This is a genomic window from Paraglaciecola aquimarina (assembly GCF_032464635.1).
Lineage (GTDB): Bacteria > Pseudomonadota > Gammaproteobacteria > Enterobacterales > Alteromonadaceae > Paraglaciecola > Paraglaciecola aquimarina.
In genome coordinates, this window is the sequence record NZ_JAWDIO010000002.1 from 3,748,642 (window position 1) to 3,863,984 (window position 115,343).

Consider the following 115,343-nt stretch of genomic DNA (forward strand, 5'->3'; position numbering starts at 1 on the left):
CACTTATTCGCTAATTCTAGCAACGTTTGAGCCTTGACTTGAGCATCAACAATGCCACCCGCCACTTGACCAGTTAATTTTCCGTCAACTACTTCTAGTTGGTTAGCTACCGCTGCATCTAATTCAAGACGCTGAGCTAGATAATCCGCAAAATAGGTAAAACCACCAGAGGCAATTGCTAACTTCCAATTAGCTTTTTCAACACGCAAACCAAGTTGGCAATACCAGGCATTAAGGGTAATGCTTGACGTACTTGCTGCAATACAGCTTCATCGCAGTCTTTTAAACAAGCGACGCGGGTACGTAAACTTTGAGCAAAATCTAGCTTACCTTGCATAGCCTGAGCAGTAACCGACGCCACTTGTTCGCCCACGCCAGCTAAAGCCGCAATTTCGTCGATACATTCAACTGCAATAACTGTGCTATCCATATCCATTAATAACAAGCCTGGCTGACGTAAACTCGGCACGTTATCGACTAAACACAATTCAATACTCAAGCTCTGAGCTAGGTCGATTACATGTTGTTTTAGCTCACTAGTACTTTTAGCCGGATAAGAATTTATCTCAGACATTACCTTAACCTGTGCAGAAATCGCAAAGCCAGCAACACCCTCAGCTTTCACAATAGTAAAATACTCTATTGTTAGAAAATCAGTTAGATTCCTCGCTACCTAGGCATACTTTCCCAAGATGTAAACCTTCGGCAAACATTACCAAAGATTGCATTTCTGGCTGCAGGCTTGGCTTTTCTAATATAGGAGTTACGGTTTTATCTGATAGATGAAAATACTTAAGCCCCTGATTGAGGACTAAATCGGCAAGAAAAAGATGTGAGTTCAGTTGTTGCTTAGAAACTATAAGGTCAGACACGTTTTAAATACTCGTTACGTTAATTGAGTAAATGGTATCGAATGCCTTGTTTTATTGCTAATGCCGAATTAAACAAATTTATGCGTAAAAAGTTGAACTCACTCAGTGTTTCAGTAAACATGCTCATTACTCTTTCTTTGTCAACAAACTTACCTATAACCATGAGCCTTAACATCGCGCCAATTGGCACAATTTTTACACCATACAAACAAAAATTTGCCATTCCAAGGCAACCAGGCTTAGTGACAAGTGCTTTCGGTAAAGTAGTGTTCAATGAGTGTTTTAATGATCCTAATTATTTGCGGGGCATAGAACAATTCAGTCACCTATGGCTATTGTTTCATTTTCACCAAACTGCCGCTCAAGGTCATTCGCCCTTAGTTAGGCCCCCTCGTTTAGGTGGCAACGAAAAACTGGGTGTGTTTGCGACTCGCAGTACGTTTAGACCAAATAGCATCGGTATGTCTGTAGTTAAGTTTGACTCGGTGAAATTTGAAAAAAGCAACTAAGTTTGCACGTATCAGGTGTTGATCTACTAGATCAAACTCCTATCATCGACATCAAGCCATATATACCCTATGCAGACAGTTTACCTCACGCCTTTGGCGGTTTTGCCAACCAGCAACCTAACAATATGCAGGTCATCTTTACCAAAAAAGCCAGCCAACAATTGGCAAAATATACGCAGTCGTTACCGCAACTGAGCCACTTAATTAGCCAAGTGTTAACCCAAGATCCACGACCTGCTTATCAAAAGCAGCAACATAGTGACAAGGTATATGGCATGTCACTTTATGACCTAAATATTCAGTGGCGTGTACAAGATGGATGCAATCACGTGCTCAGCATCGAAAAAATTGACAGCCAAGCTTAATAAGAGCTTTAGCCAAAGCAAGCCTACTGATAGAATAGCCGCCGTTTTTTAACCCTTTTTTGAGATCCAAACATAGATGCGCACTAGCCAATATTTATTATCTACACAAAAGAAACTCCGGCCGAAGCCGAGGTTGTTAGTCACCAGTTAATGTTACGTGCAGGCATGGTTAGAAAACTAGCCTCAGGCCTATATACATGGTTGCCAACAGGTTTACGTGTCCTAAACAAAGTCACCAATATTGTTCGAGAAGAAATGAACAAAGCAGGTTCAATCGAAGTATTAATGCCTGTAGTGCAACCGGCTGACCTTTGGCAAGAGTCTGGCCGCTGGGACGAGTATGGTCCTGAGTTATTGCGCATTCAAGATCGCAACTCTCGAGACTTTGTTTTGGGTCCAACTCACGAAGAAGTCATTACCTCATTGGTAAAAACAGAAGTCAGCAGCTACAAACAATTACCTTTGAATTTGTACCAAGTACAAACCAAATTCCGCGATGAAGTTCGTCCTCGCTTTGGTATTATGCGTGGTCGCGAATTTACTATGAAAGACGCTTACTCATTCCATTTAGACGACAGTTGTCTAGAAAGTACCTATCAAAATATGTTTCAAGCGTACTGCAATATTTTCGAGCGTATTGGCTTAGATTACCGCCCAGTTATTGCCGATACTGGTTCTATTGGTGGTAGTGCCTCTCATGAGTTTCATGTTTTAGCGGGATCCGGAGAAGATGATATCGCCTTTAGCGATACATCAGACTATGCTGCCAACACCGAAATGGCCAAAGCGTTGCCACCAGCAGGTGAACGCCCAGCCGGTATTCAAAGTATTGAAAAGATCGCTACACCAGAACAAAAAACAATTGGGCAAGTTTCTGAGTTTTTAAATATTGCGGCCATTCAAACCGTTAAAACACTGGTAGTGTTAGGCGAAGAAGATGAAACTGGCCAACAAGGATTAGTCGCACTTGTGTTGCGTGGCGATCATCAACTTAACGAGATAAAAGCCGAAAAAATAGCGGGTGTATTTTCGCCTTTAACCATGGCCAATGAACAGGTCATTGAAGACAAGTTGAATTGTTCAATTGGCTCGATTGGTCCAGTAGGACTAAACATTCCTGTCATTGTCGATATAGAAGCAGCACACTTAGCTGATTTTGTCTGTGGCGCGAATGAAACAGGTTTCCATTACACTGGGGTAAACTGGGAAAAGGATGTAACGGCATTTCAAGTTGCCGACATTCGCACTGTCGTAAGCGGAGATCTATCACCAGATGGGCAAGGAAAGTTAGAAATAAAACGAGGGATTGAAGTAGGCCATATTTTCCAGCTAGGAGATAAATACTCACAAGCCATGAACTGTGGCGTACTAGACGAAAATGGCAAGCATAAAATTTTGAGCATGGGTTGTTACGGAATCGGCGTATCTAGGATCGTAGCGGCAGCCATCGAGCAAAATCATGACAAGTATGGCATCATCTGGCCAGACGCCATCGCGCCATTTAAAGTTGCCCTTATACCAATGAATATGCACAAATCTCATCGTATTCAGGAGGTTGCAGAATCTTTATATTCACAACTTCAAGACGCCAATATTGATGTATTGTTTGATGACAGAAAAGAACGCCCGGGGGTCATGTTTAATGATATGGAGCTAATTGGCGTGCCACATACCATTGTCATCGGGGAGCGTAATTTAGATGAGCAAAAAGTCGAGTATAAAAATCGACGCACAGGTGAAAAAACCTTACTTGATATCGCACAATTGCCTGAATTTGTCAGCTCTTTGTAATTTACTCATACCAACTAAAGCGCCTTCTGGCGCTTTTTTATCTTTGTAAACTCCCTCCCGTAGCAAGGCAGTGACACACAAAAACAAGTGGTTTGACGAAAAATGACACCATCCACCAGCCTGCACTCACACAATCACAGAGCAAAACGTGAAATTAGCGATGGCCAGCAATGTCAAACATATGGCACTCTATAGTCATGACCATACTCGCACTGACAAGCAACTAATTGAGATTGAGGATCATTGCCATTTTGTCATAGAATCAGCTAACGCAGATGTTGAATTATTCGCTGCGGCCGAAGGGTAAATTGTCACATTGTAAGGAATTTCATCTTTGTCAGAAAGAAATCAATACGCCTTATTGTTGTCAGGCGGTGGAGCTAGAGCGGCTTATCAACTCGGAGTATTAAAAGCTATTGCTACCCAATTGCCCCGCAATCAAGGCATTCCATTTCCTATTGTTTGTGGAAACTCAGCAGGTGCAATCAACGCAACAGGGCTAGCTTGCTATGCTTCTTGTTTTCATCTTGGCCTAAGAAAGCTTGAATGGGTTTGGCGAAACTTTCATACCAGGCAGGTCTATGACAGCGGTGTACGTGACGTGTTTAAACATATTGCGAGTAACTTTTTTCAAGCTTCTTAACAGAAGAAAACCAAAAGAAACCTTCTAGCTTATTGAACAACCAACCTTTGCGGCATTTAATTCGCAAACACTTGGACTTTCAACGTATCGACACCAATGTGTCCAGAGGCTATTTACGCGCCATTAGTATTAACGCGTCAAGTTACACAAGTCACGATTCCATTAGTTTTTTCCAAGGCCACAGCGATTTAAAAGCTTGGAAACGAGAGCAGAGACGGGGCATTCCTTGTACCTTAAACTCAGAACATCTTATCGCTTCGTCGGCTATTCCAATGCTGTTTCCCCCATCAAGATGCTCGGTGAATTTTTAGGTGATGGCTCGGTACATCAATTATCCCCCTAAGTCCGGCCATTCATTTAGGCGCCGAGAAGATACTGGTGATAGGCGTTGAACAACCAGAACGCACCTCACGTTTTACGGATATGCAACACTTCCCTAGTAGCATCGCCATAGCAGGACATTTGCTAGATACGATATTTGCTGACACCCTTAAAGCGGATTTAGAGAGGCTTCAACGGATCAACAACACCATAGCCCATATGACTTTTAAGCAAAGACAATTAACCAATCTAAAGACCATTGATTGTTTAGTCATAAACCCCAGCATAAACTTTAACGAAATGGCTGCTAAGCATTTTCACCGTATGCCGTCTGGTATTAAAATTTTATTGCGCATGTTGGGATTGCACGGCAAAGCAGACTCTAGCTTACTGAGTTATTTGTTGTTCGAAAAAGAGTTTTGTCGGGAGTTAATTGAATTAGGCTTAAAGGATGGGCTAGCAAGAAAAGACGAATTAAGACATTTTTTACAGATCTAATCGGGCATCCTTGCCCGTTTACCGCTAGTATTACTCGCCACGCATTTGCTTTTGTAAACCCGTTAAAAAGTTACGCAAAATTTGATCTTTACATAATCGATATTGACGATTCTCTGGTTTTCTAAATAAGGCACTTAACTCATGCTTACTAATTTTAAAACCACTTAACGCCATCGTCTCTAAAATAGCTTCGGCCTGCATATTCAAGGCAATTTTCAGTTTCATGAAAATTATATTGTTCGTCAGACGGCGCTCAACTGGCGCTTCTACTCCCTCACGCTTACCTCGTTTAAGGTTAATTAAGCCGTTTAAAAACAACGACATCTGAATATCTGTAATAGCGACAAAGGCAGGATCATCATCTTTACGCAACCACGTATGCAATTGTTCTACTGTGGCGGGATAATCAGCTTGGGCGAAGACTTCAATCATTTGTGCATCATTAAAATCCAAAATATAACGAACTCGTCTTAGCACGTCGTTATTAATCATATTGTTCCTCTAGGTTTGGGCGAAAAAAGTTATTCGCTAATTAATGCCCCTATTCTATTACTTAAGCGGCAAAAGCCCTAATTTATTGCTCAATATATCGATAATCATTTAGCGGTAGGTGAAACTAAGCTAAAAATTTACGGTTTGAATAAGGTGATGAAAGCGCTTAATAGGGATCAATAGACATAGGCCACTCAGTCAGTCCCCTTCCAACAATTTTCGCTCAGCCTGCTCTACTCGCATAGGTTTGCCTGTAATAACCAACACATCGCCAACTTGTAATACGGTGCTGGCCTCTGGCGCTGGTAATTCCTTATTATTTCTGCGTAACCCTTTTAACGAAATATGCATACTGGCTAGATCTACCTCTGCCAATGATTTGCCCACAGCGTGAGCATCAGAGGTCAAAATGACCGCATGCATAAATTCTAATTTGTCTTTTTTTACATAATCAAGTTCAGTGGTACCGCCATGGAAAGAAACCGTGCATATTGCCATAATGCCCTTTTCGCTCTTTCCGCACTCGTTTAATAATTCTGGACATTGGCACCCCTGACAACTGCAAGACTTGGGTGAGTAACATTAAACTACCTTCTAATATTTCGGGTACCACCTGAGTAGCACCTGAGTCGAGCAATTCTTCCATCCGGTAATCCTTACGGGTACGAACCACTATCGGCATTTTAGGATATAAGCTAGAAACCAACTCAATTACACTTTTCGCTTTTTCATGCTGATCAAAGGTAATTAATACTAATTTTGCGCGCTCTATGCCTACCGCTCGTAAAATGTCTTTTTGCTTAACATCGCCAAAATACACCGGTTCACCAGCACTTCTACTTTCTTGAACCCTTACAGGATCAGCATCCACTACGACATAGGGGATTGCTTCAGTTTTTAGAAGACGGCTGACCGATTGACCAACTCGACCAAAACCGAAAATAAGCACATGGTCAGAAACATGGCTCTGCTCGGTTGGTATTGGCTCAAGTACACTGCCGTCGATAGTTTTTTCTCGACTGATTACTTTAGCAAATGCCGGACTTTTGTTTACCAGCCAGGGGTAATAGCCATGCTCATGACGCCAATAGTCAAAAACAATGAACCTTGTTGACTGGTCAGAATATCGTGATTAACAGCCAAAGCTGCAAGCACAAAACTAAACTCACCCATTTGACATAGCTTTAAACCCGCAGCCCAAGAGTCGCTTTCGTTCAAATTAAAAATCCAAGCGGCGAAGCGAATAATCAGTACCTTTAATGTGACGATGCAAGCTAAGCCTAACAATGCCCAATGCAGCTGAGCCGGTAAATTATGTAACTCTAGACGCATGCCAATTGTGATAAAAAACAGCCCCATTAAAATATCTCTAAACGGCCGAATATCTGCTTCTAACTGATGCTTGTACTGGCTTTCACCTAACATCATGCCAGCTAAAAATGCACCAAGAGCCATTGATAAGCCAAAAGAGAAGGCTAAACCAGCTGCCATAAGAGCAACCATGATGGTGGTCAACACAAACAATTCATCGGTACGTGTACGCGCGACTTCACTAAACACTTTTGGCAATACCCATTTGCCTACTGACAATAAAATGCCCACCACGACAAGTCCCTTCAACAGGGCAAACGCAATGGCCACAGCCAAACTCTGTTCTGAGTCAGCAGCCAACAAGGGCACTAAAATTAACAATGGCACCACAGCCAGATCCTGCAGCAATAAAATACTAACGGCTATCTGTGCTCTGGATGTATTCAAAATACCTAAGTCGCTGGTTTGCTTAATAACAATAGCAGTAGATGACAAAGCAACCATGCCACCAATAACGAGTGCCGCTTTATAATCAAATGAGAGAAGCAATGACAACCCCATGAAAACCAGCGTAGTAATTAGCATTTGCGCTAAACCCACGCCAAAAACTAAATGGCGCATAGCCAACATTTTAGGTAATGAGAATTCTAAGCCTAAAGAAAATAAAAGAAAAACGATGCCTAATTCGGCAAACGTATGCATATCTTCAGGGTGTTCAAACAACGCTAAAAGATCTGGCCCCGCCAAAATCCCGCAAAATAGGTAGGCCAGAATAGGCGGTAAGTTAATCCGTTTAAATAGCCATACAGCCATCACGGCTACAGACATTAAAATAAGAATACTTCCTAAGTTTCCATGCATATATTTTGATTGTCCTTATGGCTTATGTTACGACTAGGCACGTTACTTGCTTTTGGCCTAATAATATTCACTATGATACAGCAATTAGTCATTTTTTTGGCGGGGAATAACTTTTGGAACAACTTAATCAGTTTTATCAAGAAAACATAAGAGACAGTTTTTTCACCCAAGAGCAAACTAATCAAGGCCTAAGCCAATTAGAGCTCAATCAATTTATCCAAAAATTACTCACGACTATTGATATATCGGAGCTTGCTGAGCTTTATTTTGAACAATTGAAAACTACCCTACAGTTGTCTAGCTTAAAAATCCAGTATGAAGACAACCTGTTAGATTTAGGTGACATAGTGTCTAATCAACATTCGAAGACTCTAACATGCATGGATATGAACAATAGTGTCGCAACTATTATTTATGGCTTTTCGGAACCTATGTCGTTACGAAATGTGCAGGTGTTACAACAAATGCATATTCACTTTTCGTACCCTTTGAAAAATGCATTGACCCACTACAAGATTAAACAATTTGCTATGAAGGACTTTTTGACCTCATTAGGCAATCGAGCAAGTTACGAAGAAACCATCATGAGACTCGTGAGTCATGCTAACAGGCATCAAACTCCCTTCGGCTTAATTATGCTAGACATGGATAATTTCAAACAAGTCAATGATAAACATGGACATAATGAAGGTGACAATGTGTTGGTTGAGAGTGCGAAAACCATTCTAAAATGTCTACGAGATTCAGACTACGCCTATCGATTTGGCGGGGATGAATTTTGTTGCTTATTGCCAGAAGCCAATGAGCAAACCAATCAACTAATTGCTGAAAGAATTTTGGCAGCCATTGAAGAGTCGCCCCTATTAAGAAAGCATAAAGTTTCATGTAGCATTGGCTCAGCAAATTTCGATATAAACGACAACCCAATTTCATTATTTTCAAGAGCTGACGAAGCACTATACCAAGCTAAGAGAACAGGTAAAAATTGTATAAAAGCGGGATAGGTTATGTTTTGCAGTGCTCAACAGATAACGGCAATTCCCTGCCGCAAAACAGTAAAACTCTTTTCGCTACCATGGCGTTTGTCATCATATATACTCATTAACCTGAATCCTAGATAAGCCGAACTTCTCGGTAACACTCTTTTTGTGTATAGCGGCGTTAGTTTGTTTACCCGTCCACGTATTATCTAAACAACACTTTCTCTTTATTAAACCAATAAATACAGAACGCAAAAAACGCCCCTGCTATTACAACGGTTGAACCAAATATGGCAATCAGTTGATAATAGTCCATTGTTCCTTTAACTAACTCTTTCATGGCTAAAGACACATTGGTGATTGGCACCCATGCCCATCCACCAGTTAATTCGACACCCGGCAAGATTGACAACATGATCGGAATAATCACGAAAATCATCATGGGTCCCATGTAGCTTTGCGCTTCTTTGAAACTCTTGGCATAAATAGAAATACTCAACAATGCCGCAGCAAAAATAGCTACTACAGGTACAAGCATTAAAAAGATCAAAACAAAATCAATCATGCCAATCTGCGCCATAAAATCAGCAACGAATTTCATTGCCATACCTTGGCTCAACACAAAGCCCCACAAAGCCATACTGGCTACCGTGATTAAAGCGGTCATAGTGCCAGCAAAAGCGATAGTTAGGAATTTACCTAATATTATTTTGTTGCGATCTATAGGCGAAATTAATAGGGTTTCTAACGTACCTCGTTCTTTTTCTCCCGCGCCAATATCTGCCGCTGGCATCATCGCCCCTTGCAAACACAAAATAAATAACAAATAAGGCAACATCCCGCCAATTTTTTCCCCCAATTTTCTCGCTTGTCTGCGGTATTGATTTTTTCTAGGACAATTGGTTTGATCAAGGCTTGTTGCTGTCGCTCGTCTAATCCTAAAGACTCGAACGCAACTTGTTTGAATTTCTCAGCTTGACTGTTAACAATGGCATTTACTCTACGATAAACTAAGTTTAAACCCGCATCATTAAAATACAGTTTAAGATTAGCTTGGCCATTTTTAAGCACCTGTGCTGAGTAGTTTTCAGGAATAACCAATACAAAGTCGACGATTTGATTGCTAATGATACTGCGATAATCTGCGTTCACTTCCATATCAATTTTTCTAAATTTATCGGGTTGACTAAGCTCTTCAACAATTTCAGGTGCATAACTGCCGCCCACTAACCCATAGTTGAGTATTTTAGTTTCCGCTTTGTCGATAGCTTGTTTGCCGACAAATCCTGCAATACCAAAGATGACAGGAAAAATCAGCAAAGGTAAAGCAATCATGAAGAAAAGGGTTTTGCGATCTCTGAGTAGCTCTTTTAGTTCTTTAGAAAAACTAACCACATCATACTTCTCCTTGTATATCGTTTAGAGTCGGCTGAATCACTGCCATAAAGCTCTGGTGTAACGAGTTATCAGCCAAGTCCTTAAAGCGCTGTAAACTGCCTTCAAAGCGACTGACACCTTGATCAATGACCACCACTTTTTCGCATAGTTCATTAACTTCATCTAAATGGTGAGTTGAAAATATTACAGGTGTGCCTTTTGCTTTTAACCCTCTAATAAATTCCAATACGGTTTGCGCGGCCATAATATCTAAGCCTGTTGTCGGTTCATCTAAAATAACGAGTTCGGGTTGATGGATAACCGCCCTTGCAATGGCTGTTTTTTGTTTCATACCTGTTGAAAAGTGTTCCGAGCGCCTATCTAAAAAACTATGCATATCAAGCAATTCAGCTAATTCCTGAATACGCATGTCAATTAGACTTTTATGCAAGCCGTGCAATCGGGCAAAATATTGGATATTTTCACGACCCGTTAACCGGCCATATAACCCCGTTGTTCCAGATAAAAAACCAATTTTTCGACGAGCAAGTAGTGGGTTTTCCAGTACGTTTTCACCAGCAATAAACACGCTACCAGAATCAGGCTTTAAAGCAGTAGATAACATACGCAAAGTTGTCGTTTTGCCAGCACCGTTTGGCCCCAATAGCCCTAACACTTGACCTTTACCACAAGCAAACGATACCTCTTTAACAGAATGGAAAAAACGCCCTTTAAGTCTAGGATCTTTCTTTTCTTGATCGCTAAGCTTTTTCGGGTTTTCTAATGCAAACTTTTTTGCCAATTGTTTTATCTCTATCATTTTGCTTCCTAATCAATAGAAGTGCACTGGTCTATGCTTGTCAGATTTAACATTTGTAGTCTATACATTCTTTCATTTTTTACATGCGATTATTAATAAATATTGTGTAACAATGCACTTTTACTAGAACTCACAATTTAGAACTAATAAAAGAGGTATGTGTGGAACTCGTGCAAAATCCAATTCAGGCAATGAAAGATGTATTTATTAAGCCCAATCAAGTGTTTGCGACTATTGCTCAAACACACAATTGGTCATGGTTGCCATTCATTTTTATTTCAGTGTTGTCAACTTTACCTATGTATTTCTACTTTAATTTTGTAGATTTCAACTGGTACAGAGAACTCATGATCAGTACATCTGCTGGAGACCTTAGCCCAGCCGAACTTGATATGATGCGGCAAACCATGCAGCAACCGCAGATTTTGTTAGTAAGTATTATTGGCGTGCTTTTATCAACTGTGTTGTCAAATGCTGTCCTCGCCATGTATTTGAATATTGCAACAAAGTCAGACGAAGAATGCGTCCAAGGGTTTACCGACTGGTATGGTTTTACGTGGTGGGTAAGTATGCCATCGATTGTTACTTCGATTATTGCCGTACTCATAGTAACATTCGCATCAGACACCCAATTGTCGCCAGTTAATTTAGCGCCCACTTCGTTAGCCTTTATTTTAGGCGTACCCATGGACTCTAGTTGGGCATCACTCACACAAGCCATACGAATTGAATCAATATGGGTTATGTACCTGATTGCTGTGGGCTTGAGTCAGTGGACTCAATTGTCTTTACGTAAAACTTATCTAATAGCGACTTGCCCATTTTTACTGATTTGGGCCGTTTGGTTTTTAGTCCTGAGTTTTTAACTCGAGCTTATGCCTGCGCTAATTAATAAACGTACTCAGAGCGAAAACTGCCATCGAATTTCGCGCACGGTAAACGGTATTTGAAAAAGGAACGACTGTCTCCACACACCCTAACCTTGTTCAAAAATCTTGGTTCATTCAAGTGCAGCGCTATCTAATCGATTTGCGATTGTGCTGCCGAGCAGGTCTAAAATAGTCACTATTTTGATAAAAGCTTGGGGACTTGTTGGCATTCCAATATTCAGGGATGCCCAATAAAGGAATGGGAGACAGAGGCTTTTTTTGCGAAAATACCTGCTGCTGTTTAATGTGCCTATGCAGCGCATCATCCACTTGCGCTATCTGCTGTTTATAACATAACTCAGAGAACCCCTGAGGTACTTCAACCGCTAGCCATTTCCCCGTTAATCCAATAAAAGGCTGTAACAACATCTCTAAGTTAGCATGACCAAACATAAAGGTATGTAACCCCTGCCCCCACATATTCCTATGTTCAACGAACACTTCGTGCCACTGATGGGCTGTTAACTTTGCTAGCAATTGTTTAGCAGATGAAAGGTCTTCGAGACTTTTCTCATAAGTGATAATCACTCCACACTCATCAAAGTGGGTAATACTATTTCGTCTTGCGGATCTTGGCGTTAAACCAAATGCCTTGATGTCTTCAACATGTAGTGCATTCAACAATTGCTTGGTCTTTGGGAATTGCAGCCAAATTAAACCATTAAATAGATCATGCCAGCTATTAGGCCGAGTTGGAATAAGCTTCTGCTGATAAATAATTTGTTCATAATAAGCGTCTGTTTGAGCTAACTGAGATTGGCAAACAAATGCAGGAAACTCGACTATATCGACCATGTTACTTTGCTGTCGATACAGATTGAGACCATCAGCATTCGGCCAATCGGCGAGTTTACTGAGTTGAAAATGTGCTTCTATCTGCTGCATTGGCAACATAGACAATTGATTTAAATACGCTTCATGCCATTTTTCAGCCATTAACTAGGCACTCCATAAAAAACCATGTAAAAATTTAATTCTAGCCTCATAATGAAGGCATAATTTTCAACGACAAGAGTTAATTTATGAATACTTATTTTAAACTCACTATATTGTGCTTGCTCTGCGCGTTGTTGTTTTCATCATGCGAGGATAAAACACCAACGGCTTCAGCGATGACCGATAATTTTATGCAAGTCTATGATGCTATTAACACTAAAGATATTAAGACACATATTAAAACGTTAGCCTCTGATGAGTTTGAAGGACGATTGCCTACCACTGCCGGCGAGCAGAAAACCTTAGATTATTTAGTCAATCAGTTTAAGCAGTTTGGCTATCAACCGGGCAATGGCGGCAGTTATTTACAAGCGGTTAATTTAGTCGAAATAACAGCTGAGCCAGACATGGTGATGACCATTGGCAATAATCAATTTGTGTACAAAGAGCAAATGATGGCTTCAACTAAGCGTGAGCTAAGCAAAGTCGAACTAAAAAACTCTGAGCTAGTATTTGTTGGGTACGGAATAAATGCCCCTGAATATGACTGGAATGATTATTCAGGTCTAGATGTAAAAGGTAAAACCGTTGTTATTTTGGTCAATGATCCTGACTTTGAAAACCCTGAAAGTGGATTATTCCAAGGCAAAACCATGACCTACTACGGACGTTGGACCTACAAGTATGAAGAAGCAAGTCGTCAAGGTGCAGCAGGCGCATTCATTGTGCACGAGACCAAACCGGCATCGTATGGCTGGTCGGTTGTGGCTAACAGCTGGAGTGGTCCACAATATGGTCTAGTCTCTGAAAATGGCAATGCAGACAGAGTGGCAGTTGAAGGCTGGTTAACCTTAGACAGTGCAAAAAAAGTGTTCGCCGATGCTGGCTTAGATTTTTTGACTGAAAAACAAAAAGCGAATGCCACTAACTATCATCAAAATCTCAATGCTAGCGCTTCGGTCACGGTGAATAGCCACTTCAAAAATCAACTAGCTACAACGTCATGGCAACCCTTCCAGGTACTAAAGCGCCAAACGAACACCTCATTTATACAGCTCATTGGGATCATTTAGGCAAAGACGACAGCAAACTAGGCGATCAAATATACAATGGTGCTCACGATAATGGGACTGGACTTGCAGCTAGTTTAGCCATAGCTAAATCTTTCTCAGAATTAAGCACTAGGCCTAAACGGTCAACCACTTTTTTGATGGTGACCGCTGAAGAGCAAGGCCTACTCGGCTCCCAATATTATATTCAACACCCCATTGTGCCAATCAATCAAACGGTGGCCAATATTAATATGGATGCGATGAGTGTATTAGGTAAAACTAAAGACGTGGCAGTGATTGGCATGGGTAAATCTGAACTAGAAAAATATTTAAGCAAAGCCGCAAAATCACAAAACAGGCACTTAGTGCAAGAAGAACGACCCGAAGCCGGTTCATATTATCGTAGCGATCATTTCAATTTCGCCAAAGTGGGCGTCCCTGCTTTGTACGCTAAAGGTGGTAACGAAGCAATCGACGCTAAAACAGCCGACTACCGTAAACGCACTCAAGTCATAGTTACAGGTTGTTATCATCAAGTCTGTGACCAATTCCGTGAGAAATGGGATTCATCGGGTATTCAACAAGATGCACAATTATTATTTGAAGTGGGCTACGACCTAGTTAATTCAAACGATTGGCCGAAGTGGAACAAAAACAGTGAATTTCAACGATAAAAATCACTTTCGTTGCTACTAATAATATCCTTATACACATCGGGGGAAGTCAGCTCTTTTAAATCACACTAGCTGACTATCCCTAAACTTCTCGTTAAATTTCATTAACTAGACACCCAACATAAATAAATACACTGCAAATGGCGACTTAGAAAGTGCAGCAAAACTGTCACTCACTTATATTCACCTCGTATATTTTAGAAATGAGGGTTTTGAAGAGGATAACTGCAGATATTTGTGTATTTACGCGTTTTGCGGGTACGCTTATTCTTACCTTGCGATAATAGATTCAAATGGATGTGAGTAAACTATGCTCGTTTGAGTAATGTCTTCGATGTACACATGCCCCGCATGCGTTGATGACCAGTATGCTCAGCAAATTGTCGCATCATGTGCTCTGAGCCAACGGCATAACAAAAGTGTTGTTCGAACTCTGTGGTAAGGGTGAGCCATTGTGCATCTGATAGCCCCAATCTTTGTAATATTGCTGGTTGGGTGGTGGCGATATGACCTTGTTTATCTTCGCGAATGACACGGCCTGTTATATCCACTAGTTCGCAGTAATCTTTTAATGAGAATGAAATGCCTTTGGGCATGTTTTGCCTAGGGTTACCCACAAATGGCAACAGCGTGTGGGGTGGGTGTTGGTTAGTTTTCAACGCGTGAATGCGTTTTTGAATGCTGGTGTGATGGGAGTTTTCAGGGGTTGTCGCTATTTTTGTGCGAATGGGATTTAAATCCACATAGGCCATGCAGGCTAGTAAAGCTCTGTTATCTAACAGAGCTTGTGATTTAAACCGCCCTTCCCAGAACCTGCCAGTGCACTCGTCCTCTTTGTTGGCTTCTCGGGCGATGTGCTCGTTGAGATTGCGCATGAGCCAACTGATGTCGTGCAAACGCTGGCGATAAACCGCAATGGTGTCTTCAAGAGTATGCATTTCACTTTTTGTTAGCTCATCATCTCGCATAAACCTCTGGGTCAACAACGTCCCCTTATAGAGCGTATGCCACAACGCTAATACCTGTTTATTTGACCAATTTAGCGCCTTATCTACATCTACATGCAACACCACATGTACGTGATTGCTCATCACCGCATAAGCACAAATATCAATGGCAAACACCGAAGACAAAAACAACAAGCGCTCCTCTACCCAAGCCCGCCTGTGCTCATAATTTTGCCCTGAATAATGGTCAACGCCACACAAGAATGAACGGCGCACACAACGAGACACACAATGATAAAATGGGGTGTCTGATAAACTGATTAAACTGGCTCTTTTCTGAGTCATAACGCCTCCGAAAATGAATAAACACAAGCACAACCGCTTAACGATAGCCTAGTATAAATCTACGATTTATCAAATTGTGATGGGTGTCCTAATAGAAGTTATAGAAGTTATGGGTGTCCTAATAGAAGTTTCAAATATCAATGGCAAACACCGAAGACAAAAACAACAAGCGCTCCTCTACCCAAGCCCGCCTGTGCTCATAATTTTGCCCTGAATAATGGTCAACGCCACACAAAAATGAACGGCGCACACAACGAGACACACAATGATAAAATGGGGTATCTGATAAACTGATTAAACTGGCTCTTTTCTGAGTCATAACGCATCCGAAAATGAATGAACACAAGCACAACCGCTTAACGATAGCCTAGTATAAATCTGTGATTTATCAAATTCTGATGGGTGTCCTAATAGAAGTTATGTAAAAAAATGCATCATTTACGTTTATCGGTACGGTAGAAAATCATCACCCTTTATCGTATTTCCCTAGCGTCATTCCGGTAGTCTTTTGAGCCGGAATCCATTCTTTAAATCAGCAAAAAATTCACCTTACCTATTGCAGGTTGGCTGTTTTGTCCATTAACAGCAGATCAACGACAAATGTCGTATTTCAATAAGTATGTTTTGCACCTAAAGGCGTTATTCGTTATAAATGAATACCTTATGGACCGTATAAAAAATAGCCCGAATGAAATTGGATAAGTTGTCGTTAACTAAATTGTTATGGCTCTAACTAAAGTTGGTAGGATGGAAGATAAAGAATGGTTTAGTAAGTTTAGAGAGCTTTTCTTCTCTCCGAGATTAGAAGAAGTAAACATTGATGAAGCCATCGCACTGAAATACAGATACATTCCTAGAAAGTTATTCAAGTATCGAGAGTTTGGGGAATATAGTTTAGACAACTTAAAAAACAATACTCTTTGGTGTGATTCTCGCTAACGGATTTAACGATCCATATGACACATCCATTTATTTTGAATATGCAAAAGAGACACTTGATCAAGAGTTTATCCGCTCCATTGAAGAACAAGGTGATAAAGGGCTGTTTCAGTTTTTAACAGTTAACGAGATTGAGTCACTAAAAAAATCCAGCGAGCCAAAGAGGTTGTTAGCAAAACTTGCCCATGAAAAGACAGATTGGAAATATTCGGAAGATAAATTTTATAGATTCTTAAACTCGAACACCCAAGAGAACGTAGAGCAGATGAACATGGAATTCAATCGAGTTCTAAAATCTGGCTACAAAGTGTGCTCGTTGAGTGAGCGCAGTGACTCTATGCTTATGTGGTCCCACTACGCCAAAGAGCATAGTGGGTTCGTGATGGAATATGACTTTGGTGCGCTACCAATTGAATACGTGCTTACAAGAATGTTGTGGCCTGTAATTTATGATGACAAATTATTTGATGCTTCAGCGTTTTTCGAGGAAGGGCTGAGAGGCGGAATATCAAGTAACATGTTGGGAGTTATTGCATCTATTCATAAAGCATTGGATTGGGCATATGAGCAAGAGTGGCGTTTAATAATTCTCAGCGGACCTAATGAATCGTCTTTCAATCAACCGTGCCCAAAAGTCAAAGCGATATACATTGGAGCACTAGCACAGGCTGATTCTGAGAAAAAGTTGGTTGAAATAGGTATGGAAAAAGGTATCGCTGTATATAAGATGCAGTTATCACATAAACAATTCCAAATGTCACCTAAGGTGATTTACGAGCCATAATCGGGTAGCCGGAGGTCTCCTCCCGCCCCCACAAATGCTTAGCGCAAGTAGCGCTTGCTTGGCGAAAAAACTTGACTCCAATTTGCCATTAAAAAATTGTAAAGTTGGCGTAGGAATTAGTGTATACTCCTACGCAATTCAACCTTACCTAAACTTAGTAGAAGCTAATTCAATGTTAAATAACGCGCAAAATAATAATTGGAATGGCAATAATCTACACTATTAGGTCCGGAAGGTTTATCAATATTAACAAACAAAAAACCTTCCAAGTTTCGGAAGGTTTTTTTGGTTAGTTGGATGTGCTGTTTGCACGCAATGCCACACAAGGTAAAGAAATAACAATGAATAAAATTATGACTGTCGATGTATTGTCGAGTATTAAGGGCGCAAAGCCCTCTGAGACCATAAACACGTTATTTGAAGTAATTAAAAATGCTGATTTATCTACCGCTAGTGCGTCAGGCAATAGCAATAAAAAACCAGTCGCCATTGAGCATCTCAGAGAAGACACGGTAGTCAAAGCAAGCGAACTAGAAAAACAACTGATAATTGAAAACTTTCCTCAAGAAAAAAATGGCTATTTAGTCGTGGCAAAAGTAATAGAAGCCTAACCTATGCAATCTCAAATAAAACACATTCATCAACAATTGGTCAGCAAGCAAATTAGCTGTGTTGATTTAATTCAGCAACGACTCGATTTGCTGAAACAAAACTCCCACGGTAGTGTTAATTCATTGCTTGATTCATACGCACTAGAGCGCGCGCAAGCAGTAGATAGCAAAATTGCTAAAGGCGAAAGCATTGGATTACTTGAAGGCATTCCTTTTGGAGTCAAAGATGTCTTCATGCTGCAAGGAACTTATACCACTGCCAGTTCAACGTTTTTAAAACAATACAAATCAGCTTATACCGCCAGTGCTATTCAGAAGCTTATCGATGCGGGGGCGATTCCAATTGTAAAAGAAAACTGTGATAGTTTTGGTCATGGTTCGTCAAACGAAAATAGTATTTTTGGTCCAGTCAACAACGCCAAAGATTCGGCATTAGTAGCAGGTGGCTCAAGTGGCGGTTCAGCGGTAAACGTAGCGAAGGATTTCACGGTATTTTCTATCGGTGGTGATACGGGTGGCTCGGTGCGTCAACCGGCTGGTTACAATGGCGTATATGGTTTAAAACCGACTTACGGTCGTATCTCTCGGTATGGCTTAATGGCCTATGCCTCCTCAACCGATTGCGTGGGTCCATTGGCCAAAAGCGTAGAAGATATTTGTATTGTGCTTAACACCATAAGCGGCAAAGACGTAAAAGATCAAACCACTTATGAATCCGTGCCAATCGACGAAGCATCACTCAGCCATACTGGCGGTATTAAAACAGTTGGTTATTTCAAAAATCTTATCGATAACGATGCGATGGATCCTTCCATAAAAGCTGACTTTATGGATACCCTAGACAAAATTAAAGCCAAAGGTATTGAGGTTAAACCGCTCGATTTCTTAGATGCAGACACATTGGTGTCCACCTACTACATATTGGCGATGGCAGAAACAGCCTCCAATTTATCGCGACTTGATGGGTCCAACTACGGTAATCGTATTAGCGCAGAAAACTTGATTGAAAGCTATGCAGTGACTCGCTCTGAGAATTTCTCAGAAGAGAGTAAACGTAGAATTGTTGGTGGCAACCAAGTGTTATCTCAAGGTTTTTCAGACGCTATTTATCTTAAAAGCTTGGCTGTTCGAGATAAAATTTCGACTGATTTCGAACGCTTTTTTGATGATGTAGATATTGTGTTATCACCGGTAACCCCCGGCATACCGCCCAAAGTAGGCGACGGCCTCAAAGACCCAATGGCCATGTATTTGTCAGATGCGTTCACAGTGGGATTCAGTCTGGGTCAATTACCCACTCTAACCGTGCCTCAAGGTACCGCAACAGGTATTCAAATTACAGCAGCTAAAACCGACGATGAGCGTGTTTTACAGTTCGCTCACTTGCTAGAAGAAAAACGATAATGGAACTGGATTATTTAAACGATTTACTCGAAAAACACGACCTAGAATTGGTTATTGGTCTTGAAACTCATGTGCGCTTGAACACCAAAACTAAGTTATTCTGTGCTTGTCCTAATGAAGAATCTGATACACCGAATCAAAATATTTGCTCTGTGTGTACCGGACAAATGGGCGTGCTGCCAGCTATCAACAAAGAGGCTATTACTAAAGCTATTTATTTTGGTAAAGCTGTAAAGTCTACTTTTAGCAATCAGGTGATATCGTGGGATCGTAAACACTACGAGTACCCTGATAACCCGAAAAACATTCAGATCACCCAGTTTCATAATCCGGTTATTCCAAATGGTGAGGTGTCTTGTTTCCGTAAAGATGGCTCACAATTCACTGTTAGTTTAACTCAAGTACATATCGAAGAAGATGCTGCCAAACTGATGCACGAGCGCGATGTTTCTTTGGTAGACTTCAATAAAGCTGGCGTGCCACTAATCGAAATCGTCACCGATCCTTGTGTGCGAAACATAGAAGATGCCTCTACCTATGCGCAATACATTCAGCGCATAGTGCAAGGTATTGGTATATCTGAAGCCAACCTTGAAAAAGGTGAGTTTAAGTCAGATGTATCTGTGTCTTTACGTAAAAGAAATACTCAGGCGCTCAATCCACGTACTGAAATCAAAAACTTGAACTCCTTTAAGTTTATGGTGGAATCGTTAAAAGAAGAAGTTGAAAAACAGCTAAACTATTACATTGAAAACAATGTATTTCGCCCTGACCAAACCACAGTGTTATGGGACGAAGATCTGAAACAAACCAAAACCATGCGTAAAAAAGAGTTTGAAGCGGATTACCGTTTTATCTCTGAGCCTGATTTGCCATTTGTCGATATTTCACAAGTAGTTGACACTATTAAAGTGGATTTAGCCACGCTACCTTTTGCCATTGAGTCTATCTTGATTGAAGGCGGCGTGGTTCCTCAAGACGCTAAGTTTTTCACCGCCGAATCGGTGCGTGCTAAAACCTTTATGGATATCAACAACGTCCTAAAAGATCCTTTATTTATTGCCCGTACTTTAGTCAATGTTATCCCTGCAGACGACTACAAAAATATTCATGACACAGCTGTGCTTACTAATATTTTTGCCCAGTTTAAAGACGGCAAAGTTAACTCGGTATTGGTACAAAAAGCCGTTAGCGAATATTTAAAAGATGCGACGTTTAACTATAAAAAATACTTCCAAGAAAACAGTATTTCTGAAGATCAAATAGTGGATGCCATCAATACCGTTATCGAGCAAAATGCAGCCATTGCCGCTGACATAAAAGCGGGTAACCAAGGTAAAGCCGGCATATTGGTTGGAAAAGTTATCGCCATTATTGGTAAAGGTGCTTCAGGAAAAGTTATTCGTGAAGGTATATTAAAAGCGGTTAATGCCTCTGGTGGCACTGATAATTCAGCTTCTGACGACAATGCCCAAAGCGCGGCCCAAAACACGTCAAAAGGCGGCGACAAGCAAAGTGTTAAACAAGCGGAAGAAAAACTGCCAGAAACCCCGCTTATCGTAAAAGATCATTATCGTACCCATAAAATCTCTGACTTATCAGAAAATTCCATCTCTGAAGAAGTGACCTTGTCGGGTTGGGTAGCCAGTGTGCGGGACCACGGTGATTTAATGTTCATCGATTTACGTGATTCTAGCTATCAAATATTCCAAGTACGTTTGAGTCGCGAGAGCTTTCCTAATTTCGATGAGTTGGTTACCTTAAAAGCTGAATCAGTTATTGCCGCTACAGGTATAGTTGTGCAGCGTAGAGAAGACGATTACAACCTAGGCCTGAGAACGGGCACTATAGAACTAGAAACGTCAAAGTTGGAGATATTAAACCTCTCAAGAAGTTTGCCGTTTGAAATCGCCAGAGCCACAAAAACCAGCGAAAACATTCGTTTCCAGCACAAATATCTCGATCACAGAAACAAAGAAGTGCGTAAAGTCATTATAGATCGCCATAAGGTGATTAAACTCATCAGAGATATGCTTGATGAAGAAGGCTTCTTAGAAATGGAAACCCCTATTCTAAGTGCTGGTACAGACGAAGGAGCACGCGAGTTTATTGTCCCTAGCCGCAAAGAAGCCGGCGCTTTTTATACGTTGCCACAAGCTCCTCAGCAGTTTAAACAAATGATCATGGTCAGTGGTTATGAAAAATATTTCCAAGTGGCGCGCTGTTTCCGTGACGAAGATTCAAGGGGAGATCGTCAACCAGAGTTCACCCAGTTAGACATTGAGATGGCTTATGCCAGCATGCAAGACATCATCGACTTGAACACTAAGATGTTCAATACAGTAGTCAGGAAAATTTACGGCAAAAAGTGGAAATTACATGACTTTGCGGTCATCACCTACAAAGAAGCTATGGATAAATACGGTTGCGATCGCCCAGATTTGCGTTTTGGCCTACAAATGCAAGACATCACCGATATTGTTAAAGATACTAGCTTCCAAGTATTTAGTAAGCCTATTGAACAAGGTGGTATCGTTAAATGTATTAAGGTCTCTGCTGAAGAACAAGGCGGTAAACGTTTATCCAAAGGGCAAATCGAAAACCTTACAGCCCTAGCCCAGCAAAACGGCCTGGGGGGCTAGCCTACATATTTGTCAACGAAAACGACCTGCAATCACCTATCATTAAGTTTTTAGGGGAAGACATTGCCGCAAAAATTATTGCCGCAAGTAATGCTCAAGTGGGCGACGTGGTGTTTTTCTCAGCAGCCAGTTATGCCGTGGCAAACAAAGCCTTAGATGTGGTGCGTCAAGAGCTTGGCAAGATGCTTAAGTTAATCGACCCCAAAGAGCTTAGACCTGCTTGGGTAGTCGACTTCCCTATGTTTGAAAAAACAGATGATGATAGATGGACCTTTACGCATAATCCGTTCTCAATGCCAGCTATTGACGACATAGAAAAACACATGAATGGTAAAGAAGATGAGATCGGCACTATCATCGCCCAGCAATACGATTTAGTACTCAATGGTTATGAAATTGGAGGGGGCTCAGTCCGTGCTCATAAACCTGAGATATTAGAAGCGACGTATAAGAATATGGGATACAACAAAGACGACATGCTGAAAAGCGTTGGTACTTTATACAAAGCATTCCATTATGGCGCACCACCACATGGTGGCATTGCCTATGGGTATTGATCGCCTGATGATGCTGTTGGGTAAGAAAAATTCTATCCGTGAAGTCATGGTATTCCCAAAAACAGGGACCAGTGAAGACTTACTGTTTAACGCTCCTTCTCTGTTATCAGATAAGAAAGTTGAAGAAATGAACGTTAAAGTGATCAAAAAGCAATAATATTCATGCATCTTGATATTACAAAAAGCGGCTGACAACAGCCGCTTTTTTGTAACTTGCCTCTGCGCCAATTCAATGATTTAGCCGAGTCAGATGATGGCTTTATACCCATCCCTATTGATAAGTGAGCCCATTGAATGCGTCCAGCGATTTTTTCAACAAAGCGGCGGTTTGAAGGAATGGTTATTCCCTTTCAAATACCGACTCACTATTCCTGTATTAAAGCGCCTTGATTCAGCCCATGTAAAGGGCGACTGATCATTGCAGGTTGGTATGACAAGGTCTTTTTAATCAGCATGGGCATCAAACCACAACTCTTTTCTATCTAAGGGAGTTTCAGCAGGTAAAAACGTATTTTCCAATAAGTACATTTTGCGTTTTTGAATATTACTTTTCTCAATATAGTCATGATAAGTTTCTAGAAACAATGCCTCAAACTCACCATTTTTAATCGCTTTCTCTAATCCTGTAGTGATTAAGTGAGCGAGAGGTGTACTTTTTGAATTAACAAAAAAGTAAAATGCCGTGGGATAGTAGAAACCTAAGGATGGCTGAATGATCACTTTATTCGAAGAACGAAAACTTGCTACTTCGTCCCAAATTTCAAGCATAGAACGCGGGAAAAAATCTCCCTGCGCATTAGATAACATTCTCGCTAATTCTTCATGATCTCTGTTAGTGATAACATTAAAATTGTTTGATTGTAATATTTTGGTGTCAGGCCAATCACTGCCTTGAATAGGTGACAGTTTTTGTAAATGTTCTAATTTTTGAATGTATTTAAAGCGTTCAGCCATATCCTCTCGGATCAAGAATAAACGCCAGCCAATCAACCCCTTGTACAAAGGGATACGAATAGGTAATAGATCTTGCTCTCGCTGCTTATCGGTCATACTCCAAACAACGTTAATTTCTCGGTTGTCTTTTAGCCTGATTAAGTTTTTACCCTGAGTGTAGAATTTTCTGGACGGCACAAGTTCATATTTCACCCCTGTTTGTTCAAGAGCCAGAGTTAACACTTTAAGGGGGTAGTCAGAACTTCTATCGCTCTCCGAGCTCGGTTTAGGATAGGTGATCAGCCACGTTGCAGCGAAGACATCAACACAACATAAAAGCAAACCAAATAAGCCTAGTTTAATGAATGACAGCACACCTTGTTTACAGCACATTTTTATTCACTCTCAGACTAGCCATAACTAGAAAATCTATTTACTCAATGCCGATAAATTTATGAGTTTGTAACGACAAACGCCAATTACGCGCTATACAGGTTTTTATTGCAAGCTCTGTCGCTCTTTTTTGTTGGCTTATAGGCTGCAAGTACACGTTAGGAATAGGGCTATCACCTAACAACAATAGTACTTGATCCAGTTCTTCTACATGCTTTTGCATAGCTATTGGGTGTTTAATTTCATTTGCTCTTAACATGGCACTCTTTAAAACGGGCTTTCCTCCCGGCATATTAACCTTTGGCGAGACTGTTACCCAAGTGTCGGCATGAGCGATGATCTCGTAAGTGCCACTGGTTTCTATTTGCACGGAATAACCGTCATCAATAAGACGAGTCGTAATAGCACTAAGATCGTATAAACATGGCTCTCCACCTGTAATCACTACATGTTTTGCCACATAACCTTGGTCGGCAAACAACTGTATAAGTTGCTCCACGCTTTGTTCAAACCAATTGCTCGACTCTGTATTTTGTGCCATCACCTCAGCACTGCTGAGCTCAGACTCAGGATCAATCGTCCAAGTATGCTGGGTATCGCACCATGGACACCCTACAGGGCAACCTTGTAACCTCACAAAAATTGAAGGTAAACCAGTATAACTGCCCTCACCTTGCAACGATTCAAACACTTCATTAATTTTATACAAACTCAAGAACTCTCCTGTTGGTCTTTCGACCGGCAAACCAAAATATGTGACAAATATGGGAATTTATAGCTGAATCACTTAACATTACCATTAATTAATAGATTATAGAGAAGCAAACATAATGTCTCAAAAGGTAGTAGTAATTTTTTCAGGTGGAATGGACTCCTATACCGTTTTAAATCTTGCATGTAAACAAGGATTAGAAGTATATGCTCTATCTTTCGATTACGGCCAACGCCATAAAAAAGAATTAGATTATGCTAGCAAAGCATGTCTTGAGCTAGGTGTTCAGCATAAAATAGTCGATATTTCTGCGATTAATCAATTGATTGGCGGTTCATCCTTAACATCTGATATTGAAGTGGCAGAAGGCCATTATGCTGAAGACAGTATGAAAACTACAGTTGTGCCAAATCGCAACATGATTTTGTTATCTATGGCTGTTGGCTATGCAGTATCGATTGATGCAACCAAAGTGTATTACGGCGCCCATTCAGGCGACCACGCAATATATCCGGATTGTCGACCAGAATTCGTGCATAAAATGAATGACGTATGCGCCATCGCCAATTACGAAGCGGTGGAAATTGTTACCCCGTACTTAGATGTTAGCAAAATTGCCATATTAACGGCCGGATTAGAAATGGGCTTAGACTATGGCAAAACGTGGACATGTTATAACGGTCGAGAAAAAGCTTGTGGAAAATGTGGCGCCTGCCAAGAACGCTTAGAAGCCTTTGCTAACAATAATCAAACAGACCCTTTAGACTACGAATAAAAAGCTAGGTATAGGACTATTTAATCCCAACGCCAATTCATAAATGAACACGCAGTGAAAACGTAATAGAATTGGTATACGCAAAATGCTGAATCACAACATTTTGCTTATTAAATAGTCCTTCCGCTGCCAAAACATTCAATAACCCACCACCTTAGCGTCAAGTTTGCCTCATGAATTGAGCAAACATCGTCAGCTGTTCAAGCCTCTTTGTGTATGAATGAATTGCGTATTTTAAATGCGACTGGTCGAACATCAATCAGCTCATTAACAAATTGTTACTATGGGATAAACTAACAGGTAGTATATCGCTGCGGTAAATGAAAGAATCGTAGTTAATCATCAAAGGATAGGTAGGAGACGCTTGCGTATGCAACATTTAACTAAAACTGTTTTATTCGGTGCTATTTTTTTAGGGCTAATGGCATGTACTGAAGAAACGGCAACACCACCAGCAAGTTCAGGACAACCTCAAGCTATGCCTGTGGAAACACTGACCTTACGTGCGCAAAACGTTGATCTAATTGAAGAAATGCCTGGACGCACCGTTGCATATAGAAAAGCAGACCTACGTCCACAAGTGGACGGCATAATCGAAAAACGTAATTTTACCGAAGGCGCTTTAGTCGAGGCTGGACAGCAACTGTATTTAATCGATCCGGCGATTTACCAAACCACATTAGACTCCGCCCTAGCCGAGCAGGCTAGATTAACCTCAGCTTACGAGTTAGCCAAGCGCACCCGTACACGTTTTGCTGATTTGCGTAAGAATAACTCGGTTAGTAAAGACGACTACGACAACGCACTATCAGCAGAAGCCCAAGCAAAAGCGGCTCTACAAGCAGCGAAAGCGCAAGTAAAACAAGCAGAAATTAATCTTAGGTTCACAAAAGTCGAAGCGCCGATTTCTGGGCAAATAGGTGCATCTACCTTTACCGAGGGCGCCTTGGTTATCGCTCGTCAAACTGAAGCTTTAGCGACAATTACCCAACTTGATCCCATTTATGTAGACATTACGCAAGCAGGCAGTAAGTTGCTGCACTTACGAGAGACCATAAAATCAGGTCGCTTACAACAAAATGAAAACAGTAAAATGTCTGTGTCAATTGTATTGGGCGCTAACGGTAAACCCTACGAGCATAAAGGCACTTTAGAGTTTTCTGATGTAACTGTAAATGAAACCACCGGCACTGTGCGTTTGCGGGCCGTATTCCCTAACCCAGACAAAGTACTACTGCCTGGAATGTTCGTTAAAGGCCTCGTTCATCAAGGTGCTCTCGCCAACGCATTTTTAATTCCACAAAATTCGGTAATGCGTCGTCCAGATGGCACCCCTTATTTGTATGCCGTAAGCGAAGACAATAAAGCCATAGCAAAAGACCTAACAATAGAAAAATCGAGCGGCAAGAACTGGATCGTAATCGATGGCGTGAAAGATGGGGAACAAATCATCATAAATGGATTACAACGAGTTTCGCCGGGTATGGATGTCATGCCAATGCCAAGTCACTCTAGCCCAGCTAAATAGAAAGGAATTTACCAATGGGAAAGTTTTTTATTGATAAGCCGGTTTTTGCTTGGGTTATTTCTATCAGCATTATGCTGGCAGGTATACTGTCAATTTTGCAGTTACCGGTAGAGCAATATCCGCCTATTTCTCCACCTAAAGTCACGATTAACGCCAATTACCCAGGCGCGTCTGCTAAAACAACCGAAAACTCGGTGACACAAATTATCGAACAGCAAATGAATGGCTTAGATAATTTACGTTATATAAACTCTACCAGTGATTCCTCGGGCAATGTGTCGATTACCTTAACCTTCGAACCTGAAGCCGATGCAGATATTGCTCAGGTTCAAGTTCAAAACAAACTGCAAGCAGCCACTTCCTTGTTGCCACCAGAAGTTCAACAACAAGGTATTAACGTAAGTAAGTCGTCAGGGTCGTTTTTGATGGTGATTGGTATGATCTCCAAAGATGACAGCCTTAGCCGTAGTGACTTAGCTGACTTTGTTGTATCGACAATAAAAGATCCAATATCACGCGTCGGCGGTGTGGGTAGCGTCCAAGTATTTGGTGCGCAGCATGCCATGCGTATTTGGCTAGACCCGAATAAACTAATTAGTTACAACCTCACAGTAAATGATGTTACTACAGCTATCCAAGCACAAAACACCGAAGTTACCGCCGGTCACATTGGCGGAGCCCCCTCTGTCTCAGGCCAACAAATTAACGCCACCATTACAGCACAGAGTAAATTAACCTCAATTGAAGAGTTTTCTAATGTGCTATTAAGAGTCAACACCGATGGCTCACAAGTCAGATTAGGCGACGTAGCTCGAATTGAGATTGGTAGTGAAAATTATGATGTCGCCGCTCGACTCAACAGCCACGCTGCCACTGGTATCGGAGTTTACTTAGCGACAGGGGCAAATGCTTTAGATACCGCCGAAGCGGTGAAAAAACGAATGGCTGAGCTGGCGCCATTTTTTCCTGCGGGAGTTGAAGTACTTTATCCCTACGACACGACGCCTTTTGTTAGCTTATCCATAGAAGAAGTAGTCAAAACCTTATTCGAAGCCATAGTGTTAGTATTCTTAGTGATGTATCTGTTTTTACAAAATTGGCGCGCAACACTCATCCCCACAATTGCGGTACCAATAGTATTATTGGGCACCTTCGCCATTTTGTCGGCCTTCGGATTCTCAATCAATACCCTAACTATGTTTGCCATGGTTTTAGCCATAGGGTTATTGGTGGATGATGCCATAGTTGTGGTCGAAAATGTCGAACGGATCATGGCCGAAGAAAACTTATCTGCAAGGGATGCCACCCGTAAGTCTATGGGTCAAATTACCAGTGCTTTAATTGGTATCGCCTTAGTGCTTTCAGCGGTTTTCGTGCCCATGGCATTTTTCGCTGGTTCCACTGGCGCCATTTATCGGCAGTTCTCTATTACTATTGTATCTGCTATGGCACTATCTGTAGTGGTGGCACTCGTACTAACACCTGCTTTATGTGCGGTTTTACTTAAGCCTAATGCACACGGCTCAACAACAGGTTTTTTTGGCTTGTTCAACCGCGGCTTCGATCGCTGTAACACATTTTATCAAGGCAGCGTGGGCTTTATTGTTAATCGTAAATGGCGTTTTCTAGCTATTTACGCAGTATTAGTAGCCATTATGGCGACCTTATACTTGCGCATACCTACGTCATTTTTACCGCAAGAAGATCAAGGTGTGCTATTTGCTATGGTTCAACTGCCTACCGGCGCCTCTCAAGAGCGCACAACCGAGGTCATGAAAAAGCTAGAGAAGCATTATTTAGAAGGTGAAAAAGACAGCGTACGAGACCTGTTCACTGTAGCAGGGTTTTCTTTTGCAGGATCGAGCCAAAATACAGGCATGGCGTTTGTGCAATTAAAAGACTGGTCTGAGCGAACTAGCCCAGATCAAAGTATTGATGCAATTGTGCAGCGCTCTTATGGAGCATTTGCGCAAATTCCTGAAGCGATGGCGTTTGTATTTGCCCCGCCAGCAATTTTGGAACTTGGTAATGCCACTGGTTTTGACATGCAGTTGACAGATTTAGGCGGCATAGGCCACGACGCCTTAATGGCAGCGAGAAACCAATTGTTAGGCATGGCCTCCCAAGATCCAAGACTAATGGGCGTTCGTCCTAATGGTATGGAAGACGTGTCTCAATTTAACTTAAATATTGACCACGAAAAGGCCAGCGCCTTAGGTGTCAACATTGCCGAAATCAATCAGACTCTGGGTGCCACATGGAGTGCCAGTTATGTAAATGATTTCATGGAAAATGGCCGAGTCAAACGCGTTTACTTGCAAGCCGACGCACCGTACCGAATGATGCCAGAAGATATTAATTATTGGTTTGTTAGTAATAACCTAGGTGAGATGGTACCCATTAGCGCGTTCATCACGACCAACTGGGGTTTTGGCTCTCCAAGATTAGAGCGTTTTAATGGCCTCTCGTCGCTAAACATTCAAGGACAAGCTGCTCCTGGAGTTTCTTCTGGTGACGCAATGTTAGCCATGGAAGAAATGGTGGCAAAATTACCACCAGGTGTTGGCATTGAGTGGGTCAATTTATCCTACGAAGAAAAAGCCGCGGGCTCCCAAGGACCTATGTTATATGGGCTTTCCATGCTAGTGGTCTTTTTATGTCTAGCTGCATTATATGAAAGCTGGTCAATTCCTATTTCGGTGATGCTGGTAGTACCTTTGGGAATATTAGGCGCACTATTAGCCGTGATGCTTAAAGGTATGCCAAACGATGTTTATTTCCAAGTGGCAATATTAACCACCATAGGTTTATCAGCCAAAAATGCCATATTGATTGTGGAATTTGCGTTAGAACTGAATAAGCAAGGACAAAGCTTAATTGCCGCTACTGCCGAAGCAGCAAGGCAACGCCTACGCCCCATTATCATGACATCAATGGCCTTTATTCTTGGCGTATTACCTTTAGCGATTAGCACCGGGGCTGGAGCTGGAGCTCGGAATGCAGTGGGCACAGGAGTGATGGGCGGCATGATATCGGCGACAGTGCTAGCGATATTTTTTGTTCCATTGTTTTTTATTGTGATCATTAGTACGTTTAGTGCAAAACCAGCCGACAAATAATTCGCCCCCCTTACAAACTAGGCACTCAAATCTGAGAGCCTAGTTTCATTTCACCTGAAAATATCTACCAGATAAGGACGATAATCAATTCTATTGATATACCAATCCATATTAAGACGTGCTCATTGAGAACGCACCTAGCGGCTTTTGAACAAGGCGTCGGTATGAAGGAATGGTTGTTCGTCTAAAAATGGATAGCAAGGTCATAAAGATGCCGCATCAACCTTGCCTACCATTTTATAAAGAAAGCATAGTGCTAGCCTGCAAAAACAATCAATCGATAAATCACTCACTAAGCTACCTTACAAGCTCATCTTTGCTTACTCGCTAGCTAACTTTTCGTACAACCCTCTATCTTTACCTACTATTCGACCTGTTGAATAAAGTAACAGACTTCTTTAATCAAATGTCTCAAGACTGGATTCAATCGAGTATTCTTGCCATTCATCACAAATAAGTCATGATTGAATTCAAATAGGTTGTTGCCAACCGGTATTAACCCTAAACCGGCTGCTTGATTTTTTAGTACGTAGTCGGGTAATAGTCCTACATATTCACCGGTCATAATGGCTGATAAACAGGCATCATAAGAATCGGAGAATGTCTGGATCGCCATGCGTGTATCGCCAGAAATATAGTTAACCGAAGACAATCCTGAAATACCTATCGCTGGATAATCACCTATTTTGACGCTAGTTGGTAACCCATCACGATATTTAGCCAAAACATGGGAAGGCGCACAATACAACCGCCCTTTACATGTCACGTCAACTGGGTGAAAAGTTACCGATTCTGGTTTTACCATGTCATAGGTAGAAAGCACTAAGTGACATTCGCCGGACAAAGCAACATGTTCCACTTCGTTGTATAGACGCGTTTGAATATTGACATGGATATCGTTAAATTTTTTCATGGTGCTTTTGACAGCCTTACTCACCGCTAAATGGTAAGACAGTGGCAAACCAGCCATCATCACTAAAGTAATGTGCCCAGAATAATCATCGTGCAAACTTTTTAAATTAAACACGAAATTATCAAAAGAATTGAAAATGCGCTTGGTTTCTTGAAAAACCACCTCACCTTCTTTGGTCATTTGAAAGCCACCACGGCCTCTATGACATAAGACTAAATCCAACCGCTCTTCGAGTTTTTTAATTGCAGCACTAATATTCGGCCTTTGCATCCGCAATACCGCCTCTGCGGCTGTGAATCCGTTACATGAAGCTACAGCATAAAATACACGTAACAGTTTAATGTCGGACTCTTGTAAACGGTTTAACATATTGGCACCAACTTTTAGGTATATATTTAACGCTCTCAAAATGCACGAGTCAGTGGTACTTCAGTTCAGTGTTATACCCCTTCGAAAGGCAACGACATAAAAGGGTATTGCTTTAACAGATCTACCTTTGTCGTTCTGAATCCGTCATTTCGCCTAGTTTTGGTATAATTATTTATACTCAAGTATAGTGTAAAAAACAGTGCATTGAATTACAACGAAAAATTGAGTGTACTGAGAATTGAGTTCATATAGCTAAATCTCATCGCGAGTAAAGATCGGCGAAACAACTAATTAGAAATACTATTTACCTTATCTTTACAAACGTCTAAACAGATAGACATGCTCTTTAGCTCGTCCTCATATATAATGATTCACATTCGAATAGTTAATTTTAAATATGGAAAAAATATGTTAACGACATTGAAGAAATACAGTGCAATTGTCACGATATCTCTAGTAAGTACAATAGTGTTTACTAAGGCTGTAAGCGCAGAACAAGTCAAACGACCTAATTTTGTTTGGTTACTTACCGAAGACAACTCTAAACATTATTTAAAGCTATATGATCCTCAAGGCGCCACTATGCCCAATGTGGAATCTTTAGCCGATGAAGGCTTAATATTTAATCACGCTTTTTCAAATGCCGCGGTTTGCTCTACCGCACGCAGTACGTTAGCCACGGGATCATATACACCAAGATTAGCGATGAATTATCATAGGGCCTATTTACCAGCCGAACTACCCTATGGCCTTAAACCAATTAGTCAATTTTTAAAAGACGCAGGCTACTACACCAGTAATGATGTGAAAACAGACTACAATTTTGCCTACGATGAAAACATTTGGTCAAACAGTGCACGTAAAGCATCGTGGAGAGATCGTAAAGACGGCCAGCCATTTTTCCACATGCAGACATTTCATATTACCCACGAAGGGCAATTACATTTTCCTAAAGAAGATGTGAAAAATGTACCGACTAAACACAACCCACACAATATCGAGTTACCGCCCATCTATCCGAATACCGAGTTATTCAAATATACCTATGCGCGTACTCTAGACAACCACCTTACAGCCGACAAGCAAATCGGCGAAGTACTGGATAAACTCAAGCAAGACAATTTGATGGATGACACTTTTATCTTTTACTTTGGAGATCACGGAGGCATGTTACCAGCCAGTAAAGGCTATTTATATGAACGAGGACTACATGTTCCGTTAGTCGTTTATGTACCTAGAAACTTTAGGCATTTACTACACAAAGACATGCGCAACCTGCAACACGCCTACGTAGATGGCTTTGTTAGTTTTATTGATTTTGCACCTACACTTATGAAATTAGCTGGACTACCAGCATCAGACAAACAAGACGGCGTTTCATTTTTAGGTAAAGATATTGGTTTAGAAGAGCTTAAAAAACGAGATACTACAATCGGTTACGCTGACCGTTTTGATGAAAAGTACGATGTTGTTCGTAGCTTACGAAAAGGTAAATATAAGTATATTCGCCATTATCAGCCGTTTAATCCAGACGCTTTATATAACTCTTATCGCTATAAGAATCAGGCTCTAAGAGAATGGAGTGAACTTTATAAAGAGAACAAACTAAACTCGGTGCAAGCCGCTTTTTTGAAAGACAGCCCGTTGAAGCTTTATATGATGTAGAAAAGGATCCCTTTGAAACCAACAATCTAGCCGCTGAAAAAGCTCACCAATCTACCTTGATCAGTTTGAGAAAAGATCTTAGCCATCGTTTAAAAGCAATGCCCGATCTTGGCTTTTACCCCGAATCTTGGCAGATAGATAATGCACTAACCGACTCAGCAGGGTTTGCTAAAGAGCATAAACATGATATCTCACAATTAATAGATATTGCAGATTTACAACTTCAAGAATTTGCAGCGGTTAAGCAACAACTAAAAGAAGCACTCCAATCATCAAAGCAATGGCAGCGATATTGGGCATTAATTAGCTTGAGTCATTTTAACCACTAAGGCAATCGAGTTTTCACCTATGGTTAAAAAGGTGATGGCACTAGATGACAATTTACTCAACCGAGCGCGAGCAGTAGAGTTTTTAGCCTTGACCGAGCAAATGGATGCCAAGCAAGCCCTAGAAACACTAGTGGCAAAAAGTAACGACGATATAGAGGCGTTAGAAATAATGAATATTGCCACCCAACTGCATGATACCAAAGGGACTGTTTTCAATTTTCCACTAAAATCAACCTGGTCTGAGGAATATAAAGGGAAGCTAAATCCCAAGCAGCAAAAGAACTTACACTATTGGCTAAGCAATCGAATTGAGTATTTGCAGCAATAGTTATTTTCACAACAACCGTTGAGTGATATCCAATAAGGCGCATAAATTTAATTTTGCGCCTTATTTCTTTGGAAATAGAACGTTCCCACCACTACTCTCAAAATGACTTAGCAAAAGTGCTCAAATACTAGTAATGCTGATATTCTTCAAATGTTGATAGCCGAGTAAAAACTATAAGCGAATTTGGCAGGCGAGACTCACAACTCAAATACGAAGCAACCGTTACAGCCAACAACAATGGACGATTAGATCTATCCCATTAGGCAAACATACAAAGGTAAAGTTTGATTTTAGTTTAATTCCGATTGGCTTTACCATAGGTGTAACCCTCTAGTATAAGCAGCACCTTAACCGCAGTATCTATCACCAACTCAAGAAGAACAACTATAATGAGATACGCCACCAGCAGCAAAAAACGCTTGGGGCTTTAAACTGCTATATTTGCTTTTTATCTCTTTTGATTGCTCATCAAAAGGTTGGGTTAATACCTGTTGCAATTCATGTAGCAAAGTAAAGTCCCCCTCGCCCGCTTGCTGATATGCAGGTACCACTAGCCATTCTCGCCACGTGTATTGAGGATTAACTTGCAGCATCATTTTTGTCACTTTTTGCTTTTGTTGAATGTCACTCTCATTCAAATTCATCAAGCTTTGCCATTTTTGTAACCATTGTGACCATTGCTGCGCCAAAGCCGCTGTTTCAGGGCCGTAAAAGCTTTCAGTTAAACCGGACATGTCCTTAGGAAATTTTGAAAGTTCTGAAAAGAAAATCGTGTAATCCACATAGGAATTTTCCATCAACTCTACCAATTCACTAAATAGCTCAGCGTTAAACACTTGTAGGCCAAGCTTAGCTGCCCACATGTTTTCTAACTTACTTTGCATCACCTTGGCAAAGTCTAAGTTTACCTTGTTCAAGGATTCTAATGATGCTGGCGACGAGGCTAGTAATGGCTGCAATGATTGGCAAAACATATTGAAATTTGTTTGCGCAGCCTCGCCTTGATTAAAGAATGAAAAGTGCTGGCCGCCGCCAGTCCAAGGCTGGTAATTGGCTTCAAAACACTCCATAAAACCAAAAGGACCGTAGTCGAGTGTATAACCACCACAAGCACAGTTATCACTGTTAAAGTTTCCTTGGCAAAAACCTACTCGCATCCAGTGGCTGATTAAGCTGGTTAAGCGATCACGAAATGCTAGCGCCAATTGCACTATTTGTTCTTCAATCGCTAACTCGCGGTCAACCTCATTTACATATTCCCGCTCAATCAAGTGCAAGACAATTAGCTCTAGCTCTTTCAAGGCTTCAGGATGAATATTATTGCGAGCCCGGCGTGCAAATAGCTCCAATTGCCCCACGCGCAAAAAGAAGGCGCCACTCGCGTAGAAATCGCCACGGGATTGTCCACCATCGTATCTGGATTGACAGCATACGAACCAGCCGAATACCAAGGCCGCCTGACCTGCTCATATTGAGAGACATACAAACATAAAGACCGAGACGTTGGCACACCTAAAGCGTGCATATGCTCTTGCGCTAAAAACTCGCGAATGCTTGAACGCAATACCGCTCTACCATCTCCCCCTCTACAATACGGTGTAGGACCAGCACCTTTTAACTGCATCTCCCAACGTTTATCATTAATAACCGCCTCTAGTACAGATATTGCACGCCCGTCTCCATAACCATTACCGGTTTGAAAAGGGCATTGCTGAGTGTATTCTCTGCCATAAATAGACAAGGCATAACCTGTGGCCCAGCCAAACGATGGTATAGGCTCAGGTACATCAGACATATCGGCAGAAAACAATCGAGTAAATGCTTCGGTTTGCACTAGGCTATCGTCAAAACCTAATTCAGCAAACAGTGTTTGACTGTGAGCCACATATTTAGGGTGAGCAATGGGCGTAGGCTTAACTGGCACATAATGCCCCGAAAAAACTTGCCTTGGCGCATAGTCGTCACCTGTTTCAGTGGCATCGGGGTCGCATTTAAGATTTTTCAGTAAAGAATAGTCCGCTAGCTTTGCTAAATCATCAAGGGTAAATACGCTGCGAGAGACGTCAGTTGTGGGTTGTTTAGCCATGCTAAATGAATAACCTTTTTACTACTATTTTAATAGCAGTATAAAGCAGAGTAAACCTGAGTAAAGTAGAGAACGGCACAAAAGCCAACGATAGCCAACAATAGCCGAGTGGTCGCTAGCCTTGGCCGCAAAAGAAAGGTTAACACCGATAAACTATCAAAAACACCTAGTGCTGAGGATATTCCCGCCTGTCCTTAGCAAGCACCCAAAGGCCCCAATTCCGTCATTTCTGCATGTTGTTAGCAGGCATTGCCGGAATGACAGACTCGTCACTTTTTGCTATGCATAAAAAAACCCGCTATTCAGCGGGTTTTTAATTTCTAAATATCGTTAAGCATTAACGAAATTACCAACCAGTAATTTCCCGTAATCCTTTACCAATATCAGCAAGAGAGCGAACAGTTTTAACCCCTGCCGCTTCTAATGCTTTAAACTTCTCGTCAGCTGTACCTTTACCACCAGCGATAATTGCGCCAGCATGGCCCATACGCTTACCAGCAGGTGCAGTTACGCCCGCAATGTAAGATACAACAGGCTTAGTCACATTAGCTTTGATAAATTCAGCCGCTTCTTCTTCAGCAGAACCACCAATTTCACCAATCATGACAATCGCTTCTGTTTCTGGATCGTCTTGGAACAATTGTAAGATATCGATGAAGTTAGAGCCTGGAATAGGGTCGCCACCAATACCTACACAAGTCGACTGACCAAAACCTTCATCTGTAGTTTGTTTAACCGCTTCATAGGTTAATGTACCAGAGCGAGAAACAATGCCTACTTTACCTGGCTTGTGAATGTGTCCTTGGCATAATACCAATTTTACATTCACCCGGGGTGATAACACCTGGGCAGTTTGGACCGATCATGCGAACGCCTTTCACGTTCAAGTATTCTTTAACGAATAACATGTCGATAGTTGGGATACCTTCAGTGATACAGATGATCAATTCGATACCAGCATCTGCAGCTTCAACAATTGAATCTTTACAGAAAGGTGCAGGTACATAGATTACAGATGCAGTTGCACCTGTGGCTTCAACTGCTTCACGTACTGTATTAAATACAGGAAGATCTAAGTGAGTTGTGCCGCCTTTTCCTGGTGTAACACCACCAACCATTTGCGTACCATAAGCAATGGCTTGCTCAGAGTGAAAAGTACCTTGTCCGCCAGTGAAACCCTGACAGATAACTTTAGTGTGCTTATTAATTAATACAGACATTATTTGCCCTCCGCTGCTTTAACAACTTGCTGAGCGGCATCCGTTAGACTGCTTGCTGCAATGATGTCTAGATCTGAAGAAGCTAATACTTCACGACCTAATTCCGCGTTAGTCCCTTCAAGACGAACAACAACTGGTACGTTAACACCGACTTCTTTAACTGCACCGATAATACCTTCAGCGATCATGTCACAACGTACGATGCCACCAAAGATGTTAACCAGTACCGCACTAACGTTGCTGTCAGAAAGAATGATTTTGAATGCTTCTGCCACACGCTCTTTAGTTGCTCCGCCGCCTACATCTAGGAAGTTAGCTGGCTTGCCACCATGAAGGTTAACAATATCCATAGTACCCATCGCAAGACCGGCACCGTTAACCATACAGCCAACGTTTCCGTCTAGAGCGACGTAGTTAAGCTCCCACTTGGCCGCTTCAGCTTCACGGGCATCATCTTGTGATGGATCGTGCATCGCCTTAACTTTAGGTTGACGATATGCTGCGTTGCCGTCGATAGCCACTTTAGCGTCTAGACAATGAATATCACCGTCATCTTTAATCACTAGAGGGTTAATTTCGATAAGGGCAATATCTAGGTCAACAAACATTTTAGCAAGGCCTAAGAAAATCTTAGTGAACTGCTTAATTTGTACACCCTTTAGGCCCAATTGGAATGCCATGTCGCGTGCTTGATAAGGTTGCGCGCCAACGATTGGATCGATTTCAGCTTTTAAGATTTTTTCAGGTGTTTCTTCAGCTACGGTTTCAATTTCAACGCCACCTTCGGTAGACGCCATGAAAACGATTCGACGAGAAGTACGATCTACCACAGCACCTAAATAAAGCTCATCGGCGATATCTGTGCATGATTCAACTAAGATCTTACTTACTGGCTGACCATTTTCGTCTGTTTGAAAAGTAACTAAGTTTTTACCTAACCAATTTTCAGCGAAAGCTTTAATTTCTTCTTTCGACTTAACTAATTTAACACCGCCAGCCTTACCGCGACCACCAGCGTGTACTTGGCACTAACCACCCACTCGCTTCCGCCGATTTTGTCAGCTGCTGCCGCCGCTTCTTCAGGAGAATCGGTAGCGATCCCTTCAGAGACTGGCAAGCCATATTCTTTGAATAATTGCTTGCCTTGATATTCATGCAAATTCATGGTTTTTTACCCGTTTAATTTAAGAAAAAAGCCGCTAGTCAGCCACTTTATTTGTAAGCCGCTATTGCTTACACAATAACGGCAGAAGGAGACAAACAATTGCTTATTTATCTCAATTTTTTAATACCTTTACCCCCATGCACGTCAACTTTAGTTATACATCTAAAAGCAAACGTGTTGGGTCTTCTAACATTTCTTTGATAGTCACTAAGAAACCAACAGACTCTTTACCGTCAATGATTCTGTGGTCGTAAGAAAGTGCTAAATACATCATTGGCAAAATTTCTACTTTGCCATTTACCGCCATAGGTCTATCTTGAATTTTATGCATTCCCAAAATAGCACTTTGTGGCAAGTTCAAAATAGGTGTAGACATCAATGAACCAAACACACCACCATTTGTGATAGTGAAGTTACCGCCCTGCATATCTGCGATACTCAACTTGCCATCACGGCCTTTTAACGCTAATTCTCTAATGCCGCTTTCGATGCCAGCCATACCGAGAGTGTCCGTATCTTTCAACACTGGAGTAACCAGTCCGCGAGGAGTTGAAACCGCAATTGAGATGTCGAAATAGTTGTGATAACAAATATCATCACCATCGATAGAGGCATTCACTTCAGGGAAACGTTTTAACGCTTCGGTTACGGCTTTAACGTAAAAAGACATAAAACCTAAACGTATACCGTGGCGTTTTTCAAATTGCTCTTGATATTGCTTACGTAAATCCATGATAGGCTTCATGTTCACTTCGTTAAACGTGGTTAACATAGCCGTGCTATTCTTCGCTTCTAATAAGCGAGTCGCAATGGTTTTACGTAAACGAGTCATAGGGACACGTTTTTCTGTACGGTTACCAGCTAGGGCAGCAGGCACTTCAACCGCTGAATCGGCTTTGGTGGCTTCTGGTGCCGGAGCTTGCAAAGATTTCTCTACGTCTTCTTTGGTAATTCTCCCCCTTTGCCAGTACCTTTAATGCTTGCAGCATCAATACCTTTTTCTGTCAACAAACGGCGCACAGAAGGACTCAACGCGTCATTTTCCTCGCCTTTAGATTCAGCCTCTGCTGCTGGAGCAGCACCTGACGCTGCACCCGCAACAAATTTAGCAATCACTTGTTCACCGGTAACCGTCTCGCCTTCTGGAGCAAGAATTTCACTCAATGAACCATCAGCGGGTGCGACAACTTCTAAAACGACTTTATCGGTTTCAATATCAACTAAATTTTCATCTCTAGAGATAGCTTGGCCTAGTTGAACATGCCATGTTGCGATTGTTGCATCTGCCACTGATTCGGGCAGAACCGGTACCTTAATTTCCACTGACTCACCTTTATTGTCTGATGTTTGACTCGTTTGCGGGCTTGCAGAAGCCGCTGGGGCTGGCGTACCTGCACCTGTTCCTTCTGCAAAGTTTGCGATAGTTTGTTCACCCAAAACGGTGTCGCCTTCAGCGAACAATATTTCGCTAAGTACGCCATCGGCTGGTGCCACTACTTCTAATACAACTTTATCTGTTTCTATATCAACTAAGTTTTGATCTCGGCTCACTTTTTCGCCGACTTTAACGTGCCAAGTAGCGATTGATGCATCTGCCACTGATTCGGGCAATACCGGTACTTTAATTTCAGTGCTCATACTGGTTCCTTATTTAATAGTTAATGCATCATCAACCAACTTTTTCTGTTGTTGGTTGTGAACGGAAATATAGCCAACTGCCGGAGATGCCGATGCTTCTCTCCCTGCATAGGTTAACGTAGCGCCTTGCGGTAACGTTGACCAAAAATGATGCTGGCTACAATACCAAGCACCTTGGTTTTGAGGCTCTTCTTGACACCAAACCCAATCCCTAGTTGACTGATATTTATTGGCAACTGCACTTATCTCTGCATGAGGGAACGGGTAAAGTTGCTCTATACGAATGATAGCAATATCATCTTGCTTATTTTTACGACGTTGTTCGAGCAAATCATAATACACCTTACCTGAACACATGATCACCCGTTTTACTTGGCTTGGGTCGATATCATCAATTTCATCAATAACATTATGAAATACCCCTGCAGATAGCTCTTCCATGCTAGAAGTAGCCAGTGGATGTCGTAACAATGATTTAGGTGACATTACAATCAATGGTTTACGCATAGGTCGAATAGACTGACGACGTAACATATTGAAAACTTGTGCAGGTGTAGATGGCACGCATACTTGCCAGTTATGGTCAGCACACATTTGCAAGAAACGTTCTAATCTAGCAGAACTATGCTCAGGACCTTGTCCTTCATACCCGTGAGGTAACAGCATAGTAAGCCCACATAAACGGCCCCACTTAGCTTCTGCTGAGCTTAAGAACTGATCAATAACCACTTGCGCACCATTCGCGAAATCACCAAACTGTGCTTCCCAAATAGTGAGCGTGCCAGGTCTCTGCTGTTGCATATCCAAATTCAAAAGCCAAAACAGCCGCTTCTGACAACACAGAGTCGTAAATTTCCATGGTGCCTTGCTCAGCATGAATATGCTGTAGCGGCATATAATCTGCACCATTTTCCTGATTGTGCAATACCGCATGACGATGGAAGAATGTGCCTCGTCCCGAGTCCTGACCAGTCATACGAATATCATCGCCAGCATCAACAATAGACGCATAAGCAAGGTTTTCCGCCATGCCCCAATCTAGCGGCTTTTCACCGGCAACCATAGCCTTACGGTCTTGATAAAGTTTAGCCACGCGAGATTGAAGTTTATGGGTATCTGGATAAGTACATAATTTGTGCCCTAACTCAGTGAGTTTTTCAACACTGATAGAACCGTCATATGGAACATCCCAGTTGTGACCAAGATAAGGCGTCCAATCAACAGAATGCTCGGTCATGGGGCGCCATTCTTCTACTACACAAGCACCATGGTCAAGGGCCGCTCGATAATCAGCGACTAACTTATCAACTTCGTGGCTTTCGATACTGCCTTCAGCAATAAGCTGCTCGGCATACAATTTACGAGTAACCGGGTGCTTCTTAATTTTCTGATACATTAAAGGCTGAGTCGCATTTGGCTCATCTGCTTCATTGTGACCATGACGTCTGTAGCACACGAGATCAATAACTACGTCACGTTTAAATTGATTGCGATAATCTAGCGCCAATTTAGTTACAAACATAACCGCTTCTGGGTCATCAGCATTAACGTGTAATATTGGCGCCTGAACCATTTTAGCAATATCGGTACAATATTGAGTTGAGCGAGTATCTTCTGTTTTAGATGTGGTAAAACCGACTTGGTTATTTATCACTATCCTAACCGTGCCGCCCACTTTAAAGCCACGTGTTTGCGACATATTAAAAGTTTCTTGGACAACACCTTGTCCAGCAATTGCCGAGTCACCATGAATAGTAATAGGTAAAACAACTGAGCCATCGTCGCAACCACGTCTGTCTAATCGAGCTCTAACCGAACCAATAACCACAGGGTTAACAATTTCTAAATGGGATGGGTTAAACGCTAATGCTAAGTGTAAGTTTCCACCGGGTGTAGCGAAGTCAGAAGAAAAACCAGCATGATATTTTACGTCACCAGCACCTAACGAATCGTCGTGATTACCAGCAAACTCATCAAATAAAACAGAAGGGTTTTTGCCTAAGACATTAACCAAAACGTTAAGTCGACCACGGTGAGCCATACCAATAACGACTTCTTTAGCGCCTTTCACGCCGGCATGACTTATCAAACCTTTCAACATAGGAATTAATGAGTCGCCACCTTCTAAAGAGAAGCGTTTAGCGCCTGTAGAATTTTGCGCCCAAGTATTTTTCCATACCATCAGCAGCGACTAAGCCCTTCAAAATTCCGATTTTTTCGTCTCGATCAATTTCAGGTTTAGCCTGTACCGATTCAATACGATCTTGTAACCATCGTTTTTGTTCGGTATCGGTAATGTGCATATACTCAGTACCAATCGAACCGCAGTAGGTACGATTGAGAGACTTAAATAAATCGCCCAATGGCATCGACTCTTTGCCTATCGCAAAAGAACCGACATTGAAATTGGTATCAAAATCACTCTCTGAAAGATTATGATGAGAAAGCTCTAAGTCTCGCACTCTTGGCTGTTTCCATAACTCAAGAGGATCTAAATTGGCATGTTGATGCCCTCTAAATCGATAAGCATTAATAAGTTGTAGAACTTTAACTTGTTTATCATCACCTGCAGAGGCTACAGGAGCTGCGACACCGGCTCTGGCGGCTGGACCAAGAGCGGCTAAATTGAGAAATTGCTGGCGAATAGCACTATGCTTTGATTCAACTTCTACGCCTTCTAGCTTAGGAAGTTTATCAAATACTTCACGCCAATCTTCCGAGACACTTTGTGCATCGTCAAGATACAATTCATACTTTTCTTCTATATAAGCAGCGTTGCCACCAGCCATGTGAGAAGAGTCCCACCATGCTTTCATCACGCGTTGTTGCATTGTCGTCCCTTGGTTGAATAAGACTTACAATTAAATGTGCATTTGCACAGTTCATTATGTTTATTTGTAAAAACTAGAGGTTGAAAACAAAGCCGATAATCGCTATCGGCACATCATTTTAAACAGCGCGTTTTAACAACATTGATTTAATTGAACCAATCGCCTTAGTTGGATTAAGACCTTTAGGGCAAACGCTAACACAGTTCATAATACCGTGGCATCTAAATACACTAAAGGCGTCGTCCAAGTCATTAAGACGTTGTTCGGTTGCTGTATCTCGGCTATCGGCCAAGAAACGATACGCATGTAATAAACCTGCTGGACCTATAAATTTATCAGGGTTCCACCAAAAAGAAGGACAAGAAGTAGAACAACATGCACATAAAATACATTCGTACAAACCGTCTAGTTTTTCTCTTTCTTCTGGAGACTGTAAATATTCACGGGCTGGCGGTTGGTTATCGTCGTTAATTAAAAACGGCTTAATTTTTTCATACTGCGTGTAAAACTGGGTCATATCAACGACCAAATCACGCACTACTGGTAAACCATGGTAATGGGCGAATGACAATTTTAGAACCTTTAAGTGCCGATAGAGGGGTAATACAGGCCAAGCCATTTTTACCATTCATATTGACACCGTCAGAACCACATACACCTTCACGGCATGAGCGTCTGAAAGATAATGTTGGGTCGCTTTCTTTTAAAGCGATGAGTGCATCCAACACCATCATATCTTGGCCTTCTGTGACCTCAAGCTGATAATCTTGCATGCGCGGTGCGTTGTCTACGTCAGGATTGTAACGGTAAACAGAGAAATTCATTTGCATAATCGTTACTCCTACTAGTAAGTTCTGGCTTTAGGTGGGAAAGCTTCACGAAGTTTAGGTGACATATTTACGTCACGTTTAACCATGGAGCTATCTTCTGGTAAATAAATAGAGTGACACAACCAATTTGCATCATCTCGCTCAGGGAAGTCAAAACGACTGTGAGCGCCACGGCTTTCGGTTCTAAAGTTTGCGGCCACTGCGGTACTGTAGGCAGTTTCCATCAAGTTATCTAGCTCTAAGCACTCTATACGTTGAGTGTTAAAATCATTACTCTTATCGTCTAAACGTGCGTGCTGCAATCTTTCTCGAATCTCACCCAGCTCTTTCAAGCCTGTAGCCATAGCATCGCCTTCTCTAAATACAGAGAAGTTAAGTTGCATACATTGCTGTAGATCTTTCTTGATTTGCACAGGGTCTTCGCCCTTACCAATATCAGACGTTTCCCAACGATTAAAACGCACCATAGCCGCGTCAACATCGTCACTTGAAGCTTCTCGTGCTTCAATTCCGTCAATGGCTGCACCTAGGTGTAGTCCAGTTGCTCGACCAAACACCACCAAATCAAGTAATGAGTTACCACCTAAACGGTTCGCACCGTGCACAGATACACAGGCTATTTCACCACAAGCAAATAAGCCCTTAATAGGCTTTTCGTTACCATTGGTGTCAATACTAAGCGCTTGACCGTCAACGTTAGTAGGAATGCCTCCCATCATATAGTGACAAGTAGGAATAACCGGAATCGGTTCTTTTACCGGATCAACGTGAGCGAAGGTACGAGATAACTCAAGGATCCCAGGTAAACGAGATTCAAGTACTTCTTTACCTAAGTGATCAAGCTTCAATTTACAGTGTGGACCAAGAGGACCGTCAAACCCGCGACCTTCACGAATTTCCGTCATCATAGAACGAGCCACAACATCACGTCCCGCCAAATCTTTAGCGTTAGGTGCATAACGTTCCATGAAACGTTCGCCATCTTTATTTAGTAAGTATCCACCTTCACCACGACAACCTTCGGTCACCAGTGTACCCGCTCCGGCTATACCAGTCGGGTGGAATTGCCACATTTCCATATCTTGCATAGGCACGCCAGCACGTAGTGCCATACCTACACCATCACCGGTATTAATATGCGCATTGGTAGTAGAAGCAAATATACGCCCTGCTCCACCGGTTGCCAAAACAACTGCTTTTGATTTGAAATATACGACTTCACCCGATTCGATATCGATAGCAGTACAACCAACTACGTCTCCGTCTTGGTTTTTCACTAAGTCTAAGGCATACCATTCGCTGAATACTTTGGTTTTGTTTTTAACGTTTTGTTGATACAACAAATGTAATAAGGCATGTCCAGTTCTGTCTGCAGCAGCAGCCGTACGAGCGCCTTGCTCACCACCAAAGTTTTGCGATTGCCCACCAAAAGGACGTTGATAAATTTTACCGTTTTCGAAACGAGAAAAAGGCAACCCCATATTTTCCATTTCGATAATGGCTTCAGGGCCCGTTTTACACATATATTCGATCGCGTCTTGGTCACCAATATAATCGGAACCTTTCACCGTATCGTACATGTGCCATTCCCAGTTATCGTCGTGGGCGTTGCCAAGGGCTACAGTTATACCACCTTGTGCAGAAACAGTATGAGAACGGGTAGGAAATACTTTAGACAATAAGGCACATGATTTGCCAGACTCAGAAATTTGAAGTGCTGCACGCATACCCGCGCCGCCTGCACCAATTACTACTGCATCGTACTCATGAACAGGAATACTCATTTACACACCCCACAAAACAAATAAACCGATAACCACATATACAAATGCAATTATATTAAGAATAAATTGGATGATTGCTCTAAGGTACAGGGCCTTGACATAATCAGTCAATACTTGCCACATCCCGATTCGAACGTGAAACATAACAGAAATTAAAGCCACAAAAGTAAACACTTTCATTGCCAAACCAGAAAATAAATCTTGCCAAATTGCGTAAGTAATTTCAGGTGTACAAATAAAGAACCATGCCATGAACAAAGAGAACGCAGTCATAATTATTGCGGTGCCACGGATTGTGACGAAATCTTGAACGCCGTTACGTTTTAAACTTGCTTGTCCAGTTACCATAATACAACTCCTACTACGATGGTTAAGATGATCCACAGTGCGATAATCGCTTTAGCACTTAAATCCCCTGACTCGAGTTCTTCCCAATGCCCCATATCCATAATCATGTGCCTTACTCCACCTAAAATGTGGTAAGTCAACGCAGATATTGTTCCAATGGCAATAAACTTGCCTAATGGTCCAGTCATTTGTTCTTTAACTAAATCGAAGTTTTCTGCAGAAGATACTGATACTGCCCACGCTCCGATAACAAACATCAATGCAAAAAATAATGCAACACCTGTTATACGATGAAGAATGGAAGTAATAGCGGCGGGAGGAAAAGTAATAGTATTGATTTGTAAATTAACTGGTCTTTGTTTTTTCACGTTTTTCGCTCTTTATACCCGTAGGTCGTTGATACATCTAGATTAACCACACCCTAAATGTTATTCATTTGTTAAAAACAGATTCTTGTAGCCTAAGATTATTACGTCAATGTAAATGAAACGTTAATCTTTTTAACGCTCTTTATAATCAAGCCTGCAGAGTATATCCAGCACTGGGAACAAATACAATATCGTTCTATTTTAAAGGCTTATAACTACTAAGTTGTAGGTAGTCTAAGCTAGTCTAAAATTCTATTTGCCTTTACCGCTAGAAAAAAGTGATTATTATAAAGGACTTACTGTAGTAAAATTGGCATAATCAAAAATTGTCAGTATAAATAGCGGCAATTTCCCTAGTAAACAGGTGAGAGCTTCGTTTATCTAAATAAAACAATTCTGAGGAGAACGATATATGGCAGATAACAAAGCCATTTTAAAAGCAGGTGATGCTGAAATTGAACTACCTATTTTATCTGGCGTTGCCGGAAATGATGTAATAGACGTTCGTACTTTAGGTAGCATTGGTTACTTCACCTACGACCCAGTGCTTTATGGCTACGGGTTCATGTGAATCCTCAATTACATTTATAGATGGTGCGAAAGGTATATTGTTGCACAGAGGTTATTCCATTGAAGAGTTGGCTCGTCACGCAGATTATTTAGAAGTTTGCTACATGTTATTACATGACAAAACGCCAAATTCTGAAGAATACAAAGAATTCAAAGACATAATAACTCGCCATACCTTAGTGCACGATCAAGTGAATAATTTTTTCCGAGGATTCAGACGCGATGCTCACCCAATGGCGATGTTATGTGGCACAGTGGGAGCGATGTCTTCTTTCTATCATGATGATTTGGATATTTCTGATCCTGAACAAAGATTACGCAGCGCCTACAGATTAGTAGCAAAAATGCCAACATTAGTTGCCATGTGTTACAAGTACAACATTGGCCAACCTTTTGTTTACCCTAAGAATGACCTTACCTACGCAGAAAACTTCTTAAACATGATGTTCTCTGTGCCTGCTGAAGATTATAAAATTACACCTGCTGTCTCTCGTGCTGTGGATAGAATATTCACTCTTCATGCTGATCACGAGCAAAATGCCTCAACTTCAACGGTACGTTTAGCTGGTTCTTCTGGTGCAAATCCATATGCATGTATTGCTGCTGGTGTTGCATCTCTATGGGGGACCTGCTCATGGCGGAGCTAATGAAGCTTGTCTAACTATGCTGCAAGAAATTGGTTCTGTTGACCGCATTCCTGAGTTTATCGCAAGAGCAAAAGACAAAGCTGACCCGTTCAGATTAATGGGCTTTGGACATCGAGTTTATAAAAACTTTGATCCACGTGCCACCGTTATGCGCGAAAGTTGCCACGAAGTATTATCCGAATTAAACATCGATGATCCTTTGCTAAATGTAGCCATGGAACTTGAGAAAATTGCCCTAAGTGACCCTTACTTCGCAGAGAAGAAATTGTTCCCGAATGTTGATTTCTACTCAGGAATTATTCTTAAGGCTATTGGTATTCCAACCAATATGTTTACGTGTATTTTTGCACTTGCACGTACGGTAGGCTGGGTATCTCATTGGCATGAAATGTTAAGTCAGCCAGTGGACAAAAAATCGGTCGTCCTCGTCAACTTTACACGGGTGAAGCCAAACGTCCTTACAATAAAATCGACAAATAAATTAACACCCAAAAAAAGCCGCTTATTAATTATTAAATAAGCGGCTTTTTTGTATCTAAAATAGATTAACTAGCGTAAGTTCTGGAGAAAAAGTATCGTTCAAGCTAAGCAATATGATTCAGTGATGTAATATGTTTTGTCTAAATAACCTCAGCTAAATGTTCACTCAGTGAAGAGATCTCTCGTGTATAGCAAGGCGAATTGTCGTACGTAATAACGTGTTATTGCTAGACAATCCAACCCAGATAGACACAAAAAGAGCGCTATCAAAAGATTTGGCTTATTCAGGATCCAGGCTATCTATCGGCTTTTAGTCAATTAACACCCACAACATTAAGAGCTTTGGCTCTGTTAACGAAAACACCTACCTTAGTAGGTGTAAAAAGTGCTGATGCTTTTGATATTGGTCAATAATATCATTGATTACAGCCTGTTTTGACCATCCCATAATATCGTAGTCTTGACCACCTTCAGCCAAATGTACTTCTGCACGATAATAGTTCTGCTCTTCGTCATCATCCTCTGATTCTTCATTATCCAGGGAAAAACTTGGCTGTTGATACTTCACTCGCTTAACCGCGTAAATGAAGGAATGCTCTGTACCATGCTGTACAGATAAACTAAGCTTTCTCGCGGCACTAATAATTTCAGCATCCACATGATTTTTTTCCAGTTCAGCTTTCACATTTTCCATCGCCTGACAAACAGTCGTATCCAGAAATTGCTGTACCGTAGAGCCATTTGGAAATCTAATAACGGTAGATAACCTTTCTTTCCAGCCGCCGTCTGCGTCTGTGGGATATGGCATTAAGTTCATGCTCAAACTCGCTTTCTTGTGAGTCTCAACACGCAGCGCTTTAACATAGGCCTATCATAGCCATTAAGAGGATAATGGCGAAGGGTAAAGCAGATGCAATGGTCATAGTTTGTAGAGCATTTAAACCACCAGCCGTTAATAAAATAGCCGATACCAGTCCTACCGCCACTGCCCAGTAGATACGCTGCCAAACTGGTGTGTTATTTTTACCGTGAGAACATAACATATCAACCACCATAGCCCCTGAATCACAAGATGTGACAAAGAACACCACCACCATTAAAGTAGCGATACCATTTAATAGTTGTTGAAAAGGAAAATTCTCTAAGAATACGAATAGCGCGACGGGTGCATTCTCACTGACCATTTGACCTAATTTATCAACACCTTGGGTATATATTAAATCTATGGCTGAGTTACCAAATACCGTCATCCACAACAACGTAAAGGCCGTTGGCAACACCAACACACCAATGACAAACTCGCGAATTGTTCTACCACGAGAAATACGCGCAATAAACAGCCCAACAAAGGGGCCCACGCCAACCACCAGCCCCAATAAAATATTGTCCAACCGCCAATCCAATCGGTTTTATCGTAGACAAATAGATTGAATGTATTGCGCACAATATCTGACAAGTATGCGCCAGTATTTTGCACATAAGCGGTAAGTATAAAAACGGTAGGCCCTAGGATAAGAATGAACAGTAATAAAGCGATGGCCAAAATCATATTTAATTCAGATAACCGGCGTATTCCTTTATCCAATCCAGTAGCGACCGACACGATTGCAATAGCAATAATGCCAACCATTAAATAAATTTGCATCGTCACTGATTCATCAAAATTAAACAAATAATTAAGGCCAGAGTTAATTTGCGCTGCGCCTAGCCCTAACGACGTCGCAATACCGAATATGGTACTTACCACCGCAAAGATATCCACTATATGACCGGGCCAACCATAGATCCTATCGCCAATAATAGGATATAAAGCTGAGCGTAGTGTCAGAGGTAAGTCTAATCGAAAACTAAAATAAGCAAGCACTAAACCTACAATTGCGTATATAGCCCAAGCATGTAGTCCCCAATGAAAAAAAGTCATCTTCATCGCTTCACGCACGGCTTCTGTAGTACCCGAGGTAGCTGTGGGTGGCGATAAAAAATGCATCACAGGTTCAGCCACTCCAAAGAACATTAAGCCTATGCCCATTCCCGCAGCAAACAACATAGACAACCAAGTAGGTAAAGAATACTCAGGCTTACAATGATCTGGCCCTAAGCGAACTTCGCCAAACCTTGAAAAACCGACATACAAAATGGTTGTTAAAATAACGGCTACTGATACCACATAGAACCAGCTGCCATTGTCTATGATTGTTTTTTGCAGGTCAGTAAAAAATACATCTGCAACCTCTGGTGTAACCAAGGCAAATAATACAAGTAACAAAATAATGAAAGAAGATAGGTAAAAAACAGGGCGGTTTAGATGTTGATCAATGCGGCTCATAAAAACAGGGATACTATACTTAGAGGGGTATTTGTTAACCAATATAACAAAACGCTGTAAATTTAGATACACACAGAAATAATGTGCTACTAAAGTATAGAATTGCCTATTACACTGGAATGAGCCAAGAAATCAATAGCTTATTAGTGTATAGTTATTTTCGCCAAACAATAATTGTACTGAAATTTAAGACTGTACGCATTGGGGCTATTACTTCACATGTCACCCCTAGGCATTGCATGCAGAAGCCCAAAAAGGCTCTCATACTATGAACAAAACAAAAATCAGTTGCGCTATCGTTACCGCGTTAGCCATCAATCCAGCTGTAGCACAAACTAAACCAGCAAAAGCACAAATCGAAACCATCGAAGTCACCGCCACCAAAAGATCTGAATCAATACAAGATGTTCCTGTATCTGTGTCGGCGTTAAACGGAGAAGCACTTGAGGCTCTAGGTGTTGAAAGCTTTAATGATTATGTCGAATTTTTACCGAATGTCGTTTTCCAAGGCACAGGATACAGGTCAAAATGAAATATACATTCGTGGAGCAGCTACCACTCAAACCAATATATCCGTATCGTCGGTTCAAGCTTTACAACCTTCAGTTGCCTTCTATTTAGATGAGCAACCCGTTTCTATGCAAGGACGTAATCTAGATGTGTACGCGGCAGATATGGAACGAATCGAGGTTCTACCTGGGCCACAGGGCACCTTATTTGGGGCAAGTTCTCAGTCAGGTACGGTTCGTATGATCAGTAAAAACCTGATCATTCAGGTTTTTCAGCCGGCATGGATGTCAACATAGGTACCACCAAAGGCGGCGAAATGAGCAATGCCGTGGAAACCTATTTTAATATCACCCCAACTGACAGCTTGGCTTTAAGATTGGTAGCGTACAATGACAAACAAGGTGGCTGGATAGACAACATCCTGAATAAACCAGGTGAAGGTGGCTACATTGGCAGTGCGGTGGTCATTGATAGGATCTCAGGCGGAGTACTTAATGATCCTGATAACACACCTGTTGTATCGCCTAGTAATGGAACATTAGTGGAAGATGATGCCAACGATGCGGTATATGCAGGGATGCGATTGGGTGCTTCCTACATTATAAATAACGATTGGGAGTTTTTAGTTCAGCACACAGCCCAATCTTTGGAAACCGAAGGAGTCTTTTCTTACGACCCAAATCTTGAAGGTGAAAGTTCGGTTAATCGTTTTATACCAGAAGACAATGATGATGAGTTTGGACTGACGACTTGGACGCTAGAAGGCCGTCTAGACAAGCTAGAAATGGTTTATACCGGCGGTTACTTAAGCCGTGAAATTAACTCTACTATTGACTACACAGGTTATACCAATGGCGGTTTATTCTCAGCCTATTATGTATGTAGTTATGGAACATTTAATGATGGGGACGTTGCTGTAGAAGATGAACGTTGCCTAGATCCTACCAAATATTACAAAGAGCAAACCGACACCACTCGTATAACCCATGAATTTAGGATCAATACCGATGTCGAAAAAGTATGGCGCCTAACTGCGGGTATTTTTTATGATGATCAAGACTTGGAAACCGTTGGCCAATTCAATATAGCCAACATTGAATTAGCATCATTCAGTAATTTAGCAAAAGTACTACTCAGGCTCTGAAGGTATTAATTCAGGTGGCGGTCCGTTCGAGTACAGGTATTAGCTTTGTGAATGATGTGACCCACACCATTGAGCAAATTGCAGTGTTTGGTCAACTTGAATACGATATTACCGATAAGTTAACCGCGACGTTCGGCGCACGTTGGTATCAAATTGATGACACCTTCAAAGGCTCAACCACCAGTACAGATGTGAGTCGCAGGATCCGCGCCTTTGGTACGCAGGATCCAGACGAGCTAAACTTGGCCACCAAAGATGCCGATGGAGTATTGCAAGCAGCCATAGCGAGTGGTCAACTAGACGTCAGTTTATTTGATGACAATGGTACATTAACCGTAGACGATACCATTTTTAAAGCCTCTTTAGATTATAAAATGGACGATGACATATTGTTGTTTGCCACCTATTCTGAAGGTTTTAGACCTCCGGTGACCAATCGTCAAGGTGGTGATCTTGCCAGCAATCAAAACGGTGCCTTTGATGGTTTCAGAATACCTGTTTATTCCACCACAGATAGTTTAGACAACTATGAAGTAGGCGTTAAGGGTGACTTCTTAGATGGCGTTTTACGCATCAACGCCACTGCTTATTACTCTGAAATCAGTGATCTACAAACCTCTCGTTACGACCCAACTAACATCAGCTTTTTAGTCTTTACTGACAATGTTGGTGATGCTGAAATAAAAGGGCTTGATGCAGATATGACTTGGCTGGCCACAGACAACTTAGTAATTAACGGCGCATTTAGCTTACTCGATACCGAATTAACCCGAGTGAACGATGAACTCGCGGGCATTGCCCCTGGCGTTGGGGCTCAGTTGCCCTACTCTGCCGAGTTCTCTGGTAACCTGCGAGCCAGATACTACTTTGAAGTAGATGGGGGTTATGAAGGCTATGTTAACGGTTCAATCAGTTATACAGGCGACCGATTAGCCGGTATGGCAATGGATGCATATGTTATCGAAGACGCCACACAATTAATTTACGGCACAGGCTCTGGTTTACCAATTCAACAAGAATCTGCGGTATATGATGGGGTCACTTATGCTGACTCAAATGGCCAAACTTTCCAAGGCGGACGTTATGTGCAAGAAAGTTATGCGATTGCCAATGTAGCTGTAGGTATTGGTAAAAACGACTGGAAAGCAGAGTTCTATATTGACAACCTCACAGATGAAAGTGCGGTTCTGTATATCGATACTCAGCAATTTACGCCAAAAGTTGTGACCAATCGCCCACGCACTATGGGCTTGCGATTATCTTACGATTTCTATTAAGATAAACAACATACTACTTATACTATTGTGAGTTCATAAGTAATCTTAGGAAGGCAAGCTAAACGCTTGCCTTCCTTTTTTGTATAACCACAAAGTCCACTCAGAGCTTAGCTCTGTTTTACCAAACAGCCTACGGGGAGAGAACCGTTGCCACAAACTGTCGAACAACAAGACATCAGCATGAATGATATAAAAGGTGCACTGCAATCTGGCAATACAGATAAAGCTATCAATCTCTGCCAGCAGGCCCTAAAAAATTTGGGCGACAAAGACAAGGAACAACAAGTAGACATTCTATACATGCTAGCCGTAGCTCAACGCTCAAAAGGAGCAATAGTTGAAGCCAATCAAACTCTAGATACTTTACTACCTTTAGCACCTGAGCATAGTCGCGCTTATCAGGAACAAGGGTATTTATATTTATTAACGGGAGATAAAGTTAAGGCAACCCTAGCCTTTGCTAAAGCCAGCAAACTAAACCCAGCATTACTCGCTAGTTGGCAACAACTCTCTACGCTATATGCCGAGCTTGGTCCAGCATCTGGTCAAAATCATGCTACTCAACAAGTGGAATATTTAACCCATTTACCTACCGAAATTCGTGGTGCACGAGACCTGATGTATGAAGGAAAATTAGCGTTAGCTGATAAAGTTTGCCGACGCTTTCTACAAAACCATAAGCATCATGCAGAAGCCATGTTGCTGCTGGCCGAAATCGGCATGCAGTTGAAGCTATACCATGAAGCCGAGTTTTTATTGGAAAGCTGTGTGGAGATACACCCAGCGCATATCAATGCTAGAGCTGAATATGTAAAGCTATTATCTAAGCTAGGAAAATTTAGTAAGGCTAAGCAACAAGCCGACCTATTACTCAGTAAGCAAGCTGACAGCCAGCCTTTTTTGGCAGCTAAAGCTAGCGCTATGGTGGGAATTGGAGAAATTGAAGCAGCGATTGCTATTTATCAAGATATTCTGAAAACACGAAATGATTTACCCGGAATTCAGTTGCTACTTGGACATGCGTATAAGGCGCAAGGCGAAATAAAAGCAGCGATACAAGCTTACCGACAAGCCTACAAAATTCGCCCTAGCTTTGGCGATGCATATTGGAGTTTAGCCAACACTAAAACGTATCAATTTACTGATTCGGAACTAACCTTGATGCATAATCAACTCAATAATGTAGCACTAGAAGTTGATGACAAAATCCATCTACAATTTGCTTTAGCAAAAACCTATGAAGATCGTCTGCAATTTGAGCAATCATTTCATTTTTACCAAAGTGCCAACAACAGCAAGAAAGACTGTATTCACTACTCTCAAGATAAACTTGAAGAGCAAATAAGTGCACAAAAAACAGTTTTTAGTCGTGACTTTTTTAGTGCTCATAGCAATTTAGGAGCCGCTGATCCTGCGCCTATTTTTATTGTTGGATTACCAAGAGCCGGCTCTACTCTACTGGAACAGATCCTAGCCTCTCACTCTATGGTTGACGGCACTATGGAGCTGCATAATATTCTAGGTTTAGCCGCTAGGCTAAGTGGCAGTAAAAGCGGTTATCCCAACGTAATGAATGAAATAGATAAGCAATATTTCAGGCGCTTTGGTGAACAGTTCATAGAACAAACACAAAGCTACCGACAAGGTGCACCTTACTTTATAGATAAAATGCCTAACAACTTTATGCATATCGGTTTAATTAAGACAATTTTACCCAACGCTAAAATTATAGATGCACGAAGAGAGCCTATGGCCTGTTGTTTTAGTGGCTACAAACAACTCTTTGCCGAAGGCCAGGAGTTTTCTTATGACCTTAGCGACTTAGCGCATTACTATCAGTCTTATCAAGCATTGATGACACATTGGGATGAGGTACTACCGGGCTTTGTGTTGCGGGTCCAGCATGAAGATCTGATTGACGACTTAGAAACTCAAACAAGACGGTTGCTAGACTTTTGCCAACTCCCCTTTGAGGCGAACTGTTTAGAGTTTTATAAAACCAAACGAGCGGTTAAAACACCGAGTTCTGAACAAGTACGGCAACCAATTAACGCCAATGCCAAAGAACAATGGAAACACTTTGCACCTTATTTATCTGAGCTAGCATCGGTTTTTAAATAACCTGAACTCTGGATAAGAAGTATCGTTCAAGCTAAACAATCCAACGCCGCTAGATACAAAAAGAGCGTTATCGTGAGGTTCGGCTTATCCAAGATTCAGGTTAAATTGCAGTGGCGAGCTTTTAGAACAAGAGCCCAAATCAAATACTCACTCAGCGATTAATTTTAGACATAAAAAAAGACGCCTAAGCGTCTTTTTTTGGTAAACATCGATTAACGACGTAAACCTAGACGTTTGATCAAATCTTGATAACGTTCAACATTTTTACCTTTAAGGTAATCAAGTAACTTACGACGTTGGCTAACCATGCGAAGAAGGCCACGACGTGAGTGGTGATCTTTCTTATGATCCGCAAAGTGACCTTGTAATTTGTTGATGTTGCTAGTTAACAATGCAACTTGAACTTCAGGAGAACCAGTGTCTCCTTCTTTAACGCCATATTCAGCAATGATTGCTGCAGTTTCTTGTGTACTTAGTGACATAGTATTCTCCAATAAATAAGAGGTTAAACACAAACTTGCCGATCACTAATTCAGCAAGTCCAAAAGAGCGCGTATTATAGCGATGAGCTAAACAATAGCAAGGGCTAGCACGAATATTTTATTCGGATATTTGCCCTAAGCCACATTAGATCGCCGCTTTATCCTACTAAGGCCAACAAGATACCAGCCGCGACAGCAGAGCCAAGTACACCAGCTACGTTTGGTCCCATAGCATGCATCAATAAAAAGTTGTGATGATTAGACTCTAGTCCCACTTTATTGACTACCCTAGCTGCCATAGGTACCGCGGACACACCTGCCGCCCCAATAAGCGGGTTAATATCCTGCTTACTAAGTTTACCCATTAACTTAGCCATCAAGATGCCAGCAGCGGTCCCAATAGAAAAGGCAATCGCCCCTAATGCCAAAATACCTAACGTTTCAACTGTCAAAAACTTATCCGCTGATAACTTTGAACCAACTGCAAGTCCCAAGAATATAGTCACTACGTTAATTAATTCGTTTTGTGCGCTATTACTTAATCTGTCAACTACACCTGACTCTTTCATCAAATTACCTAAACAGAACATCCCTACTAAAGGTGTAGCGGAAGGTAAAAATAAAATAGTCAATAGCAATACAGCGAGCGGAAAAATGATTTTTTCACGCTTTGACACCACTCGCAATTGTGGCATCTCAATTTTCCGCTCTTCTTCGTTGGTTAACAAACGCATAATTGGCGGTTGAATTAGCGGCACCAATGCCATGTAAGAATACGCAGCAACGGCTATTGCACCTAACAAATCTGGCGCTAATTTTGAAGCAAGAAAGATTGCAGTAGGACCATCAGCGCCACCAATTATGGCAATGGCTGCAGCATCTTTTAAAGTGAACTCAAAACCAAGGCACTAAGTTTAAGGCTATCGCCCCGAACAAAGTAGCAAAAATACCAGCTTGAGCGGCGGCTCCCAACAGCAACATTCTGGGGTTAGCAATCAGCGCGCTGAAGTCTGTCATGGCCCCAACGCCCATAAAGATCAGCAAAGGAAAAACCCCTGTATCGATGCCTATATGGTAGATGTAATACAACAAACCACCTGCTTCACTAAAACCAGCAAGGGGAATGTTTGTTAAAATTGCACCAAAACCGATTGGTAACAACAATAAAGGCTCGAATTTCTTAACTATGGCTAAGAACAGCAATAATGTCCCAACCGACATCATGATCACTTGGCCTAATTCAAAGTGCGCTAAGGCCGTGCTTTGCCATAATATTTGCAGCTTTTCCATTACCTAATATCCTTAACCTATCATAAGTAAAGGTTGTCCAGTTTGCACCGAATCACCTTCTTTAGTTTGAACACTAGATATCACTCCAGTCGCGGTAGCCCTGACTTCAGTTTCCATTTTCATCGCTTCCATAATGATAATAACGTCACCAGCGTTTACCGAATCCCCTTCTCGCACCAATACTTTAAAAATATTACCTGCAAGTGGCGCATTCAGTGCTTGTCCGGTCCCTGTACCAGTAGGAACAGCAACCGCCTGAGTTTGAATTGCACTAGACTGCACGCTAGTTAGTGCTCCACTTTCTGCAACTTCAACTTCAAATACTTGTCCATCAACTCTTACCGAGTAGGCAGAGGCAGCTGCCGAAGGTGCTGCAGCACTACTTTGAGCAGTGGTAACAGCTTTTGCACTTGGCGCCGCTTCAAACTCTTCAGGGTTATTTTTATTCTAAGGAATTTCAAACCAATTTGCGGGAATAGAGCATAGGTCAATACATCATCTACCACATTATCTGAAATTTCGAATGACTGCTCTTTGGCCAGTCCAGTCAACTCTGTGGTCAACGCGTCTAACTCATCTTCAATAAGATCTGCCGGACGACAGGTAATAGGCTCTGCGCCTTCTAACACGCGTTTTTGTAATTCAGCGTTAACCGGTGCTGCAGTTGCCCCATACTCACCCTTAAGTACGCCTGCGGTTTCTTTGCTGATACTTTTGTAACGTTCGCCAGTGATGACGTTGATAACAGACTGTGTGCCGACAATTTGTGAAGTAGGTGTCACCAATGGAATAAAACCAAGATCTTCACGCACTCTAGGAATTTCTTTTAATACTTCATCCATTTTATCGCCAGCGCCTTGCTCTTTAAGCTGACTTTCCATATTGGTCAACATGCCGCCAAGGTACTTGAGCAATCAAGATACGTGCATCCACACCTTTTAGGCTCCCCTCAAATTGCGCATACTTTTTACGCACATCTCTAAAGTATGTGGCAATATCAGCCAACTTAGGAAGCTCTAGTCCAGTATCTCTTTCAGTCCCTTCAACAATAGACACCATAGTTTCTGTAGCACTATGGCCATATGTCATGCTCATTGATGAAATTGACGTGTCCAAAATATCAATGCCAGCATCAATTGCTTTTTGATAGGTTGCAGTGCTTAAACCTGTTGTCGCATGACAATGCAATGCGATTGGCACTTCAATTGTTTCTTTTAAACGGGTCACTAATTCTTCACAGACATAAGGTTTCAATAAACCTGCCATATCTTTGATACAAATTGAATGAACTCCCATATCTTGCAATCGATTGGCCATGTCTAACCAAGTTTGCAAGTTGTGTACAGGAGACACAGTATAAGACATGGTACCTTGAGCATGAGCGTCTTGTTTTATTGCCGCTTTTACAGCAGTTTGCAAATTACGTAAGTCATTCATAGCATCGAAGATTCTAAATACATCCACACCATTGGTGTGCGCACGTTCGACAAATTTTTCCACTACGTCATCAGCATAGTGTCTGTAACCTAATAGATTTTGCCCACGCAACAACATTTGCTGTTTAGTTTTAGGCATTGCTTTTTTAAGCTGTCGAATTCTATCCCAAGGATCTTCGCCTAAATAACGAATACACGCATCAAACGTTGCTCCTCCCCATGTTTCCAGTGACCAATAGCCTACTTCGTCTAATTGACTGGCAATCGGTAGCATGTCTTCCAAGCGCATTCTAGTGGCTAAAATAGATTGATGAGCATCACGTAATACAACGTCTGTAATCGCTAATGGTTTACTCATAGGGTTACTTCCTTAAAATTTTTTTAAAATTAGTGAGAACGTCGGTGTTCACGGATTGCGGTAGTAATCGCAGCGACTACTTTGGGTGATACATTTTGACTATTAGTTGCAGGGCTTTGACTAAACGATTGGGGACCGGTGCCTGGGTTTATCGTTTCTTCTGGGAACAAGCGGTTAAGCCATGCGATTAAGTTTACCGCGCCAATAAGCATAGTCAGAAACAAAAAAACTACAGCCATACCTACGAATAGTAAATTAGCAGCTTCTGCTAATGCATGTGCGACATCTGGTTGCATAAAGTCAAACCTCAGTAATAAACAACGTGTTACAGAATAAGTACCATGCAGCCCAAGAAAACACAACAAATCAGCAAGAGGAAATGAGCATAAAAAATAATAAAAAATTCACTAAAATAGAATATTTATCCATTTTTGATGACATTATTCGTTCAACTTTCCATTTTGTTGCGAAGCACGTAAGCGCTGCATCTAGTGCGACAATATATAAATTAATGCCACAAAAAGCCCCACATAAATGTGAGGCTTCTTAAACATGGTGCGCGTGGAAGGATTCGAACCTCCGACCACCTGGTTCGTAGCCATGAGTACTCTATCCAGCTGAGCTACACGCGCAGAGAACGGGTTTCTTCTGAACTACAAACAAATTCAAAAGAACAAAATGTGGTGCGCGTGGAAGGATTCGAACCTCCGACCACCTGGTTCGTAGCCAGAGTACTCTATCCAGCTGAGCTACACGCGCACAATACAATTCCAATAACCAAAGTTAATGGCGGAAAGGGAGGGATTCGAACCCTCGGTACGAATTAACGTACGGTCCCTTAGCAGGGAACTGGTTTCAGCCACTCACCCACCTTTCCGTATCACTACGTTACATTTAGAATACCTATTTGCGAACGATAAATCACGCAATAAATACTTCTCAAAACTTCAGAAAGAACCTTTAGCCACTTGGCCTGCTCTCCTAAATGTGGAGCCGAAGTTTACCGATACTCAGCATTAAGTCAAACATTATTTATCAACTAATTGTTAGTTTGCCGAGATTTTATACAACTTATTCTAAACTGCTTAATTTTTGCTATATATGACTAAATAACAGACAAATCAATAGACCATTATTTAAACAACTAGTGAGTATTGAAAAAATCATCTTTACTCTGTAAACATAAAAATAGTCGAACATTTTTTCACATTTTCTTGCTGGCATAAAAAAAGCTGACCAAAATCAGCTTTTTTTGCAAGTCGACAAGAGCCTATTCTACATCGCTACCAACAATCTGATCAGTAGCAGTCGTCTGCCCATTCTTTTCAGCTTGGATACGCATGTAAATCTCTTCACGATGTACAGACACTTCTTTAGGTGCATTCACACCAATTCTGACTTGATTCCCTTTAACACCTAATACAGTTACAGTGACATCGTCACCAACCATTAAGGTTTCTCCAACACGACGAGTTAAAATTAGCATTCTATTGCTCCTTTATCCGTTAAATTAACATACATATCCATTTCTAAACTTAGTGTAAAAATCTAATATAGCTAGAAGTTTTTACCCAATCGGTTTTATCCCTATTTTTGCTGTCACTACAAAAACAACCGAAAAATTCATTTACATTAAAGCTTATCTTGCAACCAAGTGCTGACAGAAAGTAAAGCAGTCTCTAAATTCTCTGGTTCACTACCGCCCGCTTGCGCCATATCCGGACGTCCACCACCTTTACCACCCACTTGTTGAGCTACAAAGTTCACCAGCTCTCCAGCTTTTACTTTGGCGATTAAATCTTTGGTCACACCTGCAATTAAGCTGACTTTATTGCCCTCACCTACACCTAATACAATAATGGCACTTGATAACTGATTTTTTAAATCATCCACCATCGTTCTAAGTGATTTTGCTTCAACGCCTTGCAATTGAGTTGACAGGACTTTTACCCCATTAATTTCAATTACTTTTGATAAGACGTCAGCACCGGCATTGGCAGCCATTTGTTGCTTAAGTTTATCCAACTCTTTTTCGGTACTTTTTGTACGCTCAAGCATTTGTTGTATACGCACAACCAAACCATCTGGATCAGTTTTTAGCAATCCTGCAATATCTGCCATTTGCGCTTCTTGCCCTTGTACAAATGCCACCGCTGTTTCACCAGAGACTGCTTCTATACGTCGAACACCTGCTGCAATACCGCTTTCAGACACAATTTTAAAGAATCCAATGTCGCCGGTACTTTTGACGTGAGTTCCGCCACATAGTTCCATAGAAAAGGCCCCCATAGAGACGACTCGAACATCTTCTTCATATTTCTCGCCGAATAACGCCATGGCGCCAGCGGCTTTAGCCTCATCTAAGTTCATTAACTTAGTGTGTAGCGTGTTGTTCGCGCGAATTTGACTGTTGACTAATTTTTCAACTTCACGTAACTCTTGAGCAGTGACGCCTTCAAAATGAGAAAAATCAAAACGCAAACGCTCTTCAGTAACCAATGAACCTTTTTGATTAACATGTTCACCTAATACTTGTTTTAGTGCAGCATGCATCAAATGGGTGGCACTATGGTTAATTTTTATCGCTTCTCGTCTTTGCTGATCAAACTCACCAGTTAGAACATCAGCTAGGGCGAATTCACCTTGAGCTTTACCTTTGTGGGCAATCGCATTACCAAGCTTAACCGTGTCTGTAACCGTAAACTCGCTGGTTGCAGAGATTAATCTGCCAGTGTCACCCACTTGCCCACCTGATTCAGCATAAAAAGCACTTTGCGCTAATACAACGACACCTTCTTGGCCATCTTTTAGCGATTCAACAGACTGTCCAGCATGGAACAACTCAACAATTTCTGATTGGTAACTGGTCCGATCATAGCCAACAAACTCGGATGAGCAATTAGACTTTAGTTGGTCATTATAGTCAGTATCAAACTGACTAGCTTGTTGTGCGCGCTTACGCTGTGCTGCCATACAAGCATCAAATCCCTGCTCGTCAATGCTAAGATCTTTCTCTCTGGCCACGTCATTCGTTAAATCGGCGGGGAAACCATAAGTATCGTATAGCTTAAATACAACTTCACCAGGGATGACTGTCGTGGTTAATTCAGCAATCGCTTCATTTAAAATATTCATCCCACGCTCTAGCGTTCGAGAAAACTGTTCTTCTTCAGTTTTTAATACTCTCTCAATCAACCCTCGATTGTCTTTTAGCTCTGGAAAAGCGTCGGCCATTTGTGATTCAAGGGCGGCAACTAAACGATAGAAAAATACATCGGTGGCACCAAGCTTGTTGCCGTGTCTAACAGCACGACGAATAATACGTCTTAACACATAACCTCTGCCTTCGTTTGAAGGCAGCACACCATCAGCAATCAAAAAGCTACAAGAGCGAATATGGTCGGCAATAACACGCAGCGATTTATCTTGCTTGTCTGTAACCCCAACAATTTTGGCAGTTGCATCAATTAAGTTTTGGAAAATATCTATCTCATAATTGCTGTGTACGTCTTGTATAATGGCCGAAATACGCTCTAAGCCCATTCCTGTATCAATTGATGGTTTTGGCAAAGGCAACATTGTACCGTCGCTTTGACGATTAAACTGCATGAAAACTAAGTTCCAGATTTCAATAAAACGGTCGCCATCTTCTTCGGGACTACCTGGAGGCCCCCCCATATATGAGCACCATGATCATAAAAAATCTCTGAACAAGGCCCACAAGGTCCCGTATCCCCCATCGACCAAAAGTTATCCGATGTGCTAATTCGTATAATTTTATCTTCGGGTAAGCCTATTTTGTTTGACCAAATATCAAAGGCTTCGTCATCTTCATGGTAAATAGTGACAAGCAGTTTTTCAGTCGGTAGCTTTAGCTCTTTGGTTAAAAATTCCCATGCAAACTGAATAGCCTCGGTTTTAAAATAGTCACCAAAACTGAAATTACCCAACATTTCAAAAAACGTATGATGCCTAGCGGTATACCCTACATTTTCAAGATCATTATGTTTACCACCAGCTCGTACGCAACGTTGTGTTGAAACGGCTTTGTTATAGCTTCTAGTTTCAGTACCTAGAAACACATCTTTAAATTGGTTCATCCCCGCATTGGTAAATAAAAGTGTAGGGTCGTTGCCCGGAACCAACGATGATGATGACACTTTTTGGTGCCCTTTTGATGCAAAAAAATCTAAAAATGCACACCGGATTTCGGCGGTTGTCATACTCATTTATAATCCTGAAATATCAATAATTTATGGGTAAATATAATAGCAAAAGCCATTGTTACAGCTGCTTGTGGCGCAACGATATCATGATTCAGCTACCATTGTTAAGGCTAAAGGTGTTAAGCCTAGAATTTTAATTTGTGGTAAATTAAAAGTCATAGCCCAAATTGCTAGGTAATTCACTTTGACACTGTTCTCGAGCAACTTATCGGTGAGGCAAAAAAGCAGGTTAATGATTTTACCATTATTTTCTGGCATATTAAGTGAATAGCATTTTTCAGCGTGCCCCAAAACAGCGAGAAGATAAAGTTAGTGTTTAATATTACGTTTTTTACCTCTATTGCCGAGATAGGTCAAGAAACCTGTAATGCAATGGCAAACAAGACTTCACCATTCTGCCAATACGAATTTTTGCATGCTTTAGAAACATCAGGCTCGGTCGGCCAAGATTCTGGATGGTCCCCCCAACATATCGTTATATTCGAAGAGTCAATCCCTATAGGCGTGTTACCACTTTACAAAAAAACACATAGCTATGGTGAATACGTCTTTGACTTCGCCTGTGGCTAATACCTATAGAGAGTACGGCGTAAACTACTATCCCAAGTTAGTGTCTGCGATCCCCTTTACACCAGTAACAGGGCCTCGTTTAATGTTAAAACCTGATATTAAGCCAGCACAAGTACTTCCACTAATCTGCAAAAAAATAGCACAGCATTTAAACGAGTTTGATATGTCTTCAATGCATTGGCTGTTTGTAGATAAACAGCTGTCTGACGAATTGCTCCACAGTAACCAATTGTGCCGACATTCTGTGCAGTTTCAGTGGTTTAATCGTTCTTACTTAGATTTTGAGCATTACCTTTCTTATTTTAATTCACGCAAAAGAAAGAGCATTAAAAAAGAACGAAGCAAAATAGCTGCAGATGGGGTCGATATTGTCAGAGTGTTTGGTGATGACCTATCAGAACAAAGTATGCAATTTTTTTATCGTTGTTATAAAGAAACCTATAATAAACGCAGTGGTCATGATGGTTATCTGACTGCAGAATTTTTTAACCAAATATATCGCACTATGCGTCAAAACATCATGCTAGTGATCGCTCATAAAGATGATCGAATGATAGCCAGCGCGTTATACATCTACGATGACAGTCAACTTTGTGGACGATATTGGGGAACACTAGAAGAATGTAACAATTTGCACTTTGAAGTGTGTTACTACCAAGGGATTGAATTTTGTATTGAACAGAATATTCCTCAATTTAACCCAGGCACCCAAGGCGAACATAAGATTTTAAGAGGGTTCGAACCAATATATTGTTATTCAAATCACTTTTTAAGCAAGAAAGCTTTTCACGATGGCGTTGGTCGCTTCATCGAACAAGAAAAAAGTCTATTAGAAAAATACAAAACCGATGCAGAGCAATTATTACCTTTCAAACAACAGTAACCAGCAACTATCCAAAGACATGGCCGTCGTGTTTGTATTGCTTTATTGTTAATGTTTTTGCCAGATCAGAACAAAATTATTAGCCGGCATGGCAATCACATTTTGTAGTTGCAGAGGCTTTGCCCAAATTTCTAAATCGGCAATATCTCTAATGCCACCACAACCTTCAGATAGTAAATGTTGGTCAAAGGCGGCGTTAGACTCACTGGTATATTGCCCTTCAAATTTAAATGGCCCGTATTGACAGAAAATCCCATTATTCGGCAGATTCTCAGCAATCATCTGCATCATCAATTTTGCTTCATTGGGCTGCATGATATGTGCTGTATTGGCACTGAACACGCCATCTATATCTAATTCTGGCCAAGGATCTTGACCAATAGTCAAACTAATAGGCCGCTGTAAATTATTCGCAGGCGAGTCTGTTATCCAACGATTAATACCATCATGATTGCAAGTTTGGTCGCTGGTATGCCATGTCAAATGAGCTAAACTAGCCGCAAAATACACAGCGTGTTGGCCGGTACCACTACCAATTTCCAACACGTTTTTACACTTCCCAAATACTCGTGTTAGTTCACGTAAAATAGGACCCTTGTTGTTCTCACATGCTTGACTGTATGGCTTTTGCAAAATTGCGACTCGACTTATTGTAAATTTGGACCTAACCATTTTTCAGCTTCTAGCCTATCCCAACCTTTACGCTGGGCATAATCCATCAACTGATCGTCTTGTATTTTCGCCACAGCGAAATATCGACATTCGGGATGAGAAAAGTAAAAACCTGATACCGCAGCACCCGGCCACATGGCATAACTTTCAGTCAGCTGCATGCCGGTGTGCTTCTCTACATCCAGCAGATCCCAAATCACCTGCTTTTCAGTATGCTCAGGACAAGCGGCATAACCGGGTGCCGGCCGAATACCTTGATACTTTTCACGGATCAGCTCTTCATTCGACAATTGTTCATCTGCTGCATAACCCCAAATTTCTTTGCGCACTTTTTCATGCAAATACTCAGCAAAAGCTTCGGCTAATCGGTCGGCAATAGCCTTGACCATAATGCCATTATAATCATCACCATTATCAATATAGCCTTGAGCAAGTTCATCTTCGCCAATCCCGGCGGTCACCGCAAAGGCCCCCATATAGTCGGTTACGCCAGACTCTTTAGGCGCGATAAAATCACTTAAACAATTATTAGCGCCCTTAGGTTTTTCTGTTTGCTGCCTTAGATGATGAGCAACATGGGTGACAGTTTGCTTATTTTCATTGGCATAAATTTCAATATCGTCAGCCACGCTATTAGCAGGAAATATCCCCATTACACCTTTAGCTTGCAACTGCCCACTCGTACAAAGGGTTTTCAGTAAGGCTTGAGCGTCATCGAATAAACTCTGCGCTTCTTTACCTACCACTTCATCTTGCAATATACGCGGATATCGCCCAGCCAAAGACCAAGTCAGGAAAAACGGCGTCCAATCGATGTAATCTATGAGCTCAGCTAATTCCACAGACACTGGGGTCACACCTAGCTTGTTAGGCACAGGTGGCTGATACCCTTGCCAATCAAATGCAAAGGCATTGGCCCGAGCTTGTGCTAGGGTGACTGGTTTAGTGCGCGGTTTCTTCTTAGCATGTTGCTCCCGTACCTTTTCATAATCAAGTTTGAGCTCTTGTGCATAAATCGCCCGATTTTCGGCAGAAATTAACTTCTGACAAACCCCTACCGCCCGGCTAGCATTAGGCACGTAGGCCACAGGGTGCTGATAATTTTGTTCAATTTTTACCGCCGTGTGCGCTTTCGAGGTTGTTGCACCACCAATAAGTAATGGTAGGTCTAGCTGTAAACGTTGCATTTCTTTAGCCACGTAAACCATTTCATCTAATGATGGGGTGATTAAACCTGAGAGCCCAATCATATCGACCTTTTCGTCTTTGGCCACTTGTAGAATTTTGGCACAAGGTACCATCACACCTAAGTCAATGATTTCAAAGTTATTACATTGCAAAACCACGCCCACAATATTTTTGCCTATGTCGTGCACGTCGCCTTTTACTGTGGCTAATAAAATTTTACCGTTACTGCTACTTTCATCTTTTTCTAACTCAATAAAAGGATTCAAATAGGCCACGGCCTTTTTCATCACTCGGGCAGATTTCACCACTTGTGGCAAAAACATTTTACCTTCACCGAACAAGTCTCCTACTACATTCATGCCGTCCATCAACGGCCCTTCGATCACATGCAGAGGTTTGTCGGCAATTAATCTTGCGGCTTCGGTATCTTCTTCTATGTAGTCCATGATACCGCGTACAAGGGCATGTTCTAAACGTTTGTTAACGGGCAGATCACGCCACTCTAAATTATCTTTTGTGACGGCTTTCCCGCCACCTTGATACTTAGGCGCTAGCTCTAATAGGTTATCTGTGGCTTGATCATGACGGTTAAGAATTACATCTTCTACCGCTTCTTTTAGCTCAGCGGGTATTTGATCGTATACTTCTAACTGACCCGCATTGACGATGCCCATGTCCATACCGGCTTTAATGGCGTGGAACAAAAATACTGAGTGCATGGCTTCGCGTACCGGGTTATTACCGCGAAACGAAAATGACACATTAGACAAGCCACCAGACACATGACAATGGGGTAAGTTTTGCCTAATTTTTCGTGTTGCGTTGATAAAATCTACCGCGTAGTTGTTATGCTCTTCAATACCTGTCGCTACCGCAAAAATATTCGGATCAAAGATAATATCCTGCGGCGGAAAACCAATTTTTTCTGTCAGCAACTTATAACTACGTTCGCAAATCTCGTATTTACGCGCTTCGGTATCGGCTTGACCTACCTCGTCAAAGGCCATCACAACTGTGGCCGCACCGTAGCGCTTCAACAACTTAGCTTGATGCAGAAAATTCTCTTCACCCTCTTTTAAGCTAATAGAGTTAACGATGGCTTTACCTTGGACACACTTTAAGCCGGCTTCGATCACCGACCACTTAGATGAGTCGATCATGATGGGTACACGAGAAATATCTGGCTCAGAGGCAATCAAATTCAAAAAGCGGGTCATGGCCGCTTCAGAGTCCAACATGGCTTCATCCATATTGATATCAATAATTTGTGCACCGTTTTCTACTTGTTGACGGGCTACGTCTAAAGCTTGTTCGTAATTATCTTCTAATATCAAACGCTTAAACATGGCCGAACCCGTCACATTGGTTCTTTCGCCAACGTTAATAAAGTTAGCCGAAGCTTGCGATGATTGTTGTAAAGTCTCTTCTTGTTTCATCATTTCCGCCTACAGCACAAAAGGTTCTAAACCAGATAAACGCATTTTTACCTCAAGCTGAGGTATGGTCCGAGGCGCATATGGTTCTACCGCAGCACCAATCGCGGCAATATGTTCTGGAGTACTGCCGCAGCACCCTCCCACAATATTCACTAAACCAGAAGAAGCCCATTCCTTAATGTGTGCGGCCATTTCATCAGCTTGCATATCATACTCACCAAACTCGTTAGGCAATCCCGCATTGGGGTGAGCAGAGACAAAACACTCGGATACCTGCGATACTTCGTCCACATATTGGCGCAGTAAATCAGGTCCTAAGGCACAGTTCAAACCGAAAGAAAAAGGGTTAATATGGTTCATGGAATAATAAAAAGCTTCAGCAGTTTGCCCAGACAAGGTACGCCCTGATGCATCGGTGATAGTGCCAGAAATCATCACAGGCAAAGTTAAATCTAATGCTTCAAACACTGTTTGAATAGCAAATACTGAGGCCTTGGCATTTAACGTATCAAAGATAGTTTCAAGCATAATGATATCTGCACCACCTTCAATCAACCCGTGGGTCGCTTCTATGTACGCTTCCACCAATTCATCAAAAGTCACATTGCGAAATCACTGGATCGTTCACATCAGGAGAGATAGAAGCAGTACGACTGGTGGGACCTAACACCCCTGCCACAAACCTAGGTTTGTCTGGGGTTAATTCGGTGTATTTTTGGGCCGCTTTTTTAGCTAATTTGGCCGCCTCAATGTTAATTTCTTTAGCCAAACTTTGCATATTGTAATCGGCCATTGAAATACTGGTGGCATTAAAAGTATTGGTTTCAATGATGTCTGAGCCAGCTTCAAGGTAAGCACAATGAATATCAAAAATAATATCGGGTTGAGTTAAAACTAATAAGTCGTTATTACCTTTTACGTCTGACGCCCAATCCGCAAAGCGCGTGCCACGGTAATCATGCTCTTGTAAATCATGGCCTTGGATCATTGTGCCCATAGCGCCATCGAGTAGTAATATCCGATTGTTAGCGGCATCAATTAATTGCTGCTGTCTCGTTACTTGACTCAAAGTGTTTCCTCTTTTTTATTCATTTTACGTAAAACTCACTGGCTTAGAATACGCTGAAAACAACGTATCAACTTACGCCCTAAAATAACGATTGCTTATTCAGAAAGCTGGCTCAAATCATAAGGTGTTGTTTGATACACATAATAATTAAGCCAATTACTAAACAATAAACTGCCATGAGCCCGCCACCTCACCATAGGATCATTTTTAGGATCATCATCTACAAAATAGTTAACAGGCAAAGGCGGTTGTGAACCCGCTAATAAATCCCTTTCATATTCTAATTTTATACTGTCAGGATCATATTCGGGATGGCCGGTCACAAACACCAATCTTTTATCTTGTGAAGCCACAATATAAGCGCCGCCTTCTTTTGACACTGCCAGAGTATTCAGCTCTGCCACTGATTGATAATCAGCTAAGCTAATTTCTCCATATCTTGACTGAGGCGCATAAAATGCCGGATCGAATCCTCGAATCAATTCATCATGTTCATTTTGTACAAAGTGTTGGTAAATACCGCTTAACTTCTGCTCGCGCAAACCTCTTAATTTTCCAAAATAATGAAACATCGCAGCATGCGCTGCCCAGCAAGAAAACAAAGTAGATTGCACATTTTTACGGGCCCAATCCATAATGGCTTTGCATTTTGTCCCAATACTTTACATCTTGATAGGCAAGATGCGCCAAAGGTGCGCCGGTTACAATTAAACCGTCATATTGCTTATGGGCTATGTCGTCAAACTGCACATAAAAATTATCCATATGTGCTTTGGGCGTATTTTTGGGTGCTTGGTTATCGATACGAATTAAATCGATATTAACCTGCAAAGGCGTGCTCGATAATAAACGTAAAAACTGCAGCTCAGTTTCCATTTTATTCGGCATTAAATTTAAGATCCCCACCTCCATCGGTCTAATATCTTGAGTGGCAGCGCGGCACGTATCCATCACAAAGATATTCTCTTTGTGCAATTCATTTTGTGCAGGCAGGTCACTTGGGATTCGAATAGGCATAATGACTCCGAGGTTGAAATTTGTGTTTATCAATCTCGCTCAATATCTGGAAAAAGTCAACATCTTCACGTCTAGACGTCTAAATGAAAAAGTATAACCTATAAAATTAGCGCAATACCTCGTGGTAAATGGCACGATAGTAAGTATCTTGTCCGCCCCCTTCACCTTTTAGAACTTTCTTATCAAGACACCCATAAATGTGAATCTCATGAAGATTGTCGTCACGTTTAGTTGTGTGTTCTCAATTGGAGTTTGGTTATGGGTGTCTTAATTGGAGTTCCCAATTGGAGTTTGATGGGTGTCTTAATTGGAGTTTGTATCTAGCAAACTTAACACCGCACTACAGGTTTGTCCGTTACAACGCTTTATCAGTTTTCGGTTGTCTTAATAGTTTATTTGGAGCTTCACCTTTGATCACGCCATTTGCAGCTAGTTTCATTAATCGACGAAACCTTGGGCATTCCAAATGGCTAGGAGCTTCTACAAGCTGCTGCGTGTTGAAGACCATCACGCATTGCTACTAATTTTTGAATAGTATTGTCTAGTTCACAGGCTTTTTTAACAATAATCCCCTATCAATATCGGGATTTTCTTCAGATCCCAAAATACCCGCAATTTCTTGCAACGAAAAACCTGCTACACGGCCCAATGCAATCAATTCAAGACGCTCCATAACACCAGCAGCAAAAACTCGGCGTATACCTTGTCTACCTACGGAGCTGATTAACCCTTTCTCCTCATAAAAACGTAGAGTTGAAGCAGGAACGCCAGATTGTTTTGCAACCTGAGAAATATTCATAACACCTCTTGACTTAAAGTTGACTTGAAGTTGTACACTAGCATTGCTTTTAAATCTAAACCAGCAATGGAGTAACCGTGGACAACATAATTTTTGTAATATTAATCGGAATTGGCGCAACCGCTGTGATGGACTTGTGGGCATTGCTGAGGAAACACTTACTTAACATTCCGCCAACTAATTGGGCCTGATTGGTCGATGGATAGCATATATGAGACATGGAAAATTTCGCCATATCTCTATTGCACAATCTGACTCTATTCGCGGCGAGCTATTCATTGGATGGACGGCACATTACTTAATTGGTATAGCTTACGCTGGGCTACTAATAATCTTCTATGGAAAAGCATGGACCCTTAATCCTTCGATTGGCCCCGCAATTGCGGTGGGTATTGCCACAGTCGTCGCTCCTTTTTTTATATTGCAACCGGGAATGGGAGCAGGTGTTGCTGCATCACGAACACCCAAACCAAACTCTGTAAGGCTACAAAGCATTATTAATCATGCAGTATTTGGCTTTGGACTTTTTCTATCAGCTGTGGCAGTAAAATTTGTTTACTCTATATAAACTGAGTTCTGGATAAGACGTATCGTTTAAGCTAAACATTAGTCAAGCTAAGAAAGAGCAATATAATTCAATTACTTAATATATTTTTATCTAAATAACCTCAGATAAATGTTCACTCGATGACGAAATTTTTCGTGTATAACAAGGCGGATTGTTGTACGTAATAACGTACTGTTGCTAAACAATCCAACGCCGCTAGACACAACGAGTTTATCAAGACACCCATGAATGCTAATCTCTTCAAGGTTGTTATGGGTGTCTCAATTGGAGTACTATGATGTTTTTTGTTATATGAAAACTAAGTGCCAGAACAAGTACAAGCTAAATCACTATTTTCTTGGAACCATTCACTGTACACGCCATGAAGACATTCTCTTTGAACCTGAGAGCAATCCTGACTATTAACGCCACCACTGCCTGCAGAATAAGTACAGGCTGATAAAGATAAAGCGAGAAAAACACCTAAAAATTTCATAAAACTCCATTTCATATAACGCCCGCTTAAGGGGTGAGTGGACGTGTGCCATGTTTGAGTGAAGCGAGTTCGGCACACGTTTACGAATCCCACTTGAAGCGTTTGTTAACTCTCGCCTTCTAGAGTTGAAATAAGTTCCTCTTTGCTCAACTCAATCTCTGTAGCTTTTCCAGATTTACTCGCTGATGGCTCATCAGCAATATTTACTTCTATATAGTAAATTATTTTATTTCCAACATTTAGATATGGAAAACTATCTAAAGTATCAAGCCCAAGCCTTATTCGAGTAGTGTTGGCTACAAAATTAACTAAAAAACCTTCACCAACATCAAAATCATTACAGTACCTTGCTACTTGATGAAACCCTGAGGCAAGCTTGTTTAGTACACTAGACCTACTCGATTCATTTTTTACATACTTTGCATCAACGACTATGTAACGACCTTCTGAAGATTTCAGAACAAGGTCTACCTCTCCACTTGCTGAGGCAGGTTCAACGAAGAATTCGACACCTTGATCTAAGATATACTCCTGAACGTCAATTGCTAAAGCAACTTCACCTTTTTTATTTTCCAACCCACTTTGAGCGTAGTCTCGTAATCGATTCTTGCGAAACCACTCAGAACGTTGTTTATACTTTATCAAAATTGAATAGATAGAATTTCTTTCATCTAAGTGCTCATCTAAATGTTCATATAGTCCATCTATTGCTACATCTCTTAAAACAGAAACAGCATCATCAAATTTAATATGCGCATCATTGTTTAAATATTCACCTAGACATTGGATTACAAATTGCTGTTTTCTAGGTTCAACATTTTCTAACTCAGCGATCCCTTTAACGATTAACCAACATACTGAAGAATGCTTAAGATTTGTTTCGGCAGTATAAAAACTAAGAGTCATAAGAACCTTTGCATCCGGGTACTTCATCTAACGTTTTCTTAATTCGTGCCTCATGTTCACCCTCTATTTTGGATAAATCAGCAACTACATAACGCAACAGAGGGTGATTTACTATCCAGTGTACAAGTTGTTTACAAGAATGAATAAACATCGCATCTGGGCAGGTTTGTACTCGTCGAAACCGTGATCTTAAAAGATACCTAGTGCGTTGTATTAAAAGCTGCTCCATTTAACCAAATCCTTTAAACATGTTGTTGAGAGTGTTTGTAGCTCTTTGAATACCACCCAAGTGGTCTTGCAAGTGAATATTTGCATTACATCCTCTGCATACCAAATACTCACGTCTTTTTATTTGCCCTAGTTGAACCCAATTGCCCAACTTGCATAGTGGGCAGTCAATCTCGATTTCTTTTCTATCGAAATTGGGAATCGTAACATTAATAGATATTTTCAATGTGACTCCTAAGAGAGTTAACAATATTAATAAAACGCAAAAGCCCATGTTTAAACACGGGCTTTTGCCGTGTATAAATTTAACCTATTCTAAGCATAAGCTGTAACCTATTACAACTTATAGAATTTTTCGGACCTCAAATATACTCCATCGTGGAAATACGGCAATTACCCGTGATCTTGCATATATACGGGTTGAAACCATTTACTGTATATAAACACAATATAAATTTGTGGTTGCAAGGACAGGCATATTAACAATTAGTGAGTCGCTTTTAACTGCCTCAGTCTGCTACATTCTGTTTTGTTGCTTTTCTCTGTGCCCTCTGTGTAACTCTGTGACAATTTTTTTGCTTTTAAACTCTTTGCTTGGCGCTTCTTTTTAAAGAATGGATTCCTGCTAACAACATGCAGGAATGACGGGCTTTGAGGTCGGGTGATAACCTTGGCTCTCACCTCATTTTATTACTGTTTTTACAACTTACTATTCACTGCTTTTGAACTGCTGTTTCTACTCAGCCTAGTACATTCTGATTTGTTGCTTTTCTCTGTGCCTTCTGTGGTGAATAACTTTTAGTTTTTTCGGCGCAGCCGCATTTTTAAGCTCTGTGTACCTCTGTGGCAATGTTTTGCTTTGGCTTTTAGAAAATAATGCTGGATTCCTGCTAACAACATGCAGGAATGACGGGCTTTGAGGTCGGGTGATAACCTTGGCTCTAATCTTATTTTTTACTGTTCTTACAACCTCATACTCACTACTTTTGAACTGCAGTTTCTACTTAGCCTAGTACATTCTGTTTTGTTGCTTTTCTCTGTTCCCTCTGTGGTGAATTGCTTTTAATCTTTTCGGCGCAGCCGCATTTTTAACCTCTGTGACAATTTTTTGCTTTTAAACTCTTGGCTGGGCGCTTCTTTTTAAAGAATGGATTCCGGCTAATATCGTCATCCCTGTTAGTAGTTAACAGGGAACACCAGAATGACGAAATTTTAGGCCAGATCGGGCTTTGAACTCTAGACAATACCTATGATTGATTATTCACAATTTGGCTTAGGCTGCGAATATTACTTTCTAAACCATGATGTTTAGGAAAGGCTTTGGCAGTTTGTCTGAGTAGTTGTAAGGCCTGAGCAAAATCTTGTTGGTCAATATACACTTGAGCTCGGCCCAACATGGCGGGTAGTTGCAATGACTTGATACGTTCAGCACGCTGATAAAGCAGCTCGGCATGAACAAATTGTTTTTGCTGTGTCACCAATTTAGCTAAGGCAAGTAAGGCGTCACCATTGGTTGGATCCAGATTAATAGCCTGCTCAAATGCTTGGGTGGCCGCGCTTAGTTGCTCATCAGCTAAATTCAACATGCCCTGATAATACAACAATTGGCTTCTGTCGTGACTAGAGTGTGGCTGTTTGTGTGCAACGGTACTTTTTTGTATGCTAGCAAGGAGTGGCTCAGCATATTGCCACTTTTTTCTCGTATTAGCCAATTCATGAGTGTTTGAAAGGCTGGCATCGCTAGTTGCGCAGTATCTATTAGTTCTTCAAGCAACACCAAAGCGCGCGGATAATTGTGTAGTTTGAGGTGAACTTGCGCCGCTAATTGTTTAGTTGACGGGTTGTCGTCTCCTAGGCGCATGGCGACTTCCATGCTGGCGATGGCAGTGTGTTGATCTTTGCTTTCAATGGCTAAGTTTGCTCTTTGCAACCACAGCGCTGCGTCATTTGGTTTATCGGCTAGGATTTGTTCCAACAAGCTTTTTGCTGGCACAAATTGCTTACTGCGAATGAGGGCAAACAGTAGCCCTTGTTTAATATTGCTATCTTGGGGGGCCAGCATTAACGCCTGCTGATAGGCAGCCACAGCACTCATTGGGCTGTCTAGTTGCATATTGAGGTAACCGAGTTGAGCAAATAATGAGGCATTGCCCGCCCCCAAACTAATGGCTTTGATCAAATGTTGTTGGGCTTTTCTAGGCTTTTTCAGTGGTGAAATAAAGTGTGGCTAGCCCTTGATGTGCACGTACTAAATCTGGCATCGATGCCAAGGCTGTCTGAAAGCTCTCATCTGCTTTGGCATAGGCTTTTAGCTGCATATTTAACTGTGCATTTAATAAGTGTAACGCCGGGCTCACCGACTCAGCACTAGAAATATGCTGCTGTAACAAACCTTGTGCTTCAGTGTATTGATGACTATTAAGCAACGGCTTAACTTGCTGGGCCAGCGGATACTCTTTCGCACTAATTTTGCTTTCTCTACTTTCTAGGGGGCTTGGCTCAACGGCAAGATAAGATCAGGTTGAGGCACAATGAGTTGTAAATTTGCGGCATGAACCTGTAATGTTAACAGTAGCAAAAATGGTAGTTTAACCAACAAAAGTGTATTTCTCATGAATTTCCAAACTCCATTGGCCAAGTAAAAGTGGCGCGTACTGGCAAGCCATCTTTTTTGGGCGAGGTAAACCGGGCTTTATGCATTAGGTCTTCAACAAGGGGCGCAAGCTCTGGATAGGGATTGTGAACAAAGCCTCGTAAAATCACCTTGCCGCTTTCTTCTATTAATACATCCAGCTCTACTTCTGCAGAGCGTATCCCTCTGCGCAATAAGCTTTGTGGATACTTGATAGTAAACTGACTACTACTGGTGAGTAAACGTGGCACATTGTCTAGTTCCTCTAGGCCAAAGGCTTGCCAATCGACCCGTAAGCTATCACTAAAATTAGTTGAAGCCTTAGCTCATTTCAGGAAGCGGTAGATTGGCAAGCTCTGTCTTACCTGCTAATTCTACTTGGGCAAACTGAATCTCGGGCCCAGCTCCATCCACGTTAAGCTCAAGACTGGGCGCAGCGTCGAATTGTGCTTGTTGGTTAGCCGGTGGTGGTGGCGGAGGTGGCGGCGGTACAGCAAGATTGATTTCTCGAACCATGGTTTTTTCTGGCGTTAATAGTTCAGTTTCTTGCAAGGTTATTACTAAACACATCAGTAAAGTGATTAAGCCTAGCGCGCTGACAATGGCGATGATTCTTGTCATTTTCACTGCCCCAACGTTGCTATATTGACTTGTTTAGCCCCAGCAAGTTTGACTTGATCAATCACATTAACAAGCAACTCGGTAGGCACCCTTTTGTCTGCTTGCACCACCACCGCTTTTTGCTGGCTACGAATTAGTTGCGCTACAGTGGCGCGTACCCCAGATACACCAATGTTAGTGCTGTCATACATCACTTCCCCGGTATCACTAATGGCGATTAGAATAACGTTTCGTTGTAATTGCTCAGTAGATACAGCTTGAGGTTTATCAACATCAATACCGCTTTCTCGCACAAAGACGGTTGTCACTATAAAAAATATCAGCAGAATAAACACCACATCTAGCAAAGGTGATAAATCAATACCTTGCTCTTGTACTGCTAGTTGTTGTTCTAACTTGGAACGCATGCTCTGTCCTTGATTTCGGCAATTTCAATTTGCTGTAACTTTTGTTTCAAACTAGCTAACAACAACCAGCCAGGTATCACTAATAACAAGCCTATTTGCGTGGTTAACATCGCATCCGCAATACCGCCACTCAGTAGCCCTTGTTGCTCGGGGTTACCTTGAGACATCTGCGAAAAAATACTGAGTAAACCAGTAATAGTGCCCAGTAACCCTAATAAAGGCAGGCAACTCAAACTCACCTGCAGTGTATTTTGCCAAGCGTTGACCTTTTGTTGCCAGCGACTGTTTTTGTCTTTATCTAATAACAGTTCGGCCAATAAGCTGTAGCAAGCCGCTGCCAACAGTAAAATAACCCACACCACAGTGTTATTTATTAATTGTTCACTGATCATCTTTGTTGCGTCTCCAAATTTCCTAAACGAATAGCGGTGGTATCTAACTGAGTGTTGTAATGCTTAATTTGGCGTGAAATCAAAGCGTGCAGGATCAGTGCTGGTATCGCTACCACTAAGCCGAGCTCGGTAGTTATCAACGCCTTAGATATGCCGCCAGAGACTACGGATGGATCGCCTGCACCAAATAGATTCATCATTTGAAATGTTTCTATCATGCCCGACACTGTGCCCAACAAACCCAACAATGGAGCCACAGCTGCGGTAATGGCAATTGCCCCTAAGCGCGTGGTTAATTGTTGTCGGTGCTCAATCAAGTAAGCCAGTAGCTTGTCGTCTCGTTGTGAAGATTCAGGAGTAGACAACACTATGCCTACCAGCTCTTTTTGTGCCCCTTGCAATTGCTGTTGTAACTGTACAAGGCGCTGGTGTAGTTCTGCTACCGTCGCTGATTTTGCGATAGCATCGATACGCTCTACCAATAAAGGAGTTAAAGGTGGCAAACGCCACAATTGCCACACTTTAGTCAGAGCGATGACCAAAGCAAACAAGGCAAAAAACATAATCGGCATGGCCCAAATTCCACCCCGTTCAATATGTTGCCATAAGCTTTCTTGCTGCTGGCTTAATTGCAAAGCACGGGTTAATGTTGGGTCAAAAGAAAGACTCGCGCGCCCTTTTTGATATAACTCAGCCAGCTGTGCATTGTGTTTGTCGCCATACAAATATTGCACATTATTATCATCATCTAGCAAACCACCTTGCTGCTGTTGCGCATTCCAAAACCATTGCACAGGTCCCAACTTCAAAGTATTCACCAAGATAACTTCACCTGTTTTGTATACCACTTTTTTCTCTGAAAACTGCGGATTAATCGCTGCCTGCTTTTGTGCTGCGTATTCCCTAAGCACTGCCAACCCCTGCAAGCTGTTTTCACTAACTTGTTCAATTTTTGCTGCGGGGAGCGACAATCTTTGTGCTAAGTCCAATAACAAACGTTTTTGGTAGTTGTCTTGGTCACGCCATGTTTTTACACGAGCTTCGATGGTAGACAACGCTAAGGTTTGGTCATCCACCAAACGGCGATTGACCGCAGTTTGTTGACGTAAATCTGCTACTTTTTGTTGCTCGTTTTGCAGCTTGTTCGCTAGTGACTGTTTTTCTTGGCTTATTTTTTCTCTGTTAAGGTCAAACGCTGTTGCGCTTGTTTGATATCAACAATCAAGCTTTGTTTTACATCAACTAAGTCTTGTGCCTGCAGCCCCCCGCTAGATAACCACACAACAGCTAAGCCTAGTAGTTTCAAAATAGGAACAACTACTAAGAATTGCTGCGATAAACACCTGCTAGACTGGCTCATTGGCTGCTTCCTATATTAATCGGCAAGCTTACCCACTGCGCTGTAGCTGGATCGTTTAGCATAGTAATGGTACTACGTAGCGCCTCTACATCTAGCTTGCTGGATTGGTGTTGCCACTGCCAGCCTTGCGGGGTGGTGGTACCTATCCCCCAATATTCGCCACTTTTACTTAAATACCAGCCTTGAGACAAGCCCAAATAGACTTGATCGACCTGGATCTCAACAGCCCTCTGTACACTACTATTTTCGCTGTTAGCCAGTTGCATAGTGGTTTGATGTAGAGCGATACGTTGTTCAAATGACTCTAAGGACTTCAGCAACAATAGTATTTTATCGAGCTGCTCACTGGTTGTTAGCAAACTAACGTGATCACCGGTCAAAGCGTCAATATCCCCCTGCCATTGATGTTTTAGCAAGGGCGGTAATTGCTGGTACATCCCTAACAAAACATCGCTGACTTTTGCAAGTTCGCTCTGCATGTTTTGCTGTACCTGCTCTAGTTGAGTCTGTTGCTGTAACAATTCAGCCCGCTTGTTGATCACTTCGTCGCGCTGTGCCGTATGCTGACCTATGGTTGTTTGTAGTTGTTGGCGCTCTTGCTTCAACAAAATAAGCAGTTGGTCTTGCTGTATTTTGCTTTCTTGCCAGCGTTGACTTAGTTGCTGTTGCTGCTGTTCTAGTTGCGTCCACTGTGCGACTAATTTATCTAAATCATCTACTTGCTCGGCAGCATTTAAGGCGCCACTAAAGGCCCACAAGATCACTAATAACTTTTGCATAAAACGTTTAACCTTAAAGGTGATTTCCAACAAACAGGATCTGACTTCATCTTAGTCCTAGGTCAGTAAAAAATAAGTACCTGTCACTGCTATTCCATAAACATCACTGACCTGTCACATCACAAGCAAGTGATAAATACGCTCCCTGCGAACTTGAATTAATTCTACCTTTATAAAATTTTAATGCAAATGCTATTGCGAATTATTATCATTAACAGTACATTAAAAAGGATTCGAGCAGTCACCTCGTGCTTACACAATACTTAAGAACATTAAAATGTTAGGAAAAACAATGCGTTTAAATAAACTACTCTCGGCTGTGCTACTTGCCACCGCATGTACTACCGCCTATGCCCATACACCATACTTAGCGCCCGCAACTTTTGAGCAGTCAAGAGCAGATAGAGTGACCTTAGATGCTGCATTTGCAGAGGCTTTTTTTGTACCTGAGGCCGCTTTCAACAACAGTATTTTCACGGTCTTAACACCTGAAGGAAAAACCCTAAACCCTGATAACATCGCTAAACTTCAGCTGCGAACAGTGGTAGAACACCAATTAACAGAAGATGGCACTTATAGGTTTAGTACTGGCAAACGTTTAGGCCGTGTGTTCAAAATGTATGAGCTAGATGGCAAACGAAAGGCATTAGAAAACCCAGCTGATCCAGTGCCTGAAGGTGGCAAATTAGTGTCCTTCTTCCAATCGTTAACCTACAGGCAGAAACATACGTCACTAAAGGTGCGCCAGACCAAACAGCATTGAAACCGTATGGCGTAGGCTTAGAGTTTATTGCTCTCTCCCACCCTAACGAATTATTTGTCAATGAAAGTCTAAATATGATTAGCCATTTTGACGGTAAACCTCTAGCTGATTTGCAAGTTGATATCTATGCCGCCAACGATCAATTCAGTGATAACAAGCCTTCGTTCTCAGTCAACACCAATACACGGGGTGAATTTAGCTTTACCCCTAAAGAGCAAGGAGTCTATTTGTTGCGAGCACGACATAGAACCGATGCGCCCGCTTCCTCTGCAGCACCGCAAATTAGTAACACTTATACCTTAGTCGTCGAAGCTGTCGAATAACCAATCAGGAAAAACATCATGAAACATACCATTTTAAACAGTCTACTCAGTGCACTAGTCATAACTAGTACGGCGGCTACCGCGGCCTCACATAATAAATTAGTTTTTCTAAATGAATACGACCTTGATGGCGATGGAGACTTAGTTTTAGCAGAGTTTGACCATGCCAGAGAACGCCGTTTTAATCAAACTGATGAAGATAACAGCGGTACAGTGGATGCCAATGAATACCTTTTTGAGTACCAAAACCGTATGGACGACCAACTAGCGAAAGACAGATATGGTCAGGTAAAACAAACCATAGTGCGCTTCAATGCTCTAGATAAAAATCAAGATGACCGAATGCAGTGGGACGAATATCAAGCCTCAGGAATACGCAGTTTTAACCGATACGATGTGAATCAAGACGGTGTTATCAATCAGTTAGATCCGCAACCTGAAAATCGCTGGGAACATGCGCGCAAAAATCAGGTGAAAACAGCAGAACAGTTGGCGCAAGATAAACGAGACAAGTTGTTACGAGCGAAGCGTTTGTTACGTATGCCTACCACCCACGATCGCCAAGGGTTCTTTACTAAGTATGATTTAGACCAAAATGACATCATCACCGAAGATGAATTTTCGCAAAAACGTCGTGCAGATTTTGACCGTACAGATGAAGACAACAATGGCTGGTTAACTGAGCAAGAATATACGTTTGAATATGAGAACCGCTTAGATCAACAAATAGCTCGTACTCGCAAAGCCGCCATTAAACAGACCCACGTTCGCTTTGGCATTTTAGACAAGGACAAAAATGGCAGTATGACCTTGGGCGAATATCAATTGTCTGGACACCGAGGATTTCAGCGTTGGGATACAAACCAAGATGGAATTGTGAATAATTCAGATCCGGCTCCGAAAAAGCGTAAAGCAAAAACAGCCAAATCAACAGACTACAAATCATAATTCTGAGCGACGACAGCCAAGTCGTCAATTAACGGTTAAATCAACAGCTAGCGCTTTACCAACCCAAAGTGCTAGCGAACAAACGCGAATAAAAAAACTCATGTATAAACAATTCATTATCCAAAGCGTAACCCTCTTAGGCTTGGCAATACATAGTTTTGCCTATGCCGACAGTAGCTTTATCCAACACTATGAAAATGTACTAGGCACCTCTATGGATATTCACATTCAAGGCGCTACAACCGAGCATGCTGAGGCAGCCATACAAAGCACACTGAGTGAAATTGAGCGCTTAGAGAATATCCTTTCCACTTGGCGCAATAACAGCCAAATCAGTCAGTTGAACCAAAGTCACAAATTAGCAGGATTACCCCCTGAACTTCTGGAGGTCATTCAATTGTGTGAAAAATGGCATTCGCTCTCTAACAAAACATTTAGCTGTCGCCTTGGTAAAGTGAAACAGATTTGGCAACAGGCTGCAGAGCAACAAATAGTGCCAGACAGGGTAGCATTACGTTATCAAGCACGAGATATTCAGCGGGCTGAAGTAAAAATCAGCCCTGAGCACAAGCAAGTGGATTTAGGCGACAAGATAGTGCTTGACCCATCAGGTATTGCCAAAGGCTTTATCATTGATAAAGCGGTTGCTCATTTGCACAACTTGCTGCCCGCAGCTAGTGCCATAAAAATTGACATTGGTGGCGATGCATTTTATTGGCAACAGAATCAACACGAGCAAGTTTGGAAAGTAGCCATTGCTGACCCGCTACACACCATAGATACAACAGAGCAGCCATTATTCACCTTAAATCTATCGAGTATGGCTGTTGCAGCTAGTGGGCATTCTAGTCGTTATGTGGAAATTCAACGAAGAAAATTCAGTCATATTCTGTCAGCTCAAGACGGTTGGCCGCAAGATAATGCCCCAGCCGCAACGGTCATTGCACCTGATGCAGCCACAGCAGATGCTATTGCCACAGCCTTAAGTACGCAGTCGTTATCCACCGGCATAGATTGGGTCAATCAATTAGAGGATGTTGAAGCTTTATTAGTATTGCCCAACGGCTTAAAAGTCGCGTCAAATGGCTGGCATCAATACGTTGCCACTGACAGTAAAGGCAGCAGTCCAGCTCCCGCTGTGCTAGAAATTGAATACCAAATCCCCGTGCTTGAGGCGGTCAATTATCATAAACCATACTTAGCAATTTGGATTAGTGATAGCAAAAATAACAGCGTGCGTAATCTCCTATTACTTGGAGAAAGCAGCCGTTGGGCAAAAGAAAACAGTCGTTGGTGGCGACGAGTAGGTCGAAAAAACGAAAACCTCTTAGATGGATTAGCTCGCCCTACTCGCCGCCCAGGTCATTATCAAGTTAGTTGGGACGGATTAAACGATGCAGGTCAAATTGCTAGCCCAGGCAGCTACTACTTAAATATTGAAGCGGCCCGAGAAGGCGGAGGCCACGATTATCAGCGTGTAACCTTTAGCTACAATCAGCAAACCAATGATCCACAATTGGAATCGAAGCAATTACAGGCTAAAGGCGAGATGGGTGCAGTACACCTGCAAATTCAGCCCCAATCAACGGCCTTTTTGCCCACTGTTTCATTACTAAATAACCCTTAACACATTATGCCTAATTCGCAGGTGGATTAACCCACCCCTCAAACTAAATACGAATCACACTCATTTGCATTATTTAAGAAAAAGGAAAACACATGCTTTACAAAAAACCTTACTTGCAGCTGCGTTAGCTACTTTACTCAGCCCAACTATCAGCGCTCAAGTTAGCTTAGAAAAAACAAAAGTAGGTAGCCAACAACAAAGCAATAACAAGCAAAATATTCAAGTCCTAGATGCAGATACGGTGGACTCGCAAATGATTACCGATATAAACGACACCGTCCGGTATATTAGCGGTGTGTCAGTGAATAATACTGGTAACAGATTTGGTGATAACGGTTTCAATATACGCGGTATGGAAGGTGATGCGGTCGCTATTACGTTAGATGGTTTATCTCAAGGCGAGAGTCTTAATCCCACTACTTTTAGTCGCTATGGCATGTACAGTTCAACCCGAAATGCAATTGAACCAGAAAGTGTTAAAAGTATTGAGATAGTCAAAGGAGCCAGTTCAATCCTAGCCGGCAGTGGCGCCTTAGGTGGTGCCGTTATGTACACCACTAAAGATGCCAGCGACTTTTTACCAGCCACTGGCAATGCCACAGCTGGTAATGTCAAACTCGGGTTTGATGGACGCAATAATGAAACCTTGGCCAGTTTAGCGGTGGCAAACCGCACCGGTAATTTCGAAGGTTTACTTATTTTTACCCAGCGCGATGGAAACGAGACAAGCGCACATGGCAATGGTGCAGATATTGAAGGTGCCGAGCGTGGTCAAGCTGATGCATTTGAGCAAGAAAAACAAAATGTGTTAGTTAAGCTCTCTTATCATTTGTCTGAACAGCAAGAATTAGGCGTGGTGTTTGAGAACTTTGAAAGTCAAACACTTGGCACGCCATTATCCAGACAGTCTGCAAGCTACTATGATTTTAACAATACTGATGACTCTGATCGTGAACGCATAGGTTTGTTTTACAAGTGGCAAGCCAATAATGGCGCATTTGATAACCTTGAACTGACACTCAACCAGCAAGAAATCTATACCACTGGCATCACAGCATTTTCCTTTGGTAGTGGCGATACCGCTTACTTGAGAGTTGAAGATAGAAACTATACTCAAGAGTTAACTAATTTTAACCTAGACTTGGCTAAATCTTTTCACTCAAGTAACACCAGCCATGACCTTATTTATGGACTGACCACACAAAGTACTGAAGTAGAAAATCACTTACAAGACGTTCGTTACAATGGCTTAACTAAAGACACAGGCCTGAGAAACGGCTATCCCATTGTCGACCCTTCTTGGGTGCCTAAAACTGACAGCGATACCTGGACTCTTTATGCACAAGACACTATTTCGTTAAACCAGCAGTTCACCATAACGGCGGGGTTACGCTACGACGACACCCGTTATTCTCCACAAACTGACGAGACCTTTATTGACCCAACTGGCTCGGTAAAAGATGCGGAGTTTTCTGCCCTAAGTGGGCAGTTAATGGTTAATTATGAATTTCAGCCAAATCATCATTTCATTGCCAGTGTAGGCAGCGGTTTTAAAGCCCCGACTACCCAACAATTGTACTTAAACACCAATGGTAGCGATGAATTTGCAGATAGTGAACGAGTTGTAGACCCTGACACTGGTAGTGTTTCTTACATTCCTAACGGACGGGTTGAAACCGATTTAGACACAGTGACCAACCCTGATTTAGAAGCTGAAGAGAGCATTAATTATGAGCTGGCGTATCAATGGAATAGTGACAAAGGTAGCCTTAAGCTTAGTGCTTTTCGTTCAGATTACAGCAATATGATCATCAATATTAATCAGTCTCGAAATTTTGCTACGCCTATCACCTCTGCAACACTCAATACTCGCGTATCAGGTTGCAACGATACTATTATCGGCGACGAATGCTGGACTGTGTCACAAGTCACTGAAGATACCTGGGGCGTGCCCACTAACACGGGTGAAATCACAGTTGAAGGTTTTGAATTAGATGCTACGTGGAATATCACACCACAATGGTATGCGAGCCTCTCTCACTCTCACACGTCTGGCGAATACAACAATACTGTTGTGGGTAACTCTGAAAGTAATGTGAATGCCTCCTTCGAAAAAGGCGATCCGTTGGAAAGCATTGCGCCTGATAACACTGTCGTAGGACTGAACTATCATTCTGGTGACTATAATTGGGGCCTCTCTAGTTATGCCAGATTGATTGACGGCAAAGACCAAGATGATAGCTACACTGCCGTATTCTACAGCGATAGTGCCACGGTGATAGATATTATGGCTTGGTACAATGTTTCAGACAACTTGAAACTACGAGCCAATGTGACCAACTTGTTTGATGAAGAATATTCACTATGGCAGAAAGTAAGAAATGTACGTGAAGGCTCTGGTGGATTCTTTGGTGGAGTAACAGGTGACGGAATAGACCGATACTCAGAGCCCGGTCGCCAGTTCGCGGTCACTATGACATACACTTTTTAAGCTGAGCTTATTTACACTTTTAGCTGTGATTAATAGCAACGCCAAATAGGTAACCAGAGCTCAAGATAAATAAGCTGAATTTTGGATAAGCCGAACCTCTGGATAACGCACTTTTGTGTCTAGCGGTGTTGGATTGTTTAGCTTAAACAATACTTCTTATCTAGAGCTCAGGTAACTTAGCCCCTTAATAAGTGTCGAAAAGCATTTTTTGCACAATATGAAGGTATTTGACGGGAACAACCGAGGGAATAACAATAAGTGCAAGGACGCACATATCATGGTTTTGTCAGAATAGCGTGGAATTTTTCGACATAATTACTGTTGGTTGTGATGTAAATTATACAAAAGCTCAGCTTCGGCAAGAGGCATTTCACATTCACGCATCACATCTTCGACTGTCGCGCCCTGACTAATCAATTTCACCCCTTTATTATAAAATCGGCTTTGGGGATCTTGTTCGACTATATTTTGCTGGGCGTCACGCAATTGTTCTAACTGACTGGTTAAGTCTTTCAAACGACTTACTGTGGCGTAACTACCGGTTCTAACCTCGTGTAACTCATTAGCAAAATTACTAATCTTTTGGGAATGTATAGCCAATTGCTGTGATTGACTATCAAGTAAGCGAGCTTGCGTTCGATTAGTCATTATGACTTTGATCAATAGGATCACCAACAAACATGATATGCCTACCGCAACCAAACTTATCACTATTGCTAGGTCCATATCTATCTCGTTTCTAGTTAATGAATTAAAGACTACTTCAGGCTAGCTAATATTCGCTAGCCAAATCCAGTGCTTTGCTAAATGTTAATGATTTCACTCCATTCATCATCACTTAGTAATTTATTCAAATCGACTAGGATCAACAATTGTCCATCTCTATTGCTTACGCCTTGAATGAATTTCGCACTTTCTTCAGTCCCCACGTTAGGCGCACTATCAATCTCAGAAGACCGTAAATACACCACTTCAGCTACGCTGTCGACTAAAATACCCACCACTTGATCGTCTGACTCGATAATCACCACACGGGTACTATCAGACACATCGGCAGAAGGCAAACCAAAGCGAGACCGGGTGTCGATAACAGTTACTACATTACCCCTTAGGTTAATAATGCCTAGTACATAATCCGGTGCACCTGGCACGGGAGCAATTTCTGAATAACGAAGTACTTCTTGTACTTGCATGACATTAATACCATAAGTTTCTTCGCCTAACTTATAGGTCACCCACTGGAAAACCTCGTCACCATTTGCTGCTATAGTATTATTTGAACTTCGCTCATCATTCATTCCGATTGCTCCGGCCTAATATAAGTTAATCATTACTGCTTAAACCTTGGTTTAACATACTTATCATTTGTTGTACGTTAATCAAGGCACACATTTTCTTTTTTACCATTCCAAATAGCCAAGGGCGACTACCTTCAACATTGCGCCACTTAACATCGTCCGGCATTAATGTTTCGGTCGTTATTAAGTTCTCACAACCTAATCCCCAACCACTTTCACCTAATACTATAAGATATTGATATTTTGTCGATTCTGCCAGTTTATCAACAGATTTTTCTGGCATTATCCACTTTGTAGTATCCACTACATTATATTTTTCTTCACGGTGTAATAATACACCTTTAAACCAACTTGGTTTACCAAATAAAGGGTTGACGCTATTCATTTCATGAATGCCGCCTAATTCAGTTAGTGGCACCGCCAAGGTTAACCCTGCCACTTCAAACAATAAAACTTGAAACTCCGTCTCTGGGATCTTAGGAGCAATGACTTTATTTTTGACTATCGACTCTTCTTCGACCTCAGATAAAATAACTTTAGCTTGTAAAGGCTCGACACTGGGCGCTGACATTTTATCGAGTTCAAATGGCTCACTTCTTGGAGCAGGCGCAGTTTTTAATAGTGTCTCGACAGACTGTCGATGCAAGTCATCAACCGCAGGCTCATCTGTCAACAATGCAGACATATAATCTTCCATCACATTTTCATTTGCAAAAGGATTACGGCTCATTGTTTCGATCCAATTTGATTAAGTAAGTCAGCAAGGCCGTATAAGCTAATACGCCTCGAGATTTAGGGCTAAACACCGAAGGGGGGCTCTGGGCTTGGCTAGCATCTCTAAATTTAGTATCGATAGGGATCACCCCTTTCCACACAGTACTTTCATAGGTTTCATTCAGCGTGCGAAAAGCCTCTGTTGCCGCCTTGACGCGCCTATCATACATAGTTGGCACTATGCTAAACACCAAGTTTTTGGCCAGTGACTTTTGTACTAATTCCAATGAGTGCATTATTCGGTCTAAACCTTTCAATGCAAGAAACTCGGTTTGCACAGGCACAATAACACGATCACACGCAGCAATAGCGTTAATCATTAAAACCCCTAACACTGGCGGACAATCAATTATAACAAAGTCAAATTCGTCTGAGATTTTATCCAACGCGCGACGTAAAATTAAGCCCATTCCACTTTGCGTGCCTAACTTTCGATCGAGCGTAGCCAAGGCCATAGTGGCTGGTAAAATATACAAAGAGTCTAATTTAGTTGGGCATAAACTATCCATAATCATCTCTTTGTTTAACGTTTTGGCGCCATTAAATACGTCATACAAACTTAAACTAAGTTGCTCTGAATCAACCCCAAAATAATAACTCATCGACGCCTGAGGGTCGGTATCAATAATTAACACCCGTTGCCCGGCTTGAGCGAGTAGCCCGCCCAATGTCACCGCAGTAGTCGTTTTGCCTACCCCGCCTTTATGATTGGCAATCGTCCAAACTACCAAGTCCTTCTCCACCAAATACTTATGAAGAAGCAATTTACCTGAAAAATATGGGATACATATTGTTGTGGTTGCACTGTCATTTTATCATTTCTTTTTGGATAAAATTTGCCATCTGCGCAATATCATAATTAACCTCAGCAATGTTTGAAACAGTGACAGCTTGAGGCATACCATACACTACGCAGCTATTTTTATCTTGCGCCCAAATGGTGGCTCCTTTAGCCTTCAACGCTCTGCAACCTTCTTTTCCATCCGTCCCCATTCCGGTTAATATAACCGCCAGTACATTGCCTTGGTAGACCTTAGTTAACGAGGTAAAGGTTACGTCTACGCTGGGTTTATAGGTCTGGGCTGTGCCCTCAGTCGTATCTACAATAGTAATTCTTGCCGCATTTTCAGGCCCCGACACGACCATTTGTTTTCCACCTGTACGCCAAATAACAATGGCCCTTTTTTAGAACATCGCCGGTTTTTGCTTCGCTAATAGTGATTTTACACAAGTCATTTAATCGTTTAGCAAATGCTTCAGTAAACGTCCCAGGCATATGTTGTACTATCACAATCGGCACGGGAAACGTTGCTGGTAAGTCAGTTAATATTTTTTGCAATGCGATAGGCCCACCTGTTGAGGCGCCTATCGCTAAGCATTGGTATCTTTTAGCGCTACTAAAAAATGCAGCCCGCGACTGCCCGACCTTGGACGCAATACTATCGACTGAGCTAGTAATGCGAGGCCGCGCGCTCAGTCTTGACGTTGTGGGCAATGTGGTTTGCCGAGCGTGTCTATGGTGACTAAACCCCAGTCTTTTATTGCGACAGAGTGCTTTCACCCTATTTTGTAATAATAGAACAGCTTCTTTTCTGTTTAACGCTATATCTTCAAATTTCTTAGGCAGAAAATCTAAGGCACCAGCATCAAGCGCATCCAATGTTGCCTTAGCCCCTTCACTCGTTAATGAAGAAAACATTAAGATCGGTACAGGAGAATTTGCCATTATTCTTTTGACTGCGGTTATACCATCCATCACAGGCATTTCGATATCCATAGTCACTACATCTGGTGTGAGAGATACCACACTTTGAATCGCTTCTAGGCCATTTTTAGCTTCACCTACTACTTCTAGCTCAGGATTTTCTTCTAGTATTTTTCTTATTCTTTTACGAAAAAAAGTTGAATCATCAACTATTAAGACCCTGTACACCATTTTTAGCTATTCTGCCTATATTAAAAGTCACTGTTATGCTCACTTGACCCAATGCTTAAGATTTTTTAACCGCATACCTTTTCAATAGGCCTTAAGCACATCTAATATCAACGCTATGCCTCCATCACTTGTAATTGTTGCACCAGCCATACCTGCACGTACCTTGCAACAATTCATCCAAAGGTTTGATCACTACTTCTTCTTGTCCAATTAACGCATCTACTACAAAGCCAAGTTGCTGAGTGCCTATTTGAACTACCACTACATGACCTTTAGATTTATCTATACTGGCTGTGTTCTGTTTGCGGCCTAGCCATTCACTTAGATAAAAAAGAGGAATGGCCTTAGAGCGCACAATCATAGTCAGTTGGCCGTCAACGGTATTGGTTTTGGTAATATCCATATTAATAATTTCATTTACCGAACCAAGCGGGAGCGCAAAGGTTTGGTTGCCTACCACGATCATCAAGGTTGGCAAGATAGCTAAGGTAAGAGGGACTTTTATCTCTAATGTGGTCCCTACGCCCATAACTGAATCAATATTGACAGAGCCGTTAAGCTGATTAATTTTAGTTTTCACCACATCCATGCCCACACCGCGGCCTGACACTTCTGATATTTCAGTTTTGGTGGAAAACCCTGAGCAAAAATCAAGTTAAATGCTTCCATGTCGGTCATGCGTGCGGCAGCATCTGCATCTAATACACCTCTAGAAATAGCAATTTCTTTGAGCTTTTCGGGATCCATTCCTTTGCCGTCATCGACTATGCTCAAAAGTATGTGATCACCTTCTTGAGATGCTGACAATTTAACCGTGCCTAAAGTAGGCTTGCCGGCTTTCTTACGATCTTCAGGCATCTCTATACCGTGATCGACAGAATTTCGAACTAAATGCACTAAAGGGTCAGCCAAAGCTTCGACTAAGTTTTTGTCTAAATCTGTTTCTTCACCTTCGAGTTCAAGAGTAATTTCTTTTTTCAAGGTTCTGGCCAAATCTCGCACAACACGCGGGAATCGCCCAAATACTTTTTTGATTGGCTGCATGCGAGTTTTCATCACTGCACCCTGAAGATCACCGGTCACGACATCTAAATTAGCAATGGCTTTGGTCATGCTTTCATCGTTGACATTGACACCTAAACTCAATAAACGATTTCTCACTAACACCAATTCGCCAACCATGTTCATTATTTGATCTAGTCGTTTTGTGTCAACTCGAACAGTCGTTTCTGCCTAGGGTGCCGCTGGCGCTTTTTTCTCTTCTTTTTTGACTTTTGCTGCAGCGGTTTTGGGTGCACTTTCTTGCGCCTGTGGCGCAGCGGCTTTTTTCGCTACTGGAGTAACAGGTGCCACTTTTTTAGTTTCTTCTGGGGGGTTGCTGGCGACTGCTCACTCTGTTTCGCAGGCCCTTTACCTTTGCCGTGTAATTCATCTAACAGTGCTTCAAACTCATCATCGGTAATTTCCTCACCAGCGTCCGCATTTGGTTCTGGCACGACTATCACTTCAGGTTTCGCTGGTTTTTCATCTGTTTCATTACCAAGGAATTGACCTTTACCATGCAATTGATCAAGTAAAGCTTCAAATTCATCATCGCTAATATCGTCATCACTGGACTCAATAGTCTCGACTCTAGCTGGCGTGTCTTTTGCTGACGGAGCTTGATCACCATGTAATTCGTCTAACAAGGCTTCAAACTCATCCTCGCTAAAATCATCTCCAGCACTGGGACTTTGTTCCGTTTCAACAGCAGTAGATTGAGTTTCTTCGGGTTTTGCAGGAGGTTGAGAAGAAGAAGCCTCAGCAGCCGTTTCAGGCACACTAAGTCGGGTTAATGTTTCTATCAATGATTGCTCAGCTGCCACTAGAGGTTCGCCGGCCTTAACGTTATCAAACATTTGAACAACGTTATCTGTAGCTTGTAAAATAACATCCATCAACTCTGGGGTGAGTGTCCGTTGGCCATTGCGCATAACGTCAAAGACATTCTCTGCACCATGACAAATTTCTACTAACTCGGTTAATGACAAAAACCCAGCGCCACCTTTTACAGTATGATACCCGCGAAAAATTGCGTTAAGTAAATCGGCATCTTCTGGGTTGTTTTCTAAATCAACGAGCTGCTCTTGTAATTGTTCCAATATCTCTCCGGCCTCAACCAGAAAGTCTTGAAGTATTTCCTCGTCAACATCAAACGTCATTTTATCTACCTCTAAAATCCAAGACTCGAAAGCAAGTCATCAACATCATCTTGATCTGACGCGACATCTTCTCTGCTCTTAGCATCCATTATTGGGCCTTCAGCATTAATACTATCGACTTGCTTTTCAGATTTATTAGGCTTTTCAGACGAATTATCACTGCCTTCAACTTCAAGCCCACCGAACATTGCTAGCATGTGTACTAAACTATCTTCGACTTCTTTGACTATCTCAATCACTTTTCGTATCACTTGGCCGGTAATATCTTGATAACCTTGAGCAAGCAAGACTTCAGTTAATAGCTGGCTCAATTTAGCTAACGCTTGATTACCTTCTTTAAAGAAAACACCAATATCTTTTGTCAGTTGATTAAACTCCCCAAGCTGAAGGTTGCGAGCAAGTAACTTGTCCCACTCAGGCTCAAGGTTTCCGACATCTCCCGCCAATTTTTCTACTATTGGCATGCATGTGTCCACAATATCCATAGTTTTATTCGCAGCATCTTCAGTAGTTTGCATTACGTAACTTAAACGTGTTTTTGCATCTGGGATACTTTGATTGGCCATATCAACGATACGTGGATCAAGTTGAAAGTTATTTAGTGAATCATGCAATTGACGGGTTAATTTACCGACTTCTGAAAATAACTCGAGCGAGTTGTTTTGACTGGTCTCGTCAAGCAATTCATAGGCTGCTTGATTGTTACCTGCCTCAATTAAAGAGACCAGTTTTCGTGCATTTTCTAATGAAATTGGCGGTCTGTTCATAGGTGCCATACAGTCTGCTCTCTCAATCAAGTCTGTTGAAGTTAACCCAAACGTTCGAATATCTTCGCCAATTTCTCTTTAAGTGTAGCTGCAGTAAAAGGTTTAATAACATAACCATTTGCCAGCTTGCGCTGCCGCAACAATTTGCTCTTCTTGGCTTCAGCTGTCACCATAAGCACAGGAAGATGTTTTAAATCGGCGTCTGCTCGAATTGCTCTAAGTAAATCAATTCCTTGCATACCAGGCATATTCCAATCTGTGATAACAAAATCAAAAATACCCTGTTGCAACATGGGTAATGCCGTATTTCCATCATCCGCTTCTTGTATATTGGTAAAACCAAGATCTTTAAGCAAATTCTTTATGATTCGTCGCATTGTCGAAAAATCGTCAACAACAAGAATCTTCATATTTTTATCCAAAACCACCTCCGGTGAGGACCCAACCTCTAATTTAATTCAATTACTATTTTCGTTTATACGCCAAGATTGCATTCTAGACTTAAGCTTTAACATAGCTTGGCTGTGAATTTGACTGACTCTGGATTCACTGACTTCCAGTACTTCTCCAATTTCTCTAAGATTTAATTCTTCATCATAGTAGAGGGAAAGAACGATAGCCTCTCTCTCTGGTAAAGTGGTGATAGTGTGCGCGAGTGCTTTTTGGAATGAGCCTTGTACTAAATCATCAAAAGGCGAATTCGCCCCTTTGGTTTGCTCGGTCGTTACCACATCTTCAGTAACACCTAAATCTTCCATTCCAATTATTTTTCCAGCGTTAACTTCGTTTAACATCTGGTGATAACTTTCAATACTCACTTCTAATTTTTCAGCGACATCGACATCTCGAGCATCCCTACCCGTTTCTCGCTCAACCTGATTGATGGCTTCTGTAATTGCTCGACCATTCTTGTGCACTGATCTGGGAGTCCAATCGCCTTTGCGGATCTCATCTAGCATTGAGCCTCTGATCCTGATCCCAGCAAAGGTTTCAAAACTTGCGCCTTTACTACCATCGAAGTTTCTCGATGCTTCTAGTAGTCCAATCATACCGGCCTGTATCAGGTCATCAACAATAACGCTAGCTGGTAATCTAGCCATTAGATGATGAGCAATACGTTTAACTAACGGAGCATGGCGTTCAACCAAGTCGTTTTTGTCAGCCAGTTGTTGATAAGCAGAAGCTTTACTATTCACCGGTCGTTACCCGCCTTATCCTTAGATACCAGTTGCTCTAAGAAGAACTCCTAAATGGCCTCCCGGCTGATTGGGGATAGGCCATTCTATGGCCTTTTTAGCTAGACGACGAATAGCCATCGCTGCAGGAGATGTAGGATAAGCTTCGACAATAGCCTTTTGCTTTCTCACCGATTTTCGTACATTTTCATCAAATGGTACGACAGCAACTAATTCCAAAGCGACATCTAAGAATCGATTCGTCACTTTGGTCAACTTAGAGAATAATTCATCGCCTTCACGCATGCTACGTACCATGTTAGCAACAATTTTAAACCTAAATATGCCGTGCTCTTTATTCAAGATTTTAATCAGTGCATAAGCATCGGTTAGTGAAGTTGGTTCATCACACACTACCATCAGAATATCTTGTGAAGCTTTCGAAAAGCTCAACACCATATCCGTGATACCGGCAGCGGTGTCAACGATCAGCACATCAATTTGTGCTTGCAACTCACTAAATGCTCTTATTAGTCCAGCGTGCTCAGTAGGCGTTAATTCAGCCATAGACTGACTACCGGATGTTGCGGGTGCTATTTTGATGCCGTAGGGACCTTCGACTAACACTTCATCTAACGTACATTCACCAGACAACACATGAGAAAGATTCTTCTCAACTCTTAGTCCCAGTAAAACGTCGACATTGGCTAAGCCTAAATCCGCATCCAGCACCATCACACGCTTACCCTGCTGGGCAAGTGAGATAGCAGTATTTAATGTGACGTTAGTTTTACCAACGCCGCCTTTACCGCCAGTCACGGCGATTACTTTAATTAATCTAGATTGATTCATTCTTCTTAAGCTACTTGCTTGGTCCTCAATCATACTGCCACTGCTGCATTTGTAATGTGATTTGTGTCAGTATGAAGTAAACCGAATTTTTTATAAAGCTTTGCAGCGCTTGTAATTAAAAATTTTGTATCTGCTGGTTGCATATCTTCGGGTACTTTCTGTCCATTGGTTAAATAACATACCTGCAATTTGTTTTCGATTGCCACACTAATTGCCTCTCCTAGACTGTAACATTCGTCTAATTTAGTCAATATACACCCCTGCAAGGAAACCTGTCGATACTCTTTAATCGTTTGTTGCATTACACGATACTGACAGTTGGCCTGCATCACTAAATATTTTCTGATTGTAACACAAGAATTCTGTTTAATTGTATCTAACTGTTTGATTAGCCTAGCATCTTGTTGGCCAAATCCAGCGGTGTCAATTAATACTAAACGTTTATTTCTAAATTGATAAAGTAAATCTGACAATTCACTAGCATTCTGCGCTTTTTTCACGTTACAGCCAATAATTTTACCGTAAGTTGCGATTTGTTCAAAGGCACCAATTCTATAATTATCGATTGTCACTACGGCGACTTGCTCTGGACCATATTTTTGCGCAGCTTGGGCCGCTAATTTAGCCACCGTTGTAGTTTTACCTGTACCCGTTGGGCCCATCAACGCAACAACACCAGCCTGAGATAAAATGTCATCTGGCTTAGTTTGTAACCTATTGGCTAATAACTTAAGTAAAAACAACCATGCTTCACGTTCGTTGGCGGACTCGGGAGCGTATGCCACCACTTCTTCAGCTAAGCTGTTAGAGATCCCCATCTGTAGTAATTTTTTAACCAGATAGCTATGCAACGGATGCTTGCGGTTGTTTTCTTGTTCGATAAGCCCGGACACCTGAAACTGCAAAATGTTTCGCAGTGAAGACAACTCTTGGCGCATTTCTTTAAGCGCTAAACTTTCTTGTCCACTCGCTGCAATTAATGGTTGTGGCGAAGCAACATGAGATTTCTGTGTCGGTTGAGACGGTCTAGAGGGCTCTGTTTGTTTTAAAGCAGCTTGCGATTGCTTCTCAAGTAAGGCCTTTAAACTATCTGGGCCAGTATCTCCAATAATTTCACTTAAGGTAGGAGTACTGACCTGAGCATTTGCCCCATTGGCAGAGGCCGGTTTAGGTGATGGTTTTATTTGCGCATCAGGCTCTTTGTCATAAGCAGCAACTATCTCAATACCATCTGCATGCTTTTTATTTGACATGATCACTGCGTCGCCACCCAACTCGTCTTTGACTTGTTTGAGCACATCGCGCATGTCTTTTCCATAAAAACGTCTGATTTTCACATAACCCCCTAATGTGCGTAAAATGTGTCAGTTTATTGACCCACAGCACTCACTATTTTAATTTGTTTATCATCAGGAATTTCCTGATATGACAATACATGCAAACCGCTGACTGAATGTTTTAAAAACTTCGATAATACTGGACGTAACATCCCTGAAGTGAGTAAAACCGCGGGCTCGCCTGCCAACTCTGCTGCTGCGCAGCTTCATTCAGTGAACCTTGCAGTCTTTCTGCTAAGCCAGGCTCTATACCAGCACCTTCAGCCCCACCAGCTTGTAATGACTGGTGCAACATCTGTTCCAACTCTGGAGCCAAGGTAATGACGGGTATTTCTGCTTCGCCATTATTAATTTCTTGAACGATCAATCTCTTCAGCGCAATTCTCACAGCAGACACCAAGACATCGGGGTCTTGGCTCTTCGGCCCAAATTCGCACAGTGTTTGCACTATGCTGCGCATATCCCTAATTGGCACACCTTCATATAACAGGGTCTGCAGCACTTTCACGACTGTACTTAACGGCAAAAATATCAGGCACTAGGCCTTCAACCAACTTAGGACTTTGCTTAGCCAGTAAGTCAAGCAATTGCTGCACTTCTTCATGCCCTAATAGTTGATAGGCATTATTCGTTAACAGTTGGCTTAAATGTGTGGCTACAACAGTGGCAGCGTCTACTACGGTATAGCCTAGTGTTTGCGCATGCTCTCTTTGTGACGCTTTAATCCACACAGCTTCGAGCCCAAAGGCAGGATCGGTGGTGGCTTTACCTTCTAATTTGCCAAACACCTGCTCCGGATTAATTGCTAACTCATCATCATGACTCAGTTCTGACATCCCCACAGTCACCCCTAGCATGGCAATAGTGTAGTTGTTCGGACTCAAATCTAAGTTGTCACGAATGTGCACCGGCGGGATCAAAAAACCTAACTCTTGAGATAGTTTTTTACGTACACCTTTAATTCTGGTTAACAGCTCACCACCTTGCGCTTTGTCAACTAATGGGATCAAGCGATAACCCACTTCTAAACCAATAGTATCTACGTGCTGAACATCATCCCAACCTAACTCTTTGATCTCTTTCGGTTGTGAGCTTGGCTCAGGCAGTTGACTGGTAACATCTGGCTCATTTCTGCGTTTCTCAGCTAACCAATGAGAGTAATAAGCATAACCACCAACTGCCGCACTAAACCCTAAAAAGGCAATATGTGGCATACCGGGCACAATCCCCATTACAAATAAAATACCACTGGTAATGTATAAGGCCCGTTGATTACCTAGTTGTTTACCAAGCTCTAAACCCATTTCTTGAGAGTCATTTTCACGGGTTACAATTATCGCTGTGGCCACTGATAAGAGTAATGAAGGGATTTGAGCAACTAAGCCGTCACCGATAGTCAACAGTGTGTATATTTCGATCGCTTCAGAAAACGCTAAGTCATGCTGGATCATGCCAATAAACAAACCACCCACTATGTTTATTAACATAATAAATAAACCTGCTACGGCATCACCTTTAACAAACTTTGACGCACCATCCATCGAACCGTAAAAATCAGCTTCGCTTGTAATTTCCAAACGACGTTTACGGGCTTCATCAGAATCAATAAAACCGGCATTTAAATCTGCATCAATCGCCATTTGTTTACCTATAGCATCGCATCCAATGTAAACCGTGCACTGACTTCTGAAATTCTGCCTGCACCTGCGGTTACCACTTTAAAGTTAATGATTAATAAAATGGCAAACACCACTATACCAACAGCGTAATTACCACCAATAACCACAGCACCAAATGCTTCAATCACTTTACCTGCAGCGGCCCCACCTTCATGCCCCTCCAGTAACACAATTCGAGTAGAGGCAACATTCAAGGCCAATCTAAGTACGGTGGCGATCAATAACACCAGAGGAAAAATGCCAAAGTCGACCGGTTTTTTGGTAAATACAGACACTAAAATAACCACTAAAGACAAGGCTATGTTGAAGCTAAACAGAATATCTAATAAGAATGCCGGCATCGGCAAAATGACCATACCCATTATAGCGAGCAATACGATAGGCGCCCCTAAGCCAGACGCTGCAGACTTAAACTGGTTTCTATCAAATCGATTCAAATACGAAGTTAGTTGCATAAACGAAAATTTGACGCTTTGTTACTTTAGGATAATTAACTTATCTAAAAGCAACTACTGCGCCAAGTATTCAAAATGAATGTAAGTAACCTGGATCCTGGATAAGCCGAACCTCTCGATAACGCTCTTTTAGTATCTAGCGGTGTTGGACTGATTAGCTCCCACGGCAAAGTGTATGAGCCTATACGTGACTGTTATCGCCTTAATTCTGGCGGGATTGGTAAATCTTTACGAAGTGGAGGTGGCTTCTTGCCTTTGCCCTTATTGTAAGCTTTTAACTGATACACATAAGCCAGTACCTGCGCCACTGCCATAAATAGTTTTTCAGGGATCTCATGTTCAGCTTCTGTAGAATAATATATTGCTCGGGCAAGCATGGGAGAAGCGACGATTGGTACATCATTTCCCTTGGCTATTTTTCGAATATGCATGGCCATTTCATCTACCCCTTTGGCAACAAGTACCGGTGCCCGAGTACCATTCTGATCATATTTAAGTGCTACAGAATAATGAGTGGGGTTGGTCACTACCACATCTGCGTTAGGTACTTCTTGCATCATGCGATTCGCTGCAGCTTGATACTGCAATTTACGGATCCTGCCTTTAACTTGAGGATCACCTTCGGCATTTTTTCGCTCTTCTTTGACCTCTTGCAACGACATTTTCATTTCTTTGTTATGCTTATAATGCTGATAAGGCACATCAAACACCGCAATAGGGATCAACGCGCAACACATCAGTAAAAATGCCCAAGAGATCAGATCCAATGCATGAAATAAATTTAGCGGGTAAAGCTCCATATCTAAATGTAGAGCTTCATCTCTAAAGATAACCAGCGCCACATAAGCCATAGCGGCCACCACTACAAATTTCGCAATAGCCTTAAGTAATTCAACCAGACTATTCATGCCAAACATTCTTTTAAAACCCGCTATTGGACTAATTTTTGACGCTTTAGGTGCCGCTCCTTGCCAAGTAAAGTTATATCCTCCAAGAGCAATATTGCCGTATATTCCGGCAATGGTCACAATCAACATATAGGCTAGGACCGGGAAGCTAATGGTTTCAAAAGCAAATCCCCATGCTTGAAACATATGCTTAAAGTCATAAGTTTCATCTCTAGACAGGGTAAAGGTTCGTTGGGTTACCTCGAACAAGGCGCTGGCAATTTCCGCTCCCATAAAAATAAAAGTAAGCGCACTAGAGATCAAAACGAAGGTAGTGGCTAATTCTCTAGATCGGGCTATCTGCCCTTTCTTTTTGGCATCGGATTGTTTTTTTGCGGTGGGGTCTTCGGTTTTTTCATTTGAATCAGCCATGCATCACCCTCCCCTTATTCTTAGCTATTATCATGGACACACCTGAACCAATTGGCACATCATGGTTTGCGCACGATCCCACATCACTTCAAAATGATGGGTTAAGTTATCAAGAGTCAGCCAGATAATAATCAACCCCATAATTTGTGCGATGGAAAAACCGATACTAAATATATTCAATTGTGGTGCTGCTTTGGTCATTACACCGAAGGCTAGATTGACAATTAATAGGGATACGATTGGTGCCAATGACAGGGTCAAGGCAGAAATAAACATCCAACCTGCCCAATGGGCGATATCGCGAAATTGTTCTGGGGCAAACCAAGCTTGACCGATCGGAAAAGCTTCAAAACTCATGACTACCATACGTATCATGGCTAAATGACCATCTAGAGCCCAGAAAAGTAAAGTCGCCAAAATGAGATAAAACTGCCCCACAGCTGGTACGTTAATCCCATTCACTGGGTCGACTATTGAAGCAAACCCTAAACCTGTTTGCATGGCCACCACTTGGCCAGCTAAAACGAAAGTGTTTAACACCATATTGGACAAAAAACCTAGCGCCACACCAATGATAATTTGCTGAATAACCAACAAAAAGGTTCCAACAGAGAAGAGTTCAGCCACTTGCACAGGCGGTATCATTGGCATGATCAACAAGGTCAAAAATAGCGTTAACAGCGCGCGAGTTGTCATAGGCACACTTTTCGCGCTTAACCCAACCATAGACGCAAAAAGTCCAGAAACACGCATAAATGGCAACAACATATCTGCCAAATACTGCATAATTGTAGACGTTTCAATATCCATGACTAACTATTCCGGCGCAAGAATAACATGATTCAACCCACAACTTCAGGAATGCGCTCGACCATTGTAAAAGTGAAGTCCATCAGCTTTTGCACAAGCCAGTGTCCCCCCAACTTAACGCTAACAACGTTACAATTAAGCGAGGCAAAAAACTCATTGTTTGTTCATTGATTGAGGTGGCAGCTTGAAACACAGCGACGATTAAGCCAACAAATAGGCTTGGTAGAATAATGACCGACACCAGTAAAATAACCATATGTAACGCTTCTTTAAGGATCTCAACAAAGACTTCAGGACTCATTCGCTACACTCCCATTCCGAAACTATTGGCCAAGGTGCCAAAAATTAAATTCCAACCATCAACCAACACGAACAACATTAACTTAAATGGCAACGACACGATCATCGGTGACAACATCATCATCCCCATAGCCATTAAAATTGACGCCACGACCAAATCTAAAATGAGAAAGGGAATAAACAACATAAAGCCAATTTGAAATGCAGTTTTAAGCTCGCTGGTCACAAAAGCAGGAATTAACACATTCATTGGTACATCTTGTGGATCTTGAAACTGACCATCCATACCGCCGATTTGAACAAAGGTTTCTAAATCTTTAACCCGTGTCTGTGACAACATAAATTCTCTAAGAGGTTGTTTACCAATTTCATAAGCTTGTAATGAAGTGATTTCTTCATTCAAATATGGCTGTAGCGCGGTTTCATTCATTTTTTCAAATACTGGCGCCATAATGAACATGGATAAAAATAAGCTCACACCAATAAGAATTTGATTGGACGGAGATTGCTGTAAACCTATAGCCTGCCGCAAAATAGACAACACGATAATGATTCGAGTAAACGATGTCATCATCATAATAAATGCTGGCAACAAACTTAATGAAGTCATGATCGCCACAACTTGTAAGGTCATGGTGTAGTCTTGGCTGCCATCTGGGTTATCCGTTAAGGTTAAAGCTGGGATCTCAGGCTGCGAAAATGCCGATACGCTAACCAACAGCAGGATCAATAAAGTTGCGGCTTTCAAGCACGTAAATCTCATGGCTTCTCTCCATTAGCGCGCGGACTATGTTTTGCCGAGTCAGTATCAACGTTCATCGCAGGATTAAGTTTCCCAGCCATGAATAACGACAACTTATCTTTAAACTTTTCACTATTGTTGCTTGGCGTAGTATCTAAGGGGGTAGACAATTTAGCTAAATGATTAATATTGTGAGCCGTTACGCCTAGCAAATGCTGTTCATCACCTACTTCGATGACCAACACACGCTCTCTGGTGCCAGCCATCATCGATGTCACTATTTTTAATTGAGAATGGCTAGATTGAGTGACATTAAACCGACGCATTAAGAACGCGACCATAAAAACCACGCCAATAACTAACAATAAGGAAAGAAAAATTGACACTATTGAAGTGGGATTTGAGTAACTTTCTGGCTCGGCATGAGCCGTAAAAGAGCAGAATAAACATGAAGTTGAAACACTCCAACCCCATGTTTTATATGAAGTATTTTTACCTAAGCTTTTTGATTCTTTCCAGTTGGCTAATAACATCAGTTAATCGAATCCCGAATTTGTCGTTGACTACTACTACTTCTCCATGAGCAATCAACGTGCCATTTACTAAAACATCTAATGGCTCACCAGCAACGCGATCCAATTCAACCACTGAACCTTGGTTTAATTGCAGTAAATTTCGAATACTAATATGACTTCTGCCCACTTCCATAGAAATGGTTACAGGAATATCCAAAATAGTATCCAACTTACGCTTTTCTTTCGGCGTTATCTCATGATCTTCTTCAAGCTCATCTAATTCAGCAACCTCTGCATCCGCACCAAACTCAGCAGAACTCCCTTCTTTTTTAGCTTCTTCATCAGCCTGCTCAGCCATCGCTGCGGCCCAATCATCTAACCCGTCTTCTTCACTCATAACTCAGCTCCATACTCGCTGTAAATAGTTTACAAATCTTCTTCAAGCGTTTGTAATTCGGCGTCGCTATCGATTCTACGACCACCTTTGGTTAACAGTTGCAACTCAGACTTCACTGAAGTAGGTCGCGGAATTTTTTCTACAATCTTTAACGCAAGGTTGTCTCTCGAACGACCCATTTTAGCCCTAAAAGTAGGTAGGTCTTCAATTAACACCGTAATATGTTCAGGCATTTCTATAGGTAAAATATTTCCCGCTTCTAAGTTCATAACATCTTCAAGGGTGATCTCGATATCCATCATGTGCGTAGATAAGCCGACCTTAACATCCATAATTTCGTCGCGTAGTGCTTTACTCCAGCGCAAATCGGTATCTTCTTTATCGCTTTGCACACCAGCATCTAATAATTCACGAATAGGCTCTAACATTGAATAAGGTAATGACACGTGAAAATCGCCACCGCCTCCATCTAGTTCAATGTGAAAAGAACTGATCACTACGACCTCAGTTGGACTGACAATATTAGCCATGGCAGGATTAACTTCAGAGTCTAAATATTCGAATGAAACATCCATAACCGGGGCCCACGCTTCTTTGTAATCTTCAAAAATTAATTTTAGTAACATTTGAATGATACGACGTTCGGTCGGGGTAAACTCCCGACCTTCTATTTTAGCGTGGTAGCGCCCATCTCCACCAAAGAAATTGTCTACCAAGATAAATACCAATCTAGCTTCCATGGTAATTAATCCTGTGCCTTTTAACGGACGAAAACGCACCATATTCAAACTAGTTGGAACAAACAAAGTATGGATGTACTCACCAAACTTTGTCATTTGGATCCCATTAATAGACACCTCAGCAGACCGACGCATCATATTAAACAAACTAACCCGCATATGTCTGGCAAAGCGTTCGTTTACTATCTCAAGCGTAGGCATTCTTCCACGCACAATCCGATCTTGAGAAGAAAAGTCATATTGTGTTGCTAAGCCATCCGACTCTTCATCATTTATTTCTTCTTCTTCAACATCGTCTACGCCATGGAGTAGCGCATCAATCTCGTCTTGGGATAATAAATCGCTCAATCTAATTCTCTCATTTCTGTCATTAGCGTTATTGCATCACAAAACCGGTGAACAATACTTCTTCTACAACTTTACTACCGGTAATTTCAGTCAATACAATTTGCACTTCTTTCAGGGCACTACTGCGAATTGCGGATTTACCCGCTTCTGTTACTAATTCATCAGCATTTGCCGTGCCAAAAACTCTAACTAACGCCCCTTCAATTAAAGGAATATGCATTTTTGCTTTTTCTTCGTTGTCAGACCCTCTCAGCATCAGCTGCACTTTAATTTCAACAATACGCTCTCGTGGTGTACTATGGAGCGTTAAAAACGAAAGGTCTGGGCATAGCGACATACAAAGCCGTTCACTAGCTTCACGCCATTTGCAGCCGAAGCATCACCACCTTCACTTTCTAGGCCAGTCATTTCGGTCGCCGTCGTGGGATCATCCTCTCCCATCAAGAAAAAATAAGCGGCACCACCACCCGCTACCAACACGACAACAGCAATAATAATAACCAGCATTTTGCTTTTTTCTTACCACCGTCTTCTAATTGTAATTCTTCTTCAGCCATGAAATTCTCTTTGTTTAATCAATCTTGCTGTCATTATCCGTTGCTACAAAAAAATGGCAAATAGCTTTACCAAATTTTCTGCCTGCTTGCATAAAATATCACACGAAATAATCAATACCACCTAAGGCGCCATTTACCACTTTCTGTTGAATATCAGTTTGTTCAAGGTTATTTTCGTCTTCCGCGCCCCCCAGTGGCGAACTATTGCCGTCGGCAAGTTGCTCATCACCCTGCTGTGCTTGTCCGTCAGACTCTTGTCTAACAGAGGATTGGCCCAGCTCTATCCCTTTTTCAGCCAACATCTCCCTCAATCTTGGCACCGCATTATCCATTGCGTCTCGGGCTTGTTGAGATTGCACTACAAAATTGACCGATGCCGCTTCCCCTTGCATTGCCACTTTGACATGGACGGATCCCAACTCTGCTGGATCTAATCTAATCTCAGCCACCAAATTTTTTGTGTTGGCTAGCCAACGTACCTTTTCCGCCAACTGCTGGATCCCTTCAGGTTTGGCGATGTTCACCGCTTTTTCAAATTTTGATTCAACTTGGGTCAATTGGCTTTGCTTTATTTGTTCACCCTGGATCTGTGACACTTCTCTTTGTAAGGCATTGTATGTCTGCCCATGCAAATTCGATTGTTGCTCCATCGCTCTATTTAAATTCGCGGCAAAATCTAATACTTGCGAGAAATTACTCAGTACCTGCGCGCTCCCCTCTACGACTGCGCCCGACGTAGCAACTGAGGCAAGTTTATCGATTGAGTCCGTGACTAACGATTTAAGATCAATCCCAGGCTCTCGTCCCTGCGCCAATTGATTTTTAAACTCTGCAATACCGCTTTTTAAGGAAGCGACAAACTCTTTTATCGGTGAAGTAATTGCATGGCTCAGTTCAGATATTTGACTGGACTCCCCGCGAACCGTCGAAGTTTGGGAAATCTGCTCTGTTCCTGCTGCTTTTTCTAACAAGCGCTCGGCTAAATTAGTTAAGACTGAATCCAGCTTATTATCTGGTAACGTAGACAGTGTCAGTATAGGAGAGCTTGATGATTGCTCGCTTGCCACCTGCTTATTCAATGTCACAGCTTCAGATAATAAACTTTCTGCCATTTCCTGTTCTTGCTCAGCAGCAAGCGTCCCTACCCCTTGACTATTATCAGCAGCGCTTGCATCTAAGTTTTCCACCTGCTGCTCAGCGTTAGATTGCCCCTTATTATTTAGCAATTTATCGACAGCTACTTGGGCCGATTCTGACAGTAAATCCCCCAAAAGTGCTTGGTTTTCTTGCTCAGTTAGATCAGGTAGCAAAGAGGCGGTTTCAGCTTCTGCATTATCCGTTTGTTGCTGAGCCTCTAGTGCTCTAGCGTCGGTTTGCTTAGTATTAGCAGTCAGTTCTGATAATTCATCGTTGGCTTGAGAAACACCTGCCACATCAACATTTCCGTCTTGCTTCGTTGTTACACTCTGCAGGCTTTGCGACAGCCAAGGAGAATTGGCAAAGTCGTCCGACGTTTCTATGTTTAAAATCATACTGTCATCCACAGCTTCACTGCTGCTCGGTACTTCAGTTAGTGTGGCACTGTTCGCCGTATCTGTACCTTCACTTTCAGATCCATTATCACTTTCTGAGCCACTATCATTGGCAGATTTACCATCCTCGGTAACCTCTAATTTGTCTGCAGATAGGTTATCAACGAGTGTTTCCATCGCGCTCGGTGTAAGAGGTTCCCCGTCACTAGCTTGCCCTTGTGAAAATTTTTGTAAGTTATCGACTAGAGACACCCACTCTGCAGCGTCACCATCGCCTACGATATCCAGCTTAAGTTTAGGCTTAGCCGGACCTTTAGTTTCCCAAGTAGATTTTGAGTCTGTTTCATTTTGCTTGGACTGTGCATTGTCGAGCGCACGTTTTTGTTCTCTTTGCTCATCCGTCGACTGTTGGCTTAATCTATTTTCTTGTTCGGTAGCCTCTGACTTTTTAGAGGTAGATGAGGTGCTATGTTTTTCTGCCGTTGACGAGCCCGAATGCGCCCCCTGTTTGTGACTCGCTTTTTGTTGCTGTAACAGTTGTTCAAACTCTTTATTGGAATTTGAATCAGACCCAAACAGTCGCTCCGCTTGTGTATTATTGGTAGCGGTATTCATTGCCGAATTAGCGGCCGTGTTGGCATTTACGGCAACTTCTGATTTTGTGGTGGCAACTTGTTGCATCATTCTAATTACATCCTTTGGTTTTAAAACAAAACGATAACTAACTGTTTTAAAACACTAAATTAATATTAGCATGGTGGGGGCTTAAAAAATCCATACTGTACTCTGTCACCAATTAGTCATTTTCTTATCTGACTTTAGGCTCTAGGTTGAAATAGAGCAAAGACCATTCCAACTTATAAACATATTAATCATTTATTTTATAGCATGCTGACAAACTGGGGCATTAAAGGCGAATGTGGATAGTATGATTAAGCTTTGTTGCGAATAAATTTCTGTAAGGTGAGCTCGTCTAACATTATTTGTTCTTGCTTCGCTTCTCGTTGTTGTTGAGCGATGTTTTGTTTTTCTATCAGTAAATCTACTGCTTTGCGTTTTTTCTGCTGCTGTAGCCATTGAGACTTACGCTGATCGGCAACCAAGGCAGATTGCGCCACTTGCTGCATTTGCAACTCACACGCTTTATCTAATTTACCAATAAATTGTTGATGCTGATTAAAGGTTAAACTGCCTATGCCTTGCTTCGCCTTAACTTGAGCTTGGCGTAAATAGTCTAATCGGTAGTTTTCTAAACCCGATAACTTTTGCTTATTTTCTTGAGCGTAATTCTGAGCAATTTGAAAGTCTTGCGCCAGCTTTTGTTCTTTTTGGCGCTCCCAGTCTGCGACCAGTTTTAGTTGAGAATTAGCCATAACGTTAACCTGTTCCTAATCCGCCGCTCAGTGCTGACATGGCGGCTTCACTTTGTTCAAAATCGAGAATTTGATGCATACCTTGTTGCAAAAATGCATTAATTGCCGGTTCGGCGGTAATCGCTAAATCCAATCTAGGATCGGTGCCTTTGGTGTAAGCGCCAATCGTAATGAGATCTTTATTTCTCTGATAATTTGAGTAAACCTGCCGAATACGTCGGGCACTTTGCTCATGCTCTTTAGACACTACCATTGGCATCACGCGGCTAATAGAGGCCTCTACATCAATAGCCGGATAATGCCCTGAGTCTGCTAAGGCTCGAGATAGCACTATATGCCCATCTAAAATCGCTCGGGCTGCGTCAGCAATAGGATCTTGTAAGTCATCCCCTTCGGTTAATACCGTATAAAAGGCGGTAATAGAACCTTGATTTTCACTACCATTACCGGCTCGTTCAACTAACGCTGGTAATCGAGCAAAAACCGAAGGCGGATAACCCTTAGTGGCAGGAGGTTCACCCACTGCTAATGCGATTTCTCGTTGCGCCATCGCGTAACGAGTAAGAGAGTCAACTAACAATAAGACGTTGAAACCTTGATCCCTAAAGTACTCGGCGATGGTCACCGCTGTTTCGCAACCTTTTAAACGCATCAATGGCGATGTATCAGCCGGTGCGGCTACCACAACAGACTTCTTTCGTTCCTCTTCACCTAAAATATCCTGAATGAATTCCTTTACTTCTCGGCCACGTTCACCTACTAGCCCCACCACTACGACATCAGCTTTTGTTCCTCGGGTCATCATGCCCATGAGTACGCTTTTACCTACTCCGGAACCGGCAAATAAGCCCATTCGTTGTCCCGACCCCACTGTGACCATTGCATTGATCGCTCGAACGCCAACATCCAGAGGTTGGGTAATGGGTTTACGAATTAATGGGTTCATGGGAGGGCGAGTCAAAGGAACACGCTTTTCTGTTTTGATCGGTCCAAGGCCATCTAAAGGTTGACCATTACCATCAACAACTCGGCCTAATAATTCCATGCCAACCGCGAGTCCTTGTTCTCGATTTAGTGGCTGAACTCGAGAACCCGGCACTATGCCTTTTACCGCTTCAGTGGGCATTAAATAGGTAATATCTTCGGCAAACCCTACCACCTCAGCTTCAATTTCACCGTCGACGGTTTGGACTAAACATTGACTTCCAACAGGCATTTGGCACCCTACCGCCTCCAGTGTTAGGCCAATACCTCGAACTAGCTTGCCACTGGCCACAATCGGCGACTGAGGTACTTGTTCTTTTAGCGTTTTAATTCGGTCGAGTAAGGTTGCACTCATGATTTACGCTTCCCCTGAACCTGCGTGGGCCAAACCTTGTTCCAATAGAAACTTGTCTAGTACATCTTTTACGCGGCGTTCTACACTAATGTCTACCGCATTTGACTGAGTGACAATTTCACAACCACCAGCCGACAACTGCGGCGCTTCTACCAATTGCCAATTGTGCTTAGCTATTTCGTCTTCACTAAAATGATCTTTAATCATAATAATGTCATCAGGGTTGAGATGAATTTGGTAGCACTTTTCTTGAATCGGCAGCGCTTTCAAGCCTTCTCGTAGCGCTTGAAAAATAAGATCTGAATTGGTTTTCACTTCACTTCGAATGACCCCGCGGGCTAAGCTGACCGCCAACAAAACAAGCTCTTTTTCTAACTCGTCATCCACTTTTTCAATTGGTTTATGTAGGCTATCAATTAACTGTATCCAATGTGCTAAATGTTGCTTAGATTGCTCTTCACCAGATGATAGCCCTTGTGCGGTGCCTTCTTCGATACCTTGAGCTAAACCTGCCTCTTTGCCTTCTGCAAAGCCTTGTTCGTAACCTTGTGCCTGCCCTTCATTTCTGCCTAGTGTTAATCCTTCAGCATGAGCAGCCGCACGAATAGCTTCGATTTCTTCGGCCGTTGGCGGCAGAATTTCAACTTCTTCTTCAGGAGGCTCATATTGCCAGTTAGCACGACGATTTAACGCATTAGTCGTTTCGGCTTCTCCTGGTGATTTTTCTTCGCCTACAAAGGGTAATTCCCAGGGTATGACTTCATCTTTGTCATTTTCTTGTTCATTTGTCATAACAGCCACATATGCCTTATTAGTGTGATTCTACAAGAATTCATCACCGCCACCGCCGCCTAACATGATTTCTCCTGAATCAGCTAAGCGCCGGGCAACAGACAAAATTTCTTTCTGCGCGGTTTCAACTTCGCTAATACGGACAGGTCCCATGGCTTCTAGATCGTCAATAAGCATGTCTGCTGCTCGTTTCGACATGTTTTTAGTAATTTTGTTTTTCAGATCCTCTTCTGCACCTTTTATTGCTTTGAGTAAGGCATCTTGTTGTACTTCTCGTAGAATCGCTTGTATAGCCCGATCATCTACGTCTGCAAGGTTATCAAAAACAAACATGAGGTCTTGGATCTGTTGACTCATCTCTTCGTCTTGCTCACGAATGGCATCCATTAATTGACCTTCAATGTTGGTATCTAGGTAGTTCATAATATCTGCAGCAGACTTCAAACCACCCATTTTGGCAGCTTGCGTACCCGCTTGACCGGCAAATTGTTTTTCCATAATTTCGTTCAACTCTTGCAATGCCGCTGGTTGTACTTCTTCTAAGTTGGCCACTCGCATCATCAGATCAAGACGTACTTTTTCTGGGAACTGACTAAGGATCTCAGCAGATTGCTCGGCATCAAGATAAGACATAACAATGGTTTGTATTTGTGGATGCTCATTGCGAATAATGCTGGCCACTTGCTTGGAGTCCATCCATTTCAAAGAATCTAAGCCTTTCGCCCCAGAGCCCATTAATATCTGATCAATTAAATTAGCTGCTTTATCTTCACCTAAGGCAGAGGTCAGTGCGCGTTTTACGAAGTCTGTGCTTTGGAAGCCAATGGTGCTGTAGTTTTGAATTTCTTCAATAAAGTGTTTATGAACAGCTGTGATTTTGGCCTGTGTCATGTCTTCAATTTGAGCCATAGCTTGCCCTAACTTTTGCACTTGCTTGGGCTCTAAATGCTTTAGAATTTGCGCCGCATCGTCTTCTGTCAAACTTAATAACAAGATCGCCGCTTTATCTACGCCTTCTAATTTACTGACGTCATAGCCAGCTTCTTCCACTTTTTCTTCTTCAGCCACAACTTAGCCCTTAATCCAAAGAGATGTCATCATGCTTAGACTATTCATCTAACAACATCCAATTTTTTACAACTTGCGATGATAACTCAGGTTCATTGGCCACCAATGCACGTACTGCTTTTAAAACATCTTCATCTTTGTGCAGGTCAGGTAACATGAAGGTACCATCTGCGGCAAACCCTACTTGCGCATCATCAAATTCTTCAGCCAGTAAACTGATCGTTTCCTCGCCCAGATCTAAGCCCTCGTCGGCGTCATCTTCATTCACTTTGATTTCATCTGGATAAATTAGTTTACGGACCATCGGTCTGACAACAAATATTATCAACAAGGAGATAATAAATAAGCCACCACCTAATTTCAGCATAGGTAAAAATGTCGGATCTTCCCAAAATGGTAAGTCTTCAATAACCACATCATCAAGACGGTTAAAGGGAATACTCACCACCTCGAGGGAGTCGCCACGGGTGACGTCAAAGCCAATGCCTCCTTGCAATAACCTGCGAATATCTAGTAATTCGGCTTGTGTCCTAGGGACGCTGGTAACCGTACCGTCAGCGGCCACACTGTTAACATAATCAAGTCCCACAGATACACTTAGTCGTCGAATCACGCCTACTTGCTGCTTAGTGTGACTGACCGTGGTATCTAATTCGTAGTTGCGGGTCTCTTCTTTATGGTTTCTGGCGTAACGGGCTGCCGGCTGTCGGTTGCCGCATTTTCTGGAATATTTGAGTCCAGAGGGGGTTGATTTGTTAACGCTCCAGGAATGCCGGCAATGACTCCGCCTATACTATTATCTTCTACCGTCATTTCACTACGTACGGCTGGAAGGTCAGGATTATAGCTACGTTGAGTTTGTTCAACTGTTGTAAAATCCATAGTGACATCGGCTTGAGCCGTGTAATTGCCTAAGCCAAGAACCGGGATCAGAATTGAGTCTATTTTTTCAATGTAAGCTTGTTCACGCTTCTTCTCTATTTCATATTCTTTGCGAGATCGCGCAGCTTCTGCCCCCTGAGATCCAGAGTTTAATAGTCGGCCATTGCTGTTAGACACCGTGACTCGGTCAGGCTCTAATCCTTGTACAGCTGAGGCCACAATATCAATAATAGAATTCACTTCTCCTGTTGAGATGATGGCACCTCGTCTTGGTGTCACCACTACTGTAGCACTGGCTTTTTTCTCTCTACGAGCGAAAACATTTTCTTTAGGGAGGGCTAATAAGACTTTGGCTCTCGAAATTGTGCTTATTTCTTCAATAGTACTGGCGACTTGTTTTTCTCGAGCGTGTTTAAGACGTTCTTTTTCAACGCGCTGGCTAACACCAAACCCCATATCTTGCATGATAATTTCAGCGCCGCCCGACTCAGTTTGCGTTAAACCTTGTCTAGCTAAGCCTAATTTAATGTTTTGATATTCATCGCTGGCAACTTTAATCGTATTCCCTTCTAACAAGTAATCAATTTGTGCTTGATCCAAATAATCTAGGGTTTCAATTAACTCTTGGGTTTCCATTGTTGCCAAAGGACGATAATCAGGCTCTTGCGCCCACATTAATATAATGAAGGCAATGGCAGTACATATGACTAATGCAGCGACAATCGTAACCTGACGAACTAAATCGGTGTTACCTACCGCTTCCATAAACCCAGATTTTTGTTCCGCTACTGAATCGTCTGCATAAACATCAGAATTCATATCAGATACGGCTAGTTCTGTACTCGCTGCTTCAGCCACTTGCTAACTCCTAAACCGGCATATTCATGATTTGCTTATATGCGTCTAGTACTTTATTTCGTACTTGGATCGTCGCTTCAAATGCAATACTTGATTTTTCTTTGGCTACCATAACATCGGCCAAACTGAGACTTTTGTCACCCATTTCAAATGCCATGGCTTTATCTTTAGCTTCTAACTGCATACTGTTTACTGTATCTAATGCATTCCCCAGTAAATCAGCAAAGTTCTGTGAAGAGGGGTTACCTTGGATGGCCGCTGGTTGGTCCAAATCCATTTTAGTTTGAGCGGCCATACTTTGCATTTCTTGATAAATAGACTGTGCTTTTATGTCCATTTGAATACTCCCATAACCTTTGACTAATTGCGCTAATTACCCTGATACTAGCAAGGTAGATGCCAAACCAATAAAACCCACAAGATAAATAAATTTATCCATATATAACAATTAGATATGCAAACACCATAGGGTAGAAAAAGCGTCATAATATTGACAAAAGCGCCAGTTTAAAGACAAAAAAAGTCGCCTACATTGGCGACTAAAGGAGTACTACACACACATACTTGAACAAACTAGGCTGGTAACTCAATACCAATCTCGCGCATTTTAGCTAATTTGTATCTTAGGGTACGAGGACTGATCCCTAAACGCTCAGCCACGTCTTTTCTGCGGCCCTTACAACTTTGCAACGTATCTAAAATAATTTGATGCTCTTGCTGACGCAATTCCGAACCAAGCTTACTGTTATCTTCCTCAATACTCATGACATCAGGTGTTTGAGGAGCATTACTAAGATCTTGTTCTATCATCAAGTCTTGCGCATCAATTTTATCACCATCAGCAAGGATCAGCGCTCTTTGAATAACGTTTTCTAACTCACGCACATTGCCTGGCCAATTGTGCTGCAATAATTTACTGCGACCTGCAGCATTAAGTTTAGGAATAAAACAGCCTTGTTTTTGACAATGGCGCTCAATTAAGTGCTCGGCCAATGGCACAATATCTCCCGCTCGCTTATCCAGTGGTAACCAAGTCAAAGGGAATACATTTAGGCGATAATACAGGTCTTCTCGGAACTCGCCAGCGTCAACTGTTTGCTTGATATTGCGGTTACTCGTTGCGATCACTCTCACATCTAAAGAAATTGTCTTACGACTACCTAACCTTTCGACTTCTTTTTCTTGCAACACCCTTAGTAACTTAGCTTGCAAACTCAAGTCCATCTCACTTATTTCGTCTAGCAAAATAGTGCCGCCTTGTGCTTGTTCAAATTTTCCAGGGCATGCTTGTAAGGCGCCAGTAAAAGCCCCCTTGTCATAGCCAAATAAAGTCGCTTCCAACATATTTTCTGGAATAGCGGCACAATTTATTGCTACGAACGGTTTTTCGCTACGCAGAGATTGGTCGTGAATATACCTAGCCAACACTTCTTTACCGGAACCACTAGGTCCTAAGACCATGACCGTTGCTTCTGAGCGAGCCACTTTTTTAGCAAGTTCGAGTAATTGAATACTGCTAGGATCATCGACTATAGGGGTTCGTGATTCTACTTTTTGTGCTGGCGCATATCGTCCAACCAGATTAAGTAGCACTTCTGGCGCGAAAGGCTTAGACAAATAATCTGTTGCCCCATCACGCATTGCTTGTACTGCATCATCAATTGTGGCGTATGCAGTCATTAACAAAATAGGTAAGTTAGGATATTTTACTTTGATATTCTTGAGCAAGATCAAGCCACTCATTCCGCCCATTTGGATATCGCTCACGACCAAATCAATACTTTGTTCAGATAATTTTATTAACGCTTGCTCGCCGCTATCGGCTTCAACCACGCTATAACCCCCTAACAATAATGTATCAACTAGGGCCTCTCTGAGACCAGCGTCATCTTCGACTATTAGAATGTTTGATTGAGTCATGGTTTAGCTCCTTAAAATATCGGCTGTAAACGATGTGGATGAGTTAGCAATGCTGGCTGTTGCTTGCGTGTGTTTTGACAAGTTGGTATCTAAAATAGGCAAGCAAATAGTAAAACAAGCTCCCCCACTTTCTAAGTTGCTCACCTTTGCTTGCCCTTGATGTGATTGCGCAACACTTTTAACCACAGCCAACCCCAAGCCAGTGCCATTGCATTTGGTGGTATAAAAAGGTTCAAACACTTGTCCATTTATTGAATTTTTGATACTCTGGGCCATTATCAGCAACCGACAGGTTCACCCAATTGGGCCGTGTTTTATCAATCTTGGCTGACAAAGCGATAACAGCATTGTTGGGGATAATCTCTAAGGCGTTCTGAATCAAATTTTGTAATGCACCTGCAAGTGCGGTTTTATTACCTAAAATATATACATCAGGATCGGGTAAGGTAACCAGTAGTGATGCATTGTGACTTTGCACCATGGCGTCACTTCCCTGCTTAACCTCATTGATTAGACTTTGCAGCGATACTTCTTGCACCACTTGCTCTTTACCGCTTTTAGCAAACAATAACATGTCATTCACTTGGCTTTCTAAATCGCGCAAACGAGACATTAGCTTTTCACTAAATTTGTCGCGGGAATCGTTGTTTAAATTGCCGTTGGATAAGTTTGCCGCATATAACATAGCAGCAGATAAAGGCGTACGAATTTGATGTGCTAACGATGCGACCATTTTCCCTAAAGAAGACAGTTTTTGCAGATGGCCAATGCGTTGTTGTAGCTGCCTTGTTTCGGTCAAATCGGTTAAAACAATAAGCTGTCCTAGCTCTTTCAGCAACGGCGTGATCGACAGTTTAACCTTACGCCCATCATGCAACGAAACTTCATGTCCATCATCTGCTTGAGGTTTAAAAGAGCGCAATATAATGGTTCGCCACAACTGTCCTTCAAGAGGTTTACCCAATAAGTCATTGGCTAAATCATTTGATTGTCTCACGACACCTTTGCCATCAACCACCACTACACCTGCTGGCATTACTTGCAGTAAGTGTTCCAACCGATTGGCCTAGGATCGCAAAGACTCCAATTCATCAGCATCCACCTCTGGATGTGCTTTGTGATACAACTCGTTAATCGGCGCAGCGTGAATGCCCGTAGATGAATGTAGATCTGTGTCAAACAACATATTTGGTGTCCCCATATATTCCTCGTGTCAAAACTTAGACAGAATAATTACAATGAGACTAAAGCACATCTTGTGCCAATTAAATTTTTGTTTATTTTCAGTAAGTTAAAATAATATTTTGGATTTTAGAACGTCAATCTAATGACATTTTTGGAAAATTTATTAGGCGAGAACCACAAAATTAGCAGCAAGCTGCATTCAAAAGCGCTGAAATGACAAGGCGTACCAACCGATTATGGCGCCGTGACCTTAAGCCCACGGCTCAAAGTAAGAGAATAATTGGAGCGAAATAATTAGCGCCAACACAGCACCACTCCATGTTTAATAGGGAAGCTCGTAAAGGTAGAAAATGGAATTAGACTTTACTAATATCGTATTTACGCATTTTCTCGACTAGAGTTGTACGCCGCATACCTAACGCATCCGCCGCGCGGGCAACCACCCAGTCTTGTTGGTCTAAGGCTTGGGTGATCAAGCTAACCTCTAATTCCGAAATATACTCTTTTAAGTTAAGTCCATCGTTTGGCAACTCGGTTGATGAATTATGCTCAGCATGAAACTCTTGCTCGCTGTCATTCCCGCTTCCACCAAACACCGCATTAATTGCATCGCGCTCAAGTAGCTCTTCTGGATAATCTGGCTCATAAGACTCAACATCTAGATGTCTGTATTTACTAGGTAAATCTGTCATATCCACGAGTCGATTTGGATACAGAATCATCAGTCTTTCAACTAAATTAGACAGTTCACGAACGTTACCCGCCCACTTGTGCTCCATTAACGAGGTCAATGCATTTTCGGTAAACTTTATCCGTGCATTGTCTCCCTCTAAGCGAGAAACTAACTCTTGTAATAAAAGCGGAATATCTTCTTTTCGCTCTCTTAGCGCTGGACTGTCGATAGGAAAAACATTTAATCGGTAGTATAAATCTTCCCTAAACAGCCCTTCTTCTATCATACTCTCTAAATCACGATGGGTAGCAGCGATAACCCGAACATCACATTTAATAGGTTTAGTTCCCCTACCCGTTCGTATGTTCGCTCTTGCAACACCCTTAATAACTTGACTTGCATTTGCAGAGGCATATCACCGATTTCATCTAAAAACAACGTGCCGCCTTCAGCCAGTTCGAAACGGCCTTTTCGGGCGCTAACAGCTCCAGTAAAGGCGCCTTT

The 115,343-nt window shown here is 41.9% G+C and carries 78 protein-coding genes, 3 tRNA genes and 32 pseudogenes (2 of these 113 only partly in view); 32 read left to right on the plus strand and 81 right to left on the minus strand.

The genetic code is table 11. The features are described 5' to 3' along the window. Both serB and RS130_RS23920 read right to left on the minus strand, forming a co-directional pair. Positions 1-209: the 5' portion of a phosphoserine phosphatase SerB gene (serB, locus tag RS130_RS23915; protein ID WP_428982805.1), read on the minus strand. 181 nt of this gene lie to the left of the window's left edge; 209 of the gene's 390 nt are visible here — the first part of the coding sequence; it begins with the start codon at positions 207-209; its stop codon lies beyond the left edge, outside the window. Further along, positions 179-574, minus strand: coding sequence for a phosphoserine phosphatase SerB (locus RS130_RS23920; RefSeq protein WP_428982806.1), 396 nt, complete (start codon positions 572-574; stop codon positions 179-181). Before RS130_RS23920 ends, serB begins: the two co-directional genes overlap by 31 nt. A 459-nt stretch (positions 575-1,033) precedes the next feature. Between RS130_RS23920 and tsaA the strand changes: the two are divergent. The 4 genes and pseudogenes from tsaA (at position 1,034) to RS130_RS18515 (ending at position 4,999) form a co-directional block, all read left to right on the plus strand. Then, positions 1,034-1,746, plus strand: a pseudogene (gene tsaA, locus RS130_RS18500) (tRNA (N6-threonylcarbamoyladenosine(37)-N6)-methyltransferase TrmO). Positions 1,747-1,822: 76 nt separating this feature from the next. Beyond that, positions 1,823-3,537, plus strand: a pseudogene (locus RS130_RS18505) (proline--tRNA ligase). A gap of 148 nt (positions 3,538-3,685) precedes the next feature. Then, the gene (locus RS130_RS18510; protein WP_316027151.1) at positions 3,686-3,844 is read left to right on the plus strand and encodes a hypothetical protein; all 159 of its coding nucleotides are present in this window, start codon (positions 3,686-3,688) and stop codon (positions 3,842-3,844) included. Positions 3,845-3,871: 27 nt separating this feature from the next. Next, positions 3,872-4,999 (plus strand): annotated as a pseudogene (locus tag RS130_RS18515) (patatin-like phospholipase family protein). A 30-nt stretch (positions 5,000-5,029) separates the two neighbouring features. On the opposite strand, the gene RS130_RS18520 reads toward RS130_RS18515, so the two are convergent. Together RS130_RS18520 and RS130_RS18525 are read right to left on the minus strand one after the other, a co-directional pair. Continuing rightward, on the minus strand, positions 5,030-5,491 hold the full coding sequence (locus RS130_RS18520) for a YehS family protein (protein ID WP_316027152.1): 462 nt from the start codon (positions 5,489-5,491) through the stop codon (positions 5,030-5,032). A 198-nt stretch (positions 5,492-5,689) separates the two neighbouring features. Further along, positions 5,690-7,663, minus strand: a pseudogene (locus RS130_RS18525) (monovalent cation:proton antiporter family protein). 113 nt (positions 7,664-7,776) lie between these two features. Between RS130_RS18525 and RS130_RS18530 the strand changes: the two are divergent. Beyond that, positions 7,777-8,667 (plus strand): GGDEF domain-containing protein, encoded by an 891-nt coding sequence (locus RS130_RS18530; RefSeq protein WP_316027153.1) that lies wholly within the window; start codon positions 7,777-7,779, stop codon positions 8,665-8,667. 181 nt (positions 8,668-8,848) lie between these two features. On the opposite strand, the pseudogene RS130_RS23925 reads toward RS130_RS18530, so the two are convergent. Both RS130_RS23925 and RS130_RS18545 read right to left on the minus strand, forming a co-directional pair. Continuing rightward, positions 8,849-10,040, minus strand: a pseudogene (locus RS130_RS23925) (ABC transporter permease). After that, on the minus strand, positions 10,040-10,840 hold the full coding sequence (locus RS130_RS18545; RefSeq protein WP_316027156.1) for an ATP-binding cassette domain-containing protein: 801 nt from the start codon (positions 10,838-10,840) through the stop codon (positions 10,040-10,042). The pseudogene RS130_RS23925 and the gene RS130_RS18545 overlap by 1 nt, the downstream one beginning before the upstream one ends. Before the next feature lie 161 nt (positions 10,841-11,001). Between RS130_RS18545 and RS130_RS18550 the strand changes: the two genes are divergently transcribed. Next, positions 11,002-11,706: a YIP1 family protein gene (locus RS130_RS18550; protein WP_316027157.1), complete on the plus strand. Its 705-nt coding sequence runs from the start codon at positions 11,002-11,004 to the stop codon at positions 11,704-11,706. A gap of 150 nt (positions 11,707-11,856) precedes the next feature. On the opposite strand, the gene RS130_RS18555 is transcribed toward RS130_RS18550, so the two are convergent. Next, on the minus strand, positions 11,857-12,705 hold the full coding sequence (locus RS130_RS18555) for a DUF3025 domain-containing protein (protein ID WP_316027158.1): 849 nt from the start codon (positions 12,703-12,705) through the stop codon (positions 11,857-11,859). An 86-nt stretch (positions 12,706-12,791) separates the two neighbouring features. Between RS130_RS18555 and RS130_RS18560 the strand changes: the two are divergent. After that, positions 12,792-14,431: pseudogene (locus RS130_RS18560) on the plus strand (M28 family metallopeptidase). 308 nt (positions 14,432-14,739) lie between these two features. Here the strand turns inward: RS130_RS18560 and RS130_RS18565 are convergent. Together RS130_RS18565 and RS130_RS18570 are read right to left on the minus strand one after the other, a co-directional pair. Continuing rightward, positions 14,740-15,723, minus strand: coding sequence for a transposase (locus tag RS130_RS18565; RefSeq protein ID WP_316025918.1), 984 nt, complete (start codon positions 15,721-15,723; stop codon positions 14,740-14,742). A 133-nt stretch (positions 15,724-15,856) separates the two neighbouring features. Beyond that, positions 15,857-16,042 (minus strand): annotated as a pseudogene (locus RS130_RS18570) (transposase); the annotation flags it as partial. 404 nt (positions 16,043-16,446) lie between these two features. Between RS130_RS18570 and RS130_RS18575 the strand changes: the two are divergent. The 7 genes from RS130_RS18575 (at position 16,447) to RS130_RS18605 (ending at position 22,817) form a co-directional block, all read left to right on the plus strand. Beyond that, on the plus strand, positions 16,447-16,662 hold the full coding sequence (locus RS130_RS18575; RefSeq protein ID WP_316027159.1) for a hypothetical protein: 216 nt from the start codon (positions 16,447-16,449) through the stop codon (positions 16,660-16,662). Continuing rightward, positions 16,649-17,446, plus strand: a complete 798-nt coding sequence (locus RS130_RS18580) for a DUF2971 domain-containing protein (RefSeq protein WP_316027160.1) — start codon at positions 16,649-16,651, stop codon at positions 17,444-17,446. The genes RS130_RS18575 and RS130_RS18580 overlap by 14 nt, the downstream gene beginning before the upstream one ends. Before the next feature lie 341 nt (positions 17,447-17,787). After that, the gene (locus RS130_RS18585) at positions 17,788-18,057 is read left to right on the plus strand and encodes a hypothetical protein (protein ID WP_316027161.1); all 270 of its coding nucleotides are present in this window, start codon (positions 17,788-17,790) and stop codon (positions 18,055-18,057) included. A gap of 3 nt (positions 18,058-18,060) precedes the next feature. Then, a complete protein-coding gene (locus RS130_RS18590; RefSeq protein WP_316027162.1) occupies positions 18,061-19,461 on the plus strand; it encodes an amidase in 1,401 nt (466 codons plus the stop codon). Continuing rightward, positions 19,461-22,103 (plus strand): aspartate--tRNA ligase, encoded by a 2,643-nt coding sequence (gene aspS, locus RS130_RS18595; RefSeq protein ID WP_316027163.1) that lies wholly within the window; start codon positions 19,461-19,463, stop codon positions 22,101-22,103. The genes RS130_RS18590 and aspS overlap by 1 nt, the downstream gene beginning before the upstream one ends. A gap of 41 nt (positions 22,104-22,144) precedes the next feature. After that, the gene (locus RS130_RS18600) at positions 22,145-22,660 is read left to right on the plus strand and encodes an amino acid--tRNA ligase-related protein (protein ID WP_428982869.1); all 516 of its coding nucleotides are present in this window, start codon (positions 22,145-22,147) and stop codon (positions 22,658-22,660) included. Beyond that, positions 22,650-22,817, plus strand: a complete 168-nt coding sequence (locus RS130_RS18605; protein ID WP_316027165.1) for an amino acid--tRNA ligase-related protein — start codon at positions 22,650-22,652, stop codon at positions 22,815-22,817. Before RS130_RS18600 ends, RS130_RS18605 begins: the two co-directional genes overlap by 11 nt. Positions 22,818-23,104: 287 nt before the next feature. Here the strand turns inward: RS130_RS18605 and RS130_RS18610 are convergent, their stop codons facing one another. Continuing rightward, positions 23,105-23,986: an amino acid ABC transporter substrate-binding protein gene (locus RS130_RS18610; RefSeq protein WP_316027166.1), complete on the minus strand. Its 882-nt coding sequence runs from the start codon at positions 23,984-23,986 to the stop codon at positions 23,105-23,107. Positions 23,987-24,026: 40 nt separating this feature from the next. Then, the gene (queE, locus tag RS130_RS18615; protein ID WP_316027167.1) at positions 24,027-24,701 is read right to left on the minus strand and encodes a 7-carboxy-7-deazaguanine synthase QueE; all 675 of its coding nucleotides are present in this window, start codon (positions 24,699-24,701) and stop codon (positions 24,027-24,029) included. Between the two features lie 115 nt (positions 24,702-24,816). Between queE and queC the strand changes: the two genes are divergently transcribed. From queC to RS130_RS18630, 3 genes are all read left to right on the plus strand, one after another. Beyond that, positions 24,817-25,473, plus strand: a complete 657-nt coding sequence (gene queC, locus RS130_RS18620) for a 7-cyano-7-deazaguanine synthase QueC (protein WP_316027168.1) — start codon at positions 24,817-24,819, stop codon at positions 25,471-25,473. Positions 25,474-25,843: 370 nt separating this feature from the next. Next, the gene (locus tag RS130_RS18625) at positions 25,844-27,001 is read left to right on the plus strand and encodes an efflux RND transporter periplasmic adaptor subunit (protein ID WP_316027169.1); all 1,158 of its coding nucleotides are present in this window, start codon (positions 25,844-25,846) and stop codon (positions 26,999-27,001) included. Between the two features lie 14 nt (positions 27,002-27,015). After that, positions 27,016-30,120 carry an efflux RND transporter permease subunit gene (locus RS130_RS18630; protein ID WP_316027170.1) on the plus strand — a complete coding sequence of 1,035 codons (3,105 nt, stop codon included), beginning with the start codon at positions 27,016-27,018 and terminating at the stop codon, positions 30,118-30,120. 364 nt (positions 30,121-30,484) lie between these two features. On the opposite strand, the gene RS130_RS18635 is transcribed toward RS130_RS18630, so the two are convergent. Further along, a complete protein-coding gene (locus RS130_RS18635) occupies positions 30,485-31,402 on the minus strand; it encodes a LysR family transcriptional regulator (RefSeq protein WP_316027171.1) in 918 nt (305 codons plus the stop codon). Positions 31,403-31,810: 408 nt separating this feature from the next. Between RS130_RS18635 and RS130_RS18640 the strand changes: the two genes are divergently transcribed. From RS130_RS18640 to RS130_RS18650, 3 genes are read left to right on the plus strand one after another with little or no spacing between them, the layout of a single operon-like run. Then, positions 31,811-33,067, plus strand: coding sequence for a sulfatase family protein (locus RS130_RS18640; protein WP_316027172.1), 1,257 nt, complete (start codon positions 31,811-31,813; stop codon positions 33,065-33,067). Between the two features lie 56 nt (positions 33,068-33,123). Then, on the plus strand, positions 33,124-33,396 hold the full coding sequence (locus RS130_RS18645) for a hypothetical protein (RefSeq protein WP_316027173.1): 273 nt from the start codon (positions 33,124-33,126) through the stop codon (positions 33,394-33,396). A 19-nt stretch (positions 33,397-33,415) separates the two neighbouring features. Further along, positions 33,416-33,724: a hypothetical protein gene (locus RS130_RS18650; RefSeq protein WP_316027174.1), complete on the plus strand. Its 309-nt coding sequence runs from the start codon at positions 33,416-33,418 to the stop codon at positions 33,722-33,724. A gap of 371 nt (positions 33,725-34,095) precedes the next feature. Here RS130_RS18650 and RS130_RS18655 read toward each other — a convergent pair. The 9 genes and pseudogenes from RS130_RS18655 to sdhC all read right to left on the minus strand — a co-directional run bounded on the left by RS130_RS18655 (position 34,096) and on the right by sdhC (position 45,994). Then, positions 34,096-35,810 (minus strand): annotated as a pseudogene (locus tag RS130_RS18655) (protein adenylyltransferase SelO). A 346-nt stretch (positions 35,811-36,156) separates the two neighbouring features. After that, a pseudogene (gene sucD, locus RS130_RS18660) lies at positions 36,157-37,030 on the minus strand (succinate--CoA ligase subunit alpha). Next, positions 37,030-38,195 (minus strand): annotated as a pseudogene (gene sucC, locus RS130_RS18665) (ADP-forming succinate--CoA ligase subunit beta). Before sucC ends, sucD begins: the two co-directional pseudogenes overlap by 1 nt. A 154-nt stretch (positions 38,196-38,349) precedes the next feature. Further along, positions 38,350-39,833 (minus strand): annotated as a pseudogene (gene odhB, locus RS130_RS18670) (2-oxoglutarate dehydrogenase complex dihydrolipoyllysine-residue succinyltransferase). A gap of 9 nt (positions 39,834-39,842) precedes the next feature. After that, positions 39,843-42,664: pseudogene (locus RS130_RS18675) on the minus strand (2-oxoglutarate dehydrogenase E1 component). Positions 42,665-42,782: 118 nt separating this feature from the next. Beyond that, a pseudogene (locus RS130_RS18680) lies at positions 42,783-43,494 on the minus strand (succinate dehydrogenase iron-sulfur subunit). A 14-nt stretch (positions 43,495-43,508) separates the two neighbouring features. Further along, positions 43,509-45,278 (minus strand): succinate dehydrogenase flavoprotein subunit, encoded by a 1,770-nt coding sequence (gene sdhA, locus RS130_RS18685; RefSeq protein ID WP_316027175.1) that lies wholly within the window; start codon positions 45,276-45,278, stop codon positions 43,509-43,511. Next, on the minus strand, positions 45,279-45,626 hold the full coding sequence (gene sdhD, locus RS130_RS18690) for a succinate dehydrogenase, hydrophobic membrane anchor protein (protein ID WP_316027176.1): 348 nt from the start codon (positions 45,624-45,626) through the stop codon (positions 45,279-45,281). Then, entirely contained in the window at positions 45,620-45,994 is a 375-nt protein-coding gene (gene sdhC / locus RS130_RS18695; protein ID WP_316027177.1) for a succinate dehydrogenase, cytochrome b556 subunit, read from the minus strand. The genes sdhD and sdhC overlap by 7 nt, the downstream gene beginning before the upstream one ends. 412 nt (positions 45,995-46,406) lie before the next feature. Between sdhC and gltA the strand changes: the two are divergent. Then, positions 46,407-47,691 (plus strand): annotated as a pseudogene (gltA, locus tag RS130_RS18700) (citrate synthase). Between the two features lie 364 nt (positions 47,692-48,055). Here gltA and RS130_RS18705 read toward each other — a convergent pair. Continuing rightward, a complete protein-coding gene (locus tag RS130_RS18705; protein WP_316027178.1) occupies positions 48,056-48,508 on the minus strand; it encodes a BCCT family transporter in 453 nt (150 codons plus the stop codon). A 40-nt stretch (positions 48,509-48,548) separates the two neighbouring features. Then, a pseudogene (locus tag RS130_RS18715) lies at positions 48,549-50,017 on the minus strand (BCCT family transporter). A gap of 268 nt (positions 50,018-50,285) precedes the next feature. Between RS130_RS18715 and RS130_RS18720 the strand changes: the two are divergent. Together RS130_RS18720 and RS130_RS18725 are read left to right on the plus strand one after the other, a co-directional pair. Next, a pseudogene (locus tag RS130_RS18720) lies at positions 50,286-52,948 on the plus strand (TonB-dependent receptor). Between the two features lie 180 nt (positions 52,949-53,128). After that, positions 53,129-55,069, plus strand: coding sequence for a tetratricopeptide repeat-containing sulfotransferase family protein (locus RS130_RS18725; RefSeq protein WP_428982870.1), 1,941 nt, complete (start codon positions 53,129-53,131; stop codon positions 55,067-55,069). Positions 55,070-55,281: 212 nt separating this feature from the next. Here the strand turns inward: RS130_RS18725 and rpsO are convergent, their stop codons facing one another. From rpsO to RS130_RS18745, 4 genes and pseudogenes are all read right to left on the minus strand, one after another. Continuing rightward, on the minus strand, positions 55,282-55,551 hold the full coding sequence (gene rpsO / locus RS130_RS18730) for a 30S ribosomal protein S15 (RefSeq protein ID WP_316027182.1): 270 nt from the start codon (positions 55,549-55,551) through the stop codon (positions 55,282-55,284). Positions 55,552-55,709: 158 nt separating this feature from the next. Next, positions 55,710-56,841: pseudogene (locus tag RS130_RS18735) on the minus strand (sodium ion-translocating decarboxylase subunit beta). Between the two features lie 12 nt (positions 56,842-56,853). After that, positions 56,854-58,635: pseudogene (oadA, locus tag RS130_RS18740) on the minus strand (sodium-extruding oxaloacetate decarboxylase subunit alpha). A 29-nt stretch (positions 58,636-58,664) separates the two neighbouring features. After that, on the minus strand, positions 58,665-58,931 hold the full coding sequence (locus RS130_RS18745; RefSeq protein ID WP_316027183.1) for an OadG family protein: 267 nt from the start codon (positions 58,929-58,931) through the stop codon (positions 58,665-58,667). A 26-nt stretch (positions 58,932-58,957) separates the two neighbouring features. Between RS130_RS18745 and RS130_RS18750 the strand changes: the two genes are divergently transcribed. Then, positions 58,958-59,185 (plus strand): hypothetical protein, encoded by a 228-nt coding sequence (locus RS130_RS18750; RefSeq protein WP_316027184.1) that lies wholly within the window; start codon positions 58,958-58,960, stop codon positions 59,183-59,185. 3 nt (positions 59,186-59,188) lie between these two features. Here the strand turns inward: RS130_RS18750 and RS130_RS18755 are convergent. From RS130_RS18755 to alaS, 5 genes and pseudogenes are all read right to left on the minus strand, one after another. Next, positions 59,189-59,267 (minus strand) — tRNA-Arg (locus RS130_RS18755). 49 nt (positions 59,268-59,316) lie between these two features. Continuing rightward, a tRNA-Arg gene (locus RS130_RS18760) sits at positions 59,317-59,394 on the minus strand. Between the two features lie 28 nt (positions 59,395-59,422). After that, positions 59,423-59,512: transfer RNA gene (locus tag RS130_RS18765), tRNA-Ser, on the minus strand. Between the two features lie 393 nt (positions 59,513-59,905). Then, on the minus strand, positions 59,906-60,121 hold the full coding sequence (csrA, locus tag RS130_RS18770; RefSeq protein WP_316027185.1) for a carbon storage regulator CsrA: 216 nt from the start codon (positions 60,119-60,121) through the stop codon (positions 59,906-59,908). A 146-nt stretch (positions 60,122-60,267) separates the two neighbouring features. Beyond that, positions 60,268-62,864, minus strand: a pseudogene (gene alaS / locus RS130_RS18775) (alanine--tRNA ligase). 309 nt (positions 62,865-63,173) lie between these two features. Here alaS and RS130_RS18780 point away from each other — a divergent pair. Both RS130_RS18780 and RS130_RS18785 read left to right on the plus strand, forming a co-directional pair. Beyond that, positions 63,174-63,431 (plus strand): peptidogalycan biosysnthesis protein, encoded by a 258-nt coding sequence (locus RS130_RS18780; protein ID WP_316027186.1) that lies wholly within the window; start codon positions 63,174-63,176, stop codon positions 63,429-63,431. Next, positions 63,412-64,314 carry a GNAT family N-acetyltransferase gene (locus RS130_RS18785; protein WP_316027187.1) on the plus strand — a complete coding sequence of 301 codons (903 nt, stop codon included), beginning with the start codon at positions 63,412-63,414 and terminating at the stop codon, positions 64,312-64,314. Before RS130_RS18780 ends, RS130_RS18785 begins: the two co-directional genes overlap by 20 nt. Positions 64,315-64,362: 48 nt before the next feature. Here the strand turns inward: RS130_RS18785 and RS130_RS18790 are convergent, their stop codons facing one another. The 5 genes and pseudogenes from RS130_RS18790 to RS130_RS18810 form a co-directional block, all read right to left on the minus strand. Then, a complete protein-coding gene (locus tag RS130_RS18790; RefSeq protein ID WP_316027188.1) occupies positions 64,363-64,986 on the minus strand; it encodes a DUF938 domain-containing protein in 624 nt (207 codons plus the stop codon). Beyond that, positions 64,962-67,613 carry a methionine synthase gene (metH, locus tag RS130_RS18795; RefSeq protein WP_316027189.1) on the minus strand — a complete coding sequence of 884 codons (2,652 nt, stop codon included), beginning with the start codon at positions 67,611-67,613 and terminating at the stop codon, positions 64,962-64,964. Before metH ends, RS130_RS18790 begins: the two co-directional genes overlap by 25 nt. Positions 67,614-67,619: 6 nt before the next feature. After that, positions 67,620-68,679 (minus strand): annotated as a pseudogene (locus tag RS130_RS18800) (homocysteine S-methyltransferase family protein). Positions 68,680-68,774: 95 nt separating this feature from the next. Then, positions 68,775-69,696: pseudogene (locus RS130_RS18805) on the minus strand (homoserine O-succinyltransferase). Between the two features lie 355 nt (positions 69,697-70,051). Continuing rightward, positions 70,052-70,495, minus strand: a pseudogene (locus RS130_RS18810) (helix-turn-helix domain-containing protein). Positions 70,496-70,572: 77 nt separating this feature from the next. On the opposite strand from RS130_RS18810, the pseudogene RS130_RS18815 reads away from it, so the two are divergent. Beyond that, positions 70,573-71,063 (plus strand): annotated as a pseudogene (locus RS130_RS18815) (DUF2938 domain-containing protein). 298 nt (positions 71,064-71,361) lie between these two features. On the opposite strand, the gene RS130_RS18820 reads toward RS130_RS18815, so the two are convergent. The 12 genes from RS130_RS18820 to RS130_RS18875 form a co-directional block, all read right to left on the minus strand. After that, on the minus strand, positions 71,362-71,538 hold the full coding sequence (locus RS130_RS18820; protein WP_316027190.1) for a hypothetical protein: 177 nt from the start codon (positions 71,536-71,538) through the stop codon (positions 71,362-71,364). A 105-nt stretch (positions 71,539-71,643) separates the two neighbouring features. After that, complete coding sequence (locus tag RS130_RS18825; protein ID WP_316027191.1) at positions 71,644-72,471, minus strand: hypothetical protein; 828 nt, start codon at positions 72,469-72,471, stop codon at positions 71,644-71,646. 1,448 nt (positions 72,472-73,919) lie between these two features. After that, positions 73,920-74,276, minus strand: a complete 357-nt coding sequence (locus RS130_RS18830; RefSeq protein WP_316027192.1) for a tetratricopeptide repeat protein — start codon at positions 74,274-74,276, stop codon at positions 73,920-73,922. Beyond that, positions 74,252-74,851, minus strand: coding sequence for a tetratricopeptide repeat protein (locus RS130_RS18835; RefSeq protein ID WP_316027193.1), 600 nt, complete (start codon positions 74,849-74,851; stop codon positions 74,252-74,254). Before RS130_RS18835 ends, RS130_RS18830 begins: the two co-directional genes overlap by 25 nt. Positions 74,852-74,867: 16 nt before the next feature. After that, positions 74,868-75,098 (minus strand): hypothetical protein, encoded by a 231-nt coding sequence (locus tag RS130_RS18840; RefSeq protein WP_316027194.1) that lies wholly within the window; start codon positions 75,096-75,098, stop codon positions 74,868-74,870. A 184-nt stretch (positions 75,099-75,282) separates the two neighbouring features. Continuing rightward, complete coding sequence (locus RS130_RS18845) at positions 75,283-75,555, minus strand: energy transducer TonB (RefSeq protein ID WP_316027195.1); 273 nt, start codon at positions 75,553-75,555, stop codon at positions 75,283-75,285. A 70-nt stretch (positions 75,556-75,625) separates the two neighbouring features. Then, on the minus strand, positions 75,626-75,925 hold the full coding sequence (locus RS130_RS18850) for a hypothetical protein (protein ID WP_316027196.1): 300 nt from the start codon (positions 75,923-75,925) through the stop codon (positions 75,626-75,628). 2 nt (positions 75,926-75,927) lie between these two features. Beyond that, complete coding sequence (locus RS130_RS18855; RefSeq protein WP_316027197.1) at positions 75,928-76,332, minus strand: ExbD/TolR family protein; 405 nt, start codon at positions 76,330-76,332, stop codon at positions 75,928-75,930. Continuing rightward, on the minus strand, positions 76,317-76,724 hold the full coding sequence (locus RS130_RS18860) for a MotA/TolQ/ExbB proton channel family protein (protein ID WP_316027198.1): 408 nt from the start codon (positions 76,722-76,724) through the stop codon (positions 76,317-76,319). Before RS130_RS18860 ends, RS130_RS18855 begins: the two co-directional genes overlap by 16 nt. Then, complete coding sequence (locus tag RS130_RS18865; protein ID WP_428982809.1) at positions 76,721-77,803, minus strand: MotA/TolQ/ExbB proton channel family protein; 1,083 nt, start codon at positions 77,801-77,803, stop codon at positions 76,721-76,723. Before RS130_RS18865 ends, RS130_RS18860 begins: the two co-directional genes overlap by 4 nt. Positions 77,804-77,892: 89 nt before the next feature. Continuing rightward, positions 77,893-78,084 carry a hypothetical protein gene (locus RS130_RS18870; RefSeq protein WP_316027199.1) on the minus strand — a complete coding sequence of 64 codons (192 nt, stop codon included), beginning with the start codon at positions 78,082-78,084 and terminating at the stop codon, positions 77,893-77,895. Next, positions 78,081-78,863, minus strand: coding sequence for a DUF3450 family protein (locus RS130_RS18875; RefSeq protein WP_316027200.1), 783 nt, complete (start codon positions 78,861-78,863; stop codon positions 78,081-78,083). The genes RS130_RS18870 and RS130_RS18875 overlap by 4 nt, the downstream gene beginning before the upstream one ends. Positions 78,864-79,155: 292 nt before the next feature. On the opposite strand from RS130_RS18875, the gene RS130_RS18880 reads away from it, so the two are divergent. The 5 genes from RS130_RS18880 to RS130_RS18900 all read left to right on the plus strand — a co-directional run bounded on the left by RS130_RS18880 (position 79,156) and on the right by RS130_RS18900 (position 85,015). Continuing rightward, a complete protein-coding gene (locus RS130_RS18880; protein ID WP_316027201.1) occupies positions 79,156-79,626 on the plus strand; it encodes a DUF4198 domain-containing protein in 471 nt (156 codons plus the stop codon). Next, entirely contained in the window at positions 79,623-79,949 is a 327-nt protein-coding gene (locus tag RS130_RS18885; protein WP_316027202.1) for a DUF4198 domain-containing protein, read from the plus strand. The genes RS130_RS18880 and RS130_RS18885 overlap by 4 nt, the downstream gene beginning before the upstream one ends. An 18-nt stretch (positions 79,950-79,967) precedes the next feature. Then, positions 79,968-80,897, plus strand: a complete 930-nt coding sequence (locus RS130_RS18890; protein WP_316027203.1) for an EF-hand domain-containing protein — start codon at positions 79,968-79,970, stop codon at positions 80,895-80,897. Between the two features lie 142 nt (positions 80,898-81,039). Beyond that, on the plus strand, positions 81,040-82,524 hold the full coding sequence (locus tag RS130_RS18895; protein WP_316027204.1) for a DUF2271 domain-containing protein: 1,485 nt from the start codon (positions 81,040-81,042) through the stop codon (positions 82,522-82,524). Between the two features lie 64 nt (positions 82,525-82,588). Continuing rightward, positions 82,589-85,015 (plus strand): TonB-dependent hemoglobin/transferrin/lactoferrin family receptor, encoded by a 2,427-nt coding sequence (locus tag RS130_RS18900; RefSeq protein ID WP_316027205.1) that lies wholly within the window; start codon positions 82,589-82,591, stop codon positions 85,013-85,015. A gap of 315 nt (positions 85,016-85,330) precedes the next feature. On the opposite strand, the gene RS130_RS18905 is transcribed toward RS130_RS18900, so the two are convergent. The 32 genes and pseudogenes from RS130_RS18905 to RS130_RS23940 form a co-directional block, all read right to left on the minus strand. Further along, positions 85,331-85,741, minus strand: a complete 411-nt coding sequence (locus tag RS130_RS18905) for a DUF2802 domain-containing protein (protein WP_316027206.1) — start codon at positions 85,739-85,741, stop codon at positions 85,331-85,333. 77 nt (positions 85,742-85,818) lie between these two features. Further along, positions 85,819-86,313, minus strand: coding sequence for a chemotaxis protein CheW (locus tag RS130_RS18910; protein WP_316027207.1), 495 nt, complete (start codon positions 86,311-86,313; stop codon positions 85,819-85,821). A gap of 25 nt (positions 86,314-86,338) precedes the next feature. Continuing rightward, entirely contained in the window at positions 86,339-87,043 is a 705-nt protein-coding gene (locus RS130_RS18915) for a chemotaxis protein CheW (RefSeq protein WP_316027208.1), read from the minus strand. Beyond that, a complete protein-coding gene (locus RS130_RS18920; protein WP_316027209.1) occupies positions 87,033-87,818 on the minus strand; it encodes a ParA family protein in 786 nt (261 codons plus the stop codon). Before RS130_RS18920 ends, RS130_RS18915 begins: the two co-directional genes overlap by 11 nt. Before the next feature lie 76 nt (positions 87,819-87,894). After that, positions 87,895-89,023: pseudogene (locus RS130_RS18925) on the minus strand (protein-glutamate methylesterase/protein-glutamine glutaminase). A gap of 55 nt (positions 89,024-89,078) precedes the next feature. Beyond that, positions 89,079-91,224 (minus strand): annotated as a pseudogene (locus RS130_RS18930) (chemotaxis protein CheA). An 11-nt stretch (positions 91,225-91,235) separates the two neighbouring features. Next, on the minus strand, positions 91,236-91,991 hold the full coding sequence (locus tag RS130_RS18935; RefSeq protein ID WP_316028096.1) for a protein phosphatase CheZ: 756 nt from the start codon (positions 91,989-91,991) through the stop codon (positions 91,236-91,238). Between the two features lie 41 nt (positions 91,992-92,032). Next, entirely contained in the window at positions 92,033-92,401 is a 369-nt protein-coding gene (locus RS130_RS18940) for a chemotaxis response regulator CheY (protein ID WP_428982810.1), read from the minus strand. Between the two features lie 48 nt (positions 92,402-92,449). Continuing rightward, positions 92,450-93,187 (minus strand): RNA polymerase sigma factor FliA, encoded by a 738-nt coding sequence (locus RS130_RS18945; protein ID WP_316027211.1) that lies wholly within the window; start codon positions 93,185-93,187, stop codon positions 92,450-92,452. Next, a pseudogene (locus tag RS130_RS18950) lies at positions 93,184-94,051 on the minus strand (MinD/ParA family ATP-binding protein). Before RS130_RS18950 ends, RS130_RS18945 begins: the two are co-directional and overlap by 4 nt. Further along, positions 94,048-95,355, minus strand: coding sequence for a flagellar biosynthesis GTPase FlhF (gene flhF / locus RS130_RS18955; protein ID WP_316027212.1), 1,308 nt, complete (start codon positions 95,353-95,355; stop codon positions 94,048-94,050). The pseudogene RS130_RS18950 and the gene flhF overlap by 4 nt, the downstream one beginning before the upstream one ends. A 32-nt stretch (positions 95,356-95,387) precedes the next feature. Then, a pseudogene (gene flhA, locus RS130_RS18960) lies at positions 95,388-97,489 on the minus strand (flagellar biosynthesis protein FlhA). 194 nt (positions 97,490-97,683) lie between these two features. Continuing rightward, a complete protein-coding gene (gene flhB, locus RS130_RS18965) occupies positions 97,684-98,808 on the minus strand; it encodes a flagellar biosynthesis protein FlhB (protein WP_316027213.1) in 1,125 nt (374 codons plus the stop codon). A gap of 30 nt (positions 98,809-98,838) precedes the next feature. Continuing rightward, positions 98,839-99,618 (minus strand): flagellar biosynthetic protein FliR, encoded by a 780-nt coding sequence (gene fliR / locus RS130_RS18970; RefSeq protein WP_316027214.1) that lies wholly within the window; start codon positions 99,616-99,618, stop codon positions 98,839-98,841. A 32-nt stretch (positions 99,619-99,650) separates the two neighbouring features. After that, positions 99,651-99,919 (minus strand): annotated as a pseudogene (fliQ, locus tag RS130_RS18975) (flagellar biosynthesis protein FliQ). Between the two features lie 3 nt (positions 99,920-99,922). After that, positions 99,923-100,681, minus strand: a complete 759-nt coding sequence (gene fliP, locus RS130_RS18980) for a flagellar type III secretion system pore protein FliP (RefSeq protein ID WP_316027215.1) — start codon at positions 100,679-100,681, stop codon at positions 99,923-99,925. After that, the gene (gene fliO, locus RS130_RS18985; RefSeq protein WP_316027216.1) at positions 100,678-101,193 is read right to left on the minus strand and encodes a flagellar biosynthetic protein FliO; all 516 of its coding nucleotides are present in this window, start codon (positions 101,191-101,193) and stop codon (positions 100,678-100,680) included. Before fliO ends, fliP begins: the two co-directional genes overlap by 4 nt. Then, complete coding sequence (fliN, locus tag RS130_RS18990; RefSeq protein ID WP_316027217.1) at positions 101,153-101,572, minus strand: flagellar motor switch protein FliN; 420 nt, start codon at positions 101,570-101,572, stop codon at positions 101,153-101,155. Before fliN ends, fliO begins: the two co-directional genes overlap by 41 nt. A 29-nt stretch (positions 101,573-101,601) precedes the next feature. Next, positions 101,602-102,660, minus strand: a complete 1,059-nt coding sequence (fliM, locus tag RS130_RS18995) for a flagellar motor switch protein FliM (protein WP_316027218.1) — start codon at positions 102,658-102,660, stop codon at positions 101,602-101,604. A gap of 28 nt (positions 102,661-102,688) precedes the next feature. Beyond that, positions 102,689-103,217: pseudogene (gene fliL, locus RS130_RS19000) on the minus strand (flagellar basal body-associated protein FliL). 98 nt (positions 103,218-103,315) lie between these two features. Next, entirely contained in the window at positions 103,316-105,433 is a 2,118-nt protein-coding gene (locus tag RS130_RS19005) for a flagellar hook-length control protein FliK (protein ID WP_316027219.1), read from the minus strand. 248 nt (positions 105,434-105,681) lie between these two features. Then, complete coding sequence (fliJ, locus tag RS130_RS19010; RefSeq protein WP_316027220.1) at positions 105,682-106,122, minus strand: flagellar export protein FliJ; 441 nt, start codon at positions 106,120-106,122, stop codon at positions 105,682-105,684. Between the two features lie 4 nt (positions 106,123-106,126). Continuing rightward, the gene (gene fliI, locus RS130_RS19015; RefSeq protein ID WP_316027221.1) at positions 106,127-107,461 is read right to left on the minus strand and encodes a flagellar protein export ATPase FliI; all 1,335 of its coding nucleotides are present in this window, start codon (positions 107,459-107,461) and stop codon (positions 106,127-106,129) included. Between the two features lie 3 nt (positions 107,462-107,464). Beyond that, positions 107,465-108,253, minus strand: coding sequence for a flagellar assembly protein FliH (gene fliH / locus RS130_RS19020; RefSeq protein WP_316027222.1), 789 nt, complete (start codon positions 108,251-108,253; stop codon positions 107,465-107,467). 30 nt (positions 108,254-108,283) lie between these two features. Beyond that, the gene (fliG, locus tag RS130_RS19025; protein ID WP_316027223.1) at positions 108,284-109,321 is read right to left on the minus strand and encodes a flagellar motor switch protein FliG; all 1,038 of its coding nucleotides are present in this window, start codon (positions 109,319-109,321) and stop codon (positions 108,284-108,286) included. Positions 109,322-109,361: 40 nt separating this feature from the next. After that, positions 109,362-111,061, minus strand: a pseudogene (gene fliF, locus RS130_RS19030) (flagellar basal-body MS-ring/collar protein FliF). Positions 111,062-111,071: 10 nt separating this feature from the next. After that, positions 111,072-111,398, minus strand: coding sequence for a flagellar hook-basal body complex protein FliE (gene fliE / locus RS130_RS19035; protein ID WP_316027224.1), 327 nt, complete (start codon positions 111,396-111,398; stop codon positions 111,072-111,074). A 236-nt stretch (positions 111,399-111,634) separates the two neighbouring features. Then, a complete protein-coding gene (locus tag RS130_RS19040) occupies positions 111,635-112,981 on the minus strand; it encodes a sigma-54-dependent transcriptional regulator (protein ID WP_316027225.1) in 1,347 nt (448 codons plus the stop codon). A 3-nt stretch (positions 112,982-112,984) separates the two neighbouring features. Next, positions 112,985-114,047: pseudogene (locus tag RS130_RS19045) on the minus strand (sensor histidine kinase); the annotation flags it as partial. Next, the gene (locus RS130_RS23930; RefSeq protein ID WP_428982811.1) at positions 114,048-114,182 is read right to left on the minus strand and encodes a hypothetical protein; all 135 of its coding nucleotides are present in this window, start codon (positions 114,180-114,182) and stop codon (positions 114,048-114,050) included. A 340-nt stretch (positions 114,183-114,522) separates the two neighbouring features. Continuing rightward, entirely contained in the window at positions 114,523-115,125 is a 603-nt protein-coding gene (locus RS130_RS23935) for an AAA-type ATPase lid domain-containing protein (protein ID WP_428982871.1), read from the minus strand. Then, a pseudogene (locus tag RS130_RS23940) lies at positions 115,126-115,343 on the minus strand (sigma-54-dependent transcriptional regulator); its annotated part runs 609 nt beyond the window's last position; the annotation flags it as partial.

What these genes read in the sequence shown, in the direction of transcription:
- RS130_RS19040 (WP_316027225.1), bottom strand. Translation starts at nt 112,981, where the DNA reads ATGACTCAATCAAACATTCTAATAGTCGAAGATGACGCTGGTCTCAGA.
- RS130_RS18640 (WP_316027172.1), top strand. Translation starts at nt 31,811, where the DNA reads ATGTTAACGACATTGAAGAAATACAGTGCAATTGTCACGATATCTCTA.
- RS130_RS23920 (WP_428982806.1), bottom strand. Translation starts at nt 574, where the DNA reads ATGTCTGAGATAAATTCTTATCCGGCTAAAAGTACTAGTGAGCTAAAA.
- csrA (WP_316027185.1), bottom strand. Translation starts at nt 60,121, where the DNA reads ATGCTAATTTTAACTCGTCGTGTTGGAGAAACCTTAATGGTTGGTGAC.
- fliP (WP_316027215.1), bottom strand. Translation starts at nt 100,681, where the DNA reads ATGAGATTTACGTGCTTGAAAGCCGCAACTTTATTGATCCTGCTGTTG.
- sdhD (WP_316027176.1), bottom strand. Translation starts at nt 45,626, where the DNA reads ATGGTAACTGGACAAGCAAGTTTAAAACGTAACGGCGTTCAAGATTTC.
- RS130_RS18860 (WP_316027198.1), bottom strand. Translation starts at nt 76,724, where the DNA reads ATGATCAGTGAACAATTAATAAATAACACTGTGGTGTGGGTTATTTTA.
- RS130_RS18520 (WP_316027152.1), bottom strand. Translation starts at nt 5,491, where the DNA reads ATGATTAATAACGACGTGCTAAGACGAGTTCGTTATATTTTGGATTTT.
- RS130_RS18850 (WP_316027196.1), bottom strand. Translation starts at nt 75,925, where the DNA reads ATGACAAGAATCATCGCCATTGTCAGCGCGCTAGGCTTAATCACTTTA.
- RS130_RS18790 (WP_316027188.1), bottom strand. Translation starts at nt 64,986, where the DNA reads ATGGTTAGGTCCAAATTTACAATAAGTCGAGTCGCAATTTTGCAAAAG.
- RS130_RS18545 (WP_316027156.1), bottom strand. Translation starts at nt 10,840, where the DNA reads ATGATAGAGATAAAACAATTGGCAAAAAAGTTTGCATTAGAAAACCCG.
- RS130_RS18625 (WP_316027169.1), top strand. Translation starts at nt 25,844, where the DNA reads ATGCAACATTTAACTAAAACTGTTTTATTCGGTGCTATTTTTTTAGGG.
- RS130_RS18875 (WP_316027200.1), bottom strand. Translation starts at nt 78,863, where the DNA reads ATGCAAAAGTTATTAGTGATCTTGTGGGCCTTTAGTGGCGCCTTAAAT.
- RS130_RS18605 (WP_316027165.1), top strand. Translation starts at nt 22,650, where the DNA reads ATGGGTATTGATCGCCTGATGATGCTGTTGGGTAAGAAAAATTCTATC.
- fliE (WP_316027224.1), bottom strand. Translation starts at nt 111,398, where the DNA reads ATGGACATAAAAGCACAGTCTATTTATCAAGAAATGCAAAGTATGGCC.
- RS130_RS18870 (WP_316027199.1), bottom strand. Translation starts at nt 78,084, where the DNA reads ATGAGCCAGTCTAGCAGGTGTTTATCGCAGCAATTCTTAGTAGTTGTT.
- RS130_RS18650 (WP_316027174.1), top strand. Translation starts at nt 33,416, where the DNA reads ATGGTTAAAAAGGTGATGGCACTAGATGACAATTTACTCAACCGAGCG.
- queC (WP_316027168.1), top strand. Translation starts at nt 24,817, where the DNA reads ATGTCTCAAAAGGTAGTAGTAATTTTTTCAGGTGGAATGGACTCCTAT.
- RS130_RS18725 (WP_428982870.1), top strand. Translation starts at nt 53,129, where the DNA reads ATGAATGATATAAAAGGTGCACTGCAATCTGGCAATACAGATAAAGCT.
- RS130_RS18745 (WP_316027183.1), bottom strand. Translation starts at nt 58,931, where the DNA reads ATGCAACCAGATGTCGCACATGCATTAGCAGAAGCTGCTAATTTACTA.
- RS130_RS18630 (WP_316027170.1), top strand. Translation starts at nt 27,016, where the DNA reads ATGGGAAAGTTTTTTATTGATAAGCCGGTTTTTGCTTGGGTTATTTCT.
- fliO (WP_316027216.1), bottom strand. Translation starts at nt 101,193, where the DNA reads ATGTTATTAGCCAACTGGAAAGAATCAAAAAGCTTAGGTAAAAATACT.
- RS130_RS18915 (WP_316027208.1), bottom strand. Translation starts at nt 87,043, where the DNA reads ATGAGCCGTAATCCTTTTGCAAATGAAAATGTGATGGAAGATTATATG.
- RS130_RS18575 (WP_316027159.1), top strand. Translation starts at nt 16,447, where the DNA reads ATGGCTCTAACTAAAGTTGGTAGGATGGAAGATAAAGAATGGTTTAGT.
- RS130_RS23935 (WP_428982871.1), bottom strand. Translation starts at nt 115,125, where the DNA reads ATGATAGAAGAAGGGCTGTTTAGGGAAGATTTATACTACCGATTAAAT.
- RS130_RS18635 (WP_316027171.1), bottom strand. Translation starts at nt 31,402, where the DNA reads ATGTTAAACCGTTTACAAGAGTCCGACATTAAACTGTTACGTGTATTT.
- fliH (WP_316027222.1), bottom strand. Translation starts at nt 108,253, where the DNA reads ATGACAAATGAACAAGAAAATGACAAAGATGAAGTCATACCCTGGGAA.
- RS130_RS18590 (WP_316027162.1), top strand. Translation starts at nt 18,061, where the DNA reads ATGCAATCTCAAATAAAACACATTCATCAACAATTGGTCAGCAAGCAA.
- flhB (WP_316027213.1), bottom strand. Translation starts at nt 98,808, where the DNA reads ATGGCTGATTCAAATGAAAAAACCGAAGACCCCACCGCAAAAAAACAA.
- fliI (WP_316027221.1), bottom strand. Translation starts at nt 107,461, where the DNA reads ATGAGTGCAACCTTACTCGACCGAATTAAAACGCTAAAAGAACAAGTA.
- metH (WP_316027189.1), bottom strand. Translation starts at nt 67,613, where the DNA reads ATGATGAAACAAGAAGAGACTTTACAACAATCATCGCAAGCTTCGGCT.
- RS130_RS18610 (WP_316027166.1), bottom strand. Translation starts at nt 23,986, where the DNA reads ATGTGCTGTAAACAAGGTGTGCTGTCATTCATTAAACTAGGCTTATTT.
- fliJ (WP_316027220.1), bottom strand. Translation starts at nt 106,122, where the DNA reads ATGGCTAATTCTCAACTAAAACTGGTCGCAGACTGGGAGCGCCAAAAA.
- fliN (WP_316027217.1), bottom strand. Translation starts at nt 101,572, where the DNA reads ATGAGTGAAGAAGACGGGTTAGATGATTGGGCCGCAGCGATGGCTGAG.
- fliR (WP_316027214.1), bottom strand. Translation starts at nt 99,618, where the DNA reads ATGGATATTGAAACGTCTACAATTATGCAGTATTTGGCAGATATGTTG.
- RS130_RS18825 (WP_316027191.1), bottom strand. Translation starts at nt 72,471, where the DNA reads ATGAAGTACCCGGATGCAAAGGTTCTTATGACTCTTAGTTTTTATACT.
- RS130_RS18705 (WP_316027178.1), bottom strand. Translation starts at nt 48,508, where the DNA reads ATGAACTTAATGCCATATCCCACAGACGCAGACGGCGGCTGGAAAGAA.
- RS130_RS18555 (WP_316027158.1), bottom strand. Translation starts at nt 12,705, where the DNA reads ATGGCTGAAAAATGGCATGAAGCGTATTTAAATCAATTGTCTATGTTG.
- aspS (WP_316027163.1), top strand. Translation starts at nt 19,461, where the DNA reads ATGGAACTGGATTATTTAAACGATTTACTCGAAAAACACGACCTAGAA.
- RS130_RS18890 (WP_316027203.1), top strand. Translation starts at nt 79,968, where the DNA reads ATGAAACATACCATTTTAAACAGTCTACTCAGTGCACTAGTCATAACT.
- RS130_RS18880 (WP_316027201.1), top strand. Translation starts at nt 79,156, where the DNA reads ATGCGTTTAAATAAACTACTCTCGGCTGTGCTACTTGCCACCGCATGT.
- RS130_RS18940 (WP_428982810.1), bottom strand. Translation starts at nt 92,401, where the DNA reads ATGAAGATTCTTGTTGTTGACGATTTTTCGACAATGCGACGAATCATA.
- RS130_RS18935 (WP_316028096.1), bottom strand. Translation starts at nt 91,991, where the DNA reads ATGAACAGACCGCCAATTTCATTAGAAAATGCACGAAAACTGGTCTCT.
- sdhA (WP_316027175.1), bottom strand. Translation starts at nt 45,278, where the DNA reads ATGAGTATTCCTGTTCATGAGTACGATGCAGTAGTAATTGGTGCAGGC.
- RS130_RS18905 (WP_316027206.1), bottom strand. Translation starts at nt 85,741, where the DNA reads ATGGACCTAGCAATAGTGATAAGTTTGGTTGCGGTAGGCATATCATGT.
- RS130_RS18820 (WP_316027190.1), bottom strand. Translation starts at nt 71,538, where the DNA reads ATGAAATTTTTAGGTGTTTTTCTCGCTTTATCTTTATCAGCCTGTACT.
- RS130_RS23930 (WP_428982811.1), bottom strand. Translation starts at nt 114,182, where the DNA reads ATGGGGACACCAAATATGTTGTTTGACACAGATCTACATTCATCTACG.
- RS130_RS19005 (WP_316027219.1), bottom strand. Translation starts at nt 105,433, where the DNA reads ATGATGCAACAAGTTGCCACCACAAAATCAGAAGTTGCCGTAAATGCC.
- RS130_RS18565 (WP_316025918.1), bottom strand. Translation starts at nt 15,723, where the DNA reads ATGACTCAGAAAAGAGCCAGTTTAATCAGTTTATCAGACACCCCATTT.
- RS130_RS18855 (WP_316027197.1), bottom strand. Translation starts at nt 76,332, where the DNA reads ATGCGTTCCAAGTTAGAACAACAACTAGCAGTACAAGAGCAAGGTATT.
- RS130_RS18585 (WP_316027161.1), top strand. Translation starts at nt 17,788, where the DNA reads ATGAATAAAATTATGACTGTCGATGTATTGTCGAGTATTAAGGGCGCA.
- RS130_RS18910 (WP_316027207.1), bottom strand. Translation starts at nt 86,313, where the DNA reads ATGAATGATGAGCGAAGTTCAAATAATACTATAGCAGCAAATGGTGAC.
- rpsO (WP_316027182.1), bottom strand. Translation starts at nt 55,551, where the DNA reads ATGTCACTAAGTACACAAGAAACTGCAGCAATCATTGCTGAATATGGC.